The organism is Parachlamydiales bacterium (assembly GCA_041671045.1).
Classification (GTDB): domain Bacteria; phylum Chlamydiota; class Chlamydiia; order Chlamydiales; family JABDDJ01; genus JABDDJ01.
In genome coordinates this window covers 230,685-346,027 of sequence record JBAZCF010000003.1, presented here as the reverse complement: position 1 = coordinate 346,027, position 115,343 = coordinate 230,685, and the positions used below count along the sequence as shown (strand labels likewise).

The following is a 115,343-nucleotide window of genomic DNA, read 5'->3' as shown; positions in this document are numbered from 1 at the left end:
CCAAACAATGCACTCATTCCTAAGTTTACAGCATGCCCATACACTATTAGTTTTGGATGCTGATAGTAAGAGTGAAAAAGAATTTGAACAAATACGTGCCCTCACAGCATACCGAACAATAATAAAAGAAAGACATGTTACCGGCAGTGATGAATTGGATCAGGTAGGGAACTCTCAACAATACCATAACTTTGCAAACGGCAGGGATATTAAGCTGCAAAGCTCCGTCTATCTTCCCGGATTGAATTGTATGCGACTCATTTTAACGCATAAAGACCTAGCCAAGTACAAATCCTATTATGTCTTGAAAAAGCCCAAGGACATGAATGAGGTGCAAAGGAAAGAGTTCCTTAAGGATTTTGCACGGGTGATTTGCGAATCCCTGGCTTGTCATGACCTTGATCAAGACCTTTTACAAGGCTACCTCAGAGGAGCCAAAAAACAAAAAATCATCGACTTTTTTGATCAAAAAATTATAGGACATCCAAAAGCCGATCAAATTATGGAATACCATATTTTCCTATCGCAAATCATTAATCATACCTATGACCGTGATCAGGGGGTTAAATTTATCCGTTCCGAAGACGGCATTCATACTAAACCTTGTTTTTACGCTTCAAAACCTAATGAAAATGGGGAAACAGCTTCCCTTGAAATGACCGTTTGGGATACCTGCGTAGACTATATGCGTAATAAAGCCTACATCCAAGCGATGCCGGGTTATGTCAATTATTGGAAGAAAAAAGTCCAAGACGAACTCCTCAAGAGTGAACAAAGTGAATTAAGTTCTGTCGAGGAAACCCCTTCTGCTAAAGAATTTTTCAATCGCTTTGGTTTAGCACTCTCTACGATAACCGAGAAAGATTTCCCGGTAATACTGAGCGCAGTCAATAGTCATGAGGAATGGCTGATAGAAGTGATCACCTTTGTGAATTTTGAAAACTATTTTTATAAACCCAAGCGTATTGAAGGCAATGCAGTTTTAGCTTCTTTCAGCATGAAGGAACTATGGGGATCCTCAGGTAATACAGAGAGCGCACGCTCCTTACCGTCTTTAGTTCAACGTCATCCTGAACTTTTACGCCAAAAAGGGGCTTCCGGCTTCGTTTTCGCTAATTTTGCTTTAGATCTTGCAAAACATCCGGTTGAAACATTCGACTACACTGTTCCTTTTGACTCTTTCCTTGCAAGTAGGCTGACCCCGGGAAGCGCCTTTGTTGACGTAGGCCCTTACTTCGATGGGAAGACTAACCTAGCTATAGCGAAAGGATTATCACCCTACCTTCCCGAAGAGCGTATAGTGCGTTTTCAAGGCGAAGAAGATAAGGTTTTGCTGCTAAATCATGAGAGTAAACTAAGAGATGACTCGGAATATACGGACCTTCTAACTACCAACACCATCTTCTCCTTAAAAGATACACGCGGAACAAATATCTCACTCTTATCCAACCGTGTAAATAAGATGGGCTTATCTTCCGACACGGATGTCACTAATTTTGGACAAGCGGGAATGCGCGATAGAAAGTGGGGGCAAGGATCAAGCTATCATTTTATCCAAGACGAAGGCTTGCAAGCGAAAGTCCAAGATGAGAAGAAATTCAAAGGCATTCCATTAGCCGCACGCTATGTGATCGTGATGATTGAAAACGAAGTGGCAAAACAAAAAAAGCTCGTTTTCGCCACACATAAGCAAAGTATCCAAGCCTTAAGTTTTGTAGCGCTAATCAGGGCTTTAGACGCGTCCATAGAAAATCAAAAACAATATTTCGAAATCCGTGATGCCGCTTTAGCAGTCTACTCTGAGTGGCTGGAAAAATCTTGTCATGCCCCCCTAATTAAACGTGCACGGCCGAATAAAAAAATCAAAGGACGTAAAACCTTGCTCAAAGCTGCTAAGGCTGAATGCCTACGCCTGGAAAGACTGCTTCCTTCACTTCAAGGCACCCCGGCGAACATTGTCAAAGACGCCATTAAATTACTTCAAGATGATGACCGCATCGAGCAGCAAAAATACCTTTTAGATTTTACAGACGGAACGGAAGATGACGAAAATGTAGCTTCCATAGAGATTGCAAAAGATACTGAAGCTGATGCAGATGGAGAAGTGGATGTTGACCTGGATCTAGATCAATCGATTGATGTGGATTCAAGTATTAGTAAAACTGTAGACGAAACAGGCTTTGAAGAAGACAAAAGGCGTAAGAGGAAAATCGGAAGAGCGGTAAACCCTTGGATAACAACTAACTCTGGAATATCTACATTAGATTCAATGATAAGCGGATTTAATAAAAATTATTCGCACCAACTTTATCACTTTAAGGATAGAAAACGAATGATCGGCTTATCTTTTGTGAAGCAGTTTGATGAATTCGATCGTGTTTATGGTACTCTTCCTATCCGTATCACACATGACTTTGCCGCTATGACACGTAAGAATAGCTGTCAAAATTGGATGCATGGCGTTGTAAACCAACACGCCCTTCTTTTTCATGAAGTTATCTTTATGAAAGAGGTAGCAACAGGAGAATGCAGGACTTTAATGGGATCTTATTCTGATATGCAACGATATAGTGTAGTGCAAGAGAAAACCAACGGCAAAATTGTGTGCGTACATTATAACCTATATAGCACCACCCCTCTTGAAGAATATGGTGTAGCTCCAGAAAATTTCGATCAATTTAGAACCGAAACCGCACTTGCAAAGCTTGCATTTGGTCTTGCACCTCTATCCCAGAGTGATAGGGGGATCATTGCCGCCTGGTTGAATGCTCAACCTAACAAGCAAAAACTCATATCCTATTTTAGATCCTATTGCGGAAATCTTGTGAACAACCAACATACTATTGATCTACTTGAACTAATGAACACTCTTTAGAGGAATCCATAAGATTGGCCTAGCCCGCGACTCAACCGCAAGGACAAGTCGTCGCACTCTTATACTAAGAACAAGGTTCAGCGTAAAAAAACAATATCAGTGCATATTAAATAAACGCAGCGAACAGTCTTTGTATTTTGCAAGGTCCTTTTTTAAGGACTCTAACTCATCGTTTCTTTCATGGTAGCCCATATTTTCGAATCTTTCATTTAAATATTTATTTCTATCTCTTTCACGCAAATTTTTGGGCATATAAAGCATAATTAATCTGAGAATCTCTTTTACCTGATAGCTTAAGTTTGCAATTCTGCTTTCTAAACCTAAATGAGTTAGATAAAAAATTAAGTCCTGATAGACGTCTGAATCCTCTTCAAAAATACCCCATTCGAGAAGCTTGCAAACTATTTCATTCCAGTCATAACTATACTTAGGGGCTATAAAGCCCAGTGCTTTCACACAGGCCTTTTGAAGCCTTCCTTTATCTATTGTGGTTAAAAGTCCTTCTCTAATTTTGTCTACCTTGCACTGCGACATGAATTCATAGAAATCAGCAAAGTTGTCATCAGAAAAATACTTTGCTAATAAGTGCACTTCCAGGCCTATTTTAGAAGCTATTAAGGCATTTTTGCAGTTGAAAGTTTCTCTTAGCCTTACTCTCAGTTGTTGCCGATAATTTTCTGAGTAGTTTTCATCGTCTTGCAATGTATGTAGAATATCTGAAAATGTTAGGTTTGAGTTATGTTGCAGATAGGCTAATGCAACTGGTTCGCCATGTAATTTGATTTGGACGGAAATACAGTGTAGATCATTGTATGATTGTGTGAAGAGTGCTCTTAAGTTGTTTTGCGCAAGACGGATTTGTACACTAGTGTCTTCTGGGAAGTCTTTTTTGTGATACAAACGGTAACCTACAAATGCGGCTATTGCCCCGGCAGCAATAGGAACAGCAGATAAATAAAATCCCCCCGCAGAAACACTTGTTAATCCGGTAAGTATTACCGCCTTCCCTAAGTTTTTTATGACGCTCTCGCGCTGAAACCATCTGTTTTCACATTGAATCAAACCGGTCCAATAGGCTGGATCGACAAATGGTTTTTTGTCTAATAGATAAGGAAATGAAGAAGTCATTATTGTTAAAGTTGAAAGAGTGAAGAATCTGTTGGAATTCCAGTAGAGGAAGTATTAACCGGTAATCTGAAGAAAAAAATCAGCGTAATCCTTAGATGCCCTTTGTAGACTATAGTTTTTAATAACATCCTCAAAACTTTTTCTACCTATCTCTTGAGCACTTTGGGGTTGTTCTGCAAGATAAATTATTCCTTCAGCCCATTCTTGTGGAGTATCGGCGAATAATCCATTAACTTTATGCTTAATAACCTTTTGATAGGAATCTACAGGTGTAACAATAAGGGGGATAGAGCAGGCTCCCGCTAAAGCATATTTGACTTCTGATTTTCCTTGCATTAAGGAGGGAAAGTCGTCTTGTTTCACTCCGATGCGTTCTTCATGAAGACAATGTAACGTCAATGGATTTATCAATATTTGCATCGAAAGCATGTTTGAATACATCTCGGAAGGGGAAACCATGGGGTATATATTTAAACATGTATCTGGAATGACTTTTTTTACTAAATCATGGAATACCACATCGCAAAAGAGATGAAATTTTAATCGGCTTTTTAATTTTAAGGGGATTTGATCTATAGCGGATTTAATTGTTTCTATACCATTAGCTGAACAGGAAAACCATCCTATGTGAATATCACTCACCGGAGAATGGACTTTTTTTGGGGTTTGTAGAATACTATCAGTGTCTACATGTGTTCTGATGACATGGCATTTCTGATATTTTGACATCTGCTCTTTTAGATAGTCATTCGGCACTAAACCATAGTGGCAAAGTTTTGCCAAAGTTGCCGGATATCCGCTTTGCGAATTAAAAAGAAAGTCATCGATGTCATATACAAAACGGCATCGATCTTTATAGCGGCAAATCCAATTTTCTAAATTACTCTTTGTTTCCTCTGATAAAAACTCACCATTGGCTCCTAGGCGCTGAAAAAGTATCACTTGATGAGTCTGGAAATGCTGTTCATCCAAATTTTTAATGTGTATCGCTGCAGCTTCCACAGCATGGTTTTGATATCTCCATAAGCCGTTGACAACTTCAAAGCATCTTTTCATTGTACAAGTGCAGAATCTGTCAGAATATACAAATAAAGCTTTAGGTTTTGATGCGGTCATAAACTGTCTTTGCAAGTTTCCAGCAGCCGATTGTCTGTAGGAATTTTTTTGTGTAATATTTCATTTTAGGAACGCACAAGGCTTCATAATGCTTATACTTTTTAGATACGGGAAAATGTATATGGAAAAAGGTGAGTGCACTTCTAATACGCTGCCAGATAGTAGGATTTCTTATCTGAAGAGGAAGCTTACGGTTTGATTTTTGCCGCTTACGTACCTGCTTTCTATCTAGCACTACCAATGAACCTATGGAATCAGGTTGATTTTGATAGACACTAGCCACAAGTTTAGGTAAGAAGAGGACGGAATACATTCTACCTATCCTTTGCCAAAGATCCCAATCACAAATTCTACGCATGACAGGATCTTCGTCATAACCTCCGACAACCTCAATAACCTCTTTTTTCAGAAGCACAGCACAGTTAGCTAGTAAGTTATGAGTATGTAGAAGGTTTAAATCCCAGGCTAATCCGAATTGAGGGTTTAAAATTGTGTTCGTAGCGGTATCATTGAATTGTGTCTGACCGTAGACCATTCCTAAGTTAGGCAGTTCTTTGAGGCTAGATTCAAAGAAGGTATAAAGATCATGCAATGTCGTAGGCAACCACATATCATCATCAAACATAAAAGCAATATAACGGCCGCGGCTTAAACCCATCCCTTCATTATAGCACCTTGCGGGCAATTGGGTGTTTTTTTCATGGCAAACATATTTGACACGGCAGTCTTGAGCGGCATATTTTAAGCAGAGATCATGCGTACCATCATGGGAAGCGTCATTAATAAGGATAAGCTCAAAATCAAAAAATGTTTGATTTAAGATGGAATCTACTGCTCGTTGGAATAGGGAAGCGCAGTCGCGAGAGGGATGGTTTCTATTATAGGTTGAAATGACAACAGATATCTCAGGAGCGATTAGCATGAACAAGTTCCATTTTATATTGCTTTTCGTCAGTTCCCTTTTCCAATAAACTAAATCCTTGCTTTTGGTAAATAGCTAAAGCGCGCGGATTGTTTTTTTGGACATAAAGGACGATGCGCTTATTGTGTGCTGCAATGACATCGACTAATTGCTGTACTGCTGTTGTTCCTATACCTTTACCCCAGTAGTCAGGGTGAAGGGCCCAGCCGAGTTCTATCTCTTCGCCACTGAAAGTACACTGGGCATAACCGCAGGGAGTTTCCTCTTCATACACTATAAAAAACAGTTTGTTTTTCACATTGTACAGATACTGAGTGTGCTGCAAAAAATTTGCCGGGGGCGAGCCCGGCATAAATTGCGACACTGCAGGATGCGATCTAACTAAAAACATGCACCCGATATGGTCGGGATTATTCAAGTCTAGTGGAGTAAGACTAGCTTTTTGCAGCTGCATTTACAACCTCTGATACGCGGTCGATATCTTCTTTAGTAAGAGTCAAGTGGTTAGGCAAACTGATTAGCTCACCACTGATTTTCTCCAATACAGGGCATTCGCCCGGTGTGTAATACTTTTGGAAAATGGGGAAATCATTGTTCGGCAAATAATGGACACCTGCAGCTATTCCGTTATCTTTTAAGATCTTAATCATCTCGTCCCTATTTTTTACACGCAGCACAAATAGGTGGTGTGAACTGTGGGGAGAATGCTTCATGATCTTAAGGTTTTTGTTGGATTCGAGGTTGTCCTTATACCATTGGAACATCTGATGTCTTTTTTTGTTGTCCCTATCAAGGTATTTCAGCTGAACACAGGCAATAGAAGCGGCGACATCATTGCCGTTATATTTCCAGCCTAGCTCCGGCACATCATAACGCCATTTATATAGATCGGTTTGCGTGGAGTTCGTCCGTGCAAAGGTGTCCTTGTCAATACCTAGCCAAGAAAGCTTTCTAGCACGTTGATTTACCGCTTCGGAATTGACACAAAGCATTCCTGAGTCAAACGTCGGTAGGTTCTTTACGGAATGGAAGCTGAAGCATGAGTAAGTGGAAGGGGATGAACCCAGAGCTTTTCCATCTTTATAGCGTGCTCCTGAAGCATGAGCACAGTCTTCAATCAATGTAAAACTTTTTCCTAATTCAGACTTGAGGGCTTCTGCAACTTTGTAGAAATGATCGGAAATGTTGCCGCCATAATGTACCCACATTGCTGCTTTGGATTTGTATCTTTCTTTTTTCAATAAAAAGTCGTCAGCATCCAATGAGAGGTCGTCTTCGTTGATGTCAACAAAGACAGGGATGTGATTTTCATACAGGATAACTGCATTTGTTGAGACGAACGTCAGTGGCGTTGTCAACACATGCGATTCTGGCGGTAGATTGCATAGTCTGAGGGCTACATGTAGGGCTGCTGTAGCACTGCTCATATAGTGGCAATGTGATGCGCCTGTAAATGATGACCAATCTTGTTCAAATTGGCGACAAACAGGTCCGCATCCTGTCCAGCCCGACTCTAGAACTTTGCGGATTGCATCTACGCATTCTTCCACTTCGTATTTTGGTAAAAAAAGTTGCATAATTTTACTTTGTCGTTTGATAGTTATAAATTGAATTTATGCGAGATTATATAGACTAGGCCCTTTTTTACAAACAATGGAGAAATAATGCTCAAACAATTTTTACTACCAACCCTCCTCTTAGCCTCCACAATGTCAAATCCTATTGAATGTGATCTAACACAGCATAAGGATAACAGCCTTTGGGATAACACCAATGTGGCAATAAATATCGATAGCTACTGGTTAGAATCCCCATTAGAAGCAGTGCGCCGTAAATATATCGCTAATTTCGTAGGCAATATATATCAAGGCAATGAGAGTTTTTTAGAGATTGGCAGCGGTTCCGGGCTTATCTACAAAGAGATTGTGCCACGTTTTATCTCCAATGATAAATATACCGGTATCGACAGTTCAAAAAACATGCTAGCAATTTCTCGTATGAGGTATCTAAAAGGAGATTTCCGCAAGGATGACCTTTTTAATCTAACCTTAAATGATAATTCTTTTGATGTCGTCGCAGCATTTGAAGTGTTTGGCCACCTGCCATCCATAGAAAAACCTGTTTCAGAAATGTTTAGAGTAGCTAAGCGTATGGTTGTCTTCACTCTTTGGACAGCAGAAAAAACAAATTGCACCTATGAACATATTGAGGATACTACTTTTGTTCACTATGCATATTCACAGAGCGATGTAATGGATATCATAGCCCGCAATCTCGACGGCCAAAACTATAGCGTAGCAGTCGTTTCACTTCCGGATGGCATTTCAGGTTATTTGATATTCAAACAATAAAACCCCTCACTATTTATAGCGCTTTGGAGAAATAACCCCTCTAAAGCGCTTATCTTGATTTTATTTCGCTTCTATCTCCATTACTGCTATATTGCCTTTTATTTTTGGAGGATCTAGATGACAGCCTTTCCTATCTCATTAAATCAATTTACTCCCACCCTCAACTCCCAGTTTTACGGTAACTTAGCTACAAGCTTCGCCACTATTTCTTTAGCAAGCTTATATTATGCCACCCCATGGACTGCGACTGCAGCAGCTCTGCTTACTATCGCCGCTTTTGCCAAAAAGAGTATTCTAGAAGCTCAAGAAGCTAAAACGCTCCAATCTCAGCTTGAAGAGGCTAAAAATTCAGGTCGCGAAGAGGCTCTTAAGGAAAGTAAGGCTAGGGAAAATGAATACTTGAAGAATCGTATTCTCCATCTTGCTGAGGAAACTGCAAAATTCAACGGCAATGACTTTAAATTGAGAGAAGGTATCTTAAGATCCATTGAACAAATTAAGACGGATAATTCTTTTATAGAGGTTGGCGGAGACCATCGCGAAATTATTGTTTCATTACAAGCCATTCTAGAAAATGTAATGAAAGTCTTGGCAATCCTCGAAAAGTTCACTTTGCTCATGTCCATCCACACCCCTATGCCCGCAACCCCCTTATGCACGAAATGCGACGACCCTAACTTAACAAAACTCCTTGCTAAGGACCTCCTATCCAATATGAACAATGTCCTTACTGTTCAAACAAGGACGATAACAATCCGCCAAATTCTTACAATCCCTAACTCAAAAGTTCTTATCATATATTCGCAAGGCGGCCTAGGGAAACGTACCCCCGAGCAGCAACAGACTTTTATATCAGAACTGCAAGACCCCCCAACGACCTTATTCCCACACGAACTAAATACCGAGATGAACCCAGACTTCTGCGGCGCCACCTATTTTGTCGTTACTTCCCAAGGTGTTGCCTGCATCGGTATTGACGCTCCACAAGCCAACCAAGTCGTCGCCAAAAAATGGGGCGTCTACTGCGGCCCCCTCGAAGACCCGCAAATTAACACTCGCTTCGAATCCATCGCTAACGAAATCTCCATGAAAGGCGGACCCGACCTCCGCACAGAACTCCAACATAAAACAATAGTCGTCGCCTAGGGGGCTTTGCCCCCTAGACCCCCACCAAAGGGCAAAGCTCTTTGGAAACCGCGTCTTTTATCGCTAGTTTGGCCTTAGCTAAGATTAGACCTTGCTCTAAGTATTGGAAAACTGCGACTTGTCCTTGCAGCTGGACACATCTTTTTTTAGCCCTTGAAAATGATATTGCAGTCCTAACGATACCTGGGGCGATGCCCAAGGCTAGACTAGTTTTGGGCCTTCAGCCCAAAATCCGTTTTATATACATATGCTGAACTTGACGACTAGGGCTGAAAGCCCGTAATTATAATAGCCTAGGGCATCCGCCCTAGGTAATAAAATGCCTCTATATGTAGTCTGAAGGACTGCAATAAACTGAAGAAAATTCTAAAGACAACTCAGAACCTAGGGCATCCGCCCTAGGTAATAAAATGCCTCTATATGCAGCCTCGAAGGACTGCAATAAACTGAAGATAATTCTAATTACAACTCAGAATTATTTTTTGCGGTCTAAACGCTTGCGCTCATTCTCAGTAAGGTATTTCTTTCTGAGACGGACTGCATCAGGAGTGACCTCAACATATTCATCTTCACGGATATAGTCGATGGCTTGCTCTAACGTAAGTCTGAGAGGCGGGATGAGCATGATGTTCTCATCACTGCCTGCAGCACGCACGTTCGTTAGCTGTTTACCTTTTGTCGTATTGACAATGAGGTCATTTTCGCGTGAATGCTCACCTACAACCATACCTTCGTAAACATCGTCGCCTGGACCTACGAATAGGGTTCCGCGATCTTGAAGGTTCCATAGAGAGTAAGCTGTAGATGGTCCGCCTGAGCCTGCAATAAGAGCTCCGCGGTTTTTACCACCAATGTTGCCTTTCCATGGAGCATAGCCTTCGAAAAGTGATGTTAAAACGCCGAGACCGCGCGTCATCGTAAGGAACTCATTGCGGTAGCCGATCAGTCCGCGCATTGGAATGACGAATATCATACGTGTCATACCTTCTGCCGTTGTTTCAAGGCTTTGCATTTCCCCTTTACGTTTGGACAACTGCTCGATGATGGAACCGGAGTATTCTTCGGGAACGTCCACATGTACGCGTTCCATAGGTTCCATGAGAACGCCATCTTCTTCGCGCGTAATAACTTTAGGTTTGGAAAGGCTGAATTCATAACCTTCACGGCGCATTTGCTCGATTAGAACAGCCAGGTGAAGTTCGCCGCGTCCTGCTACAGTAATTTTATCTTGGTCGCTAGTATCTGCACTAATATTTAACGAAATATTAGAACGTTTTTCTTTTTCAAGACGGTCACGGATTTTATTCATCGTGACGTGTTGACCGGACTTGCCGACAAAGGGGCTATTGTTGACGCAGATGTCGACGGAAACGGTAGGGGCGTCCAAAGTGATAGGGGGAAGTTGGATCGGGTTGTTTGGATCGCAGAGCGTATCGCCAATAGTTGCTGTAGGGAATCCTGCTAGAGTAATAATATCGCCTACTCCCGCTTCGTTCATTTCTACCATTTCTAGGCCGTGAGCTACTTCGATACGAGTGACGTTGCTGCGTTTTTGATCGGTGGCGGAAATATGAAGCAGGGGTTGGCCTTTGGAAATTTTTCCTTGACGGACTCTTCCGCAAACTAGGCGGCCCACATACTCGTCGAAACCGACGGTTGTGATCTGCATAAGGAAAGGTTCATCTGGATCGCCCGATGGTGCAGGAACTTTATCGATGATAAGCTGAAGGAGAGGACGCATATCCACAGGTTTTTCTGCTGGATCCAATACAGCGTAGCCGCCCAAACCGGAAGCGTAGCAGTAAGAGAAGTCGAGCTGTTCGTCTGTTGCGCCAAGTTCTGTAAATAGATCAAAGGTTTCATTAAGAACGCGGTCGGGATCTGCGTGAGGTCTATCGATTTTGTTGATAATAACAATAGGATTAAGTCCCATACGAAGAGATTTCATAAGGACGAAGCGCGTTTGAGGCATTGGGCCTTCTTGGGCGTCGACAAGGAGCAAGACTGAGTTGACGGTGCCAAGGATACGTTCTACCTCGCCGGAGAAGTCCGCGTGTCCAGGGGTGTCGATGATGTTAATTTTGTAGTCGTCGATATGAATACAAGTTTGTTTGGAGTAGATGGTGATGCCACGCTCACGCTCCTGGGCATTGCTGTCCATGACACGTTCTAGAACTTTGGCGTTATCGCGGAAAATATTCCCTTGTTTGAGAAGGCAATCGACTAAAGTGGTTTTACCATGGTCAATGTGTGCAATAATAGCGACATTACGGATTTTTTTGGGGTGATACATGAGAGTCCATATTTTTAAATAAGAAATCTTGCTAAAGTCAGGTTTGTCGTCTCTAAGCAAGTATCTATAATAATATAAGTTTTAACAGTTTCTTACCAGGATAAAAATAACTTAGCATAGAATGTTCTAATTTAAAAAATAGATTGTTATAATAATATTAGGTAACTGAATGAGTGATTTTAATTTCAGAATGCAGTACCTAAGTTAACTATCTTCATTTAATGAGGATAGAATTCGAAAGGAGTGTTTAACATGAGTGACCCATATTTAGATCCAAGTTACACGCCGCCCTCTATCCCTTCCGGTAGTGAAGCTAATGATACTCCAGTAACGACAACTTCACCTACCCCACCTCCATCCTCTAGTTCAGCTTTAGGCGAACAAGATGTCATAGAGTCTTCCGGCGGTCCTTCTTCTTCCCAATCATTGCTATTATTATTCGATCAACCTGATTTGGAAATCCCCTTAAATATTTATGCACAGACAATCAGTAAGTCACTAAATGATTTTAAGAAACAGGATAGGGCAAATGATGTCGAAAATCCTAGTCTGACACGCGATTATTATGCTCAAGTCGTAGAAATGTGCAAATTAAGTAGGAAGCAGCGTACACGTTTAAAAGATAACTACCAAGATTGGAAGAAACTTGTAGAGAAGCAGAACGAGCAGGGGACTATCATGAACTCTGCGAGTACTGTTTATAATCCCCAAGTCCCTGCAGATCAGGCAGCTGTAGATGCATTCAGAACGGCTATACAAAACTACAACTTAACGGGAGATCAAGTGGCATTTGATGCTGCTGTTGCAGCTTATAATGGCCATTTTGCCACGGCCAACCCGGGAATACAAACCTACAAAGATGCGGCTTTGCTCTATAATGAACAGGTCGATCAGAACAATTTAAAAATAGATGATCTAAATGAAACACGGGCTAAATTCGTTCCACCTTTAACTCCTATTCCTCATCAGGCCTATGTTCTGGTAGAAGAGCCCGTAACTCCATTTCCCGCAGGTCCTTATACAATTCCTGTTGCTGATCCTACAGTGGATAGAAATGTCATTGCTACGATTCCGACGATTCCTGAACCACCACCACCTATCCTCAATACTCAGGATACTACATTGGAAGGGGATCAAATTAAAGGGATAGACAGAATTATTTTTTCAAGAAAGATGCTCGACAGCAAACAGAATAATGTGGACTTTATCAACTATTTCTTGCGGGGAACTAAGCCGCAAATAGTAGATTCGTATGTCGATAAACATCCTGAGCCCAAAAGTGGAGGTGGAAATGCCGCTGCTGTAGGTTTAGGTTCGACTATGTTTGGTTTGAATTCACCTTTATTAGAGGGGCAAGTCTCGCTGCAGGTCATGCAAGCAGCCCTTTCCAAAATAGGACTGCCTCCTTTTGTCAATCAAGGGGACGCTACATTTGCTCAGGAATCCTTTAAGCAAGATGTCATTGAAGCCGGAATTAGCCTTTTTTTCCTCGCAGCAAAGCAAGCAGGCGTGGCAACAACAGTACGATTTGATAATGAGTTAGGAAAGCTTCGCCCTGGGGGAGACACCGCTAATGTGCTGTTAGCCTCTGAATTGGTCAACGTGGCCAATAATTTTAAAGATAAAGGGAGCGAAATAATCAATGCTATTGCTGCTGAATTAGTAGGGGGCTCCGATCTGCTAGGGCAGTTGTCGCCTGAGGATCAGGCTGCTGCAGCTCAGGTTGTGGCGGGTTTACTACAATCATCCCTAGCTACTTTCGCTTTACAGGCTCTTTCAATCGCGCTAAATTCACCCGGCTTAGTGCCACAGGTCATAGGAAATGCTGTACCCCAATTTGCTAGCTCTCTTACATCTCCAAGCACAGCAGACCTTCTTAATCAATCTCTGCGCGAAGGAACTGTTCAACAAGATTTGAAAAACTCTCTTATTGACAGCCTTTTAAAGACAGAAGGCGCCAATAGACGGGATATCACAAGGGCTGCAAATAATGCTGTAGACCAGACCTCAGGTCCTGTAGATAATGTGGATAAGTTTTTCTCAGATCTGAAAGACCGGTTAGTTAGCGAAGGCATTAGAGAAGATCAGCTACGGGAAGCTATCAACAATGCAGTAATCTCCGTGAATAATCAGCTTCCATCTCCTACGACGTCTGCCACAGAGTTGGACCGTACGTCAGGAGTCGAAGTCAATGGAACAAGTTTCCTTGCCTCACAAACAGGTCAAAGGGTTCTCAGTTCGTCAGGTTTAGATGCAGGGGATTTAAGGGCAATCTTAAATTCAGCCTCCGATCTAGCGACTTCTACTACGATAAGAGGAATACGTGATTCCGTCATACAGCAGTCTTTGATCCAAGGCAATTCTATTGGCCAGTCAATATTAGTAGGGAATAGGTTGTCTGAAGAGGTCATAGACGCAAGTGTGAACAGTGCCCGTCAGAATTTCGACAACATTAACTCTAGTATTCTCAAACAATCATTGGAACAAACATTGCTGCAAGCGCAATTAAGCAAAGAAGCAGCTAATACGACTTCCATACAAGTATCACAGAATTTAGCCGATAATTTAGGCCAAGTTCAAAGTGAACAGGAGGCAAGAGCCTTTATTCAAAAGGAACTTGTTGACAAGTTTGGAATACAGAATGATGTCGCTGCTCGGGCTGCATTAAATGCAGATTTCAAAATTAATCAGACAGGCGAACAGCTATTAAATGGCATAGGTGCCAATTCACTGCTTTCACCCACAGATCTTGCAGAAAGCCTAGTCAATGTCGCCACGAGAGAGCTCAGCAAGACTCTCCCTGCAGACAAAGCAAAGTCAATATCTGATGATATTGCATTAAAAGTGGTAGGTCGACAGCCAACAACTAATCTGGATCAGATCAGCCTAGACTCAACGCCGACATCTATTGTAAGAATTATCTCTGACACAACTAAAAATCTGGAGAAATTCCAGGATAATACCATTGCCGAAGCTCAATCTAAAGATTTCAGAGACGCAATGTCTCCTAACGTGGATGTTTATACTTTAACAAGGGAGGTTTTAGACCCGGCAAACTTATATATACGCTCTAAATTTGAAGGTCCCCAATACGACCGCAAGGATCCCTCATTTAGGGCAAGTATCGATATTATTATATAGGGGCTTAGAGCAATGTTCCCTGGAGAAATAGTATCGCTAAAGTGAAATAAATAATGACTCCGGTCACATCGACCATCGTAGCCACGAACGGTGCCGACGATGCGGCCGGGTCAAATCCTAATTTTTCTAGAACGAGCGGGAATAACACCCCGCTTAAAGATCCCCATAAAACTACACCTATTAAAGAAAAGCACACCGTAAATCCAATGAGTGCCCAGTGTGGACCATACATATCGGTAAACAGGGCCCAAGAGGCTATCCTTAGGAAGCCGATGATACCTAAAATCGAACCTAGGAATAATCCTGCGAAGAATTCCCTTCGGATGATCTGCCACGCATTTTTGAATGTGACTTCTCCCAGAGCTAAGGCTCGAATTACCAGGGTAGAGGCTTGAGAGCCTGCATTGCCTCCACTGGAGATGATAAGTGGAAGGAATAGAGCCAAAACAACAGCCTTAGAGATCTCCTCCTCAAAATATCCCATCGCCGAAGCTGTCAGCATTTCTCCCATGAATAGTAGTGTAAGCCAGCCTGCTCTTTTCTTCATCAAGTCAAAAAAGGAGATTTGCATATAGGGATCATCGAGTGCGGAGGTACCCCCGATTTTCTGAATGTCTTCAGTGTCGACTTCTTCAACAACTTGGAGGATGTCATCCAAGGTAACAATGCCTAAGATTTTTTCTGACTCGTTGACAACAGGTAAAGCCGTACGGTTATATTTTCTGAAGGTTTTAACAACATCTTCTTCTGTTTCATAAACGGACAAGGCGACATATTTATCATCAGAGATATCCTTGACACTACTATCCAGAGGAGCTAACAATAACTCCCTTATCCTCAGATCGTCAATAAGCTTACCCTCTTTATCAACGACGTAAATAACGTTTAACGTTTCAGTATCCTTTCCATTCTCACGGATAAACTCCATCACTTTGCGGACAGACCAGTTAGGCTCTACAGCTAAATAATCAGGGGTCATCAATCTTCCTACACTACCTTCCGGATAGCCCAGGAGCTTGATTGCCATTGCGCGTTCATCCCGCGAAAGATATTTTAGGAGTTTAGAACTGACTTCTATGGATAATTCTTCTAAAAATGCAGTTCTATCGTCCGGAGAAAGGTCATTTAATATGCTGGCTGCATAGTCAGAGCCTAAGTGATTGAGTATGTCTTGTTGGATTGTGAAGGGAAGATATTCAAAAACGCTGACTGCTTTTGCGTGAGGCAGCAGCTTGATAGCAAGCAGCTGCTCATCCAAGGGGTGCTGTTCCAGCTCCTGAGCCGCATCCATAGGATAATGGTCTGCCAACTCTGCAATGCGTTCAGAAAGGGGGAGAGCAGTCTCTTGACTCGTATCCGACATAGTATAAATCCAAATAATAATTTTACTATATCAGAATGGTGAATCAATTCACGTGTTTTTTGTCTTTCCATGCGGGCATTTTAGTGATCATACTTTTAGCTGTATCGTAGGCAGCAGATTTACTAAGACCTTGACTTGATTCTAAATATCCGGCTGTTCCTTGAACTACTTCTTCAAATGTTTTTAAAGACTCGTCTTCATTCAAGCAGTGGAGGCAAAATTTTATGCCGTCCGACTTTACTCTATAATCTTTAGAATCCATAAGCGGCATGCCACAGGATTGACAAGAACTACATTTTTGGTTGTCCATATTATTTCCTTATAAGTTGGAGAAAGTGATGTATGATTTCAGGGCCTTTTATTTTGAATAAGGACCCTTCCTCAATAAAATATGATTTACGTGTGAGATAATAATGTAAAAGTCCGATCCACAAGTTGAAAATAAATGAGGAGGGGGGAAGTCGGTCTTTGAGTATAGAAGGATCTTCCTGAAGGGATGCATGAAAATATTTGGCAATTCCGCCCTGTAACAAAACAAGCTGTTGGGAAATTTCCTTAGGAAGTATAGCCTCTTCAGCTATTAAGCGAGAGTATAAGGGCTCGAATTCTTCCATGACATGCAGATGAGCTTCTAAAAATGCACTAAAGGAGGGGTGTTGTATTTGCAGCTCTTCGAATTTTTCTTTCAGCTTAAACGCAAATGCATCCACTACTGAAACAATCAGATCTTCACGAGTATTAAAATGAGCAAAGATACTTCCATGTGATATTCCTGCCTGTTTTGCGATATCTAAGGTCGGTGTCGCGGTGAAACCATAGGCAGAAAAAAGCATATGTGCATTATCAATAATAAGGTGTCGGGTATCTGACTTTTGCTGGCTGCGCTTGCTCATAGGTGTTAAGTATTCACTCATTAAGTAAGCGCTCATTATATATCTTCACTAGGACTTTGTCAATCCTGGAAATTTTGTCTGCTCTACTGCATACTGTAATCAAATGAGATAAAGAGGTTGCTTTGGAATCACAATGGAATAAGGAAGATCAAATAGTAGAAGTCCAACCCATAGTGAGCAACCTCCTGGATTCAAGGACTTCCTTGTTGGATGACGAGCTAAACGAAAAACTAGAGCGTGCTTTTCATAAGCAAACATCTCAAGTCTTTCTACATAACGTCGCCAAAATTGCCAGCGAGCATGATCCTATTGACTTAGCTTATGCAGTTACTCGTTTGCCATCGCAAGCCCGTGCCGTTGTTTATGAAAATTTACCCGACCAGCACGCAAAGATAATTTTTATGATCAATACGGGATCCAGCACTCGTACCGCTATTTTTAGGGAAATAGATGATGAAGAGATTAAAAAGCTAGTGGAGCACATGCCTCCTGATGAGGCCGTATCCATGCTGGATGATTTAACAAACAAACGCCTTAAACGTATCTTAGAACTACTTGAGCCCAAAAAAGCACAGCGCATCCGCGAATTGCAAGCGCATGACCGCCATAGCGCCGGGCGTATTATGACAAACGAGTATTTCTCCTTTAATTTGAATACAACTATTGGTGAAGTCTCTACCCATATCCGTTCCCATCCCGGCATAGAGCTAACACGCAGAATCTTCGTCCTAAATAATGATAACGAGTTGATAGGCTATGTTCCGGCGCGTAATCTTATTGTCAACCCTCCCGATTTACCGATCCGCCAGGTAATGCGTCCTATTTTGCATACTGTCACATCCGACACATCACGGGATGAAGTGGTTGATACGGTAGTTCGCTATAAAGATCCCGCACTTCCTGTTGTTGATCCTCTGACGCACCATATTTTGGGTGTCATCACCTATGAAGACGTGGTAGAAGCAATGGAAGATATTGCTGACGATACCATAGCGACGTTTGCAGGTACTGCGGAGGATGTCAGTGAAAGAGAGCCTAATTTTAAAAGATTTCTCTGGCGTGCTCCCTGGCTTATCGTTACCCTTTTTGCAGGCTTGATCAGCTCTACAGCAATGCATACATTAGCGGATAAGGTATGGTTTGCAATCCTACCATTCTTCGTGCCCCTAATCACAGGCATGTCAGGGAATGTCGGTTTGCAGTGCAGTACAATCCTTGTCCGTGGTATTTCAACCGGTGAGTTTTCTAAAAGGTCGGTCAATGAAGCGATCCGGCGTGAATTAGGTATTGGACTAATGATCGCGACTGTCTTCGGACTTTTTTGCGGTATTATTGTTTTCTTTTTGATGGGATTTGTACATCACACACTCGAAAATCCTATACGTATAGCCATTACAATCGCCTTTGGACTCTTCGGTGCCTGCATGACGGCAACTTCGCTAGGTTCTTTCCTTCCGTTCTTCTTTGCACGGTGCCGTATCGACCCTGCAATTGCTTCAGGTCCTATTGTCACTGCATTTAACGATGTGCTTTCGACAATGATCTTCTTTTTGGTTTCCTGGATCGTTTACAGTCTACTCTTATGAAGATACTAGAAATCCCGCAGCTTTTGCTGCTTAATCTCTATATCTCGTACAAGAATGCGAAAGAGTTCATTAAAGTCGCCTACCGCTACTATTCCAATAACGTATTCAGAAAAGCAGATTTAGCTATAGTCAAAGCCTATTTCTTCAAAAGCGCCTTCAGAATCCATAAGCAGTTTATGAAAGATCAAAACGCTACAGATATTTATCAATATGGCGAAACATATTTGACAGCTTTTGAAATGTTGTTGAATACCGCAGGTGTTACACCTCAAGACGTTTACGTAGAGTTAGGGTGTGGAAGGGGAAGGACGTGTTTCTGGGCTTACGCCTTCAAAAAATGTCGTACGATCGGCTTGGATATTGTTCCTCCCTTTATTGAGATAGCAAATAGGATCGTTCAAAAACAGAACTTAAAGAATATAGAGTTCGTCTGTCAGGATTTCCTAGTGGAAAAATGGCCTGAAGGTACTGTATACTATATTGATGCAACACTTTCAGAAAACCATGAAATTGCGCAGCTTATACGGCTTTTTGATCAGCTGCCGGAAAATACCAAAGTCATCGCGATTAATATGACTTTAACAGGGGATTACCCCTCCGAAAGATCGCAGTGGAAAAAGTTGGCATCTTTCGATACGGATTTTCCGTGGGGAATCTCGGAAGCCAATATTTTTGTGAAAAATAAGAAAGAAAACAAAGACGGCAAGATTATCGCGAAATAACCTTGCCGTACTGATTAGAAGTTGTTGCGGACGAATCCCTGTTTTGTTTGGAATTCGTTCTGGCGCAACTGTGAAAGTTTTTGAATCGTGCCTTGCTGCATATTTAATGCCTGCTTCACGTCGTCGCGATGCTGCGCTTCCTTCTCTTGGTCAATACGTTGAGTTGCATTCACCCAGACTTTCTCGCCTTCATTACGCGAATCGTGGATAGCTTCAATAGACTTCACTCCACTTGAACCTTGGATGATTAAGTTAGCTGTCTGTACTATTTGTTTTGAATTTACTAGGCCCCTCGCAATGGCTTGTATACCATAAACTGACCCTCCCAACATGGCAACGCCAGCAGCACCGCCCAGAAACAGTTTAATATTACTGTTATGCAGGTCCTTGTTCTTCTCACGGTAAACCAACACATTCAGCTCAGCGATATCTTGCAGATCTTTAGCTGAAGCTCCATCCTTACTGGCATTTAACAAAAGTAGGATGTGAACATCTCGCGACATACTCTCAAAATCCGCATGATCATGATTACCATATGAGAAAATCTTTTCCATATACGTTTTAATTAGGTGGTCGATCTGCTCTTTTGCAGTAAATTCATCATTATCAGTAATATTGCTTATGAAAGTCGCATTGTTGCGCATCTCTTGTTTTTGCTCGTTCGTTTTAGTAGGCAGAACGTATTCTTCGCCACGAATCTTAATTTTTATGGGTTTTACTGGATCATTGAATTCCACATCGCTGTTTTTATGATATAATGTGGGCCCATTCGATTGCCCCTGGGGAATATAAGCGTGTGTTGATGCTTTAGTAGTATTATCCGGCATAATTTTTCTCCTTTACTGCTGCAGAAATTGCCTGCAAGCATCCCGCTTGATAGCAGCAAGTTCAATAAGTTTCTCGTTATTGCTATGGATTGCCTTTGAAAACAATTCCATATCATTAAGGTTGGTATCAACCTTGGTATTCAAAAGGTGTTTTGATGTGGCGATATATTGAATTTCGCCTTTTTGCTTATTGACATTGGTGTCGACGGAGCTTTTATAGATTGTGCCCACACCATCAGCAGCGCCTCCAAATAAACTAATGGAGGAAAGCACCGCAGAACCGCCGCCTGTAAGGAATATAGCTGCACCGGAAAGTAGGACAACAGCCGTTGTACCCATATTGATCCAACCCAAGGTATTGGATACGTCCACATTTCTGTCTAGGCGTTGACGCACATCCATAAGTTGTTCTCTAAGTTGCTTAAGCTGATCAGAGGTAATGTTTTGGAGTTCGATAATTCTATGCGTCAAATCTTTTGAAGAGAGAGTTTCCTTATCGATAAGAGCTTTCAAGCCTCTTTCAAGAGCAACATCGGCCGGACCTCTCATGATGATTTCTTCGGCTTCCCTTGCTGCATTGTCGATTTGCTGCAGGGCGAGCGCCATCGCTTCGATGAGCTTGTCCAGTTGAATTTGTTTAATCTCCGCAGGAGACGCTGCTAAAAGGGGCCTGCCGGGCAAAGGCTGCACAGCGGGAGTTTCTTCAGCAATCTCCTCTGTAGTTGCCGGAGGAGTGGACTTACTAAAAAGGCTATTCCAAAAATTGCTCACTGTATTGAGGAGTTTGCGTCCCCATGACTCTTCCTCGGCTTTATCGGTAGATGATGAAACAGCGAATTTGCCTTCGGAAACAGCAACTTTTTCATCTGCATAAGAGGATGAACTTTCACGGTAGCGCGCTTCAAACAAGCTAAGCTGTTTAGATGTTTTCTTCAGATCTTGCAGGTGCTGAACAAGCTCGCTGGTCGCATTTGTTTGATCTTCCTCAATATCTAAAGGAGTAGGCTGTTTGTTCGGGGTGCGTTTGAACGTGATATGAGGCAAGGGGTTATTCGCATCGCCAATGCTGTCATGATAAAGTGGATTGACGAATGTATTTACATTAATATCAGGCATTATATTCCTCCTTGAGCCCATAAAAGTTTTAAGAGACTCAGTTGGTCGCTAAATTCTTTATTTTTTGAGTATGCAAGGGCTGAATTCAAAGCTTGCATAGCCTTCTCTAAATTTTTTAAGGCAAAATAACATTCTGCCGCATGAAAATGCACATAGGGATCGTTTGGATCTAATAGAGCAGCATAACCATAAGCTGCAATCGCATCCTCATATTGCTTGGTCATCTGCAGTGAGGCGGCATATCCCATCCATCCTGCGCGATGCTCTTTATTTTGCCAAGTCAACAACTTAAAAAGGTAAAGTGATTGGTCGTAATGTCCATTATTATAGTTGTCAAAGGCAACCGCATAAAGGGCACTTTCAGCTTCGGGTGAAAAAGGGGAGACTATAGGCTGTGTCCTAACTTCTTCCATGCTTTTACCTGTTTACCAATTTCGATGCTATACTACGCATAATATCAAATAGGGTCTTACTGTGCGAACGCATCCACTGATAAGATTCATGCAATTCGTAGTTTAAGTTAGTGATTTTCTGCATGATCATTTCAATAAGTGTCGTTTCATCTTTAATCGTATCACGGATGGAGCTGACAAAACTTTCGCGTTGGCTATTTGTAAACTTACCCTTAGCGCCTTCAGGAATTTTCACGCCCATTTTCTTGGCTTTATCCATCATTTCGTTTAATTCGGTATTATTCTCGAAGTCGATCTCGCCGTCTTTATTCGTGGCCATGTTCATAGCCGCAATAAGTTTATGTAGGAAGGTGACTTCAGCCTGGCGTTTACTGACAGCAGCATATTCTGCTACAGACTTATCTTTAATATTTTTAAGGTTCTGGTTGTGTACGCCGATCAGTATTCCTTCTAATGAAGGCTGATGCTCATGTTTAGTAGTTGTAGAGCGCGTAACTCTGGTAACTTCATCTTGGACTAAATCTGACATACCATCCTCTATTTATAACTCTTGAAATTCTATTTAACACTTTTATTGTTAATACTGTGTTAAGAAATTTAATTAATTATATTAATTCATTAAAAAGTTTAAAAGCAAGACTCTCTTGTAACTTTTTTCTTAGCAATTATTCCTTATTGTACGGTATCCTGTACGAGACTTTGTATTTTTTTTTGAGGATGTAATGGCAAGGGCGAGTTGGGGTTCAAGATTAGGATTTATTATTGCTGCGGCAGGATCAGCCATTGGACTGGCAAATATCTGGCGATTTCCCTACATCGTAGGTCACTATGGTGGAGCTGCATTTATTCTGATTTACCTTTTATTTTTAATTATGATTGGCATTCCGGTATTCATTGCTGAAGTATTGATCGGACGTACGGCTCAAGCTAGCCCAAGCGGAGCCTTTGAGAAATTAGGGCGAAGCAAGTTGTGGGGCGGCGCGGGAAAAATGACCATTGCAACCGGCTTTATTGTGAGTTGTTTCTATAGCGTCGTCGCGGGCTGGATGCTAGGCTATCTTTTTCTTTCAATTGGCGGCTCAGTAGCTTCCCTTCAATCAACCGCCTTGGCAGCTGAATATTTTACCGGATTAGTCAGCCACCCTTGGTGGTCTCTAGCTAACCACGCCTTATTCATGTTGATGAGCACTGCCATCTTATACTTCGGCGTCCGTCACGGGATTGAAAAAAGTAATAAAATCCTATTGCCCATGCTTTTTATCGTGATGACGATCCTCCTCATTCGTGGTTTGACTTTACCGGGTGCAGAGGAAGCATTGGAATTTCTATTAAGACCAAATTGGAGCGCCATCACTCCCGCAGCTGCGATTACTGCCTTAGGCCACGCATTTTTTACTCTGAGCCTAGGGCAAGGAACAATGGTCACATACGGCAGCTATATTAAAGGGAAGGATAATCTTGTCACTACCTGTATTCCTGCTGTCATCATGGATACAGTCGTTTCATTAATGGCTGCAGCTGTGGTGTTTACCATTGTTTTCGGTGCAGGGCATGAGCCTAACGCAGGGCCAGGACTTGTCTTTCATACTCTACCCACTGTGTTCACACATTTAGGCGGAGGACAATTTTTAGCCATCCTATTCTTTTTGTTAGTCGTCTTAGCGGCAATCACTTCCCAAATCTCGGCGATGGAACCGACAATAGCTTATTTAATAGAAAACTGGAATTTTAAACGCCATCCGGCAACCCTTCTTTGCGGAAGTGCAGCTTTTATCGTAGGGATTCCCTGTGCATTAGCAGCAGGATTACTACAGGATGTGCAGATTTTTGGCATGGATATTTTGGATGCCGTCAGCTCTTTTGCTAGCGATATCCTTATTCCCCTAGGCGGTTTTTTCGCCGTTGTTCTCGTCGGATGGAGATGGGGAACCGCTTCATCCCTCAAAGAACTTTTACCGGAAGGAACTCCTGTTTGGATAAGAGGATATTTTTGGTTTTGCTTTAAAATTGCTGCTCCGTTTTTAATGGTTATAGTATTTTTAGATGCACTTGGATTATTCAGATAGCAATGACCAAAAGTTTTATCGAATCATCGCTGTGTCAGGCTGACCTTACGTTTGAAGTGCCCATCCGCCCGGAGAATTTGAAAGATTTTACCGGGCAAGCCTCCGTATGCGACAGGCTTGACATACTCATCTCCGCTGCAAAGCACCGGGGCGAAGCGCTCGGTCATTGCCTATTATGCGGTCCTCCCGGATTAGGTAAAACCACCCTAGCACATATCATAGCTAAAGCAATGGGCACCCAGCTTGTGGTAACGTCCGGGCCCGCCATGGAAAAAGCCGGTGACCTCGCAGGTATTTTGACCAAACTGCAACCTGGCGATGTCCTGTTTATTGATGAAATCCACAGGCTAAATAGAGCAATCGAAGAATATCTCTATCCTGCAATGGAAGACTATAATCTTGATATTTTCATTGACAGCGGTCCAAACGCCTCCAGTGTACGCCTAAAATTGCATCCTTTCACCCTGATAGGTGCTACCACACGCGTAGGGTCTTTGACAGCCCCGCTGCGCAGCCGCTTTTCTCTCCAGTGCCGCTTAGAATACTATCCGCCAGAAGAGCTGCAATCCATCATCCAGCGTACAGCAGCATTACTTAAAATCGATCTCACCGATCAAGCAGCGTGGGAAATTGCCCGCCGTTCACGAGGAACGCCCCGAATCGCCAATAACCTCGTCCGCTGGGCTCGCGACTATGCTACAGTCCATAAAGCCGATCAAGTCTGTGAAAAAGTTGCCTTGAAGGCCTTAAATATGCTCTCTATAGATGAGCTAGGACTTGATGAAATGGATCTTCGTATCCTTACTGTTATGATAGACCACTATAATGGCCGCCACGTCGGCATTAATGCCATCGCCGCATCTGTCGGAGAAGACGCCAGCACCATCGAAGAGGTCTACGAACCCTATTTGATTTTACAAGGACTTATCTGCCGCACACCCCGAGGCCGAGAAGTCACACCGGCCGCCTACAGACATCTAAAACGCGAACCAGCGGCTCAAAGAATTAACACCACGGAGAATATACAATGAACATACGTCATTTCATCTTAGCTATAGGACTGGCGACAGCTAGCTTATTACAGCCTTTGCAAGCCGGATTTTTTGACAACGTAAAAAACATTTTCTGGAAGCAAGAAGCGCCTCCGCATGTGATTAAAGTACTCATCATGCATGACCAGCCCGGCGCCCTCATCGAAGTTCGCGGTAAATACCAGGTCTATGACCCTGCTAATACGAATCACCTCACAAGTCGTCTTATGGGCAGAAGACAATATCTGCAACCTACCCACAGCGGTATAAAATGGGGCGAAGAATTTCCTGGCATCCACCAGTTGCAAATAGTACCCGATGACTCCAATACAGCTACTATCATCGACGGTAAAGTCTACAAGGGCAACCTCTATGTATATGATATCGGCGGTTCCATAAGCATCGTCAATGAATTGCCCATCGAAGATTATCTAATGGCGACAATGACACCAGCCATCGATCCGGAGCTTCCTCCAGAATCCTTGGCAGCCCTTTCTATTGCTGCCCGTACCCAAGCATTGTACTATTCGCAACATCCTAAAAACCGTTTTTGGTCTGTGGATGCAACAAAAGTCGGTTATGAAGGCATCGGAAACATACAGAACGGTCCGGTTGCACAAGCCATCCTCTCAACAAAAAACATGGTTATGAGCAAAACCGGTTTTTATGAAGGCGTCACTCCCTTTGGCGCTCAGTGGGGTTCACAAAACGGTGGAAAAAGCCAAACAGATGACATTGTCTTTGCACGCATCACATTGTATGACGTAGAAGCATTGGCAAAACGTGGAGAAAACGCAGCGCAAATTCTTGGTAAGGCTTACCCCAATACCATGATCATGTTAGCTACACCCTGAGTTTATCATGCAAGGAAGCATATCCAACGAAGCACTGCTGAATACAGCAGCCTATGACTTTGAGCTCCCTGAAGAGCTTGTTGCCCAGCATCCCTTGCCCTGCCGCGAGCAGGCAAGGCTGCTGGTTGTTGATCGGCAAACTCAAACCTTTACCGATACAACGATATCCCAGCTACCGCAGTATATCCAATCGGAAGACCAGCTTGTCTTTAACGACACAAAAGTCATACCTGCACGCTTGCGTGCACGCCGCCCTTCAGGTGCGGAAATAGAAATACTGATACATACTCCCTGTGGAGATGGCTCCTGGTGGGCTTTGGCCAAACCGGCCCGAAAACTCCCTCTGGGACAAGTTGCTGAGATTGCTCCCGGATTTTCTTTTGAGGTCTTAGAAGTAGGCGACGCAGGCCAAAGAAGAATTAGCTTCCAAACCGACATCCCTTTAGATGACCAGTTGGAACTTTATGGAGAGATCCCTTTACCCTTATATATCAAACGTAAAGAGGAAAATGCCGATAAGGAACGCTACCAGACTGTATTCGCACGCCATCCCGGTGCAGTAGCAGCTCCTACGGCAGGACTTCATTTTACAACCCCGCTGTTGGATGAAATCAAAAGTAAAGGTACAGACTGTATTCATGTGACTTTGCATGTGGGAATCGGCACATTTCAGCCCGTAGCAGTCGAAGATATCCGCCAGCACGTCATGCATTTTGAAACCTGTTCTATCGACGACGAATCCACTCTACGTCTAAACGCAAGAAAGACTGCAGGCAAACGTATTTGTGTAGGAACAACCAGTATGCGTACCTTGGAATCCATGACTATGGATTGCGGGACTGTTAAAGCCGGAAAAGAACACACCAATTTATTTATCTATCCCGGATATCAATTCAAAGCCGCCGACGCCTTGCTAACAAATTTCCACTGGCCCAAATCTACTCTTTTGATGTTAGTATCCGCCTTTGGCGGCTATGATCTTATCAAAAAAGCCTATCAACATGCAGTCGAAAATAAATATCGCTTCTATTCATACGGTGACGCTATGCTCATCATTTAATTATTTGAGCTGGAGAAGTCATGACCCATACAACGCAAGAAATTCATACCCTGCACCGTAATAGCGCAGTCTATCAAGAGTTTTCAGCTAATGAAAAAAATAATATTCCATCCCGATTGGGGGTGTGGAATGGGCGTGATCTCTATCTCTTTCGTAAAGAGGGGACCGGCATACTAGATTCTATTTGGGTGAGAATACAAAATTTTGTAGCTTCAGTACTAGAATTCTTTAACTGGATGACTTTTGATGATGAAAATATCAAAGGTTTACGTAGTGATATGAGAAGTTATTTCATTGCCATATACTGCCAAGATATTGACACTAAGCATGCGGAATTAACTGCAGCGGATGAACAGTTAAAACAGTTAACAGAAGCATTTAAAGAAGCCAACTTAAAACTTCAAGCTTTGAGACCAAACCCTCTTGAAGAAGCTCACACCTAAAACTGCACAAATCGTGTCTCCGCTACTAGGACACGGTTTGTGCAGGTTTAGGCATGAGCTTTTGTTTTTGCTTTTTTGGATTTTAAAATGATAATGGTCATTGCATCAATTACATACTGTAGTTTTTCGTAAGGGACGGAGGTATCTTCTTCGATAATATCCTGCGGGGAATCTAGGGATGTGTCAACCAATAGATGCCATTGAAAGTCCTCAGGAGGCTCAGGTAGCGTGATAAGGGCTTTCTCCGTGCGCATATTGATCGCGACGTAAATATGCTCTTGCGTTAGGTGGTTGTACAGTGTAAATGCTATCAAGGGGTCAGGGGAATCCCATGCCTGATACATCGGTTTTATGCCATGCCAGGAAATATCTTTATCTGTAAGGAAAGCTTCTTTTTGCAACCGGGAATGCCTTTTCCTAAATGAAATCATTTGTTTTACAAAACGATAAAATCCTTTTTCTTTTTCTAAGACATCCCATTCAAACCAATTGAGCTCATTATCTTGCGGATAGGTGTTGTTATTGCCCTTTTTTGTATGGCCATATTCATCTCCCATGTAGAGCATGGGAATACCTTGCGATAATAAAAGGATGGTTATGAAATTTTTACGTTGTTTAAGGCGGATCTCCGCAATCTCCGGATTTTCAGTAGGGCCCTCCACCCCATAATTATTGCTCAAGTTATCATTTGTCCCATCTCTATTGTCTTCTCCGTTGGCAAGATTATGTTTTTGCCCGTAACTTACTAAATCTTTCAGGGTAAAGCCGTCATGACAGGTGACAAAGTTTAAACTGCAATAGGGCTTACGGTGGTTATATAGATCCTGCGATCCGCTGATACGTGTGGCAAATTCGCCTTTATTTGTATGGAACCCGTTAAGGAATCCCCTCACGCAATCTCTATAACGTCCATTCCATTCGCTCCATCTAGGTTCTTTAGGATAAAACTCTCCCACTTGATACATCCCTACAGCATCCCAGGGCTCAGCAATAAGCTTTGTCTGCCCCAGCAGGGGGTCTTCGGAAATTCCATCGATCACCGGGGGATTGCTCATGATCGCGCCATATCTTCCACGGTATAACACCGATGCCAAGTCAAAACGAAAACCATCTACATGCATCTCTCTGACCCAATAACGTAAACTCTCGATAATCATCTCTTTAGTGACAGGGTGATTACTGGATACGGAATTGCCGCATCCTGTGTAATCCAAAGGTTCGTTGTTGGCGTCAAGCATATAATAGGCGGAATAATCGATACCTTTAAAGGTGAGGGGAGGATCTCCATAAGCACCTTCGCCTGTGTGGTTGTAAACCACATCCAAAATAACTTCTATTCCTGCCTTGTGCAAGGCTTTGACCATATCCTTAAATTCATTTAACGCACCGCCAGGACTTTGGTCGAAGGCAAATTTTTGCATGGGAGAAAAATAGTTTAAGGAAGAATAGCCCCAGACATTTAAAAGCGGTTTTTTTGTCACCGGATCGCAGAAAGGATTAAGACATTCATCAAACACATGAATAGGTAAAAACTCCACAGCATTTATCCCTAGATCTTTTAAATAGGGGATTTTATCAATTAACCCGCGGTATGTCCCTTTTTCCTGTACACCGCTCGAAGTGTCTTGAGTAAAACCTCTTAAATACATCTCATAAATAATGAGCTTTTCGGAAGGTATATTTAAAGGTTTATCTCCTTCCCAGTCATAGGGCTTGGCTTCCGTGACGACTCCCAATAGGGGTTCTTCTGCGGACTGGCCCCAGGCATTTCTGTTGTAGACTGCTTTGGCATACGGATCTAATAAAACTTTACTGTAATCAAAACGATATCTTTTTCCGGGTCCTACCGGTCCATTGATTCGCCACCCATAAACGACAGGCAAAGGGATCCCTCCTACCTCGACATGCCAAATATTCCCTGTTTTATTGACTTTAGGATCTAAGGTAATAGTTGCTATTTGTTGGAAGGAATTGACCTCAAAAAGGCACAAAGTAACGTTGGTTGCGGGCTTACTGGTGAGCGCAAAATTTATCCCTGATTTAGTCAGTTGAGTACCAAATGGATAAGGAACTCCCGTTGAAATGTCCATCGCGCTTCCTAAGAACTTGATTCAAGTCTTTTCTACGCATTATCTCGGCTTTTTGCAACATCAAAAAATTGGCATACAAATTGCATTAAGGAAGTAAAATGATATGAGAGCGTTAAAACCTGTTTACTTTTTCTACTGTTTACTGCATCTTTACTCTCATTGTTTAATGTGGTACAACAAAACCAAATAAGTTAATTATTTCAGGAGGTTCTCCTATGTCATTTGAAAACGCTAAAGATAACTTAAAAGAGTTCGGAAAAGAACTTGGACTCGAAGGTCTTGAGTTCGACGAAAACAACACGTGTATTTTAGGAATCGACGATGAATTTTCGTTACACCTAACTTATGAACCTAACTCGAAACGCCTATATCTATATTCTCCTCTCCTAGACGGTCTTCCAAGAGACGATAAAACGCGCCTACGCCTCTATGAATCTCTTCTTGAAGGTTCAATGCTTGGCGGTCAAATGGCCGGCGGTGGTGTAGGTGTAGCGGTGAAAGAAGAACTTATCTTGATGCATTGCACCATTGATATGGAGCATGCTCTCTCATCAGCTCTTCGCGCTTTCGCTCCTCTATATGTTGAAACTGTGGAAAAATGGCGCAAAAAATGCGCTGAAATTTCCGAAGGACGCGATGAAGGCTCCCGTAAAGATACACCTTCAGCATCCCCTCAACAACAATTAGGCGGTCGCCCAGGTTATGGCCAGGCCGGCATTATTCGCGGATAATCCATTATATTCTGTAGGAACTGCCGCAGGCAGTTCCTACTTTTCTCAAAACTTAAATATACCGAAACATCATGAATATCATTCAAATTGCTGGTCATTTAGGCGCTGATCCCGAAACACGTTTCACTCCTTCCGGACAAAAAGTTACATCATTCCGCGTTGCAGTTAACGGTCGTCGTGCTGGCAAAGAGGAAACCTCTTGGTACCGTATTACAGTGTGGGGCGATCGATTTGATAAGATGATGCCTTATCTAAAGAAAGGCAGCGCAGTTATCATCGTGGGAACACTCCATAAGCCTGAAATCTACACAGACAAAGAAGGCCGTCCGCAAGTATCTCTTGATATTACTGCAGAGATGATCCAGTTCAGTCCGTTTGGAAAATCAGAACGTGAAGGCGGCGCTCAACAGGAAGGTGGACAGTATAACCGTACAGGATATACACAACAACAATCCACTCTTCAGCAGAACTATCCGCAACAAAATTATCAGCAACAACAGCAGGCTCCTGCTCATGATGACTATCGCTTTGACCAGGTCGGCGGGTTATCAAATTCAAATCATAACGAAGAAGATATACCCTTCTAAGTTTGAGCTTGCTAGAGAATGTTAGCTGAGTTTCATTATTGCGAGTGCGGCGGTTCAAACCGCCGCACTGCATTCCTTATCTATGTATATCTCTAAAGCTTTGAGACATATCGACAGGGACAACTTCTATACTAGTCACCCCTAGTTCCTTCATATTATCAAGTACTATTGTCGCAGCCTTAGCTTTGTTTGCATCATCACCGCTAATAATTGCTTGCAGTGATTCTGCATTGATTACATGACCACTGTCTTTACTCAGCGCAAGGAAACGGTCACCGACGCCATAAACTTTACCCGCATTTTCTGAGATGGTCTCTTTAAAAATAGGGGGTAATGGACGTACTTCTCCGTCTCCCATTCTTTCAGCAATTCTTTCTCTCCAAGACTTACTGCGATCTGCTTGTGCATCATCCGCAGGTCCTGCGGGTGTCGCTGCACTATCATCATGGTCTTTTACATCTGCTCCGGTGTCTGGAGCTACATCATCATCACCGTCTTCTGACGGTTTTTGAGGAGTGCCATAATGAGCCCCTTGATAGCCTACAAAGCCATCAGCGCCCTCAGTAGCCAAGCTTAGCCTATTGGTATCTCCGTACCATAAAACAAATTTTTCTCCTTTCAAATCGGGCTTAGCAACTTTTAATGCATGGAATGCTAAACGTGTTTCTTTGTGAGAAGGTAAAATAAAGATGAGAACACGATCATTCTGTCTTATGGAACGAATGATTTCCCTGGCATTTGGAGCCGTTTTAAAAGATTCGGATACAAGTATCCAGGGGTGTTTAGCTCCAGCTCCTCTGGCGGCAGCTATGACCTCTTTAAGCTTAGCTTCAAATGCTTCTTTTTGCTGATCATTGATAGGTTGGCCGTTATCACCAAAGATATCTCTGACTTCAAAAGGATATGTTTGTTCAAAGAGGATTTTATTTTTCTCAGGTTGTCTAAAATTAAAAGTACTTACGGAGACATGAATACTTTCTGGTCCCACAAAAATCAAAGCTTTTGGACCTTGCGAGGGAACTCCGGGTGCTGGATGCACAGGGGGGCGGGGGCGCACCGGCTGGGCTGTTCCATTTCCTCCTTGATTACGCGGCGGCCATTGGAACTGAGGCTTAGTAGGACTCTCCGTATTTTGATCTACATTAACAGAAGGTGCTGGGGGCGTTGCGGTTTGGGCGTAATTGCTTTGGCCCACTGTAAACAGGGCAGCGACAAAGACGGTTATTAATTTCATCATAGACCACCTCACAGTTATTACTAACAATTCATAAACAGTTTAGTAGACTATTCATATTATCAAATAAAATTGATTTTTTTAGTAAATGATGTAAACTATTTAAATTATTTATTAACTTTAGGCGTTGTTGGCATAGAACTTGTTAAATTAGGAGTTGATTAGTTGCCAAAAATAAATGGAGGTAGTTATGCCAACCGTATTGAAAAAAGGAAAAGCTACTAAGAAGGTGATAAAAGCAGCGCCAAAAAAAGCTGTAGTAAAAGCGGCACCTAAAAAGCCCGTGGTGAAAACCACAAAAGCTGTACCAAAAAAATCAGTTGTTAAGAAAGCCGTAGTAAAAAAAGCTGTAGTAGCTCCAAGAAAAGCTGTCGTAAAGAAAGCCGTTACCAAAGCTGCTCCCAAAAAAGCAGTCCTGACAGCAAAAAAAGCAGTTCCAAAAAAAGCAGCAATAAAATCAAAAGTTAAAAAGCCCACAGCCTCAAAAACGGCAAAAAAGGCGTCGACCGGAGCAAAAAAATCCACTGATGGTGATGGCCCGGCCAAAAAGAAAATTGAAATCAAACCAAAAGCCAAACGATTAACCGCTGAAGGCTGGAAACGGCGTTTCCAAAAAGAGTCTGCAAAAAAAGAGCCTCCACCTGCAAAAAAGGATGAAATTTAGGAGACTAATCTACTAAGGTAGTTGTTATGACTACCTTAATCTTAATACAGGCTAGAATGGGAGCCTCGCGGCTCCCAGGAAAGCCTCTCTTCAAAGTTCTAGGGCGCCCCCTTCTAAGCTATCTTTTAGAAAGATTAAAGCGTGTTTCTAACGCTGACAAAATTATTGTGGCAACTTCAACACATCCCCGCGACATACTCATTGCAGAGGCGGCATTAAGCAATGGGGTTGAAGTTTTTAAAGGAAGTGAAGGGGATGTGCTAGATCGTTATTACCAGGCTGCAAAAGGGGCGCATGCAGATGTTATTGTCCGTATTACTGCAGATTGCCCCCTCATAGATCCTATCTTAGTCACGCAGTTGATAGACCTTTTTAAAAGCCTAAACGACGAAAATCTCTTTGCTTCAAATACGCTTACGCGTACTTTCCCCCGAGGCATGGATACAGAAGTGTTCTCCTTTAAAGCTTTAGAAGAAGCCTGGCAAAATGCAACCTTGCCTTATGAAAGAGAACATGTGACCCCCTACCTATATACTCATCCGGAAAAATTTAGTACGGTACAACTTACGCAAAACCCTGATCAGTCTTATTACCGATGGACAGTAGATACGCTCGATGATTTTAGGTTGATTTCCAAACTCTTAGCCGCTATTTATCCTAGTAATCCGAACTTCTCTTTGAAAGAGTTAAATGCTGTCTACGCAGCGCACCCAGAATGGCATTCCATCAACGCCCATATTCAACAGAAAAATTTGACGACAGAAAAAACATAATGACAATTCAATCAGAACAATTACATTGGGAATTAGCCCGCCCCAACGAAAAAGATGCAGCCTTTGTCCTTAACTGGAGAAATGATCCCATTACGCGGGAAATGTCATTTCATTCGGAATTACGTACTTGGGAAGAATTCTATCCAACCTATCTCAGTCGATATTTTGCTATGCAGGACCTTCCCCCGCTTTTTGTTATGTACAAAGGGGAAAGAGTCGCTTTCATTTTTTTCGAATACTGCAACCATCCCATAAATGCTAAGCGGCGCTGCTGTTTACTCTCTATTAATATTCCACCTGAAAGCAGATCAAAAGGTCTCGGCTCGCTTATCCTTAAAGAAGTCCAATCTGTTGTGAGGGAAAGGGGATATGATACGCTCTTAGCAGAAGTTAAATTGGAAAATGTAGCCTCTATTAAAGCCTTTCAAAATGCAGGTTTCATCCTCCTATCCGAAGAAGAAAAATTTTCCAGCACAGTCTCATTGTTCGGTGTAGAGCTTACCCCAAATATCGTCTTCCCTGAATCCGTATATATCATCGCTGAGGCAGGCTCCAACTGGCGCTTAGGCAATCCCAAACGGGATATGGCTATGGCAAAAGCCCTCATAGACGCAGCAGTGGAAGCCCAAGTGGACGCGGTGAAATTCCAAGTCTATCGTCCCGAAACTATCTATGTTCCGAATGCAGGATCAAGCGACTACCTTCAAGAGGCCGGCATTCAAGAAGACATCACCGATATCTTTAAAGACTTGGCAATGCCTTATGAAATGATCGCTGAGCTTGCGGATTATTGCAATAAATGCCGCGTAGACTTTCTAGCAACATCATTTTCAGTAGCAGATTTTGAGCAGATAGACCCCTACGTTAAACTGCATAAAATCGCATCCTATGAAATAGGGCATCCACGCTTGATCGAAAAGGCCGCTGCAAGCGGCAAACCCTTGCTACTCTCTACAGGTGCAGCCACGGAAGGGGAGATCGCGTGGGCAGTCGACTACTTCTATTCCCTAGGCGGCTCACAACTAATTCTACTCCAATGTACTGCCGCATATCCAACACCTAATGAGTCCCTGCACCTGGCAGCAATACCTTGGCTGAAGGAACGATTTCGTGTTCAGGCAGGTCTTTCCGACCATAGCCGCGACCCATTGCTAGCGCCTGTTGCTGCAACAGCTTTAGGGGGCGTTGTCATCGAGAAACATTTTACCCTCCACAATGCTATACCAGGACCAGACCATTTTTTTGCCGTCACACCTGACGAGCTTAAAAATATGGTAGCGGCCGTAAGGTCTACCTATAAAATGCTAGGCAAGCGTGTAAAAGCTATCGATCCTCTTGAGAACGAGCTGCAGCATTATGCCAAAAGAGGGGTGCAAGCCATCCGTCCTATCGCTAAAGGAGAGCCTCTGCAGGAAGGACTCAATGTGGATTTCCTTAGGCCCGGAAAACAAAAGCAAGGTATGCCCCCTCGCTTTTTAAAAGACTATGAAGGCAAAAGATTAAATAAAGCTATTTCCTTAGGGAGTGGTATACAACCGGAAGATCTGACTAATGAGTAATTTCCAAACAGCACGCCTCCAATTTGTACCTAAAGCAGTATTCTGTGATCTTGACGGTACTTTAGCTGACAGTATGACTTTTTTATATAACGTCTACGCCGATTTTATGCGGAAAAATAACTTGGAACCTACTCCCGAAGAGTTCACCGGTCTTGTCGGACCTCCTATCAGCGAAGTTGTGGAGATCCTGCAAACCCGCTACAACCTGACATTGAATACCAAAGAGCTTTACGCCCAATACGTCGCCCTCTTTAAAGAGTATTCCCACAAGATCCCCTTAATGCCCGGAGCACTAGATTTTCTAAATCATGGAAAATCCAAAGGAACGGTATTCTATATCGTTACAGCTGCTAGCAAAGCCTACGTTGCTAAATTTTTGCACGTGCACCAACTGGAAAGTTTTTTTGCCGATACCATCACGATGGAAGATACCCAGTTTTCCAAACCTCATCCGGCGCCATACCAACGCGCCTTGCAGATGTCCACGTTTGAGCCGCAGGAGACAATCGCAATAGAAGATAGCTCCAGCGGAGTAGCTTCTGCAACAGGCGCAGGCATTAAAACCTTCTGGCTAGTACCCAGCGATGGCAACACTGTGGAATGGAGAGGCGATATTTGCCAAGTCAAAGACTGGAAATCTGTGCTTGAGCTAGTTTATGGAAAATGATAACTACCTAATACATAAGATCACTTCCGAAACAAAAATATTAGTTGAGAATAACCCTACAGAAAGATATTCCCAAGAAATCCAAAACGAGATAGATCACTTCTGGCAATCTAAAATTGACTCCGGAGTTTTCCTTTTTGACGGCAAACTATTCAATGTTACCCATATTTCTGAAGATATCATTCGCGGACATTTTATCCATTACCGTACTTTTTTAGCCTGGCGCTACTCCCCATTAAGGGAAGCCTTTACCCTTAAACCCCTGTCTCTTTCATGCATGACTTTTGCCGGAAATCATATCCTTGTAGGTAAACGCGCTGTTCACATGGCGCAATACCCGAATCTTTTAGAGTTTGCACCCTCAGGCGGAGTCGATTCGGAATGCGAATACGACGGGGAAATAAACTATAAAGAATTGACACAGAGGGAACTCTTAGAGGAGACAGGTCTAACGTCTGATAATATTTCCACTATCCAGCTTATCACAGCAATTGAAGATATCAAAGAGGGGACTCTCGAACTCTGTGTAAAAATAACCCTTCAAGAAAATACCGACATCATTCACCCACCCCAAGACGAATATAGTGAATTACATTGGCTCAACGCTGAGCAAATCGAACAGAGCTTCAGTCACACCCCACAATTATGGCTGCCTTTTAGTTTCGCTTTTTGGAAAAATATAACTTTGAATAAAAAAAAGTAGCGCTCTTTTATTACGATATAATTTATTTCGGTTGATTTATAAAATAAATTGTGTATAATTTTTCTTTTTATACTTCAAGTAAGATGATGACTTCTATTTTAAATCTTCCGATGGAAATTTTTACAAATGATATTTGTCCCCATTTGAGTTACCAAGAACTTCAATCACTAAGATTAGCAAATAAGCAACTTCACTTTAATACCACCCTTGCTTTTGATAAATTTAAACTCTTGGCTAATGAAAATTTAGATAAGTTTACCGAAATTTTCGGCGCAATTTCTCCCTGTGAGCAAGACACCCCCATAAAAACACTTTTTGAACGGACCTATTCTACCGCAACCCTACCAGATACCTTGCCCGGGCTTTTCGGTCCCCGATACGGTAATTACATGTTGGCATTCGACCAAGAGGAGTTTCCTTCTATCATTCATGAAGATGACCTCTTTAATAAGGATAGAACGTTCCTCCAAAGCATTAATATTTTTCAGCTGTTGAAAGAACGTTATGATTTCTTTCGAGGACTCGATCATGAAAGGAATTTAGAGATCATCTCGAAAAAATTTACTCGCCACGCATCCATTCTTCAAGAACTTAAATCAAAAGAATTCTCCTTTCCAAGTACAATACAAGACCTTCGTCATCACGCACGGCGTATTTTATCAATTGAGATTGAACAGTCAGTACTTATAAAGGCTTACGAAAAGAGCATTAAATGCTTTCATAGTTACCTCAGAAAACAAAGTTTTGTTGAGAAATGTCTGTACAAAACAATTTCCTTTATACATTCCTTTTTTAATCCTTGCTTTGATGTAGATGCACCTTATGCCTTCCCACCACTACCTATGTCACTAAGCGAATATGTGAATACCACCTCTGTCACAATAAGCGAACAAGAGAGGGAGATAGAAGGACAACTTACAAAAATTAAAGTCGAAGCAAAACTTACTATGAATGGTCGGAACTATAGTGATTCCATTCGATTTAACGTCCTATGCGGAAAACAAAACGAAGAACCCCATTCAATGGGATCTTTTTTGCTTGAAAGACTTTGGACTAGATTATTGGGGGCGTCGCGTAGAAATAGAGTTACGTTATGGGGAGAGGGCGAAGAGACTTTTTACAATTATCAGGATAGGGATGATAAAGACGCATGGCATAAAAAAAACAAAATGCGCCATCTAGAACTTAAACACTGCTCCTTTGAGGGTAAGCAAGATAGGAAAATCTTGTATCAAGTATTGTTTGAAGTATTTAAACGTGAGCCTGTGGATGTAATAACCGTTGCGAGTGGTTATCGTAGTTCAGAAATACTAGCCGAAAAGAAAGAGGGTAAAATACAAAGTGTCTTTACTCTTAAGGAAGTTACACCTATTTGGATGACAGCTGAAAAAGCCCGAGCTTCTGCTGTTAAATGGGAAAAAAGAATTAAGGAGCAACCTCTATTAGGCAGCGGAATGGAACCAATACTACCCGAGTATCTATTCCGGAATATGAATCGAATAATATAATTAACCTTTGCGTCCCTTTCAATTGAAAATATGTAAGTACTAAGCTAAATTATCTTACATGAAATACTCTGATTGGAAATCTTTCGAAAAGCACCTACTTAGCGCAGCCTCCATACAACTGTCGCCTATCTACTTATTGATAGGGAAAGTGGAGTTTTTGACGCACATTGCTGAAGAACTCCTTTTATCGCTGCTAAAACAACAAAAACGTTCCATTATTCGCTTTGAAGGTGCCTTGGTCGATGACAAAACCCTTGATAATGAGCTGAACGGTTTTGACATGTTCTCCGGCAAAAGGCTGCTTATCATTCAAGATTGCGATAAATTGCAAAAGAATGCATCTGAAGTACTACAAAGTTACTTCTCCAAGGCCAATGACGACGTATCCCTCCTTTTAATAGCTTCTACAGTCAATGCCAGCACTAATTTTTATAAGAAAACAGAAAAGTTCGGCGTCGTATTTTCCCCCGACCAGCCCAAACCTAAAGATTTTGAATCTTTATGCGTGGAATGGATAATCAAGAAAAGCACAGCCTTAAATAAAACCATAACTCCTTCCAACGCACAACTTCTATACCGTCACTTAAGTGCAGATTACATCGGTCTGAACAATGAAATTGATAAGCTGTCTGTATACACAGGTGATCGGAAGGAAATCAGAGAAGAAGATATCGCAGCCTTAGTCCAAGCCATCCCCCAAGCAACGGCTTGGCAAGCTGCCGACGCCATTTTGCAAGGCAATCCATCCGAAGCCCTGCGCCTTTGCCACCTCCTCATGCAAAGCGGGACAGCCCTGATTGCTATGATCCGCCAATTTAGACGCAGCTTTCAGACCGGATTCGAGATCATTTCTCTTTTAACTAATGGCGGTTCTCCCGCCGACATCAGCATCAAGTTCCCCCAGATGAAAGGTTTTATCTTAGACAAAAACATCCAATCTGCGCGAAACTATGGCCTTGAAAAGTTCCGTTCAGCAATTATTGCCCTGGATACATCTGAGTTTGAAGCTAAAGATTCAGCCGGCAATGACGAGCTTCTAATGGAAAAACTTATCGTAAAACTTGTTTATGGAATTCCAACCCAATTGAATTATGGAACAAAAAAGTAAACCCGCCCTCTTGTTACTGCCAAATCTTTTAGCTACAGGCGCTCACCCCGAGCTCTTTTTACCGGCTAGTGTAAATAAAGCCGTCAACAGCCTAGACGGCTTGATTGCAGAAAATCCGACAGCCGGAAAACGCTATTTAGACCTGTTTATTAAAAGCCGCGATACGCGCACCATTCCCATAGCTGTCGTAGACAAATCGACTGCCTACAAAGATATAGATTTCTTTTTAGAACCTATACTTAATGGGGAGAGATGGGGTTATGTCAGCGACGCAGGCCTACCCTGCATAGCAGATCCAGGCTCCCAGCTTGTATTTAGGGCGCGTCAGCGCGGAATTACCGTGCAAGCCTTTGTCGGCCCGTCAGCTTTGCTGCTAGGTCTAATGCTCTCAGGCCTGCCATCGCAATCTTTTGGCTTTAGCGGATACTTGCCCAAAAAGAAAGAAGATCGCGAAAGCGCACTTAAACAACTTGAAAAGCGTTCTCTAGAAGAAAACTCCACTCAGCTGTTTATTGAAGCGCCTCATCGGAACAGAATCCTTCTGGAAGATGCCATTAAAGTGCTTTCTCCAGACACTTGGCTTTGTGTTGCTTCACAATTGACAACTTTAGAGCAAACCGTCATCTGTCAGCAAGTTGTGACTTGGAGAAAAGCCATCCTTCCTCAAATCGATGGAAAGGCCGTGACATTCTATCTTTACGCTAAGAAAGATCTCTATAGCTAGATATTTCAAAAAAACTGGGAATACTAAGTATTTCCAGTTAATTAAGACTTTTCAATAAAACATGCGTCTAATTTTACTACTTACGTTTAAGTCAAGAAATTAATCGACATTTAATCAATCTTAGTTTAAAATTAAAGATAATTTAAAATTTGAAAGGATTTCTATGAGTTCTATACTAAAAGCACTTAATTTCGTTTCTCCCGCAATAACACGAGAATTACCAAAAGATCTAGCAAAACGCGATGAATTTTGCATTACTGTACGCACCGGAATTGTTTTCGCCGGAACTCTTGCCGGGGTGGCTTTGGCAGCCTCTGCATCACCCTTTGGAATTGCATCTGTTATTTTAGCGCCGGTTATCACTAAACTATATCATGGATTCGAAAAAAACAGAGCTGAAAATAATATTAATAATTTAGCGTTAGAGACCTTTAAAAGTTCAAAGACGAACTATACATATGAAGGGGCTCCTGCAATATATTATCAGTCGTCATGGGATATAAAAAACCACTTAACGAAACAACCCTATTTTTTGAAGGCGCTTAAAGAGAAAGGTGAACTTGATGAATCGGAAATGTTTGATTTAGTTGATTATATTTCCAAAATACAAGAGATGGGCTCTTCTAAAGCAAAATCATTTATAATGTTGACTAACATAGATGCAATCAAAAAAATGTTCGATATTGATGCTGATATTGCTGAGGTGGCAATTCAAGAAGGCATCATTTCTCCTGAAGATTTAGAGTCCGAACTAGACGCTCAATTTTTTTGTTCAAATCCTAATTTGATGAGAACCTTGAAAGAGAGAAATTTCAAGCTGGGAACTATTACTGAGTATAATTATGTTAATAAATTACCTGAGATTCAAGCTTATAATTTGAATATGCATTATAACCTTGCTCGATGGGGATTTAAGTTTATTGCTCAAGAATACTATCAAAATAATTACCCTCATATGTACCACGAGTTAAATCACATTTTTGAAAAAGAAGGAGCGGAAGAGAAGAGAAGTGAATCATTCAAAGCAAACCAATTTGTAGATTTGCAATCAATGTCAGTGAAAGTCTCTAGTCTAGTAAAGCGCATTGCTTATACTACAATTCCTTTAATAGGTTCTTTAACAGCAACTTTTTTCTATGCTCCTGCTATTTTACCTTTCCTGGCACCCTTGGCATTGATTCCTTCTCTTTATTATGGATATCAAGGGTATAGAGCTAGCAGCGAAATAAGCAATATAGCTGTAGATTACTTAAAATCAGTGGATAGCATAAAAGATTTTTCTTCATACAGCCCAGATCATGTCTATATGTACTTTATAAAAAACGAGTCTGCTCTTGATCTTTTGATCCAAAGCTATATTAACAATCATGAACAACAATTCAGTTTTGAATTATTTAACTTATTTTATTTTATTACTGTTAAAAACCTTGAGAGTTATGCTGATTCCGTCGAGTTGTTTAAAGCCGCACTCTCTAAAATTCTAAAGGCTATTATTTCAAAAGATATTACAATTAATGAAATAGAGGTAATTTTACATAATATTAGAGACAAAAAATTGTCAGAGTGTATTGATGCATTCTTAAGTTCAGATGAGTTTAAATCTAAAAATTTCAACTTTGAACCTAAAACTTTTTCCTTTTATGATATAGAAATTGTGAACGCTTATAAAAGAAATGGTCTTGGGGATGCTGTTCAACATGAACAGTTGGAAACTAAGATATAATTTGTTTATTAATAATAATATCCTTCACCCTGGAAAGGTATAATGACTTCGATATCTAAAGCTCTTAATTTTTTTTCTCCTCCAATACGTAGCTTTCCTAAAATGTTAGCCGAATGCGATGAGTTCTGCATCAACGTACGCACCGGAATCGTATTCTCCGGAACTCTGGCTTTGGTGGCTTTAACAGCGTCTTCGTCACCTCTGGGAATGGCTTCATTTATTTTTGTACCTCTAGCTACTAAGATTTACAGAGAAATTGAGTCCTGGAGAGCAGAAAAGAACATTAATGAATTAGCTATAAAAATCTTAAAAGAAACAGAGAAAGAAACAGAGAATGATAATTCATACTTGGTGACTCAGGCGATGGATCATTTAATCAATCAACCTTCTCTACTCATTTCCTGCAGGGATAATGGGATACTTGAATCCCAACATATTAAACAGCTTATAAAGCACTCCCTAGGAGTATATACGACTGAGACACTGAACACCGCGAAAACTTTACTGGCACTTGCACCTAAAACTAAGCTCATAAAGTGTTTTGAACGTAAACCAATCGTTGCTGAACTAGCAGTAGCTGAAGGTTTCATTGTACCCCAGGATGTTAATAGATCTATTGATTTAAGAAATTTTCCATATCATCCAAATTTGATTCGATCCTTAAAAGAAAAGAAATTCAATTTGAAAGAAGAAATTACAGTAGGAAACTCAATTACAATATTTTGTCCGCATGACTTGATTGAGCTTTATAGAGCAGTACGTTGGGGGGTGTCCTATTCAATTTCTGATGATGTGGATAAATCTGACTATGTTCATATTTTCCATGAATTAAGCTGCATTTCTGAAGAAGAGAGTGTTGAGGGGACAAGAAAAAGACATCTCCCCTTTAGCGTAAATCCCTTGATTGATCTGGATTCGATGTCCGTAAGTGTCTTTAGTGTGCTAAAAAGAATCGCTCTCGTAACTGCACCTATTTTAGCCGCAATAACAGCTACATTAATTCAAGTTCCTGTACTCTGGCCTCTGATAACTCCTATCGCTTTTATGCCGTCCTATCATTATTTCATAGCCTGGTATAAGGCAAGCCAAGAAATCCACGCTATCGCTCCGAATTATCTCAAATCAGTAGATAGTGTTTCTGCCTTTACATCGGAAACAAATGATCATGTGTACATGTATTTTTTTACAGATGAGTACGCGCTCGACTCTCTAATAAAAAGTTACCTAGAGAATGTACAACAACAATTTAGCTTAGAATTGTTTGATTTATTGTGTTTTATCGATTACCGCTCAATGGAAGATAAGGATCATATTGAAGTATTTAAAAAATCCGTTACTAAAATACTCAACGCTTTCCTTGCAAAGGATCTTATTACAGCCCCTGAAATGGCAATTTTGCTTGGTTCAATTCACCGAAAAGAGTTTGCGGAATGTTTCAGCACGCTCTTTAAATCGGAAGAATATAAATCTAAAAATTTCCAATTTAAAGATGCAAGCATCTATTGTACCTATAAAGAAATTGCGGATGTTTTTAAAAACAATGGACTAGATAAAGCACTAATGACTTCATCTTATAGTGATGAAGTAACCGAGCGTAATTATTCAGATGTTGATTAATTAGCTTGTCCTCATAGCGGAAAGACGACAAGTTGCCGTTTTTCTTCTATGATAGGACAAGGTCGTGATTGCATGATAGGATGGACTATGGTGGATTACACAAATTCTTGCGTGCTGCCGTCCTCATGTCCTACGATAATCTTGTTCGCTAATCCTAAAAACAACCCTGTTTCTACTACTCCGGGGATTTGTCTTAATTGAATGTCTAATTCTTCAAGCTGATCATTGTAATTGGAGATGTCTGCATCTAAAATGTAATTCCCGTTATCGGTAACGTAGGGAACATTTTCGCGATTTAAACGTAGCATTACGCTGATTCTCTGCTCTAAAATGGATTTTCTCGTTGCTTCGTGGCCGAAAGAGACAATTTCAATAGGAAGAAGTGCCTTTCCCAGCCGGGTGACAAGCTTTTCTTCATCTACGATGACAACCATTTGCCGGGAATGGAAAGCTAGCATTTTTTCTCTTAAAAGTGCTCCTCCGCCTCCTTTGATCAATCTCTTGCGATGATCGACCTCATCGGCGCCATCTACAACAATATCTAATAGGCCTTTGAGTTCAATAACAGGTATGCCCAGCTCTTGTGCAATCTTTTCAGTACGGATGGAACTGGCAGCAGCCTTTATTGTTAGGCCCTGCCGGCATCGCTCTCCCAGTCTTTTAAGGAAGAATGCAACGGTTGACCCCGTACCTAACCCTACGATCATCCCTTCTTGTATTAGCTCAGCCGCAGCAAGGGCTGCAGCCTCTTTGCCTTTGGTCGTTTTTTCCACAATACCTCTAGAATTTTTACTCTTTATAAGGCATCTTACCGTTTATTCATGAATTCGGGAACTAAAAATGGGAACGTTAAAAGAAATCTGCCTTAGCTTAGACGAGTTGCTTCAACCGGCCTTATTCAATGATTTTTGCACTAACGGACTGCAGGTCGAGGGGAAGGAAAAAGTCAATTTTGTTTGTGTAGCAGTATCGGCAAGTTTAAATGTTATAAATGAGGCTGTGAAGCTTGGGGCGGATGTGCTCCTAGTACACCACGGTATTTTCTGGAACCGCGATTCACATGACATTACAGGTGTGACGAAAAAGAAACTTAAGCTTCTTCTGGAAAATGACATTTCTTTGCTAGCCTATCATCTTCCCTTGGATGCGCACAAGGTTTATGGAAATAATTGGAAGGCCGCTCTAGATATGGGATGGACGGATTTAGCTTCCTTTCCCGCAGGGGATAAACAACCTATTGGCGTCAAAGGAAAGGTCCCCGCACAGAATTTTGAGGCTTTCATTGAAAAATTGAAGGGGTATTATAAATCGAATGTGGAATTCGTAGCTGGAGGGCCCCGCGAGATAAAAACAGCCGCCTTAGTTTCTGGCGGCGCGCATAAGATGATTTTGGATGCAGCAAGAGAAGAAGTGGACTGTTTTATCACCGGCAGCCGCGATGAGCCGACATGGCATCAATCGTTTGAAAATGCTGTGAATTTTTGCGCTGTAGGTCATGCTCCTTCTGAGGAGATAGGGGTACACGCCCTAGAAGAATTTCTACAAACAAAACTCAAAGTCAAGACACATTTTATAAAGGAAACTAATCCTTTCTAGAAGGTATCGACTTTTATCCTTCCTTTGAGTGAAGCGCCTCTTTTCTTCAAGGTAGGTGCTTTGCTCATCAAACCGGAAGTCGTAAGTTCTTTCATGAGTTTCAAGACATATCTACTTTTGACAGTAGCAGAAGAGTGGTTAGCATCAAAGAGAGCTATTCCCTTGTCATGAAGAGGTATGCGCTCTTCTTGGTGGCGCTCAATCATTCCACGTATCACATTTGCCGATTCTTTGATGGAGTCGGGGGTGACATGACTGCTTTGCTCTGAGAGTCGTTTTTCGATTTTCTTTCTAGCGCGCTCCACCTGGGAGCTTTCTTTTGCTAAGGAAACCATGATCCAACTCCTCTTTGAACAGTTTGTCTACTCATAGATTAACATATTAAAGAATTTCACATCTAATTCATTGACAGGAAAATACTTAAAGGTAAAAATCGCCCACTTATTCAGTGGAGAATTTGCATGGATAACATAATCGCCCTATTGCAAGATCGGGGACTTATCGAAGCTCTAACAGCTCAAGAATTACAAGAATTAGCCAAAAAGCCTCTTAAACTCTATTGTGGGTTTGATCCCACTGGCGACAGCCTGCATCTTGGTCATCTAGTAGGTGTTGTTGTCCTATCTTGGTTCAAACGTTATGGACATCAGCCCGTTGCCCTTGTCGGGGGAGCAACAGGTATGATCGGCGACCCCTCAGGGAAATCCGCCGAACGCAACCTTCTTACCCGCGAAGCTTTAAGTCATAACGTGGCCTCTTTGGAACGCCAATTAAATGGGTTATTGAATAGGGACACGACGGATAAACTGCCCATGAAAAATAACTACGACTGGTTTTCTAAGTTCTCACTTCTAGAGTTCCTGCGCGAAGTAGGCAAACACTTCCGCTTAGGTGTCATGCTATCAAAAGAAATGGTCAGAACTCGTCTTCAAAATGAAGAGGGGATGAGCTTTACCGAATTCAGCTATCAGCTTCTTCAAGGGTATGACTTCTATCACCTTTATAAAGAAGATAAAGTCACATTACAGATAGGCGGTAGCGATCAATGGGGAAATATTACCGCCGGGACCGACCTGATTAAAAAGCTCACAGGGGAACAAGCCTACGGTCTGACTTTTCCACTATTGACCAAAAGCGACGGAACCAAATTCGGTAAATCAGAAAAAGGCGCTGTCTGGCTGTCAGCTGATAAGCTTAGCCCCTATGATTTCTATCAATACCTCTACCGCGTACATGATGACGACGTTGTCAAATTACTGCGTATGCTGACCTTCCTTCCTATGGAGCAGATTCGTGAACTGGGAAAAAAACTGAACGATGGCTCTTGCCTGCCGAATGAACTGCAAAAAATTCTCGCAGAAGAAGTCACTCGTTTCGTGCACGGAGATGAAGGCGTAGAACTTGCCAGAAACCTGACAAATTCTTTATCTCCGGGCAAAGAAACTACCCTTTCTAGAGCTACTTTTGAGGCTATCGCTAACGAGATGCCTACGCTTGAGCTAGCTCCTGAAGAAGTAATTGACCGCAAATTATTAGATATCTGCATCAAAGCAAAATTATTCGAATCTAAAGGTGATGCAAAGAGAATGGTACGCAACGGCGGACTTTATCTGAATAATAAGAAAATAACCGATGAAAATTCGATTATTACTCATCAAGATGTAGTAGAAGGCCTATATTTATTGATTGCTGCTGGAAAGAAAAACAAGATAATTTTAAAAATTAATCAACATTTATTAAGAGATTAAACGAATATCTTGATAGAAATTAGCCGCATTACAACAATGGCTTAGAGAAGTTTATACAAAATACAAAAAATTAATGACTGACACAAAACGCAAGGAGAAGTTGACTTATGGCAACGAAAGCAGATGATCCAAAAAACGCGACTATGACTAAAAAAAGACTGATTCAGTCTATCGCGCAAGAAAAAGGGATCCATCCAAATGATGTACGCCACGTCATCCAGTCTTTTTTAGATAAAATGACCGATTGTTTAGCAAATGGCGAAAGATTGGAGTTCAGAGATTTCGGAGTATTTGAAATCGTTGAAAGAAAGCAAAAAATAGGCCGTAACCCTAAAAATGCAGGTGTTCCTATTGTCATTCCGGCCCGTAACGCAGTGAAATTTACTCCCGGAAAGAAAATGAGAAAAGTTATTGAAACTTGTGCGAATTAATTCCCTGTAGTTGGAAACAATTCGTATTACTTTTATGTTTTTTGTGTTAATATAGCTTTCGTTTTAAAAGACTAAGGAATTATCCGAATGTCCGTACCAAAATTATTGGCTTTTTTTACATTTGTCCTTTTCGCAGCTATAGCTATTGCCGGTTGGTGGAAAAGTAGCGCACCTACTTCCCCCCAACAGGCAATAGTTGCTTATGCACCGATTGAAATACCACTGCAACCTGCAGTTAAAGTCGTTGATAAGGAAAAAGCACCTGCTTACGCGCCTGCTCCTCTTCCAGCGCCTGCAGCCTTTGCAAACGATACTACCATCGAAGTGGATCGTGTAGAGGAGCTTTTCCGGACATCAGGTAAAAAACTCCCTATTGTAGAAACGATCGTCTACAAAAGTAATGCTCCCTGGCGCAAAGGTAAGCCCGCCTGGCTCGTCGACTACGCCACACATTTCCATACCTCACGGCATTTTATCGCCCGGAGCCGAAATGGAAAACCGGACTATCTTAAGCAAGAACTGTCCGAAGGGGATAAAATCAACGTCTTCAGAAGCGACATCGCTCTGCAATTTAACTTAGTTGTAGATATATCAAGAAATAAACTTTGGTTATACTACAACGATCTAACCAATAATGACCGCCAACTGATCAAAGCCTATTCGATAGGAACAGGCCGTCCAGAAGCAAATAGCGAATCAGGTATCTTAACGCCGGTAGGACAATACCTCCTCGGAGATAGGATCCTTACTTTCGCTCCCGGTGCATTCAATGTTCATAAAGGCGCTAAAGTAGAGATGGTCCGCGTTTTTGGTACGCGTTGGATTCCCTTTGCTAAAGAAATTGGTCCCAGCACCGCTCCCGCCCAAGGATACGGTATACACGGCGTGCCTTGGAAAGAAAATGAAAGAGGTGAGCTAGCTGAAGATACATCAAGCTTAGGAAAATATTTAAGCGATGGCTGCATACGTCTATCCACGAAAGACATGGAAGAAATCTACGCAATAGTGATCACAAAACCCACCGTCGTAGAAATCGTGCGCGACTACAACGAAGCCGTCTTCCCGAAGGTAGATACCGTAGCAGTCTCAAAAAAGGAGTAATTAATTTGGACTCGCTTGCTAGTGAACAACAAATTCATGATATAATACAGGCTATCGAACGCCTAAAAAGACAGGAAATAGATTCTACGGTTTTTCACACCGAAATTGAAAAACTGGAACAACGGCTCGAACAATTAAAAGAATCTGTCTACAAAAAGATGACACCCTGGGAACGGGTACAAATTTGCCGTCACCCTAAAAGACCCCATACGAGCGACTATATCGAGCACATCTGCGACCATTTCCAAGAACTTGCAGGGGATAGGACCTATAGAGATGACAAAGCCATCATTGGCGGATTAGCGACCATTGGCAACACACGCTGCGTTATCATCGGTCAAGAAAAAGGCCACGATACTGCTACCCGTGTAGAGCACAATTTCGGGATGCTTCATCCGGAAGGATATCGCAAAGCGCTTCGTTTAATGCATTTAGCAGAGAAATTTCAACTCCCCCTTGTTTCACTTATCGATACTCCCGGAGCATATCCCGCTTTAGAAGCAGAAGAACGGGGCCAAGGAAGAGCTATCGCGTTAAATATTATGGAAATGGCACGCTTAGAAACTCCTATTGTGGTTGTCGTTATTGGTGAAGGCTGCTCCGGTGGAGCCCTTGGAATAGGTATAGGCGATGTCATAGGAATGCTAGAACATGCCTACTATTCAGTCATCAGCCCCGAGGGCTGTGCGTCCATCCTATGGAAAGAATCTTCTAAGAAAGATGAAGCAGCAAAAGCCCTAAAGCTAAATGCTGAAGATCTATTGAAACAAGGCGTTATCGACCACATCATTTCAGAACCGATCGGTGGAGCCCATAAAGACCCGCAAATTGTATACACAAGCGTCAAAAATTACATTATTTCGCAAATTGATCTACTTAAAACTAGTTCTACACAAGCCTTGGTGAGGCAGCGTTATAATAAATTCAGAAAAATAGGCGCCCACACTAGGCTTTCCTCATAGGCTAATTCATGTATAAACTCATCAGTACAGCCTGGCGCAATAAGGTCTACCGTACGCTAGTCTTCATTATTGTCTTTTCAATGATTGCCCAGACTATTGCATCCCAATTAGAAATATTTACATTGGGATTTATGACTAAAAAAGGCACCGATGCCTTTGTATTGTTTGCTCCGGAAGTAGACGGTAAACTACAGCAAAAAGAATATATCACTATCGATGAACGGGACGCCCGCTGGAAAGAGATTACGGGCTCTACTGATTCTACAATGACTCAGCAAGAGGCTAACAGTTTCATAGCCCAGAAAAGGGATTTCAGCATCTTTGAAGTATATGCTACACTCTTAGATACGCACCTTAACCTCACAGGCAACCCTGTCCGCTTAGCTCTGCTTATTATTTTTGTAGCTGTATTCAAGGCAATCTCTCTCTTTATTCACCGCTATTCTACCCGGTTTGGTGCAATCAGCATTAGTGCTGATCTACGCCAACGCTATTTTGAGCATATTCAATCACTGCCGATGGAGTTTTATCAAAGGTACAATATTGCTACGCTTTCATCACGAGTCGTCAGCGATGCTGCGACGATTGCTGAAGCAATAAACTCCTGCATGGTCAACTATTTACAAACACCGTTTACGATTGTTTCCACTTTGGCACTCTGTTTTGCGACATCTTGGCAGCTATCGCTCATTATATTCTTTGGCTTTCCGCTGATAGTCTATCCAATCATATACCTGGCACAGCGCGTTCGCCGGATCTCTAAGCAGCTCCTCTCCAATCAGGAACGCTTTGCTACTGTGCTGTTGGACTACTTGGCTGGAATACAAACAGTCAAAGTGTTCGCTATGGAAGACTTCTCCATGCGTAAATATCGCGATCAGAATGACCAAATGATGGCGCTAGAAAGAAAAAGTGCCCGCTACGATCTTTCATCACGTCCCATCATCCATACTATAGCGATGTTCTTCTTAGCTACAGCACTTCTATACGGACTCTATATCCTAAATATGAGTGTATCAGAGGCCCTAGTCTATTGCGGGTTGCTCTATGTTTTCTACGAACCGATCAAGAAGTTTGCCGAAGAAAACTCCCATATTCAGCGCGGTTTAGCTGCCGCAGATAGAATGTTCGAGGTGCTAGAACAACAGCCGCTTATACGTGACAGTGAAGGCGCACATACCATCAAATCCTTTGAAAAGGAGATTGAATTTAAAAATGTGTGGTTCCGTTACGGAGAAAATGATTGGGTTCTTAAGAATCTTAACTTTACTATCCGTAAAGGGGAAATGGTCGCATTAGTCGGCGCTACCGGCGCCGGAAAATCGACCATCGCGCAACTTTTGCCCCGTCTGTACGATGTTACACAAGGCGAAATCCTATTAGATGGCCAACCGCTCAACTATTACCAGCAGAAATCCCTGCGTGAGCTCATGGGATTTGTACCGCAAAAGCCGTTTCTTTTTCTGGATACCGTCGCTGCAAATATCTCGTTTGGAAGGCCCTATACCGATGAAGAAGTCAGAGAAGCAGCGCGTAAAGCGCATGCCACTGATTTTATTGAACACCTTCCCAAAGGTTATAACACAATGCTCACTGACGCTGGCAGCAACTTGTCGGGCGGGCAGCAGCAGCGTCTAGCTATAGCTAGAGCGCTAATTAAAAAAGCTCCTATCCTAATTCTGGATGAAGCCACCTCTTCTCTAGATTCCATTAGCGAAAAGCACATTAAAATGGCATTGCATGAACTTCATGGTGAGATCACGCAAATTGTGATAGCTCATCGGCTTTCGACGATTGAGGATGCGGATAAAATCATCTTCTTAGAACATGGCATCATACTCGATATCGGTACACGTATGGAACTGCTAGAGAGATGTCCGCAGTTTAGAACAATGTGGGAAACAGTCCAAAAACCTGCAAAGCAACCTAAAGAAGTACCGTCTAATGCATAAGAAGACTGTTGTTGTGCACTCGGGCGGGATGGACTCGTCGCTTTGTTTGGCTTTAGCAATCAAAGAGTTTGGCGCTGACCATGTTTTGAGCCTTTCTTTTGACTATTCTCAAAGGCACAATAATGAGATCAACGCTGCCAAGCATATATGTAGTGCTTGGGGTGTTGATCATGCCGCTGTCAACTTAGAATGTCTCTCTGCCTTAACAGCCGATGCATTAACCAATTCAGCTCAGCCCATTTCTTGGGGTAAAGAGCACGCCCCATCCACACTGGTAGTCGGAAGAAATGGACTGATGGCCCGGCTAGGTGCAATCCACGCCCATAGTTTAGGCGCAGACTGTATTTATATGGGCGTTATTGAAGAAGAAGCTAGAGAAATTGGCTATCGTGATTGTTCAAAAGCATATATTGAGCTAAAACAACAGATTCTACGTCTAGATCTAGGCAACCCATTGTTTGAGATCCGCACACCTCTCATCGATATGTCAAAAGCTGAAACTTTGCAGCTTGCACATAGTTTGGGCATTTTAGACTTTCTCTGGGAAAACACTGTCACTTGCTATAACGGCGTAATGAAACAAGGATGCGGCAAGTGCCCTGCGTGCTTTTTGCGCAACCGTGGCCTGGAAATTGCCCAAAAACATCTAATAAAATAATCGTTGCATTGAAGAAGGGGCCGTGGACATAAAATCCCTGAGCCCTAAGATTGCAGAGTACCCTGAGATAGTGTGTAACGCTTACTGCAACGTTCCATAAGAATAGGGTCATGAGTGACAACGACTAAAGCTTTATTTTCCTTTTGGACAGTTTCTAAAAGGATGGAATAGATATCTTCGGCTGTAGTTTTGTCTAAGTTACCTGTAGGTTCATCAGCCAGGATAATGTCAGGGTTATTGCATAAAGCTCGGGCAATAGCAACACGCTGCTTCTCTCCACCGGACAATAACTTTGTACTATGATGCAGGCGTTCGCCTAATCCTACACGTTCCAATAAGGAAACAGCTCGCAGATAGGCTGGACTTCCTTCAGCAGTGGATTGCCGAGCTATGCGGGCTGCCATGAGGACATTATCCAGTGCTGTAAAGTCTGCGAGGAGATAGTAAGATTGAAAGACAAATCCAATATGTTTACAACGCAGTGAGCTTGCATTGAATTTGCTGACAGAGGTGTCCAAAATCTCTAAAGAGCCGGACGTAGGTGTATCTAAGGTGCCGAGTATTTGAAGAAGGGTGCTTTTTCCTTGGCCGGACCTGCCGCCGATAGCAACACTTTCACCTGCATAGATGTCTAAGTCAATTCCATTCAAGATGGTAATTGAGAAAGGATTGGTAAAATTCTTTACCAGCGACCGAGCTTTGATGAGGGGAAGATTCATTTACTCTGTCCTTAGAAGCTGAGAGGGTTGCATTATGCATGCTTTGATCGCCGGAACGATGCCCGCAACGGTGGAGACGGCGGCTGTAGCCACCAGCACAAAAAACAGGGCGTCATTGCTGACATGCGTCGGGAGCTGATCACCGTAGAAAATAGGATTCAATAGCTCATGTCCCTGGACTGCGCTGATAAAATTGACGAGGTGCTGAATATTGGCCAAGGTAAATAATGCTAGGGAGATGCCGATAAAACTTCCCAGAGCTCCCATGACACTGCCGCAAAGGCCGAAAATTAATGTTATGCTTAGAACGGATGCTCCCATCGCCCGTAAAATACCTATCTCTTCTTTTTTATCATTCACAAGAATGATTAATAAGGAGACGATATTTGAACATGCTACAACAATCACGATAGAGGCTATTAAGCTATATAGTGTACGTTCGCTTTTGAGCTGCTGCAGCAAATCGCGTGTCGGGGGGAAATCACGGTAGCTTTCAACTGTCCAGTATTGCCCTATCCCTCTTTTTTCAAGTTCTTGCTGGATCTGAAGCTTGATATCATCTGCTAAACGTGGATCTTCAAATGTAACTGCAATGCCATTTGTAGGGTAGCCATCGTCCATTGTTTGCGCTGCGCGAATAGTGGAAGTAATGGCTGGGGGAGCAAGAATAAATTTCCCGCCCATAGGTAGGATACCCGGATCGTAAAATCCTGCCACAGTGATAGGTAAACGCTGCTCTTGTACTGCTGTTGCTGTAGGAGCTTGGTAAGCTAGCCAACCTTTATCGCCAATCCGTGCTCCTGAGTCTTTGTAGAGTTTAGGTAATAAAATCCCATCTTTTGGATATGCGGCAAGATCAGCGCCTTTGATCATAGCGATGGAAAGGGCGGGATTGGAAGGCTCTAACGTTGTCACATAGGAGGGTTGACTGATCGCATTATCGGGCTGGCTTTGTAAATTTAGGGTAAGATCAGCATAGGCGATTTCATAAGCATGCGCTGACAGGGCATCCACATTTTTTAATGTTTGCACAGATGCAAAAGCTTCTTTTACGATGTCTTTAGGCTCGCCATCCGTATTTTTTACCAGCGGAAGCCACCCTTTAGGGACTTCTTCGTCATATTCAGGGTCGTAGGGATCGGCAGAGGAAGCCTGGAGTTTTTCAGCCAGATTTTTAAGCGAGTAATTAGAAGCAGAGCTGATACCGTCAATAAGGTAATAGTAAGACTTATAATAGTGGGAGTTAGGAATAACTCGGACAGGGGCTGTAACAGCCACAAGTTTTTGTATCCATGTTTTTTCCAAGCCATGCGTCACAGAAAAAAAGACGACAATGAGCCATACGACGAGTGCAATGACAACAATGGAAATTAAACTGATAATAGATACTGAGAGCTGCCGCCAACGGGGGAGGAGATATTTAAAAGCAACAGACAGCTCGTACATAGTATCTCCAATGAAAGCATAGCGAGGGTTAATTCCTCGCTATGAATGAGTGACTTACTTCGTTTCTTTGTATTCTACGTGTTGACGAACAGTGGGATCATACTTCTTTAAAACTAAACGGTTAGGAGTTTGAGTTTTGTTCTTTGTAGTATAATAACGGTGATTGCTTGCAGAGCTCTGCAACTTTATTTGTTCACGTTTTTTTGCCATGATTATTCTCCAATATTCTTGTATATAATGGCAAAATCATAGCAAAATCTCTCTATGAAGGCAATAGACTTCTTCACAAACGCATAATTATTAATCGAAGCCGGCACTAATATTTATACACCTCACTAAACAAGGAAGAGTTCATGGAAATTTGGATTGATACCGCCAACGATAAATTTATAGAAAAAATTGCTGAGCTGGGGATTACGACCGGTGTTACCACCAATCCTTCTATTGCATCTATCTCAAATTATCCTTTAGAGAAGCTTATTTCAATCCTGCTTCAAATACAGGATGGGTATGTTGCAGTGCAAGTCATTGCGGATGATTACGAAGGGATAGTACAACAAGCGCAAATCTTGCATGCAATTTCCCCTAGAATTGTAGTGAAAATTCCGGTGATTCAGGAAGGATTAAAAGCCATTAAAGCTCTTTCACAGCGTGGGGTTAACACACTTGCTACAGCGATTTTTGAACCAAGTCAAGCCTTATTGGCTTTTCTCGCAGGAGCCAATTATTTAGCCCCCTATTTGGGTAAAATTGAAGATTTAGGAAAAGATCCTTTAGAAGTCCTTGAAGAGATACAAGCTATCAAAGAACTTTATGGATTTGAAGGAAAAATAATGGCTGCCGGAATACGAGGGCCTTCCTTGATCACTGAATGTGCGAAAAGAGGGATTTGTGCAGTAACAGTTCCTGAGGGCGTCTTAAGAAACTACTTAGATGATAATACTAACACGCTTGCTGCGCTTTTACAGTTCTCAAGTGACTGGGAAAAGGCTGAGCCGAGTGATTTACTAGAGCAAAATAAAGTAGTGAGCAGATAAAAAAAAGCATCGCGAAAGCGATGCTTTATCCAGAGAAAGAAGAACGAATGCTCGTTATACTTTAACGCCTTTTTCACGTAGTTCTTTAACAGTCTTGTTGAGGCCGACTTTATCCAATGTGCGCAAAGCACTTGTACATAGTCTTAGAGTAACAAAACGTTTTTCTTCAGCCAACCAAAGACGTTTTTTCTTTAAGTTAGGAAGGAAACGGCGTTTTGTTTTGCCTGTAACTTTTAGACCGATACCTTTTTTCTTCTTAGCGATACCACGAATGGTGTACTTATAGCCGCTCGCAGGCTTCTTACCTGTAACTTGACATGTCTTAGACATAAACTAGCTCCATGAATCCATATGTTATGGGAACAAGATAGCATAGGATGCCCATTGAGTACAAGATGAAACAGAAAAAGAGGGGATGATTTTGATTAAATTTTCACCACAATAGTCATGATCTAAGATCAATCGAATTAAGTTCATTTGGTAACAGTTTAGTTGTAAATCCGAGCCGAATTGCGAACAATTGTATTCATTTTTGTGAAATACGATACAAATTACTATTTAAAATTAAAGAAGGTACTTATTGTGAGCTTTATTCCTTCTCTCTCAGGACACTGTGGGTTAAATAGGCAGACGCCTTCCGTAAGTTCCTGATCACAAAGATTTATCTTTACTCGTTTATAGTTTCAAAAGAGACCCTTTTAATCCCATTACAACATTTTGCTTTTTTGAGGATTTAGTGTCCTAAAGAATGAGTTGATGATCCGTGGGCATTCCTCAGTAGAGAGAAAGCGGTTACTGAAACCAAACGGTCTTTGCTGATAGGAGAAGATGTTAGTATGGAAAATTCCCTTATCTTCAACAGTAATAAAAAAATCCTTAACAGGCTCATTGCCACTCGGATTAGATACCACTCCGTGGAATTTAATAGAAAGCGTGTAGCTGTCTTGTAGTTGATCCACATGGAAATACTTGCGGTTTATACAAGAGGCTTTAAATGATGCTGCCTTAATCGTCAGATTAAACTGGATTGGAGCGGATTCATAGAATTTATAAGCAGGATGATGTGAAAGGATAAATCGAATCAACTTTCTATTGGTTACAATCTGCGGTTCAAATAGGTGTTCTTTACACTCTAATTGCCAATCATCGGCGCATTTAAGCATTAAGGTAGAGAATTTCCCGACATTCCAAATAATCGTTCTGAAATCGCGGCATACGAGTTGCAGTCTTGCTAAGTCATAACGAGATAAATAGGAAAAAATTCCTATTAGAACATCCGTGCATAGTTCAGGAGGGGAATTGACATATTTGAATTTATTATATAACAGATTAAAAATATTCCATCTCAGATATCTTCTATACCGCTTTTCTATTTCGTTAGGGCGTCGAGCAGCTACCTCGGCAGTTAAATCTCTATTCAGGTATTTTGTGGATATTTCTACTAAACTTGAAGATGAGATGGATTTTATACGACTTGAAGGCTGAATAACTTCGAATTTTGATTTTGGATGAATTTCTAATACACCCCCTAAAAAAGTGAGCATATGTTCCCCCCATTGTTAAGAGCGGATATTATTTGATTATGTAGAAAAGTAAAGGGAAATATGCAATTGATGCTTTGAAGTCCACTGCAGGGCTAATAAAGGGGGAGCCATCCATCTTTGACTTTATATCTTTTATTAATGTGTGTCTTCAACTGCTGTTTAATTAACGCTTCGTTGGATACCTGCGGCTCCATTTTTTTTTGATTGGCGCGATAAACATCTAGTTTTGCTTTGATCTCGAGCAGCCTTTTCCATTTAGGATCATCCATGGAATCTGCGGCGTGTACCAGATCTAAAAACTCTTCATGAAACGTCCCTAGATAGCTATAGAACTGTTTGTTTTTCTTGAAAAATTTATCCACATCTAACTTCATGGAAGTAGCTAATAATCTTCTATCTTTTTTACGCTGCAACTCCAGTTCAGCTAGTTTTTCCTTTGTAGAGCGTAAGTTTTCAGGATATTTGCTGAAATTGCTGCTTTGCCCAGAATCATGGATTAATTTTTCCGCCTTAAGCTTCTGCATGGTTTCGTCCATTGCAGATTCAACTTTATCGTAGTTTTCTTTGCTCATATAAAAACCAAAAAATTTATCAACTTTCTATTTTTATTTTAATCTTCTCTGAATTATTGTTCCATCAGGGAGATTAGTGTCAAGCTCTCTGGAGAATATAATATGGAAGAGATCAAAGTCGATGTAGCTGTCATAGGAACAGGGCCTGCCGGGCAAAAGGCAGCAATCCAAGCAGCAAAATTAGATAAAAAAGTTGCTGTCATCGAAAGAAGACCCGACCCGGGAGGAAATTGTTTATACAGCGGAACTATCCCTTCTAAAACTCTACGAGAAGCGATTATTGATCTAACGGGTTTCCATGACTTATCGTTCTATGGTCCTGAAGTTGAATTGAAAAAAGTCAATATCGGTGACTTAAATTTCCGCCTTTCACGTGTTATTGATGATGAAAGGAAAATGGTTCACCGACAATTTGCGAAAAATGGCATCCGTGTATTGCGCGGAGCTGCACGCTTTGAAAATCCGCATATGCTTTTAGTCATGGATGATGACTTCCGCATTATTTACCAAATTCAAGCCGACAAAATTATTCTGGCTACCGGTTCCAAACCCCGTAATCCTACAGGTGTGCCTTTTGATGATGAAATTATTTTGGACTCTTCACGCTTACTAGGTATCCATAATGTTCCCGACACCATGACTGTGTTGGGGGGTGGGATCATCGGATCCGAATACGCAAGCTTCTTTGCAGCATTGGGGACCGAAGTTACCATTATTGATAAACGAGATCACCTGCTTCCACTGCTCGACTTTGAAATCGGTATTCATTTGCAGACGGCATTAACAAATATTGGTTTAAAGTTTGTAGGAAATAAGGAGCCTCTGGAAATTAAACGCGTAGATAATAAGGCTTATGTCAAATGCAAAGATGGCACAGAGTTTTATAGTGATGTACTGCTTTATGCTCTTGGAAGAGAGGCTAATGTCGAGGGGCTGCATATTGATAATGCCGGCATCAGTTTAGATAGATGGGGATATGTTCCAGTAAATGCTCTTTTTCAAACTGTAGTGCCGAATATTTATGGTGTAGGAGACCTCATAGGAGGCCCGTGCCTAGCCTCAACCAGTATGGAACAAGGCCGTTTAGCGGCAAGACATGCCTGTGGCGAAGACACACATTATTTCCCTTCATTTTACCCCATAGGTATCTATACGATTCCTGAGATTTCTAGTTGTGGATACACTGAAGATCAACTGAGAGATTTGGGATATCATTACGAAGTAGGCAGGGCCTATTATTATGAAATAGCCCGCGGACATATTACCGGAAGCAATGTTGGGATGTTTAAAATCCTTTTTCACTCAGAGACACTAGAGCTACTAGGCATCCATGTCATCGGTCGTGGTGCGACGGAAGTTATACATATCGGTCAGGTCGCTATGAGTTTCCATGCGAAAATAGACTATTTTATTGACCAAGTGTTCAATTATCCTACCTTTGCGGAGGGATATCGCGTTGCAGCATTGAATGGATATAATAAAATCAAGACGAAGAAAAAGACATAAAAAGACGACCCTGTTTTTTTCTTTCGCGCGAGAATTTGAGGATCTAGCCTTTATTTAAAGTATTTATTTTACCTGTTATAATTAAAATAAAAAGACAGGAGAGGGTAATGGATAGAAATCACCCTCCGGGCGAAAATATTTCGCAACACACGCATCGACCTGAATTTATCCTCTTAGAGGATACACACAAGGAACGGCCGCATGCTGAAAGCAATCCTTATTCAAGGGAAGAAAATCCCCTTCCCCCATTAGAAGATGTCATAAAAACTGACTTCCCCTTTACCTTACGCGTTATGTCATTAGGATTTTCCATCATGATGTTTTTTGCTGCAATAGGGGCGCTTATTGGAACCATATTTTGTTTTCTAATTAATTTAATAACTCTCGGTTATTCAAAAACTGCAAATGACTGGGTTGCAAAGTGTTTTTACTGGTGGAAAAAACTTTTTGTATTAAGCCTAGGATTTTTCATTGCTGTTTTCTCACCCTCCTTAGGATTAACAATCATTGTCGTCTTTTTCATTCTCCAAGGGGAAAAACTAAGTTCAGGTATTTTTAGTAAAATTTTAAGACCAGAGTAATATACTTTATATTATTTCCCTTTATATCTATGATTTTAAAATTTTAAATATTTAGAAAGTTGATGGTAATCTATTTTTAAAATTATAATTAAAATTATAATTAAGATTTCTATTATCAAGGAGTGAGTTATGGTATCTCAAGTAAGATCAATAGATTACGTTTCTCAAGTCAAAGAACTGAATAAAGAAATCGATTTGCTTGTGTCACAAGGTGAAAGATCCAGCCCTAAAAGCAAACATATACGATTAGACCCCTCAATAAGTCCGAAAATTGAAAGAGGATATACTGAAAACAGTAAGCTGGAAGAAATAAAAAGTAAATTTAAGGAGATATGCGACCTCAGAAAATTCAATGGTTTATCTGACAAAGACAAAGCTAAAGTCATTAAAACATTGAGCAAGATACAAAATAATGTATCCATTCTGCTTACAGAACAGAAAGGTAAAGAAAATACACAAGGGGCTCAGACTATCGACAATTTTGAGACATTAAATGATTTTAGCCAGAACGTACAAGAAATCCTTAAAACAGCAAAAAATGAAAGAGATGTCAAAAGCTATTTTGTGGACGACCTTCCAGCGAATGATATTCAGAATTTTAATAAACATATTGATTCCAAAACAAATACAGGTATTTTCATCCGACCTTCTAGTGATAAGAAAAATTACACTCTGGTGTTTAGTAGAAAAGGATCTTTGGTACGAGTTGGATTGTCCTTAACCCCTAAAGGATTATTTGCCAGAGAGTTAAATAGAGAATTTCCCTCGCTAGAAGAGCTAGTAAAAGTCTTAGGAACCAAAACTCAAGAAAATGCCATTAATGTTCCAAAAACAAAAGGGTCGCAGGAAAAAGCTAATTTACCCACACAAGACTGGTTTGCGCGCATTGAAAACAAAACGACTGAATACTTTAAGGCAGCGGGAGTACGGATTGCGATGGGACCAAATACACCCTACTCTCGGAAGGACGAGGACTTTTTGGTACCTATGTACCATGCACCCCACAATAGGTTTCCAGATGTTCAACCCATATTTGACACACTTGTATCAGTAGAAGTTAGAGGTAAAGATATCAAAGTTCATGCTAACCATATTAAGATGGATAAATTTGAATCTAAGTTTATGGTAGGGCAAGCGACAGTATATGGTGAAGAACACAAATTTTGGCTTGCAGTCTTAGATAACAATTCGGATATCATCGATTTGACGACCTCTATTGACGACCTGACTTTTAATAGAAATCCCTTTCTGGTCTACCCTAATGAGGTAGGTGAAAAAGGTGTGTTTCCCCCTGTTTTAGTGATACTTCAAAGTAAAAGCGAAGTAACCGAAGGTGTTCCCTATACGAAATACATCTATACCGTCAAAAATGAAGACACGGGCACTGAAAAAACTATCACCCGTTTTCACTACAATCAATGGGTGGATCATCAGGCAGTCACCCCTGAGAGTTTAGATCACCTTATCATTGCGTTCGGAGATATATCAAAGGAACAGTTTGTTCACTGTAAAGCAGGTGTAGGCCGCTCCGGAACATTTGTTGTGGCAGCATATATTAAAGAGGGAATCGATAAGGGCATTATTACGAACGATAATTTAGACGATATGCTTGAAAAATTGGTCTTAGATGGCCGTACAAAGCGTGGTCGTTCCTTTGTTCAGACAGACAATCAATTCGATTTGCTCTTCAATTACGGCCAGATGTTGCTAAATCGCAAGAGTTAGTAAGTAATGATACAAAATTTTTACTGTCACGAACTACCTCAAGTCTCTGTGGGATTCATTACTAGGGGATTATGGGGAACTTGAATTAGAAAAAACCCAGGACGAGGGCCCTGGGCATACAGAAATTAAAGACTAATGGCTACAGCATCCGCCACCGTGTCCCTTATCTTGGGAAGGTTTAGGAGAGGAGCCGCAGCATCCGCCGCCACTACTCTGTTCTTGCTCTTGAGAAGACTTCGAAGAAGATCCGCAGCATCCGCCGCCACGGCTTTCTTTACTGTAGTTATGGGAAGAACCACAACCGCACGAGCTGGCAGTATTTGGATTTTCTACATAGAAGCCGGTTGAGCTTAGTGTCTGAACAAAGTCAATCACTGAGCCAACAAGACGGTCTAAACGGTCGTTAGGTACATGGATTTCAATCCCGTGGGAAGTGAAGATAGAGTCATTCGGACCGGCTTTATCTGAGAAATCTAAAATATAGGTGAATCCACTGCATCCTTCGAGCTTATCAGAGAAAAATAGTGCACATCCTTGTTTACCTTCCGCTTGAGAGAATTCGAGGAATTTCTCGGCTGCTTTAGGAGTCAAAGTCACTGTAGATTTATCTGCCTTGAAATCACTTTTCATGACAGCATTTAGTTTTTTTAGAAGGCGAGTGATAGCTGCTTCATCATATCCATGACTGCGCATACCAGCTTCTAAGGTTTCCCAGGTAGCAGCGTGGCAGCCTACGCAATGCAATCCGGCATTGGTAATTTCTTGCGCTAGTCTTTGGGATTTCTGAGGAAATAGAGACAGGATTTCTTGAATCGTCATTTGACGATGAATGATTTCTTGTTCGCCTGTTTCGGTGTGGGACATAATAAACCTCTAGAATGAAATGCGGACTTTGCCGCGTTTAAGAATACATTGACATGCAAGACGTTCGCATTGGGTATCATCGCCCAAGAAATCTTTTTCTTCTTGTGTGGGTGGGTTCATGTTGTCCATTCCTTCGACAACTTCAATGACGCAAGTTCCGCAAACACCTTCAGTACAAGCGAATGGGACGCCCGCTTCTTCGCAATATTCAGCGATAGGGGAGTCTTCATTAAGTTCTACTTCTTCATTATTGTGATCAAATTTTAATGTAGCCATAGTTTACCAAAAAAACAAAGTTTATCTTATTAAGTATAATAGTATTATGGAAAATCTCCTCTTAAAAAACAAGCTTAATAGCAGTTTTTCTTTTGTTTGAGTGAGCAGTAGACGAGGGCTAAGCCTAACAAAATAAAAGGAAAGCTTAATAGTTGACCTGTTGTTATCCAGCTTTCATCGCGCATGATGCTTTGGGATTCCTTGAAATGTTCGAATAGAATCCTGGAGCTGAAAAGAAGAATGAAGAAGATTCCGGTCGTTGCTCCTACATACTTGCGAAGGTTAGTCCGCCACCAAAGAGTCCATAGAACAAAGAATAGAAAGAGGACAGCAAGACCTTCATAAAGTTGAACAGGGTGCCGTGGTACAGGAATGGATCCATCGGCTGGGTCCCCGAAAACAACAGCCCAAGGTGCATTGGTTTCTGTGCCAAGGATTTCTTGGTTGATAAAATTACCCACGCGAATAAAGAAGCCCGCAAGAGCTGATGGGATGCAAAGAACATCCACAATGGTGAAAAAAGTCAAAGTCGGATATTTCTTTCTGACGCTTAAAGTGTAAAAAAAGATAGCGATCAGAATACCTATAATGCCGCCGTGGCTTGCGAGGCCCCCTTCCCAAACTTTAAAGATATCTAAAGGGTGTGCGCGATAGTAGGGCCAGTAATAGAAGAAGACGTGTCCCAGTCGCGCTCCGATTAGAGTTCCGAAGATTACGAACCAGGTCAGTTTGTCAGTTAGAAAACGGCATTCGTCTACAGCTTCAGGTCGGTTATCGCCTGCATCCTTGAGCAGTCTTACGAACATGGGGACAACGATCCAATATCCAATGATGAAACCAAGGATAAAGAATAATCCGTACCATGCTACAGGACGATCAATATAAGGAATAGTAAAGATGTCTCGGTTAGGATTCCAGTAGATAGACAGCAGATTCATGCTTTTACATCTTTGTGGATTAGAGAAGTACGCGGATGTGATCCGCGTACTTTGTGATTCGGAGTAGAGGGATTCGAACCCCCGACCTACTGCTCCCAAAGCAGCCGCGCTAGCCAAGCTGCGCTATACTCCGTTGTAGACTGTAAAAGTATCTTATCAGAGGTGGTATTTTTATTGAAAACGAAATTGTAAAATAATTGAAAATAGCGTTTATGATAGCTCTAAAGCCATCCTCTTCGAGTAGATAAAATTAATCTGCTAAGAAAAAAATGATTTTTCACGTTCATTATTTATGCTGTATGTATCTATGCTTAATGACAGGCTAAACCTTCCCTAGCCTAGGAGTAAGGTGACTTGTCACCGCACTCCTAGGCTAGGAAGCGTTTTTTTGAAAAATGGAATTAATAATTATAACCGTCAGGTTTATAAGGACCATCTACAGGCACATCAAGATATTTTGCCTGTTCTGACGTTAATTTTGTAAGGCGGCCGCCCAAATATTCTACATGCAAGCGCGCAATCATCTCATCCAGCTCTTTAGACAACTTATGAATACCGATAGGACGGCGCTGCGCCTCATTCCATATTTCCATTTGTGCAAGGACTTGATTAGAAAGAGAATTGGACATGACGAAAGAAGGATGTCCGTCTGCACAGCCTAAATTGACAAGACGTCCTTCTGCTAATAACGTGAGAGACTTGTCTTTATTCTTCCAACGGAAAATATCCACTTGAGGCTTGACGTTATCGCGAACAATATTTGGATTGTTCATTAACCAGGCGACATCAATTTCGATATCGAAATGTCCAATATTACAAAGGACAGCATGATTTTTCATCACTTCCATATGTTCTGGACGAATAATATCTTTGCATCCGGTTGCCGTAATGAAAATATCCGCTATCGGAGCAGCCTCCTCCATCGTGACCACTTCGCGGCCATTCATCATAGCTTGATATGCACAGATGGGATCGATTTCAGTGATCAGGACACGGGCACCTAAACCGGAGAGAGCTTCAGCACAGCCTTTTCCTACATCGCCATAGCCCGCGATTACAGCTATCTTACCTGCGATCATAATGTCGGTCGCACGTTTGATCCCATCAATAACAGACTCGCGGCAGCCATAAAGATTGTCGAATTTGGCTTTTGTGATCGAATCGTTAACATTGATCGCAGGGATTCCAAGGGTACCTGCTTTCAATCTTTTGTAGAGGTTGCGCACACCGGTCGTTGTTTCTTCCGTGATACCTTTAATACCGGCAAGGAGTTCGGGGTGGTTATCATGGACAAAATTGGTGAGGTCTCCGCCATCATCCAAAATCATATTAAGAGGTTTGTCGTCGAACCAAATTGTTTTAGAGATGCACCAAAGATATTCCTCTTCTGTCATACCTTTCCATGCATAGACGGGGATACCCTCAGCAGCAATTGCAGCGGCGGCTTGGTCTTGCGTAGAAAATATATTGCATGATGACCAGCGGACTTCTGCCCCTAGGGCAACGAGTGTTTTGATCAATACTGCTGCTTCGATAGTCATATGCAGACAGCCGGCGATGCGTGCACCTTTAAGAGGCTTTGTTTTGGAATAGCGACGTTTAAGCTCCATCAGGCCGGGCATTTCACCTTCTGCAATGGCAATTTCCTTATTACCAAATTCAACAAGCCTCTTACCTTCTTCGCTATCAATACTTAGTTTTGAAGTGATTTCATAGTCAGCGGATAGAGTCATAATTTGCTGTCTCCTCAGTTGGAACAAGCGGATTCTTTATGGCAGTTTTGATCGACTTATATGCGGATAAAATATCTTTTTGGTTTTCGTCAAGCTGCTTCTGAATTTGTCTGACACTCGACATGATGGTGGAGTGATCACGGCTGAAGAGATCGCCGATTTTCTTAAAAGGCATTTTAAGGATATCACGGCAAAGGAATGCTGCCAACTGCCGGGGAAAGGAGCATTCTCTGCTCTGGGACTTGCCTAAGATGTCTTCTGACTTGATGCCAAAATGTTCAGCCACATGCTTAATGATTTTCTCAGGAGTAATCTGCTCCTGAATCTCAATTTTAGTCAGGTCGGACAGATAAAGACGGGCCTGATTGACTGAGATAGCTGTAGATGAAACATGAGAATGCATTCCCGGCGCTATATGGCTGCGAAGGACTAATGCTTCAAGAGCTTTTGTAAGTGCTTTCGCTCCGCTGGGGAAAGTTTCAAGGATATATTCTGCAGTGCGTGGATTAAGCGGAAACTGCATCACAGAACATTTGTTGCTTAAGAGATCGCTCAATTCTTGGCGCACCAGAGCTTTTAATTCCAAGACAATACCCCATTCAAAACGGCTGATAAGACGCGGTTCAATATGCTGTAGTTCCGAGGGTGTCCTGTTTCCGGCGAGGATAATCTGCTTTCCTGCCATATGGAGGGTATTAAAAGTGTGGAAGAACTCTTCTTGAGTCGCTGATTTACGTCCAAATTCCTGTACATCATCAATGATCAAAACGTCAGTATTTCTGTAAGCCTGACGGAAGAGGTGCATTTCACCTGCGCGGATAGCACTGACGACATGTTCAGTAAAAGTTTGAGAACGCGCATAAATGACGCGATACCCTTGCTTCATTAATGCGTGGACAGTAGCTGCCAGAAGATGAGTTTTGCCGCTGCCGTGATCTCCGTAAAGATAGATCGGGTTATAGGTTCCATGTTGAATAGTGGATTTCTCACTATTTTCAGGAACGCCGATTTGACATAGCTCCTTAAGAAGTTTATGCGCTAAGGCGTTAGCGTCATTAGCGATGAAATTATCAAAAGTACTGAGCTTATCAGGATAGTCGAAAGTGAGGGATTGCTGAAAAGGGACAGGATTGAAGGTATGCTGTTTAGCTTCATTAGATTTTCCGAAGCTTTTCTTAGGTTTTGGAAGCTGAAGGTCACCCACGCTAAGGTGAACTTTGATGGGGGCATGGTTATGATTGAAAAGGCTATGTTTAAGCTTGGGTCGGATGTGTTCTTCAAACCACATCATCTGAAAAGAATCGGCCGCTTCCAAAAAAAGGTTGCAGGCATCGAACTTCACTACTTTTAGCGGACGTAGCCAACTATCGACTACGTCCTTGCCCAGGCTAGACTCCTGGACTTTTAAAAACTTTTCCCACGCTTGCATATGTTTTAGCGCTTATTGGTAGTTCCTTGTATCACAACAGGCTTCTCGCCTAAAGCGGCCAAACGCCGTTTAGTCCACCATTGCTGCAGCATGCCAAGTATTGAGGTTGAAATCCAATAAATATTTATACCTGAAGGGAAGTTATAGAACATGAATGTAAACATCACGGCCATAATAGTTCCCATCGCTTTTTGCTGACGGTCCTTATCCGAAATTTCACCGGTAGGAGCAGGCGCCATCCAACGTTGTTGGAAGAACATGACTAAACCGGTCAAAATAGGAAGCAGGTGGAATTGGTTGCCGATAATTGGCAAGGAATAGTTCCAGCTAAAGAGAACGTCCGGAGCAGCTAAATCGTCGATCCAGCCAGGAACAAAGCTTGCGCCGCGCAATTCGAATGCAGACTTTAACAAGTCGAACATACCGATCAAAAACGGAAGCTGGATTAATAGCGGCAAGCATCCTGAAACAGGATTGATCTTGTTTTCACGGTAGAGATTGATAATCTCAGCCTGCGCTCTTTTCGGATCCTTTTTATACTTTTCTTGTATTGCTTGGACCTTTGGCATCACTTGCTGCATTTTCGTCGATGAATTCATCGACCAAGCATTCAGCGGATACATCATGATCCTGAGTGCAATTGTCAAGAGTATAATAGAAAAGCCCCATGATCCTGTGATCGTATGGAAGATATTCATCAAAAAGAATAAGAATTTAGCAAAAGGACCGGAGATTATCTCGAACCATCCGTGGAAACTCTGGCTGGCAATGTAGTCAGGGTTATAACCGGTGGCCGCATCGGTGTAGTGCGCATCGATATTTTTTAGCAGGTCTGTAGCAAAGGGGCCTGTAAAGAAACGGAAGGAATATTTCCCGGCCGAACCTTTTAACGGCATAAGCATCATATAACCTGGGAGGTCTTCTGCCTTAAAGCCTAATTCCACCATACGGGATACATCAGCATCTCCATTGACTTTTTGGACCTTGAAGCCGCCTTCCATATTAGAAAGAGGGTCCATGATGATACCGAAGAAGCCATTGGAGTTACAGATCCAGTCCGGCTGCACTTGGCTATAGCTGACAGCTTCAGAAGGAAGGTCGATCTGTTTAACTTCAGCGGATTTCCCTCTTGAAATACGATATTTCAATGCAGGAGCAGGGGAGCTAGAGATGATTTCAACTTCAGGTACACCGGTAGATAACCATAATGAACGAGTATCGCCATCGACTTGGATGTCTAGCTTGAAAGTGTAGGGAGCCTGCGATGAATCTAAGGTGTAGGTTTTAGTGATCTTACGGAAAGATTGCTGCGCTTCCAACACAATCTTGTCTTTAGTGAATTCTTTAACTTTGTAGTTAAGTTCAGCAACTTCAGGGAACTCTGAAACAAGGTTAGTGCTATAAAATTGGGCTGGCACATTACGGGATAGCTTGCGCGCAGATTCGATCAGATCTCTACGGATCAAAGGGTAATAACCGCCTAAAGCGCCGTTGGTATGTTCAACCAATTCTCCGCCTGCTTTCTCTGCGGCAGTGAAATAAGGACGGGAGGGGAAGCGTGCATTATAAGGATATTGAGAGACCATCTCTTTATCATTCTTTACAGGCAGGATAACGCTATTAGGGAAATTCTTGTCTTTGAGCGGAAGGTTGATCTCAACTAATGCACCCCCGCGAGAAGAAAACACTAGCTGCTGATATTCGTTTTCTAGAACATAGAACTTCTCTTTGGCATTTTCAACTTTTTCAGATTGCTTAAAGGGAATTAATGAAGCGTAACGGTCAATATTCTCAATCGTTTCAAAATTGAAAAATGATTTGTTCTGAGGATTGTAAATGCCAACAGGAAGGTAGCCTTTCGCATGCTGGAATAAAACGATAGCATTTGAATCGGGTACTTGAATAGTTTCCGGCAATTTTTTACTTTCATCCATCTGACGATAGATCTTAAGCAGATTAGTTGCTTGAAGAGCAAATGAACCGTCGACAATTTCACCCAAAAATACCTGGTCGCCTTCAATTAACTGTAAGTCATAACTGCCAAAGTAGTTAAGTTGACCTAAAGAGATTAACCCTTTGTCGTTGCTAGTAAATATGCTAAATAAAGGAGCTACTTCAGAGCTAAAGCGGCGTTTGAAAGGAACAACCTTCTTTGTCGCATCGCTGAAGGCATAGACTGTTTCTGGTAAATTAACATCTAATGTGACTATCCCTTGGCCGGAAAGTATGCCACTCCCAATATTTTCATTCATTGCACTGTCAGAATATAATTTGACGTAGGGCAACGACTCTAGCTTCGCTGTTTTATTCTCAATTTCTTGCGTGACAACTTCAGCTTTAGCTTCTAATTTTGCTATTCTTTGTGTATTCCATTTCTTTAGTTCATCCTGATTCTGACTGTCGAAGTACATCTGTACCCCGAGGAAAATCATTGTAAACAAGAAAACCATCAATAATGTACGTCTATCCATTCTTCTTTTCCATCTGATTGAACAATTTGAATTTTAATCCCTAGAAGAGCTTCTAGGTGAAAATTCTCCAAATCCAAGTTGAGTAAGTAATATGCTAACATAAGCTCTTGTAAACTCACAAGGTTTCGGTATAGAATGGACTTTTGCTCTTGCTCTTTTTCTAAATTTAATGATGAGACTTTTTGATCGGAGGGACTGATGACACGTGAATTGGGTGATTACCTGCTACTGAAACAATTAGGTAGAGGCAGCTTAGGCGTTGTCTATCTGGCCGAACATAAATTCATGAAAAAGCAGTTCGCCATAAAAATCCTTCCTGAAGAACTCTCCTGTGATAGAGCCTTTATTCAACGGTTCCAAGAAGACGTTTCCCGCCTTGCTGCCCTTCAACATCCAAATATCGTGACTATACATAATGTATGCTTCCATGATGGCGTATATTTCCTCGTCACAGACTGCATCGTAGATGAAATGGGGGAATCGACAAACCTTTACCACTACCTGAAGTCTCAGCCTGAACCTCTAGATGAAGAAACTATCCTCCATAACTTGAAACAGCTAGCGCAAGCATTAGATTACTCCCACGCACCTTCAGGGGTCAGCAAAGGTACCATCCACCGCGGCATTAAACTGAGCAACATCCTCATTGGATATAACAAAGACGGACCCACTTGGTACCTCAGCGACTTTGGACTCTCACGCATCATCGGCTGCGGCGCTGTTTTAGCCAGATCGTTCAAAGCAATCGCCGACACCCTAGGTTCCGCGTCCATGTGGTCGCAAGCAGCAACAGACGAAGTGCGTTACCCTTTCCCACCCCTCGAAATCCCAAACCTCAGCCCCCTCCAACACTCTTTCCTGCAAACTTTCGCCTTCTTAGCCCCGGAACAAAAATCTATCGACGGCATCTCCTCCCTATCTTTCAAAGCCGATGTCTACGCTTTCGGTATCCTAACATATTATATCCTCACCGGCAGCTTCCCGGAAGGATTCTTCCCCATGCCTTCAGAAGTGAGACCTACACTTAAATACTCTTGGGACAAAATCATCGCCGAATGCCTGCGCCCCAGCCCGCAACTTCGTCCCGAAAAGCTCACACCCCTCCTAGAATCTCTAACTGAAGGCCACACTGACTTTTCCAACTACAGAATCGACCTCCCTAACTATTCCTATGCCCACTCAGAACAACACTCTGCACGCGCATCAAAACTCCAAAAGGAAATTGACCAAGGCCTCATCGCCCCAGGCAGCTCAGCTGTTGAAAACCTCATGCCCGATGAACCCGAAACTCAACTCGCACGCAACCCCGAATCTTCTGTCAAACACTACACTCCCGAAAGAAAAGAAATAAAAACCGTCCAGGCTCTTCCCACCCCCCACATCATCATCCAAGGCGGTACATTCTCACGCGGCAGCACCGAAGGCAGCCGAGACGAAATGCCCTGCCACCAAGTTCACATCGACTCCTTCGCTATGGATGTACACCCCATCACCAACGAACAATTCGTCCGCTTCCTGGAATTCATAGGTAGCGAAAAAGACAGCTACCACCGCGACATCATCAGACTCCGCGACTCCCGCATAAAACGCATGGGCGGTAAACTCAGCATCGAATCGGGATACTCAAAACACCCCGTCGTCGGCGTCACCTGGTACGGCGCAACAGCCTACGCTAAATGGGTCAGCAAACGCCTACCTACAGAAGCGGAATGGGAAATAGCCGCAGCCTCAGGCGCCGAACGCCACGTATACCCTACCGGACACGACATCGAGAAATCCGAAGCCAACTTCTTCAGCTCCGACACCACACCCGTCATGAGCTATGCCCCCAATCCCCAAGGTCTCTACGACATGGCCGGCAACGTATACGAATGGTGCCTCGACTGGTACGGATACAACTACTACGAAACCTCTATGCAAGAACCCGATAACCCTAAAGGCCCTCTCCAAGGTAACTACCGCGTCTTAAAAGGCGGATGCTGGAAAAGCCTCAAAGAAGACCTCCGCTGCGCTAAACGCCACCGCAACAACCCAGGCACTGTCAACTCCACCTATGGCTTCCGCTGCGCTGCCGACATCTAGCCAGGCCCGAGTAGGGCAGAGGGGCAGGGTTTTACCCTGCACCCAGCAGGACTTTGTCCTGCACCTACCAAAGATCTGGCGACCTTTGGAATCCGCGCGTTGTATCGCTAGCTTGAAGGTGCGTTGTGGGAGAGTTTCGACGCGAATCTCCGATTCGCGTCGCCGACGTTGACCTGCCCGCTACGCGGTCACGTCAAACATTGTACGGAACCGTATTCCTTTCCTTAACGAAAAAGTTTTCACTAATTGACTCCGTCTTCTTTGCAAATTGGCTTTTCTAATCAGAGATGATTGACGGAATAAAGAGACTTTGATGTGTGGAGAGCCGGAACTACTAGAAGTTCCGGCAAAATTCAGGGGCACACCAAAGAGAACTTAACAAGCAAAGCTATAGTGTGCAGAAGAATTTGTAGTAGAACCCCTATAATGCCATTTTCCATTGCTTGCTATGTAAGAAATGATTTCTTCATTTTCCGACGAGTGCTTTTTTATGCCTCCCGGCATTGCTTTCAGTGCTATTTGAATAGGAGTAATGCACAAAAGTAGGCAAAAATAAATCTTTAGAAAAATCTTTGAGGTTATCAGTTAAATTCCGCAACCTGTGAGGGAGAAGTATGTAGTGTCTTATATAAAGAATGATTATTTTTATCTTGAATTTCAATAATTGCCAGATAACCCGTGGTTAAACTAACAGCTATAATAATCTCGAAATAAAACATAATAAATGTAACTCAACCATAATTTAAGTAAAATTAAGTTGAATTGAATTATATTTTATTAAGATACCGGAGTCTATTAGTGAAAAACTAATTCGTTAAGGAAAGGATTATCGTTGTCTACAATCTTTGACGTGACCGCGCAGCGGGCAGGTCAACGTCGGCGACACGAATCGGAGATTCGTGTCGAAACTCTCACACAACATACTTCCAAGCTAGCGATACAACCCGCGGATTCCAAAAGGTCGCCAGACCTTTGGTAGGTGCAGGACGAAGTCCTGCTGGGTGCAGGGCAAAGCCCTGCTGCTACCGTAGCTTCGTCGTCGCCTGCGCTTAGAGGTATGTGAGGGCGCTGTCGCCGAGGGTCATGATGACGGCTTGCCGGAGGAGGTTTTCCTTGTCGAATTTGCGTTGGGATAGGGCTTTGATTCTTTTGGCGGCGTAGCGGGCGATGTTTATGCCGTCTCTTACGGTGTAGTTTTCATTTTGGGCGTGGGCTTTTTGCAGGAAGGAGATGACGTATTCAAGAATTTCGGCATCGACGAAGGGGAGGTTTTCGTTGAGGATGCGGCGTTCTTCTTCGGCTTCGGGGAAGTCTAGGTATATTTGGGGTTGTAGGCGGCTGTGGATGTATTCGGGGATCTCATAGGTTGAGGCGTCGTCGTTCATTGTGACACAAATTCTGAAGTCACGGTGGGCGGGAATTTTTAGTCCGGCGACGATGGATTCGACGTAGCGGCGGGTGTCTAGGAGAGGGGCTAGGGAGGCCCAGGATTTTTCGCTCATGCGGTTGGCTTCGTCAAGGATGCAGACGCCGCCGCGTATCATGGCAGTGACGAGGGATGAGGCGACGTAGCGGATGCCGCCGCCTTTGTCAATGACGGGGGTGATGAGAAGGTCTTCGGGGCGGGTGTCCATAGTGCACTGGTAGATGTATACATCCATATTGAGTTTTTTTGCTGCGGCGTAGGCGAGAGTTGTTTTGCCGACGCCCGGTTTACCGATGAGGCGAGGGTTGAGGGGAATGTCGTGTTCATCGATGATAAGCCAGGAGGCGAGAAGCTGTTCCATTACATCGTGTTGTCCGATCCATTGGTAGTGGAATTCGTCGGGGAAGGCTAGGGCTATTTCGACGCCTTGGATGTTGACTTTATCTTCGTGGGAGCCTGGAGCAGTTGTCATGAGAGGTATACCTTTTATAAATTAATTTTTCCGGCGAAAGCTTGAATATTATCTTTGGGTGGGAGACCTTCGATCATTTCTGATAGAGGTATTCCAAGCTTTTGTGTAGTGGTGGCTTGTCGGACATTCATGGAGTCGCTGGTGGCTTCGAACCAAATTTCCCCGCCTAGGTAGATCATAACGTGATAGATTTTATTAAGCGATAGGAAGAGTAAGTCTCTAGGTTGTAGGTCTTTGAGTTGGATATGCTGCGAGAACTTATATTGGTCCGCAGAGTTGCGAGGGATAACCTTGCCGCAGCGGCGGTAGAGGTAGTGGATGAGGCCGGAGCAGTCGATACCGCGGCTGTTGTCATCTTCGGGAAAGCAGAAGGTGAGGCCGCCCCATAGATAGGGGACGTTTGTGAAGGTGAGGGCTAGGTTTATGAATTGGTCGTAAGGGATGATAGGTTTTTGTGCGAATAGCGGAGGTTCTGCAGCAATGTTTTCGTTGAGTATCCATCCTTTATAAGGGATTAAGGAGTCTTTTTCATAGACAGGCTGATCTAGGGCTTCGATAAAAAGCCATTGTCCGCAGTTTTGAAGGATATTGATTTTTTCGCCTTTGAGAAGCTGCGTTTCTTGCAGGGGGTCTTTGACGCGTAGAGAGCCGGAACTGTGAGGTTCCGGCTTACTTCTTAAATCTATCCAAGGTGCTGTGACGTAGTGCATTAGACCACTAAGTTTAGCAGGCGGTTGGGGACGAACACTACCTTTTGAATGTCTTTACCGTCGATGAACTTTTGCACAGAGGAGTTATCGAGGGCAAGCTTCATGACTTCTTCTTGTGAAAGGTCAATAGGCATGTCAAAGCGTGCGCGTACTTTACCGTTAACTTGGACAACGTAGGTAGCGCTTGATTCATGTAAGAGAGAAGGATCAACTTCAGGGAAAGCTTCCAGGGAAACGGTAGTTTTATTTCCTAGGGATTCCCAAAGTTCCTCTGCCATATGTGGTGCGAAAGGCATGAGGACTTGCACCATCATAGAGATCCCTTTTTTCGGGTATGCAGACAGGCGAGTGAACTCGTTGATGAATTCCATCATCTTGGCTATGGCGGTATTGAATTGCAGATCTTGAATATCTTTTTCAATTCCGTGGACAGCCTTATGGACGATACGCATTGCTTCAGGATCTTCTTGATCGGTTATTTTGGATGAAGTTGCCATATCATAGAATCTATTGAGGAAGCGGTAGCAGCCGTTGACAGCATCGGTGTTCCAAATTTTTTCTTTCTCTAGCGGTCCCATGAACATTTCGTATAGGCGTAGAGAATCTGCGCCGAATTCTTCGATAATTTCGTCAGGTGTCACGCCATTGAGTTTAGATTTAGACATCTTATCGATTTGCGAACGCAATTTCTCGCCTGTTTTGACGTGGAAGAATTCGCCGTTTTCTTCGCGAGTATCGACTGGCTCTACATAGGCGCCTGTGCTTAGCTGGAAGGAGCGTGCAGTAACCATTCCTGGATTACGCAGGCATTTGAAAGGTTCTTTTGTAGGGACTAGTCCGCAGTCATAGAGAACTTTATGCCAGAAGCGTGAATAGAGTAGGTGCAGTACGGCATGTTCTACTCCGCCGATGTAAAGGTCGACAGGAAGCCATTTTTTTACCGATGCAGGGCTCCAGGCTTCTTCGTCATTTGTAGGATCGCAGAAACGTAAGTAGTACCAGCACGATCCTGCCCATTGCGGCATAGTGTTGAGGTCTCTTTTGGCCTGCTTGCCTGTTTTCTGGTCTGTGATATCCACCCACTCTTTGGCACGGCCTAGCGGGCTTAAACCTTCTGGGGAGGGTGCGTAATTTGATAGCTCCGGAGGGCATAGGGGAAGCTCATCTAAGTCGAGGACGCGTTTGGTGCCGTCAGCAAAATGGAGGATAGGAAATGGTTCGCCCCAGTAGCGTTGGCGTGCAAAGAGCCAGTCGCGTAGTTTGTAGCTTGTGGCGCGTTTGCCGCTACTGTTTGCTTCTAACCAGTCGATGATTTTCTTTTTAGCTTCTTCGACAGAAAGTCCATTAAGGTCTAGTCCGCTGAATTGGCTGTTGATAGATTTACCTGAACCGGGCCAGCAGGCTTCTCCTGCAAGGATTTTTTTCTTAAGTTCTTCCGGATTAGGGTTGTCAGCAAGGTCTTTGCTATCGACATCGTATACACAGCGGATAGGAAGATGGAATGCTTGTGCGAATTCAAAGTCTCTTTCATCGTGCGCAGGGACGGCCATAATGGCACCTGTGCCGTAGGTCATGAGGACGTAGTCGGAAATCCAGATAGGAACAGGTTCTTGAGTTATGGGGTGTAGGGCGTAGGCGCCGGTGAAGACACCGCTTTTATCCTTGTTGAGGGCGGTACGGTCTAGATCAGTTTCGTTAGCGGCTTTTTGTTTATAGGCATTCACTTCCGCTTTTTGTGTAGCTGTTGTGATTTCTTCTATTAAGGGGTGCTCCGGAGCTAGGACCATATAAGTTGCACCGAAAAGAGTATCGGGGCGTGTGGTAAAGACTTTAATGATGCCGGAGTGGTCTTTGATCCGGAATTGGACATGGGCCCCTTCACTTTTCCCTATCCAGTTGATCTGTAGTCTTTTAAGGTAATCGGGCCAATCTAAGTCGGCAAGATCTTCCAATAATTGATCAGCGTATTCCGTAATTTTAAGGATCCACTGTTTCAAAGGACGGCGTTCGACTAAGTGTCCACCTTCGATGGCGCGCCCGTTATCAACTTCTTCATTGGAAAGAACAGTTCCTAAGACGGGGCAGTAGTTAACATACATTTCTGCTTCGTATGCTAGACCTTTGTTATAGAGAATAGTAAAGATCCACTGTGTCCATTTGTAATATTTTGCATCGCTAGTGGCGAATTCGCGTTCCCAATCATAGCTAAATCCAAGAGAATGCAATTGGCGACGGTATGTATCGATATTTTTCTTAGTGGTAACAGCGGGGTGGGTTCCGGTACGGATGGCATATTGCTCTGCGGGAAGACCGAAGCTATCCCAGCCCATGGGGTGTAAAACTTCAAATCCTTTCTGTCTTTTATAGCGGGAAATAATATCAGATGCTGTGTAGCCTTCGACATGTCCTACGTGAAGTCCTGCGCCGGAAGGATAGGGGAACATATCTAGGACGTAGTATTTAGGCTTAGTAGAGGAGTTGTCAGCCTTAAACGTCTTGTGTTTCTCCCAGAAGGATTGCCATTTTTTCTCGATGCGTTGATGTTCGTATGCCATAACTTTGATAATCTCATGTATGTTTTATGTAATATGGTATGCTATGATCCTATTTTAATCACATGTTTCAGATAAAACGATGGCAGATTCGATAAAAAAGACACAGACAAGCCCCAAAAAGAAGCCGGCAAAGAAGCCAGAGCTTAAAGATAAAGCGCCTGCAAAGGCTAAAAAAGAGAAAAAACCCGTTCCTGTGTCCGCTCCGGAAGTCAAAGCGACACCTAAGCAGGACAAGCTCTTTGAAAATCTACTTAGAAGCACTCGACAGTATATCTCAGGAAAAAATTTCCAACCTTCTACCTTTAAAGAGCTAAGAGAGAAATTAGCAATTCCAAAGCAACATTTTGATCTTTTCCGCGAAATATTAAAAAGCCTTGTTGCTGAAGGCGTAGCACTTGTAGAGAAACAGCGTTACCATTGCAAAAAAGTGCGCGACGATGTTGTCAGCGGTGTTCTATCCGTGCATCCGCGTGGATTCGCCTTTTTACAGCCCGAAAAGCACTTCGGAATGGAGCAAGATATTTTCATTCCTAAGCATTTGACGTTAGATGCTGTGCACGGTGATACGGTTGAAGTTTTGATAAACCGCCTGGCTATATCTGAAAAAGGTCCTGAAGGGCGTATCGTTACTATCTTGCAGAGAGGAAGATCCCATTTAGCGGGTATTGTCAATCGTATAGATCACGAACATAAAGCTTGGGTCTTTGCTCCGCTTTTAGGGCCTACCCGTCCTGTTTATGTCGAAGATGAAGAGGGAAATTCCTTAACGGTTGGAGACAGGGTTATTCTGGCTGTAAAAAAATGGGGAGAGAAAGAGACCCCTACCATTTGCACGCTGAAAGAAAAAATGGGCCATATCACAGATCCTTCGTGCGATATCCCTGCAGCTATTGAAGAGTTTGAGATCCGCGATCATTTTCCTATACAGGCCATTGAGGAAGCGCAGAAATTCGGCAAGCAAGTGTCTGCCTCAGATATTGCCGGTAGAGCAGATTTCAGAGAAGTAGAAACCTTTACAATCGACCCCACTACTGCTAAAGACTTCGACGATGCCCTATCCCTATCTAAGAATAAAAAAGGGCATTATCAGCTGATGGTGCACATTGCCGACGTTTCGCATTACGTCGAACCCGGGACAGCATTAGATTTAGAAGCGAACCAACGTTGTAATTCGACGTATTTTCCCGGCAGATGTGTTCCGATGCTGCCTTCAGTTCTTTCCGATAACCTATGCAGCCTACGCGCTAATGTTAATCGTTTGACTGTCACTGTTGTGATAGAATTGGATAAAGTCGGGAATGTTGTTAAGTATGAAATTGTCAAATCCGTTATCCGCAGTGCCAAACGCTTTTCTTATGAAGAGGCCAAAGAAGTTCTAGACGGCAAGAAAAGAAGTAAACACGCTCCTACGCTGCATCTGATGGTGGAGTTGTGCAAGCTCTTAAAGAAACAACGCTATGTTAGAGGAAGTATCGAGTTTTCTCTTTCAGAGCTAATGGTTGTCGTCGATGAAAATGGAATGCCTACAGGTACAAAGCGCATAGAGTACGATGTCACGCACCAGTTAGTTGAAGAGTTTATGCTTAAGGCGAACGAGATCGTTGCGATCCACTTGCACAAGCAAGGTAAGGAAGTCGCATACCGTGTCCACGATCAGCCTGCAGCCGAGAATATTCGCGAATTCGTCCAAATTTGCCATGCCTTTGGTTTGAAAATCGCTAATGAGCCGGAGCCCTCTGACTTTCAGAAGATGTTCGATAGTATTTCCGACAATCCCATTAGCGAATATCTAGCTAATGCCTATATCCGTAAAATGCGCCTTGCTGTGTATTCAGAAGAAAATATTGGCCACTATGGACTAAGTTTGCAGCATTACTGCCATTTTACCAGCCCTATTAGACGTTATATTGACTTGGTCATACACCGGTCTATTTTTCAAGCAGGCTACACTTCAGAAGAACTATCCAAGATCACAACACAGTGTTCCGAACAAGAGCGCAAAAGCTCACGTGCAGAACAAAGCGTTGTCCTGCTTAAAAAGCTGCGGTGGTTAGACTCGATCAAGAAAGAGGATCCTTTCAAAGAATACGATGCCGTCATCACTAAGATAAAAAACTTTGGCATCTATTTTGAAGCTATGGATGTAATGGTTGAAGGCTTTTTACATATCAGTAATATTGGCCAAGATTACTACATTTATGATGAACATAAAATGCAACTGCGCGGTCAACGTAATGGTGAGATCTATCGCGTGGGTGATAAGCTTTCAGTACTGCTTCTCGAAGTCAACTATGTGATGTTGGAAACGCGTTGGGATATTATCCGTGATCGTGAAATTACACATCAGGAAAGAGTCCGCCAGTTAATGAAAGAGAGTAATTTTCCTAAGAAGAGCCATAATAATAGAAAAGATGAAAGACGGCGTGGGAAAAAAGGACATAAGAAGGGTTTTAGATAAGTCTTTCTATATTCAGGACGATGTTATTACCATTAGTCAGCAGCTGTTAGGGAAGTACCTTTGTACCCATATCGGCGGAAAACTCACCAGTGGAATGATCGTAGAGACAGAAGCTTACAGAGCCCCAGAAGACCGCGCTTCGCATGCGTACAATGGCCGCAAAACAAAACGAAACTCTATCATGTATGCGGAAGGCGGTGTATGCTATGTCTATTCCTGCTACGGTTTGCATGCGCTTTTCAATGTTGTGACTAATATTCAAGATATTCCCCACGCAGTACTTATAAGAGCATTAGAACCCTGTGAAGGGGTTGAAGTTATGGCTGAACGTCGTCATATGGAGCCGACCAACCGCGCGTTGACTTCCGGACCAGGAAAACTAGCTCAGGCGCTAGGAATAACACTCGCGCATACAGGAATCAATTTGCAGCCGCCTACGATTTGGATTGAATCGCGTACTAAAGGCACACATGATATAGTAAGCTCCAAACGTATTGGTATAGATTATGCCGGTGATGACGCGCACCTCCTCTGGCGGTTTTATATTAAGAACTCGAAATGGGTATCAAAAAAGTGAAAAAGAATAATTTCAAAACATATTTTGTGACAGGGCTAGTGATCTTGCTTCCTTTAGCGCTCACGGTAGTTGTGGTCCATTTTATCGTTAGCTTATTGACTAATCCTTTCATGGGTGTCCTTCAATCCATTTTTGATAGGTACCAGCTTTTTGCAGGGGGGTGGTTTTTCTTAACGGCACAACAGGTACAATTGCTTTTGAGCAAAGTCATCATCTTATTTTGCCTTTTCTTCTTTACCATTGCACTTGGGTTCATTGCGCGTTGGTTCTTTTTCAATTACTTCATCCGGCTTTGGCATGCGATTATTTTACGCATTCCATTTATCAACAGCATTTACAAAACTTCGCAGGAAGTTGTTAATACAATCTTTTCATCCGGCGGCCGTTCTTTCAAACAAGTTGTGCTAGCACCTTTTCCGCATAAAGATGCAATGACCATCGGTTTGGTCGCAACAACTGATATTCAAGGTTTGTCCGAAAATGAAAATGAATATCTCGCAGTCTTCATCCCTACAACCCCTAACCCGACATCCGGATTTGTCTCTATCTATAAAACTAAAGATGTAGTTTTTCTAGATATGAAGGTCGAAGACGCCATGAAATTTATCATTTCTTGCGGATCCATCTTGCCTATATTCAACCGCTGTGAACAGCAGAAACCCGTTCCATTAGACCCTCAAGAAGGGGTAGCGCCTGTCTTAAAAGATGTAAAATTAGATGAACATAAGTAGGCATACATGAATGTAACCTTTTTTACAGTAACTACGACAGCCCATAAAAAAGAGTGCATCAGTGCGATAGCTCGTGAATATGCTTTAAAAGGGAAAAATCTTCAGTTTATTGTCGAAGATGATAATGTTGCAAAATTTGTGGATCAATTATTATGGTCTTTTCCAGCCGAATCCTTTTTACCACATACACTTAAAAAGGTTCCATCTATAGAGAAGATAGCGATCTTCACAAAAAATGATCCAAAATGGCCCAAAGCAGAAACCACATTCAACCTACTTTCAGCGCCATTAGAGAATGAAAGCGGGGATGTGTTAGAACTTCTTGACAAAACTGATGCCGCTAAAGAAGCTGCCTCTCAGAGTAAACTTCAACACTACAAAAACGCAGGAATTGAAGTGCGGCATGTATCTTGGAGCAGTATTACTTAACCTTAAGGAGAGTCAGCTCAGAATGTGGGCGGCATATTCATTAGTTGCGCAGCAATGGCATGGATGAGTGTAGGCCGATACGCTGAAGGAAGGCCAGTGATCGACATCATGGAAACATCTCCTGTGTTTGAATTGAAATCTCTTAAATTAAAGGTAGGTGGGAGAACATTGCATTTAGGGCTTAGCATTGTTAGAAATTCGGGAAAAAAATCTTGATTGCGTACATGAAGACCATCTGCATTCAATTGTGTAAGATGGCCAAAGTAGTAGTCAGCCAAAATTCCTGAACCTAACATCAAACCGTCTATGTTTTCAGCAACTCCTCCAATGAGATTCGACAATAATGCCACACAATTAGCCTTCAAACGGCATTCCGCATTATAGTCTGCATCAAAAGCAACTGTTGGTGCTGCATCGGGATAGTTCGTTAATTTCAACTTCGTAATCATTCCATTCACATAAAAGGTCAGCGTCATAGGTTCTTGCAATTTCTTTTTCTGTAAAATTTGCATTAAGGGATAACCAATCCTCTTCAACGTAACTTGAGAATCTCCATCGCTGAAAATAACGATTTTTACACCTTCAAGAGCAAGTTGTGCGACAGCTTCGGCAAGGTCTTGGCGTTCCTTTAAGAATTCTTCTTTGGTGTGATCCTCTCTCAAACCTAAAAGAGTGTCGTCAACATCAAATCCAATAAAAATTGGGCGCTGAGAAGAAGACAGTAATAAGATTTCTTGCAGTTTTTTAAGAGTAGCATCCATTCCGATCCCAATAGGTTCAACTCCTGCGATGATAGTGTCTTGCTGAGTGTCAACGCCATAGACTTTCAATCCGCTAATTTCTATCATTGCTGCATCCCTATCTGAAATGGATTGATTCTGATTGCCGAAATAGGCTCCTTGACAAGGGGAAATTTCAGGAATTTCATTCGTAAGATAATCTTGCATGGCTTGAGATTTAAGGGGGATCGGATTGCATCGAATATCAATGGAAAAATTTCCTCCCTCCATAATGGCTATAGATTGCTCAAAAACTTGCACATCGACTTTCAAGCGCTCAGCTGCTTGCAATCTGTTCGCTGAAAAGCTTAATAGAAGTAGGAATAGGAATATTTTTGAATACACAAGTTTACACCAAGCTATTTTGGATTAAGTTGAAGTGCATATAGATCTCAATCTTAAAATGCAATTATACTATGGTATGCAGAAACGTTTTTGACAATTTGCAGCGTGTCCAGATTCATTTTCGAGTTGAATTTGGGGTCACGTGGGAAAACGGGAAAAATGGGCTGGTGACACGCATGTTGGGTAAATATATAAGTCAAATTCCCTATTCTAAATATTGTTTCAGTATCTCTTGAAAAGATCCTTCTGCGTTCTCAAAAAAATCTACAAAATCTTTAGCAGAAGGCCGCGATTCAGGATCCTCAGCAAGCGCTTTCTGCACAATCAATGCAAATCCAGGCACAAAATCGAGTGCTTTGTGGATATATTCAGTAGTAAGGCATTCTGGATTCCAATATCGATATTGATCAAGTTTTTTTTCTTTAAGTATCCACTCGGCAAATTCAGGCACTGACATGGTTTTGAGCTTCTCTAATAGCCGATTACATTCATCTGGATGTGCAGTTGTTAAAGATTCTGTGAGCACATATTCAATTTCAGCAAGTGTAGGATGTATCTCTGTTTGTGGTGATAGGGCTCGTAAAACTAACTCTGCAAGTTCTCCATACGCCGAAAGTGCGTGAAGAATACGCTCAGGAGGTGCTTTGCTCATAAGAAATTGCCGGCCGCCAAATTGCGTTAATGCCATTAAGCCAAGGGCATAGATGTCTGCGGCTCGAGTATAGTCGTAGATCCAATCGCTGCCCAGCTTCCGCAGTTCTGGCGGATGACAAGGACCATCGGAGCGAGGCGCTTTGTTAAGATATCCAATTTCAGTAAGAGATGCGTGTAAGGGCGTTTGTTCGCTGGGTATTTGAGGAAAAATTGGTCCTACTGTTTCAAAATCACAAAGTGTTGCTTGTATATGGACATCAAAATAACCGTCTTCGTTTCCTTTTTCTAATCTGACAAGAACGTTCTTATCGTGTAAATCACGATGCACGATTCCTTCTTGATGCAGCTTCATCAGCTGTTTACTGATTTGTTGAAAGCTGCGAAATCTTAGGATTTTATCGAATCCGGTAGAAGGAGAAAGATGTTTTGCTCGATCTTCAAGGCTGCCCTGAAAAAGTTCTGTAAGGATACACACTGTATTGTGCTTTGAATTTGAGTCAGAATCATGAAACCGATAGAGAGTTTTTGTTATCTGTGGCAGGCTGGGTTCTATTTCACGGAGTCTCTCTTGCATTTGAAAAGTTCGAAGATGCTCATAATTTTTTTGAGTTATGTCATGGCTATAAAGAGCGTTATCAGTTCTAAGAAAATTCATTGCACAAGCTCGTATTCCATCTGCACGAATTTCAGCCCCCATGCGAACTTCACGGGTCACTCCAGTGCCAAGGAGAGAGCCTACAACTAAAATTGCATTTGATGTGATATACGAGGGGTAGCAAGTTGCCTGTGCTGAGACTTCTGAAGAATATGTCTTATGGAAGAAAAAAGCATCTTGCTGCTCCCACGTGAGTTCCTGTCTTGCAGCTTGTTGATTAGATGCGCGTTGTTGGGATATCTTTGCAAAAATTTCCGAAAAGCTATTTTGTTGGAACTGAGTCGCCACTGATTGTGCAATCATTTTTGCAACTTCTAAAAACTCTTCTCTTTCTATCATCGAGCGAGCATACGTATCTAAGGGATGCTCTTGGACAATACGAGGATACTCTATAAAAGCCGGTGGTAAATATTGGGGTTTTATAGAGCTCATGCTTTATCTTCTGCTCCATGATTTTGAGAAAATGTCGGATTAAAGTGTATTCTATCAGGATGTAAAGATCGAGTATAATAATACGTCAGAATAGAGTCTTCTTTCTTTATTTATTTATTTATTGACCACACATCAAATGCAACTTACAATTTCTCTGTAAATCTCACTAATGAGAAGCGCTGTATCATCCAATTTGTTTAGTCGGTACATATCTCCCTTTATACTAAAATTCCAAGCGAGGCCAATACTAAAAAGATTATTGAATAAGACAAGTGTTTTAATAAAGAGTAATATCTTTGCTGCAGTCAAAATTGAATTCATAGCCAAGGAAGTCCCACTAAAAGCAGGAAGAGCATAAAAAACAAATAGACTTATGAGGATAATTTTGGCTGTTAATTTTGCCATACTCCAAAGCGCATTGTTTCTTTCAACCATAACAACCGCTTCTAAAGCTTTAGAATTCTTACAAAACAATTTAAGTCTAGCAGTGCCTTCAATAGCTTGTTGGGCAATTAGTGCAGTTTTATCAATGAAATAGCCCATTAAACCATCACATAAGGACTTCTTACATGCTCTAGTAAAAGGTTCTGTATCAAGAATAGCAACCTTGCCATCTTTTGTGAAAAAGAGATTATTGTAATTAAGATCTGTATAACCCAGTGAAGCAAGCTCTGCTAAAGCCCTAGCTTGAATTGGAGTAAAGTCTCGTTTTGGCTTCCCTTCTCTTAAAGCTTGTACTTGGCCCATCCGTTCGCTTTTTTTTAAAATTTCTTCCCGATGGGGTGAGTTAATACTTGCAATTTCGTTTGATAATTCAATTTTTTTGCTGATCACATATAGCTTATCTTCTTGTGAATGATAATAGATATACTTTTCAGGAACTTCCATGACATCATTCAAACCATTCTCAGAGATATATTTTTGAATTTTTAATGCTTTTCGCACTCTATATAGATGTGTATCTGGAGTAGTAAATGTATCATCATCTTCTCTCGGGCCTTTAATAATACTATTGACACATTCTCGAATGTTATTTTTTTCTTCGATTGAACAGCTATTACATAAAAAATCTTGGAAAACTTGATCTATTTCTTCTTTTAGACCTACTGGAGCCTTACATTCAGAATGGCCGAGAAGGTGTTGATTAAATTTAGGTGGAAGATTTGATAGAGCAATGCCCATTTATAACCTTTATCTTGAATAGTTCATGATTATTAAATTGTTAATTAGATAAATTATGACTATTATACTATGTTTAACATTGTATAGCAAATAATTTAAGTGAAAGTGGATGTAATTGCTTTTTCAACTTAGCTAAAATTAACTTTTATATGTTAAAGTATTATCATTTTCAAATATTCGATATTTTGCTATTGCAAAATTGCTATGGAATATTTCATGCGTAACTCTATTTTTCTAGGAATGGATGTCCATAAATTGGAGCCCATCAGCTCAGCAAGCGGCCATTTTACAAACGAAATGTGCGCTAAGAAGTCAACAATCAAAATTAGAAATTATTTGGCTGGAGCTGGCAATCTAGCTTCCATAAAAGCAGCTACTCTATCTGCTGCAGGAGGATCAAAATTACCCATGACTGCGATTACATATCCAGATTCTGGATAAATTCTAAGTGTTGAATTTATTCCTGGTGCTCCTCCACTATGACCAAACCAGCGAACTCCATCTTCGGATTGAGTAGTAAAACCAAAAACATATTTTTATCTAATTATTAGATCATCTAAAAATCTGATTCAAAAGGGATCCTGCACCCCTAGTTCCCTTTTTTATCACTGTTTCAACAGGCTGTACAATGCCTTTATCCACACCGTCAAAAATAGGGGAAGCGGCAGGACGGGATGAGTTGGTATCCCAGGGAAGGGGAGTCGTCGTAGGCGGTGGGGCTGGCATATCCTTAACAAATCCACTTGTGAGTTGCATGAAGGTATTAAGTATCAAACCTTCAGGTCCACGCGTGCTTTTTGCTACTAATCTAGATAACTGCGCGGCAGCCCCGCGTTTATCTACGGATACATTCCCAAGTTTGCCTTTGATAGGTATTTGAAGCATATGGTCAGGGGATAAACCTGGAACATTAAATGCCACTTCAACAGCTCGTGGTGTAAGGCCTAACACCATCGACATTTTCTCTTTAACTAGATCAATATAGCCCCAGCAGGCTATGGGCATTTTATCCATCAACAGCATATCCCAGCGATAAATTGTAGCAGTTCCATTTTCTAGTTTAAAATAAAGGGGAGTCGAACGAACGGAAACGACTGTCTCTTCGATGGGCGTTAATGCAGCAAGCATGGATCCAAGTTCACTTTCAGGTGAGAAATTTAACCTATCCGCCTTGATGACTCCACTGCGAATGGCTACTTTTGCTATCTCAAAATTTGTGAGAGGGCAGGAAAATCCTTCAGGATCGAGTGAAAGTAAGATAGGGCCTTCAGCTGAAATAACTCCATCCATGATAGGCAGAGTTTTGCTAAAGAAATTATCCACCACATGTTTTGTGATGCTAGCTTGCATCTGAAAGGGCTTATTGAGGAAAAGAACGCCCTGATTGATATAACCATCTAACTGTACTTGCGCATTGCTGCTGGCTATACTTGCAACAATCGACCCTTTGTCACCTTGCCAATTGACTGCACCATTAATGTTCATCGTATTGCCTACGATGCCTTTTAAAACATTCACCAAGGAGCGATCATTACCTGCAAACAGGGCAATGAACTCTGTGGGCACTGAAGTTGTTTGGAAGTTAAGCTGTATAGGCTGACTTCTGACTAGACCAAAGTTACCATCGATCTGAATATTTGTATCACCCCCGGAGCTATTCAAAGCAAGGTGTAAACCTGTACCATCTTCGGTGGTGGAAATAGACCCTTCTAGTACGCCAATTAATAGCTTTGATTCTCTTGAAGGGAGCCAAGCCTCCAAAGGCCCTAAAGAAATAGTACCTTCTACACTACGACTTAGGATTGCATCAAGAAAATGTACATTCGATCCACCTTGCCAAATGGAAGGGGGGATCATCAGTCTGTCGATTGAGAGGTGGACAGGAACAGGACGATCCCATTGCAAATCTGCTAATGACGTATCGCTTAAAAGAGTGCGCATTAAAGCTGGAGGAAGGTTGGCCTGCAGCTCGACCTTTTTGCCTACTTGCTGTAGACGCATTTGTTCATCAAGGGAAAGATCGGCTGTTAATGAAACATTTTCTCCATTGACGGCAACATTAATTTGTCCGGCTTGATTATAGCCAGAATCATAATGAAATTTTAGATCGACATCATTTTTTGATCCCATCAAAGCAGAAAGATCGGGCGAAAGATAAGCTTCGAAAGGGAAGTTTTTCATCTTTGCGGTTCCTTCCATAGAAGCAACGAGGGAGTCTTTATTTAATGGAGAAAGTTTTCCGTTAGTCTCAAAATGAAAGTCGGGATGGTTGGCAACAGCACTAAAGGAAAGCAGACTTTTTGTGTTAATATCTCTGGGAACATCGAGTTTGAAGTTGAGCGGCGTATCGGAAAAATTATCAGACGTTACCAATCCGCTGATATGAGCAGTCTCGCTATTTGAAAGGTCGAAATTTACAAGGAGACTTAATGCGCCCCGGAGGTATTTGCCTGCATTTGGATTAATCAATTCAACAAATCCAAGAGGTAATTCTTTAGTTTCAAATACACCTTTAGATGTTGCAAGGTCGTAATTTCCATAAACTGTGGCTTGTAGCCCTTTCCATAGGATAGACAGTGGCTGGGTAAGGGTAAGCTTTTGCTCGTGATGATTAATTTCTGCTTTGGCATTTAACTGGGAACTAAAAGCTTTTACAGCGTAATGGCCTGCGCTAGTCTGTGCAATGGAAAGGTTAAGGGAGTTACCTAGCATTTCTTCGAAAGGCATAGTACCATGTCCAGAGATTGCATAGAGATAACTGATCAGGGAAACAGGTAGGTCTTGGATATTGACATTGAAGTTTGATTTGCCGAGATCTTCAGGTGAAGAAAGAGAACCTAGATCAAAATCACGGATATTCACGGCGATGGTACCTTTCTGTTCTTGAAAGACCGTGTCGCCTGAAAGCTCCAATGTTTTATGTGCATCATTCCAATTGACATTGAGATCATGTACTTCGATAGGAGCGCGCAAACCCCAGCGAATGTTACCATTTGTCAAAAGGATAGCGGTAGTTTTCCTGCCAAACATTAAGCTGAAAAGTGAGTCGTCAACTTTTATCGAATCTACGGTGATTTTTCCGTTAGCCGAATTGTCCTTAAGAATGACACGTTCTAAAACTTGGGGACCAAACCAAGAGAAGGAGGCATCTGTAATAGACACATCTGCATGTGCAGATTTGGAAGCAAAGTAGTTTACGAGTTTAAGGCCGGGTTTTGTCCCTAGAACGGTAGGTAGAGCAGTGAAAGTAAGGACGCAAACAAGACCAATGAGGGCAATGATTTTTGTAGTATTATTCATTAGTACAACGTCTGATAATGTATGTTATGTTAAGATTATGAATTTAAGGATGCATCACAGGGAAAATTAAAGCAAGTCTAAGAAGCGGATCCTCTAGCCCGAAGAAAGCCAGGAATATTAAAACATCATAGTCAAGAATTATACGCTTATCTTAAAGGTACCTTAGGACAAAGCTATTAGTTTACATTGTTATAAAACTTTAATTAATCTACACTTTATGATTAATATGTTTTTAAAGAGAATGAATGAATCCAATAAACCAACAAGAAACTTCTTCTCAAAGAGCAGCGGTATTTATTCCTTCAGAGACGGTTAATGCAACCCGATCAACTAGCTCTTCTTTAGGAAAAAGAAAAGCCACAAACGAATTAGTCTCCAACGTCACTAGAAAGGGCGATTTACCTGAAGGCTTAATTTTCAATATCGGTAATAAAAGATATAATGTTCTTTTCCAATATTCAGATCATTCTTTTGATGTAGTTTGCGATATTTGTGGAAGCCGTAGAAATAAAGGCCCTAACTATTTGCAATATATTTACGTTGTTTTGGAAGAGTCAGAGCATTTGATTCGGCGTTTTGATACTAAATGTATTCAAGCACATCTTAATAAAGAACAGCACGCAAAATTAGTTCAAATGTTTCGTCAATATACTAAAAATCATTTAGATTTATGGGTACATGCTGAGATACTTCACAAAAATGATAAAAGTTCCGTTGGAAACAAAAGGTTAATGACCATTTGGAATAACATAATGTACTTAAATCCATTACGCTCCCTAAAGGAGTTAGCTTTGGATATAAGAAATCTAGCGTCAGCACAACTTTTAGCATTAGCACACCAGAAAGGTGCGGTAAATACAATAGAAACGCTTTTCTATCTTAGAACGAGATTCAGGAAAACGATGACCGCTTCCCTTCATGCTGAGCTTGTATTTATAAACCATAAAATCTTAAATTTTTTTCTAGACAGTGAAAAAACTAACCCCACCACCGATATAAGTAAGCGTTACTATTTAAAGGAAATCGAGAAGATAGCTTCCCAAAATTTAAGCATAACTACGCATGACATATGGTCAGATAAGCTAGGAATAATTGAACTTGTTCAAGATGACTCATTAGATAATTTATACGCGACTTCAGAAATTCATTCTCCTCCAATGCAAAATTTTGTTGAAGAATCTGCGCAAGCTTCTCCTATAAAACCTAGTCCTCGTCCAGAAAAACGTACTAAAACCTCCCCTTCTCTTTCCCCTGCACCTATCGCAATTAATGATCCGCTTACATCAACATCTCAGGCTTTAGATATTACTAAACCAGTATGCTCTGATAGTTCTCAAGAAATTCCGAACGTTTTTTCGCAGTTTTCTCAGATGCCCTTGCCTATACAACCTGCTGTTGACTTATACAGGCCTGGGTATTTCTTACCTTTACCTCAGCCGTCTATTTATGCCATGATGCCGAGCAATACAATTCCCTCTTTTATTCTCCCTGCCCCTTTGACTACTCCGATTGCTCCTTTAGCATATAATCCCTGTCAAGCATTCTCATCCAGTAATACCTATACTCCCCTCTTTTCTGCGGGTTCCCTAGTTAGCCAAACGTCAATGGAATATGATTTTACTACGGAAATTCCGTTTGAGCGAGAAGATTCACCACCAGCTGCAGCATATCCTTCATACATATTTAGAACATCCGCAGCTTCACCTAGTCCGGATGAAGATCAGGATGCTTTGCAAATATTATCTAGGTTGAAAGATATCTAAAAATAAAATCGTTTGAAATAATCACTTACTATTCCAATGATAGTAGCAATTTATTTATATATATTAATTAAAAACTGGTGTTCTAATGTCAACTAATACAAATATTTACACTTCTGAAGAAGCGCATGAACATCTCAAAATTACTTATTATAACGCAAAACTATTTTTTAATTTCTATGCATTGATAGAAAAATTCAATGTTGAGGATTGGAAAACTTTGGATAACTCATGGAAAAATGCATTTTTAAATAGTGTGAGAATGAATTTTATGGAATCTCTCGCACAGACTGAAAATCCAACTCCATAATAATTTAAGGTATAAAATGTCTATTAATACAAATTTACATGTACAAACGCCGGGTACCTGGCCAATAGTGCCCACTACTGTGACAGCTTCGGCAAACACTTCATCATCATCATCAAATACAGAGTCACGTTCTTCAGATTCTGAATCCTCGTCTAGCACTGTATCTCGGCGTACTCGTAGAGTTGTTCACACCCCTAAAATCAATAGAATAGACCATGAGATCTCTGTAAAGAGAAGAAAAATTATTTTTGACGACAAATTGAAGAGTGATTTTACTTTTCAAAATTGGAATGGAGTTTCGCAGGTCATTCTTGCTTTCATTGATAACTGCCATTTGATTCCTTTTCATGATGCGCAAGAGCATAAAAGAAATACACGCGTTTATGTCGTGTGGAACCAAACCTTTAACACCATTGATTGTTATAATTATAGTAATCTGTGTACAAAAGTCATTCCTTCAGGGAAAGGGAACTATTTCACGAATCTTTTCACAGAATTAAGATGCAACGAGAAAAAATTTGTCTCTATTGTTCCTAGAGGCATACTACGTCAATGGGTTGCTTCCGGAATAGTCGGTGAGGAAGAATTATCGCGCACAGATGAAAAAAATCTTTTAACAATTGCTCAAGATATAATTTATAATTCGCTTATAGATTCACTAAAAGAGCTTTCACAAAATATTTCAAAGCTAGCTTCTGCACAACTGGTTGTTTTGGCTAATCAGTATGGTATTCTTGAAGTTCCAGAGGCTTTAGACTATCTAAGAAGCCGTTATAGGGTTTCAAAATCCGATGAAGTGGTCGAGCGGCTAATTGCCCTTAACAAAAAGATGTTATTAAGCTTTACCGAATTTTGTAAAAGTAATCCATATAGTGATTTAGCCGAACAAATGGATTGGTATGATAAGTTAGTAGATAGCCGTACGAGTGTGATTTCTCCTTTGTCTGAAGTAAGTTTGAATTTTGTTTCTCTTCAATTACTTTTTTTAGCGGAGGAAAAGCAAATACTGTCTTTAAACGAGGTTGAGGCGTATCAAAAGCTATACTATAAAACTACCTTAAATAGTTTCGAAGTCTCTTTTTTAGAAGAGATCCATTTGCGACTTATTCAATATAAACATATTATTTTTGCAGAAATGTGTACTAGAAATGGTCCCGATCCAATAGAAAATACTATAGTTCCGGCACAAGCTTCTCCAATGCCCTCTGAGGTCAAAAAGTTTCTAAATGTCGATAACTTTTAAACTGATAGAATAATAGCTATTTACTTAGAATAACAAATATAGAGATGTTTTTGACCTTGTTGCATAAATACCCTGTGGGGCATTTATGCAACATTTGATCTATTGCAAAAGTCTGTTGAATTAAAGTTTTAAAAAGAGACAAGCTTGCAGGTCGACCAAGACACTGACAGAGCCGCCTCATGAAACGATTTGGATTTTGGGAAGAAGCTGCTTAAAAGGTCTGAGGAAGGACAGCTTATGTAAAATTATCTTTATTCAAATAAACATCGACTGTCAAGGCATTAATGCAACAAGGCCATTTCCGAGATGAATCTAAAATTTTAGGCTTGATTTAGATACAAAACTACTTTATAATAAAAAATTAATTTATTAATTAATCTAAAAAAAACTGTTGTATAATTATGCCTATACTAAATCAGCTTTATGAATGCAAACAAGCGAACGAATTACAAGCCTTTTTATATAAAAAGATAACTCCAGATATTGGACGTTTTTTTGGCGGGAGAAGATTTGTCCTATTAGGAGAAAGTGGCAGCTTATCTTTGAATGACATTGTCAAACAATTTAAAGCTATTCATCAAAACTCTCCTAAAAATAAAGATATACTCAAAATCGAAAAGGATATCGATGAAAAAATTTATAGACTCGATTCGAATGCCAATGAACTGCTTAATAATAAAAATTATTTTGTTTTTATAATAACAACAATAAAAAGTTTTATAGGAAATCTTATTTTTGATAGAGATCAAATTCTTGATTCGATTAGAGAAGAAATTGGATCGGAGCTACGCTCTATCCGAGAAAAAAAAATACAACTTCTTTATTCGCCTATCCAAGAAAAAAAAAGACAACAACGGGAAAGATTTTACTTACTTTCAATTAGTGAAATTGTGAATGAGTTATATAATCCAAATACAAAAGAAAAACGAAAAACAAAATTAAAAAAATACCTTTACGAAAAACTTTTAAAAGTTAGTAATTCTAATGATATAGAAGAAGTTAAAAAAGCATTTTCATTTTTAATAAAAAATCAACCAAATTTTATTGATTTAGCTAAAGATGTAGAAGGTTGCTGTCGTAACTTAGTAACGAACGATGTCTGTAAACTATTTGAGAGCTTGCAATGGCCAACTGAAGATTTAAAAAAACAATATCTGCCTGAATTTTTAAAAAGTTCAATATTAAATTATTCCAATAATTCAATCAGGTGTTTAACTAGAACAGTTAATGGCTCTTTAATAATTAAAATTATTATTGATCCTAAAAATATTTTTGGATGTGGCATGGGATTTACAACCAACCCAATAAATACTCCTCCCAGTTTAGCAAAAGCTCTGGCCGTAGCTTCTATTTCCGTAGGGGAAAAGGCATTCCTACATATCAAGGAAAAATGTCCGCAAGCTAATATTCCCCTACCCATTAAATTAGAAATCGAACTTGCCACATTTTCTGAGTGCACAATTCCGCGTTCTATGCTTGATCCTATGCTTCCTTATTTGCTGTCAAATCCTCATTTTTCGATCATCTTTTATGATAAAGAATATTTACCAAAGGCTTATGCGCTCCGATGATTGGATGTTTGTCAACAATAGGGATGCTGAGGACAAGTTGACGCCGTTGCGTGTTTCGTGTGCGCCATAAGAAATGCCTTCCGAAACTTCTTGGACTTGGGCTTGAGATGCGATGAAAACAGTAAACGCACTTAAGCCCCCAATGAGTCTATACGCCGACTATTTGGTAATGTTTAAGTGCATTTACTGTTCCTTTGCACCTCATACCACATTTAGGACAGGAAGTGCTGCAAGCACTTTGTAATTATCATGTTTTTTATAATGAAAAATCATTTAGTACTAAATCTAAATCAGACTAAATTATTATCTAAAAAAGTTCATTTTTCCTTTTAAAAAAATTAGGTCGATTGCAATTTGCAAAATTCGACGCCTTTGTTAAAATAAAATTATCATTTAACAAGGAGTAAGCCATGAGTACCGCTTTATTAGTGATTGGCGCCATCATTCTATTGCTGATTTTCTGGGGAGTTGCCCTTTACAACCGTCTAGTCAGCCTAAAAAACCAAGTGAAAAATGCTTGGAGTCAAATTGATGTGCAGCTACAGAGACGTTACGACTTGATCCCTAATTTAGTTGAAGCTGTGAAAGGCTATATGGGCCATGAAAAAGGGACCCTCTTGGCTGTTATTGAGGCTAGAAATCAAGCTTCAGCTGCGCGCCAAGCCATAGAAGACCGCGGCGGCCCTACTGAAGGTTCCTTGAAATCTTTGATCGGCGCAGAAACAGCCCTAAAAGGTGCTGTAGGTCAAATATTTGCCTTGGCAGAGAATTATCCCCAACTTAAAGCAAGTGAGAACATGCAACAACTGCAGGAAGAGCTGGCAACAACAGAAAATAAAGTTGCTTTTGCACGCCAAGCTTATAACGATACGGCGATGATCTATAATACTGCGCAGCAAGAATTCCCTGCAGTGTTAGTTGCAAATGCTTTAGGCCACCATCCGGCAGAATTGTATGAAGTGACTGATGTGGAGGCTAAAAAAGCCCCTAAAGTAACTTTTACCTCATAAAAAAGGACTAGGCAATGGCCTTTAATTTTTGGGAGGCCCAGCGTAAAGCCAGGAGCAGAACAAAAGTTTATGTCTTTCTTTTTATTTTTTTAGTGACGGTTGTTGCTGTTTGCGCTGAATTTTTGATGCGTTATTTAGCTGCCCCAGACTACGACCCTCCAGCCCCTATTCTTGGAATGGGAGTCGCTGCTATTACATTTCTTGTCGCGTTGTATAACTATGCAATGTACAGGGAAAATGGCGGGGGCTATGTAGCGGAATCTTTGGGCGGCATAAAAATCGATCCTTTGACTAGGGATTTTAAGCAACGCCAGTTGTTAAATATCGTGGAAGAAATGTCTGTTTCGGCAGGAGTGCCGATGCCTGCTGTATACGTTCTTCCGGTTAATCAGATTAATGCGTTTGCTGCAGGGCTCAAGAAAGAGAACGCAGCGGTGGCAGTTACAAGCGGATGTTTAGCGCTGCTTTCGCGGGACGAACTGCAAGGTGTGATCGGTCATGAGTTTGGCCATATATATAATGGCGATATGAAAATATCCCTGCAGTTAGCTGCGATGGTGATGGGATTTTTTTTCGTTCTCTATTTAGGGTTAAGAATTATTCAGATAGCGAGCTTTTCGTCCGATAGAGATGGAGAAGATCGCCGTGGCGGCAACCCTGTAGCTATCGCCGGGCTTATTTTTATCATTGCAGGTGTGCTGACATGGTTTTTTGGCTCCCTGTTAAAAGCAGCCATAAGCCGTGAAAGAGAATACCTTGCTGATGCCTGTGCAGTTCAGTTCACGCGTAATCCGGAAGGAATTGCAAATGCATTGAAAAAAATCGGCGGTCAGCATGTTAGCGATATGCCTACACGAGGAATGGCATTTTCGCATTTGTATTTAGATGATAGAAGCGGACTTAGTGAGTTGTTTGCGACACACCCTCCATTATGGAAGCGTATTGCAGCTATTGAGGGGTTGACTTATCTCCCTCCCGAATGGAAGAAAGATCTTCCGAAAGGTCCCGATGACAGTACAAAGACTGATGTAGCTTAGGCAGCGTCTACACTTTGCCGAGAATCCTTAATCTGGGTGAAACGCTCTTTTTAAAAACATTGTATAAGATGCCCTCGACAAGTCGAGGGCTATGAAAACGGCGACAAGTCGCCGCACTGCTATACTAGGAAAGTTTCAGTCTATTTTGGCGGGGGCGGAGGTGGTGTAATTTGATTTACATCGTCTCTATCACCTCTGCATCTTATGCCTTTGATGATCGCATCAATAGAAAATAGACCTGGACCAAAAGCAAGAACGATCAATGCTGTTAATAAGTAATTAAATGGAGCTTGCTGTGCAAAAAGCTCAGGCTTGTTGATTATATCGATGATTGCATCATGGTGCGCTGTTGCGTAAGCTACGGACATGACAATTGCGATTGCCAAGGCTGCGAAACGTGCCCCAAAACCGAATATTAACATTAGCGATCCGATGGTCTCGACAATACCTACAAGATATGCATTAAAGTGAGGCAAGGGAATGTTTAGCGATTGGAAAGTTTCCGCTGTTTGGCTGATGTTGCCAAGTTTTCCTAGTCCGGTTTGCAGAAGTAGAAATCCAAAATAAAGGCGGAGTGCTAGAAGCAAGAAAGGCTGTATGATCTTACCTAGACCGGTAAGCAGGTAATATACACTGCCTGAACGTCGGCATGAATTGGACATGAAATGTCTCCTTCGTAGTTATGTGGAATACATAACTCATAATGATGTAAAAGAAATATTTCAAGTAAGAAGGAACAGGAAGAAAAAATGAGGGATAAGATGCAGCGACAAAAGCCGCTGCATAAAACAGAATTTATCTAAGTCTTTCGCCTTTATTACGTACGCGGAAGTTCGGTCCAATAACAGGATTTTTTGCTTCTAAAATTGCTTGTTTTAAGACTAGAGCGAAGGCACTTTTCGGCTTAATTTCTAGGGCAGAATCTACATCGGCAAGTGCGCGATCATAATCTTTCAAAGCTAGATAAGTACCGGCGCGATCTTCAAATGAAGTTGCTGATTTTTGCTTCAGTTCAATAACTTGGTTGAAATCTGCAAGCGCTTCATTATATTTTTTTTGTGAAAAATTAAGATGGCCTCTAACCTTGTATCCTTTTGGATCGTTGGGCATAGCTTTAATGTAAGTGTTGACGGCGTTCATTGCGTCCTCAGGTTTGCCTTCTCTAACGAGTTTTGAAATAGCTGGCAGCGGTTGGGAAACTTTATTTGCAGTTTCTGCAGCTTGGATATTCGTTACTGAGGTAAAAACACAACTTAGAACGATTGATAAAATTATTTTACGCATAATACACCTATATCTCAATTTAATACGAAAATACTAAATGAACAGGTGAATTATTACAAATCTAAATTTCAGGAGAAATAAACACATTATAATCGCAGATTCTGACAAAGCCTAATTTTTGACAGGACTCTACTACGATTGGATAGCTTTGCATAGCGATAAGCTTGCACTTATTTTTGTAGGCATGCGCTAACAAAGTTTTTACAAGGTGGGTGCCTAATCCTTGGCATCGAAACTCAGGTAGGACGCAAACAGAATATAGACCGCCGGTGGATTCGTTTAGGAAAAGTGTCGCTGCAGCCACAGGCATTCCTTTATAATAACCTATATAATGTTGCAGTTGTGTTGTGGATCCAATTTTAGGGAAAAACTGACAATAACGGGTAATCGACTCCCCTTCAATATCAAAGGATTGTGCGACGACTTTGCCCCATTCTACAATAGTGCTGTCATCTTCCACTAAACGGATTAAGAAATCAGCTCTTTCAACTGCAGTTTCATGTTCTTTATTCAATATTCCGATCATGGTAGGCATGACGCCGATATGGAGTAGATTCTTTTGGATAAGCTTTTTATTCAGGTCTTTAGGTGTAGACCTTTGGGATATCCACCACGTGAAAGGCACTTTACGCCGTTTGAAATGTTCAATCGTCATTTCTAATTGCTCAGTGATATTCTTTGAGGGGTATTGCGATCTGAGCACGCCATTGAAAAGCGGATGCGGTATTCCTGTAATTAATTTAGTTTCGTACGCATCGTAATGCAGCTCCACATCCAACTGGGACCAGAACATGACTTGATTATCCTCTACAAATTTTACTAGTTGTTCTAATGTAATATTTTTAGAGGTTAATTCCATGCTTTACTTTTCCTTAAAGTGGGGTCGGAGCTTTTCTGAAATAAATTCTGCAATATTCATTGCTTGCTGATCGGTCAGGATAGGATTTCCGTGCGGCATATTGGCCTTAATAAATGATGCCATTGTAGGTACGGAATGCATACCTGCGCTGTCATTAAAGGATTGATCTCCCCAGACAGCGGGCACACCTGTAGTTCCTTGTCCATCGGGCCTATGACAGGAGGCACATTTGTTCCAATAATCGGTTGCACCTTGCACTTTATTACCTTTGATCCCTTCAGGTAATGCTTTTAGTCCAAGCCAAGGCTTAATAGGCAGCGGATCTGCTTCAGAAGAGATCCATTTAAGGTAGGCAACTACAGTTTGCATTACTGTAGAATCTACCGGGGGCGCTTTTCCATTTAGGCTGCGTAAAAAGCAGCTTTGAATACGCTCTTCAATAGTTATTTCCCGGTCGAAGCGTTTTATATAGCGAGGGTAGGTTGATGTAACACCTACTAGTGAAATGCCACCGTTCAGCCCACCTAGAGTATTTCCCCCGACAAAATGACAGTTGTTGCAGGTGAGGCCATTTCCAACAAACTCAGGGGCATTGGTAGGGGTATCGGTGAAAATTTTATACCCTTGGACAACTTGAGCGCGTATATTTTCAGGTGATTGGCCTGGATCCATTAAATTAAAGGGGTATTTTTTACCGTCATGTTCCAGAACGTAACGGTACTGTCCTGTACTGTCCCATTGGACGCCGGGTGGGAGTTCTCCCAGCGGAAGGGAGTCGCTTCCCATTCCAAATGATATAACTGCGCGCAGGATATGCGCCCACATTGATTCAAATGCCATTCTACTCTCGCTAATGTTACATTTTTGTTATCATATCAGATAAAAAAATGTTAAGTTATGTTTTTATAATTGGATAGTATTCAAAAGGAATTTTTATGAAACAGAGCATTTTCCTAGATAGAAATGGTGGAATCATCGCTTTGGTTACGTTGCTCGTCTCGTGGTTTTTATTTACCAGTGATACATCCATGCTATTTAAAAGTTTCACTGCGGCTCTTCTAACTAGCGGATTGGTATGGATTTCATATGTGATGCTGCGTTGGTTGATTGATTCATTCCGTGGGGAGTAGTTTTATGCATGCACAAAGGAAGGAAACAGTTCATCCGGGCGTTGAATATGTGCATTATACTGATGACTCCCCTCTTTCTGTGCATATCTTAAAGGCTGATCCTAATGTATGCAGGATTGTTTGCGCAAAAGGTTTAAATAATGGCATTGGCAGAGAATGCCTGCCAACTATCGCAGGCCGTTATGATGCTTTAGGGGCTATCAATGGAGGGTATTTCACGATCGGTGGAGCATATGATGGCAGATCGTCCGGTATGTGCAAAATATTAGATAGATGGTTCTCTTCCCCTTTCCGTGAAGCGAGCACGATAGCATGGAATGATCATGACCCTCGGGTGGAGTGTTCTAGGGGAGGGATAATTTGGTCCCTTAAGCTAGGTGATCGATTCTATCCCATCGATTACTTTAACAGTCCTATTAGACCAGAGATGGCAAGCCTTTTCTCTTGGGCGATGCATAGATCGACGTTAACTCCTAAAGGTACTTTGGAGGTTGTATTCAAAGACGGAACCATTATCTCTGTTCACAAACCGGGTGGCGACACAGCAATTCCTTCCGGAGCATGGGTTTACGCATTGGACAAGGGGCATGCGGACTATGGCAGTCACTTTGAGGTGGGGATGAAGGCAGAACTGAACCACCGTTTTGTGTTCTTTAATGAGAATTTTGAAGACGTTAACGTTGCTCCTGAATATGAAGCATTTTGGCAAAATGCAGATTACCTGATGAGTGGTGGTCCTATATTGATAAAAGATGGAGTTGAAACTTCAAACTACGACAAGGATATTTTGAAACAGTCTGTTATGTATACAAGGCAGCCGCGTTCTGTGATAGCAGTGACAGAAAATAATGAATGGCTTTTTGCTGCAGTGGAAGGCAGGCAGCCACGTGTAAGTAAGGGAATGGATGTTATGGAAGTAGCTTCGTTTTTAAAATCCATAGGGTGCAAACACGCACTGAATATGGACGGCGGTGCTTCAGTCTTGATGATGGTCGAAGGAAAGATAATCAATACTCCTATGTTCAACGGTATAGAATCGGATGATGAATTAGGGCAAAGGCGTATAGCTGATGCATTACTCGTTGTTCCAAGATAAATATATTTTCATTTCTGTCCTATGTTAACTCCTGATGAAGGGTTAAGTCTTTGATATTCAAATCGTGATGACTTTTTTCTCCGAATAGTCTAATTAGAAAAAATATTTTAATGAGGTTCGGTGAAGATAATCTACTTTTTAATTTACCTACTATGGGGTGTTTTTCCACTGGAAGCTGCTATTGCTTATAAAGTGTGGACTAAGCCGCTGAACCAAACAGTTCATGTGCTCGAAATTGATCCTCAAAAATATCAAGTCCTACTTGTTAAAGCAAAGGAATCTGGTACCGGTTTAGAGACAGTGCAGTCTATGCAAGCTAGATATGGAAGTATGGCCGGTGTGAATGGTGGATTTTTTAAAAGTAATGGTTCTCCAGCCGGAGCTTTAAAAATCGATGGGCAGTGGTATACAGGAGCTGCGGATGAACGTGGCGCCGTAGCTTGGAATGCAGGCGGTAAAGACTGTCACTTTGGACGATTTACAGTAGGGTTTCACCTTCATAGTAAGGGAAAGGAGATACCCATCGATGCATTAAATACTCCATTGGAAGAAGGGCAAGTTGTTATGTATACCCCGGTATATGCGCTTTCTACCTTAACCACACCTGCGGCAAAAGAACTAGTCATCAAAGACGGAATCATACTAGAAGTACGAAAGGGAGGAAGACGCGCTGAAATACCTCAAAATTCTATCGTTATCGCATTTGGTAGAAATCAGTTGGCTCAAATTGAAGATTTAAAAGAAGGTGATAAAGCAGAGCTGATAGAGAAATACTCCGATGAGGTCTGGGGAAAATATAAGAATATTTTAGGGGGCGCTCCCCTTTTAATTGAAAATGGAATCATTGTTGAGGATATATCCAAAGAGAATGTCCATAGTACATTCTTAGAGCTACGCCATCCCCGTACAGCTTTAGGTGTGAAAAAAAACGGTTCTTGGCTGTTTGTTCTAGTGGAAGGGCGAAAGTTAGGGCAAAGCAAAGGTGCAACAATTAAGGAGCTGGCAGAATACATGAAAGAATTAGGCTGCCAATATGCCCTAAATCTAGATGGAGGCAGTTCTTCAACATTTGTAGTGGAAAATAAAGAAATCAAAGGAGCTCACGGAAGCGTATCGGAATTAGTTTCGAATGCAGTTTTGATCATCCCTAAATGAGGCGAAAATGGGACAAATCATTTGTTTCTTTGGACTTGCATTTTTCCTTACACTGAACACTCTTTTCACCCTACCCTACATTAAACCTGCACATGTCGCACAAGAAGTTTGGGATGTGATGCAGCCTCTTTTCCTGCCGGAAAACCATAGTTTAAGAAATAAACTAGATAAAATTTTTAATAGAGGTAGGCCGACGGCCAACAAAATCTCGCTTTTAAAGGCAGGGTTTACCCATTTGAAAATAGGCTCTATTAGCCAGACCACCGTAGCAAAACACCCTAAGTTAAGAGATTATGTTCTGAAATTATTTACAGATGACGTTGCCTTTTCAGAATGGGAGCCTTTAAAAAAACGTGTAGATGCCTCAATAAGTGTTAGTAAAACTGTTGAAAATCTGGGGTATAATTCAATTTTTGTTATTCCAAAAAAATGGATTTACCCTCTCCCAGCATCATCAACACCTGCGGATAATGCTATCTTACCGAAAAACTTTATTGTTATTGCAGAGGAAATTGACATCACCGGCAAATACGAGAACTTGCGTATCTGGCACGATAGAGTGGATAAAAGGATGTTAATCGCTTTACACCATCTCGTAGCTATAGAAGGTCTAGATGACTCTGTGCTGCCACGCAATATTCCTTTTACTAAAAATGGAAAAAAAATCGCCTTGGTGGATCTTGAACATCATCAGCAGTGGCCTATTCCTTATCACAAGTTACTACGTTTTTTAAATCCGAGAATGGGGGTATTCTGGAGCAATATACAACATTAGGATGGAACAACAAATGAATAAGTACTTATTATTTTTCTGCTCGTGTATTAATAAAACGAAATGAATTAAATGTAAGCTGTTGTAAATAAGTGTTGCTAGGTGTTTTAATGTTATGCTATTGCTTGTTTTATTTATTTGCATAATTTCCTTGAGGAATATTATTTTTGCACGCAGCATATTAAAAATACTTTAGGAGTATCAATTATGAGTGGACCAATTGTCTTAGGTTCGTCTGCTATTTACAATTCAGACCGTCTCTTTTTTATGTCGAATAACGTACAATATCGCCTGCTCTTTGTCTTTGAAAAGTCTGTATATCAACCTTCCTTTTGCGAATGCACTAGAAATGATCGTGCAAAAAGACAGTATGTATTCAAAAAAAGTAATTCGCCGGAAATAGTCATACTTTCTATTGGATGCGCCAGAAAGAAATTCGAGTTAACTCCAAAACAAAAAAATTTATTGAATAATCTTTTGAAAAACATTAGTAATCCTACAAGTTGTTATTCTCAACTTGTTTTCAATTCAGGAAAAGATGTTTTCGGTTTAGATAACTTAAAAAAGTATCTTTATAAAATTGAATTAGTGCTCAATGGTAATACAAGTAAAATAGATAAATTTACAATTCCTGATCCACTTCATTTATTATCCTGCAGACTTGCTAAATTAATAACTGATGAAAAGGTCATTGCTTATATAGGCTTATTTTTTAGAGACATTAACACGAAAGAAGATAGAGCTCTTTTTCGCGAATACTATCAATGGTATTCAAGTTTAAGTGGATCTCTAGAAAATAGACCCAACTTCAATACTACTAACAGCATACAAAAACTTCCCGAGATTTCAATAACCGAAGATGCTGTGAAGATGTATGATGATAGTGATGATGAAGACATAACAAATGATGATGATACTGATGATGAGGACATAACAAATGATGATGATTCTGATGATGATGTAACAAATGATGATGATACTGGTGATGATGAAGTAACAAATCCAGATGATGCTAAAAATTTTCAGGATGAATGCGATAATGATCCATTTTTTGGAGTCCCTGTCTATTCGCTACAAAGTCTACCAGTAGAACAAGTCTTCGATAACTTATCAAATTCGTCATACCCTCCTTCAGATAGTTCTTACCAAGCATCCACTTCATCATATCAACCTTTAGATAGTTCTTATCAAACCTCAGATTCGTCATACCCTCCTTCAGATAATTCTTACCAAGCATCCACTTCATCATATCAACCTTCTGAAAGCTCCTACCACGGATCTGACTCTGTATTTTCTACTGACCTTGACGGTTTGGAAGAGAGCAGAGCATTACCTACTGCAAATGAAGATCAAAGGGATCAGACGACATCGATGGATATTTTGGAAGATCCCTTAAGTATATATGATACAGCGGGTGTGGAGGGGAGTACTTTTTTGGAGTGGCCCTTCCTTTTTGAATTTGAAATGCAAAATAATGATTGAAGAAAAGTACCCTTAGATAATTAAAAATTCTTTGAGCATTTGATAATAATAAATATGAACCTCTCCCCATCGGAATGGACTTACATCCAGATCTTAAGGATGGGAATTATCATTCGGTATATTCTTTCAGCGATGTGTATCCATTTTCTGAACTTGCGGGTGTCGTCAATGAAAATAATAGAAAACTCCAAGATGAGTTAGATGAAATATTTTCAGTAGTGGGGAAACTTACTATAGAAATTACCCCCTAATATTAGGGATGCAAACAGCGTTAAGAGACTAAAATCATGAGTACATTAATTATAAACCCATCAGTTGCTGATCCTTCCTCTGTGAATGGTATTTATAAATCTTCTAAGGGACATGAATATCGACTTCTCTTTGTTTTTCGTAAACGCCAAAATATTTCAAACCTTCATTTATGTGAATGCCTAGAGGGATGTAAAGGAATAAATCATTTTGTATATAAGAGAAGGGATAAATCCAAATTAAAAATAGCAACTATAGGTCCTTCTAAGTCAATATTTAATCTATCCGATAAACAATTCAATTTCTTACACAACTTTTTCCGTGACATTTTAAAGTTTGAAAGTACGTGTTTTGATCAACTTTATGAAAAACTTGATGCTGAGTTTTATATAGCGGATAAAGAATTATTACATTCTAAGATTAAATTTTTGATCTATCCTGACGAATCAAATTTCATCACTCATATTCCGGATCCTTATTATATGTTGTCGAGCCGACTTAAAGACCTGATCTCAGATAAAAAAGTGATATCCTATGTTGGATTATTCTTCAGAGGCATTACTTGTGACGAAGATAAAAAACTGTTAGAAGAGTACACAAAATGGCATCATTTGACATCCGAAACCTTCATGCCTACTTTACTGAATGACTTTTCAAAAAAGAGAAGAAAGACGCATTCGAAAAAAAATAAACTGAGCAAAAAACCAGCCGCTGCCCCATTAATGCAAAATCAAATTGTTCAAAATATACAACCCATTGCACAAACGGAGACAGAAAAATTATTAGATGGTAATCCCTTGTCGGAGATTGTAGATCAAAATTCTCATTGCTTCAGTGATCGCACTGCCCCATTTCAACATTTACCTTTTGTTGAAATGAGTTATAAGGACGACGTTAATAAAAGTGCCCCCATAACTGCAGACAAGTTTTTGTCAATGTTCCAGGAAATTCATGGAATGTCCTACCCAAAATTGGACACATCATTGCAATTTTCACCCTCTTCACCGGACTCTCTGGACAGTAAATTTGAAGGAGATGGCGCTGCTGATGCAAGTACAACTTTCTTAGAATGGCCCACCCCATTTGAATTTTAGGTTGATAAACAAGGATAATAATAGTAGTTCTAGTGAGCACCGGCAAACTATAGATGGGTACATAACTACTGGCCTCACAGATTATTCTTTGGGAGCCTTTTAGGAACTATGAGTTGATCTAGGGGATGAGATTAATTTTTTAATGGATAAGCAATGGCTTTTGGTGATTACTCCTCAACAAATGTAATATCGTCTCGAGAAAGTTGTTTGCGGTTTCAAGACTCTCATAGGAATTGTTATCGCTTAGTCTTCCTATTCAGAGATGTATTGCAAAAATTTCAATGTGATTGCCAACAGTCAAATCACATCTATCGCCCGCTGAGATATTTTGTAATAAAAGCAGAGAGAGGGGGTGCGCTTTATATTATAAGCCTAGGATGTGCTGTAAGGGTATTTAAGTTAAGTCAAGCCTTAAAAAATTATCTGACGAAAATTTTTAGGAAACTGGAAAAGTCTCAGCAATTCTATAATTGGAGGATGCATACATTACTCAATTCACAGATTAGCGCCGACTTTGACTGGGACATTTTTCGCACTAGATTTAACACTGAATACGATATTTCTTTTCTAAGCTTTGCCGAGAGCTATTTACTTAATCCAGTCAAGATTCCAAACCCTCCACTCATCTTGAAAAGCCTGCAAGATCGGTGTATTGCACCTGAAGATGCCCTTGACTACTTAGGCCTATTCTTTAAAAAGTCTCTTTCTAAAGAGGATGAATCTAAGATTATAGACCTGAATGGTAGATTTATGATCCCGCCACGATAAGGGATCTTAATAAGATTATGTTCTAAAGCTATCCGTGAGTTCTGCTTCGAACTTTGTCCAAGCTTTTTCTTTGTCTTCAGGCGTCATAGATGCCATCTTATTGTTTACCCAGAATCCTTCAAATTTATCAATAACAGCAGATCGTACATTTATTTGTGCCCATTTATCGTAGCCAGTATCGTCATGCGCCGGTTCACTAAGGAGATGTGCGCGGATAGCGTGTTTTCCTGCTCGTTCGAAATCATAGTTGACCAGTTGGTCCATCTCATAACCATCCGGGTGAATTTCCTTTTTAGCAGAAAGCTGAGGGTTGATATGTTTGACTTCTGATTTAAGGTCTTCGATCATTTTCTTTGGACTACTATAGACTTCCAGTAAATGATTTTTTGTTTCTGTTGGCAGTCTGGGAGCATTTTCATGCGCTACGAGCGCACGGGAAGCTTCTACACCTGGCGTGTATTCAGCGCCCGCCAATACCATACGTGGGCGTGATTCTTCAAAGTCTATACTGTGAAGGGCAAAAGTACCGTCCTCGTTTTTCTTTAAAAGCAGACCGCCAATATTGTCATCCTGGTTGCGTAAATCATCGTTTAAATATCTTATTGTCCATGACTCTGCAGCGCTTTTTTTCGAGTTGTCCGTAAAGAATGATTGTTGTAAAAAGTCTTTGTTAGTGTGGTCAAAGCCTAGCTCAGCGGACATAGCTAGGCTCTTGGAGTGTTTTAGTTCCATGATAGAGTCTGTTATCCTATTATGGATCGGATCAGTCGCTTCGCTATTTTGTTTTGCCAATTCAGGCTTAGATGTATTCCCGGCAGCTATGGATTCATGTCTTTGGGCAATATGGCCTTCCAGGGTTTTCTGTTCTTCAGGAGTAAGTTTCAATTTTTCAAACTGCTCATCGGAAAGTCCCATCTCAGTCTTATATTCAGCACGATCATTTTCCTGGATGTATTGAGCTAATCCCAGTTTTTGTTCATTGGATAACGTACCATGCTTCTGCAATATTGTTTCTTTGAGTGCTGCTAGACCATTTTGACGAGCGGTATCTCGCAGTTTATTAATCTCAGTGCCTAATTTTTTTTCTTTATCAGCAGTTTTTAGTTCTTTTTCATAGTTGGTGATAGTTTCGCTTATGGTAGGTGCAACTTTACTGAGGTCTATGCCCATTGCCTTCGCTAAATGATTCTTTTCTTCTGGGCTAAGCTCATTTAGATTCAAAGAACTAAGCATTTGATTTTGTGTTACTGTATCATTCACAGTGACTGCTAAACGTGAAAAATTATTCCCGTCGCCTTCGGATTTTAAATGCGCTTTTAAAGAACCCATATCTTTGGGATTAATGGTCATGTTATTGACATACTGGCTGAGCTGCTTCTCGTCTGCATTTCCGAACACTGCTAGCATTCTTTCAGGACCTTTGTTTCCTATTTGCTTTTGACCTTCTTCTACTGCACCAAAGGCAAGAGCTAGTGTCAGTGTATATTTCTGCGCCGTCCCATCATTGGGAACAAATTCTTCCACTAAAAATTCACACTGTCCGGCCTCGTTTTTGACGCCATTTTCTTGGACGAAATCATTGTAACTATGGCTATCTTCCCCTTCTTGGGGTGTGAAGGTTGTTTTAGGTAAGTTTGAGGGATCTATACTTACCAATGCGCTTCCGACATTGCTTAGAGGGTGGGCATAGCCTAGGTGCTCCATATAAGAGAACTTAGAGGCGTCTTGACGGCCGTTAAAACCATCTTCGATCCTGAATTTAAAAGCAAAAGTGACGTTTTCTTTGCCTGGAATATGTCCTACAAGAATCGGTGTAGTACTACCGCTAATAATAAAAGTGCTTTTGTTTGGATGGGCAATGACTTTTTCGCCCATATTTTGTAGAACAAGCTGAAAAGCTTGGGAGCTTCCGCCAGCCGGCTTGGGGGGTAAACGGTTTTCGTAAAGATAGGTATTGGCAAGATCTGCGGCCATACGCTTTCTTCCGCCTTCTGTTTTTAGGTCTTTGATCTGATCAGCTGATAGTGATGCTTTGGGATCAATATCCTTCATCAGATCGCGAAATCCTGTGATCGTTTGTTTTAATTCGGTAGCTTCTGAACTAAATTGTTTTACTAGAGGCGAAGAGCCTTCGGGAAGATCTAAATCTTTATAAGCAGCGCGTGTAGCCATATATGAGATGGCTTCTTCATAATTGAAGGGGTCTTGGACATAGTGATTCTCTGTGAGTATCTGTTTAAATTCTTTGACTGAATCGCTAACTTCCTTGTTAAATTTTTTCTCTGTCTCGTTTTTACTCTCCAGCAGCTTTTTATTTTTTGGATTTGCCATCGAAAAGCGTGCTACCGAAGCTGTCATATTTGAGCGCATACCTTTAAAAGTTCCTTCCACATTATTCATACGGGTTTTCAATACTTCGATTTTATTCTCGATATGATTATGAAGGGAGTCTATCTCAGCACTGAGTTTATTTATCTCTGCCGGATCGGATGTGTTCTGTAGATCGGCCTCTAGTTTGGCTAATTTGCCCTCATCAGTGGCTAATGCCCCCATCTCTTTTTGGATTTTACCAATCTCTGTTTTTGCTGCTTCAACAGTTGAAGATTGTATAAGCTGTGTTTTTTTAGGGGTTTTTAATCCCTCCGGCAGGGCTTGTTTAAAACGTTCTTTAGTTGCCATAGAATTTATCGCTTTGGCATCTGAATCTATAGTATGGGAAGATTGGTGAGCGAGAGCATCCACATTTTTTTTGCCTGCGGATAAAAGCCCTCGTATTTTGACAGCTTTGTCTAAGCCATCAGCTTTAGCTTTTTGTTCCGGTGGAAGGGAGTCTTTAGTAGAGGCGTTGAAGTTTGTTTTAAAAGATTGGTCAATATCTGCACGATTGAAACGACCAGAAATGCGTTTCATCATATTGGACATGCTTCCACTTCTCTGGAGAGTGGGTGTTGTTGTGCGCTGGACGTCAGTGGGGGCGGCAGAAGAAGAAGAGGTTGAAAAATTGACCATATTAACCTCATATATATAATTATATTATACTTAATATTTTAAATAATATCTTTACAAATATGGTGTTTTTGTTTATGCTATAGTTTACGTTGGAGTTTTACATGACATTATTATCGAAATTTTTTGGTTGTTTTTGTTCTAAAGAACCAAAAGTATTAAACGGGTCTAGTCATACAGAGTCCAGTGAAAATTCTGTATTCCTAAATAACGATGTTCTTCTTATTGCGTTTAGATATCTAAACTTCAATGACTTATGTAATGTCTCTCGAGTCAACCATCAATTTAATAGAGTCGTCATTCAGTTAATGAATGATAATTTGGGTAAATTACCTAGATGTACGATTGTAGGAAAACCATTATTTCTTAGCCTAATAAATAGCCATAATCAGCAGGCAAGTGTTACGTATTCCCCTTTTGCTTCCATTAATAATATCGATGTTTCAACCATTGCAACAGAAGCTGACTGGACAACAAAGCTAAGTAATGCCCCCTTTGTCCAGAGATTGACACTGCAAGGCAATGCAGGCGTATCCGGGGATGTGATTAATAAAGGTTTAAAAACCTTACCTTTCCTCACTCATGTAACTTTTATGGATTTTGAAGATGCTGAATCCGTTGCTCTTTCTATAGAAGGATTAAGCAAAATCCAGGGCTTTAGCTGCCAAGCACACGAGAATTTAATTGAAGGAAATACAAATGTCTCCCCTATTATTAAGCAACTAGCTATTAGCTCGCCGTTACTGGAAAAATTGGAAATTAAAGGTAAAGTTTCTATCGAAGGAACCGTTGGAGAAAAATATCCCCTCGTCACGCTATCAAAAAACTGCACAGCCTTAAAGAAACTTCATCTGCCGCAAGAGTTGCAGATTCTTATCGGCATAAAGGAATTTCTAGAAAAGGTCGTTCCTAAAAATATTACAGAGCTTAGCTTTGCTCATAATGATCTTGAAACCGTGCATATGCAGTATTTAACGCTAAAATGCAGACAGATGCAGGTACTTAGAGTAGATTCTGCCGGAAAATTGGATCCTAAAATCCTTGCAAATATCTACCGACTAATGACTCAGCTGACTTTGTTAGAAATACATGGTTTAGATACTGACGACCGTATGTTTGACTTCACCAATATGTCGCTATCCTTGAAGCAGCCAGCTAAATTAGGTAAAGAAGTATTTAAGGTGCGAGCGAGCTAGACAACATTAAATAGTCATTAATATCAAATACATTGAATATCATCTCATTAACGTCTTTCTCATTCACTTGCAGAGTAACATCACTGGTGAGGTCGTTAACAGGCCAGTTCCATAAACCATAGTTGCTTAACATTTCCAGCCAGTATTCATTATTTTTTCTCCAATATTCGTCCGCTTGGCCTAAATAAAGGTTGACCATTTCGTATTCTTCTTTAGAAGGTCCCTTTGTGGTGAGCTCTCTAAGGTTTTTTAAGATCAACTCAATGATTTCTTGATTGATGTTGAAAGCAGAACGATATTGGATCGATAAAACGACGGGTGTCAAATGTGGATAAAGTGGAAACTCATAGCTCACATCAATCCCTTGATAACTTCCCGTCTTTTCTTTTAGCAATGTGCGCAACCTTTCTTCTACAAGATTGGCAAGGAAATCTATTGTTCTAATACTTTCCTGTGTAACGGTAATCTTAAGCGGGAAAACAAGCTTAGTAAATCCATCGCCCTTCTGATGGAGGTTAAACGATTTTTGAGTCTGTCCTTTAATAGGTAATGATTCTTGAGATGGCACCTCAAACTCGGAAGCGTTTATTTGAGCCAGCGGTTTCCACTGACCCAAATGTTCTTTCAATAATTGATAAGCTGTTTCAGGCTCTATGTCACCCACAACGACAATAGTATAATTCTTGGGATTTGAAATCGTCTTTCGCAGAAAAATATTAGCATCATGAGGATTTAATATCTGCAAGTCGCTTAATCTCAGAGACTGCAACTGTGGTAATGCGGGGTATAGCTGCTCTTTCAACAAATCATCCAGATCGACAGTCCTAGCATCGGCTTTCTCTTCCAGGTTTTTCCATATCTTCTGTTTGATTGCATCGGAACCCTTGGAGGTTATGTGTGCATTCTGAATAAAGGTAGATGCTAAAGTGAAGAACTTGTCCATCTTCTCTGTAGGCAGTGTAGCCTCCATCACAGTAAAGAAAGGATATACTTTGGAGGTCAGTTCAATGCCTTCTGCATATAGCGTGGCGGAAATCTGGTCGCTTGTCTTCCCATTAACACCCGACTCCCATGCCATTTCTATCGCGAGTTCAGCGGAAGCGCGTGCGCGGGGTGACTCGTCAGCATATCCTCTGGACGCTATGACACGTACGCTGACTTCATCCGGTTCAAAAGTTGTGGGAAGGACAAAAAGCTTTATGCCGTTAGGCAGAGTATAGCTTTTGGTAACAAAAGCCGCCTTTGAAATGGCAGGTAAGGGCGCTTCATCTTTGATAGGAGGAATTGAACATTGTCCCTGGCAAGGGTCAGTGAAGAAATAATAACCAAGGAGAAGCGCCAAGCATAGTAGCAGTGCAGAGATGAGGGATAGGAATACAACAGTGTTCTTCATGACCGTACTATAAATTATATTTTGTTTTGCGAAAAATAGATTCGTAGGTAATTTATGAACAATATTTGATGTAGGATGAATCTTTTCCTTGATCTTTTTAAAGCTGTTCTGGCATAGTTTTACTATCTCGCCCAGATGGTGGAATTGGTAGACACGCTAGACTTAGGATCTAGTGCCGCAAGGTGTGTAGGTTCGAGTCCTATTCTGGGCAATTGTAGGACACTTTTCAATATGAAAAGTGTCCTTTTTTATTTTGTAAGCCATTGGATTTCTGAAGGATAAGCATTAAAGCTGGATTCATTCCTTCGGTTCGATACTTTCCATCTTGATAAATCAATTTTCCAGGAAATACCGAACCAAGCATTTTTCGTTTCACATCTAAAGGCGCCATTTGAAAGTAAATATCCATGTGCGTCAAAAGGCTGAAGCCATACCTACTGTATTTTTCAAAAGCCGTATCGCTAAGCCTCAAGCTTTCCATTTCGAGCTTTAGTTTTTCGATTTGGTCACAGGTATGACGTTTAAGACGACTATAGGAGTCTGGTTCTAGCTCACCTGTTACAAACCGTTGTTGATCAAACTTGAGCAGGTTAGCTTCATGGCAAGCTAGCTGGCTTTTCAGTTTGTTGAGCTGTTGTTCTCTGTCTCCTTCTTTAGCCTTAAAAGTAACCTCCATCATCGCTAAATAAAGCTCTGCTATTTCTGGTTTAGGGCATAGGTTTTTCAAGTAGTCATCGAACTTTTGCTAAAGTTTAGGTATACTATTTGAGTGATTCAGACCATGTTTTTGGGGTATTTTTACCATAATGAATGACTCTTATCTCTTGAGACTCAAGAATAGGGATTCGTGATTATTGGATTGTCCTAACATATTTTTTCCAAGCCATATTTGCATGGCAACATTGCCAGAACTTGCTGATTGCCACTGCATGCGTCTTAATGCAACTTTCGCTTGGTTTGCCCTTTTTTAAGGCTGTCGGAAAACCTGGCATACAGAGTATCACGACAACAACCCAAAACAGTTGCTATTTCGTCGCCAGTACAGCCAATGCTAGCCAGTTTTTCTACCATTTCTGGTTGAATGTCTTTTTGAGGGCGTCCACCATTAATAATCGTTTTTTCTTTTCTCACATCTACCTTCCAACTCAACATAGAAAAAATTCTATAGAACGCATTTCTATGTTATTTTCTATGTTTGGCTAAGACAAATTCTTTTTATTTAAGCATCTTCTTATAATGAACCAGTGTTTTATCATCATTAACAAATTCTTCGATTAAAATTCTGGTTGCATTCGCAACTATATCTTCTCTTTTTTTCGCATGTTCATTATTACTTGTGTAATAAATACCAATTAGAATTGGAGCATGATTTGGAGGCCACACAATCGCTAGATCGTTTGTTGAGCCATAAACAGCTCCTGTCCCTGTTTTGTTACCTACTACCCAGTTATTAGGGATAGCGGATCTAATTCTGGAAGCGCCTGTTTGTGTATTGATTAGCCAAGTAATGAGCAGATCTCTTTGAGGTTTATCTAAAATCTCACCGATTGTTAATTTACGAAGGCTTTCAACCATGGATTTAGGAGTTGATGAGTCTTTTAAATTATTAACTCCTCCAGAAAAAGCTTCTGCTGGCCAGTCATTATCCTGTCTAAAGGATAAATCTCCAATAGATTGAGCAAAGTCATTCATTCCTTGAACGCCATCAATTATTTTTAAAAGAAGATTCATTGATGTATTGTCGGAAAAGCTAATTGATGCTGCGCACAAATCCTGAATTGTCATTCCAGTAGTAACATATTTTCTAGTTACCGGACTCCATTCGTTTAATTCCTCTTCTGAATACTTAATATTCGTTAAGAGAAGAGAAGGATCTGACATACTTTTTTTTAAAACAGCTGAAACGCCGATCACTTTTGATGTACACCCAGTTGGGAAGACTTCCTTAGCACGATACTCGATAGTGCAATCATTTGCCGTATTGATAGCAAAAACTCCCACACGCTCTTCAATATTTGATTCTAACGCTTTTAACTTGTCCATAACGGATAAATCTCTCTGAATATGAGCGTTTAAAGCATTTGAAAATAGCAAAACGGCCGTGGTCATTATCATTATACATTTCATAAATACCTTGAGTTGTACTGAGATTATAATTTTTATGTTCTTAGACTGAATTTTTTTTGAGGATCGAAGGGGCCTGTAGAAATTTCAACGAGCATTCCTCGTTCACGCATTTTTTTCAATCTTGAGCTTGTCTTTCTTGAAGTGACACCCCATAGCTCCTGTGCTTTCTTGGGCAATATTTCTTTGTGAGTTTTTAAATATGCTATGATTTGCTTTTGCCATTCTTCAATCACAACAAATGTGTTAATACCTTGATACAAAGTAGTACGAAAAAAATTACCTAATTCTTCAAATTTGGGAGGAGATATCCCTTGTTGCTCACAAATGTTTATCATACGTCCAAGTCCAGATCCCCACTGTTCAATCAAGTTTAATTCTCTAAATACGCGACCAATTACACGGTTACGCAACTGGGAAATGCCAGAAAGAGCCGCTTCAAAACTTAACCCAAAGGGTAAACAGCCCGAATTTGTTATTTCTATACGATCTTCAAAAATTGCTATTTGAATTGAAGCTCCTTTGATTGAGTAATCCGTATGTAAAAGAGCGTTAATAACAGCTTCCCTAACTACAACAGGGGGATATTGTGGAATGTCTTTTCTTCTCATTTCTCCAATTTCAGCTGCTAACGAAGTATGACTATGATTTATCGGGGACGGTCGCGCCATATTTTTTCATCAGGTCTACTAAGGCACTAACTGGAGCTAAATCTTCACTATATTCAGTTAAGTACTGTAAGGGAGTCAATCCATGTTTAGCAGCCGTTGAAGCTTCTTTTTCAACAATGTTTAAAGCCTCTTTTAAAGGCTGTAAATCACCTGTCAATTCACATTCTCTTTTCCACGCTTCAATGAGTTTCATAATTAATGGCACAAATATTTCAGGTAATGCAAGGCATTGTATACAAAAGATATGAAGTGGTGTCCATCCTGACTCATCTGGAATACTAGCTTTAATCCCTTGCTTGATAAAGTAATCACAATTCAATTCAGCAACTTTTGCGTCATAACAGTATAGAAAAGCATTCAAATCTGGTTTTACTCCTCGATCGAAAAACAATTTAATGATTCTTGCATTTGCATGGCTATAGCCATAGCTCATCAGCTTAGGATCTGGATTGTTTATCCATTCGCGGAGTCTTGGACGCAATTGGCAAAGTTTTTTTAATATCTTCTTCTTATGCAAATTCAATATAAAGAGTTCATCATAAATTTTTTCTATATCTATAAATTCATTTATTATAGGTTCGTTTTCTATTTTCTCAAGGATCTCCAAGGAACCTAAATAATCACTTTCTTTCCAAGATGAGAAAAATGGATTGGTCAATTTTTTAACTTCTTCAATGGATATAGAAGGATTCTCTTGCAAGTGATGAGCTATCACACACCCCTGTACAGCCATTCTTGCTGCATACCAAGCACAGTTTCCAACTGTTTGACATTTTTGAGGAATATAGAAAAACTTCTCTAAATCTAAAAGATCATTAATTCCCTTATTAAAAAATTCTATTTGCGCATCTTTCGTCTTTAACTTACAATCTTTGTCAAACACATCTTTACTAGATGTAAGTAGACTTACAACTTCAGAAAGATTTGAAGGATTTTTAATTTTATAGGTAGTCACTCCAGATTCTTTACCGCAATGATCTCCGCGATTGCATTTTATTAAAAAATGCTTTGTTAAAACAATGGCAGTTGCATGATTCCCCGAAAAAATGCCATCCCAACCACTTGCAATTGAAACTATTCCATTATGTTCAATTTGTGAAAGGATATCGTCTGCTTTAACTTCAGATGAATTTCGAATAATTCTAGGAAGGGAATTGAAAAAGGGAGGTAAGCTATCCTGATTTTTCAAATGATTTTCCAAAGAATTTGCTGCTTCAGCATAAGTGATAGGGTCTAAAATTCCTTCAAAAGCTGCTCCTTTGAATGAATAGCGTAAACCTAATAAACGTAAATTACACATCAATGAAGTAAGGCCTTTATCCGCTTTCTCCAAATCTGCATGCGTTTTAAGATCATTCTTTATTTGAAAACGCGCCAGTGGTGTATATCCCTCATTATCTAGAACACGCGCATTAGCTCCTTTTTGAAGGAGTATTGGAATTAGTTCATTTGCATGCTTGCTTTCTGCTGCCAAATGAAGGTAAGTACGTTCATATATTCCGAATTTACGTTCAAGTTTGATTCCAAGTTTTAGAGCTAGTTTATATAATTGCGGTTCATTAACACCATCCAAAAGAGAACTTTTATCGCCAATCCAGTCTATTTCTTGATCTAATTGTTCTCCATGATCTAAAAATACTTGAATCAACTCTTCATTAACTTTCTTTAGCGCAATATAAAAAGGATTATAATTGCGATTATTAAAATTGATAGCTGGATATGAAGCTCCATTCTCTAATAATAGTCTGGTTATTGCAATATTTCCATGCTGGGTAGCCCACTGTAGAGGTGTTTCGCGCTGGTAATAGACAAGGCCACCTTTATTTACATCTACGCTCTTCTCTAGCAATAATCTGCAAACTTTTTCATATCCATGACCGATTGCAAGATGAAGATATGTGAAGCCTTTAGATGTGTGGTAAGATAATTCGGCTTCCTTTTCGATTAGATATAATGCAATTTCTTCCGAGCCTTTATGATAGTTCCAATTTCTTGCCCATTTTTTATTAAATGCATTTTCTTGCTTTTCAGTGTGATGATAAAATAGCTTCCATTTTCTTTTCTCCAAATCATTTTCTATTTCCTCTGCAACTTTTCCTAGAGCTATAGCTAAGGGAGGATGTTTACATGTCTTTTCTGGAGAGTTAATGGAAAACTCAAGTTCTACCATTCTTTTGCATAATTCTAAATCTTGCAGTAACACGGCAGCTTGTAAGGGAGAATAGAGGGATTGCTCAAAAAAGTCTTTTGGGAGCTCCATAGCACAAAGAGCTTTGGCTACAGCAGCCCATGCCCCTTTCTCTCTATCCAAGACAGTAAGAGCCGTATCAGTAATAATAGGAAGAAGCTCATCGTAGTTAAGCTTTTCTTCAGGAACAACTTTTCGATTTTCTAAGTTAAGATTTTTTGGTTGAAAACAGAAAGATTGGAAAATAGCTAAGCTAGCACATTTAATTTTACAGCAGAAATTTGCAAGACATTTAGCGATTCCAAATATAAAATGATTGAAATTATTTATAGCCGAAACAATCATCAATTAATCCTTATTTACTACCACAGTAAAAATTTTATTCTATATAATTTATATTAAGATATTATTAAGTTACTGCTAAAGCCAAAGGGCGAGCTCGGGTAAAGATTTACCCCCATGATTTGAAAGAACTTGAGGGAGTTGCAAAAATAGAAAAAAATGGGAACTTTTTTAGGGTGATGTAGAAATGACAAAACCCTTAACGTGCTTTATAATCCGAATTCTGAGCAGACTCCAATAGAATCCCTTTATATACCAATCGACTACAACTTTATTGAAGTATCTACTTTCTTAATTTTACATTTACATTTATCACAAAATTAATTACTGTTTTTAAGTTATTAATAATTAATTGGAATTAACATGAGTATTGAAACTCTCAAAAGTTACGATGTAGCAATTATTGGTGCAGGACCTAACGGTCTTATGGAAGGCTGCTTACTTAAAGCTTTAAACCCAAAGTTAAATATCTGTATTTTAGAAGGTCGGAGTT

At 41.1% G+C, this 115,343-nt stretch carries 103 protein-coding genes and 2 tRNA genes (2 of these 105 cut by a window edge); 57 read left to right on the top strand and 48 right to left on the bottom strand.

Features of this window, described 5'->3' with window-relative positions; all coding sequences use genetic code 11:
• Positions 1 to 2,875: the 3' end of a hypothetical protein gene (locus tag WC222_06100; GenBank protein MFA6915950.1), read on the top strand. It extends 5,138 nt beyond the left edge of the window; only the last 2,875 of its 8,013 coding nucleotides appear in the window; the start codon falls outside the window, past its left edge; it ends in the stop codon at positions 2,873 to 2,875.
• A 96-nt stretch (positions 2,876 to 2,971) separates the two neighbouring features.
• On the opposite strand, the gene WC222_06095 is transcribed toward WC222_06100, so the two are convergent.
• The 5 genes from WC222_06095 to WC222_06075 all read right to left on the bottom strand — a co-directional run bounded on the left by WC222_06095 (position 2,972) and on the right by WC222_06075 (position 7,618).
• Positions 2,972 to 3,937, bottom strand: a complete 966-nt coding sequence (locus WC222_06095; GenBank protein MFA6915949.1) for a hypothetical protein — start codon at positions 3,935 to 3,937, stop codon at positions 2,972 to 2,974.
• Positions 3,938 to 4,057: 120 nt separating this feature from the next.
• Positions 4,058 to 5,119 carry a glycosyltransferase gene (locus WC222_06090; GenBank protein MFA6915948.1) on the bottom strand — a complete coding sequence of 354 codons (1,062 nt, stop codon included), beginning with the start codon at positions 5,117 to 5,119 and terminating at the stop codon, positions 4,058 to 4,060.
• Positions 5,100 to 6,041, bottom strand: coding sequence for a glycosyltransferase family A protein (locus WC222_06085; GenBank protein MFA6915947.1), 942 nt, complete (start codon positions 6,039 to 6,041; stop codon positions 5,100 to 5,102). Before WC222_06085 ends, WC222_06090 begins: the two co-directional genes overlap by 20 nt.
• Positions 6,025 to 6,495 (bottom strand): GNAT family N-acetyltransferase, encoded by a 471-nt coding sequence (locus WC222_06080; GenBank protein ID MFA6915946.1) that lies wholly within the window; start codon positions 6,493 to 6,495, stop codon positions 6,025 to 6,027. Before WC222_06080 ends, WC222_06085 begins: the two co-directional genes overlap by 17 nt.
• Positions 6,476 to 7,618 (bottom strand): DegT/DnrJ/EryC1/StrS family aminotransferase, encoded by a 1,143-nt coding sequence (locus WC222_06075; GenBank protein ID MFA6915945.1) that lies wholly within the window; start codon positions 7,616 to 7,618, stop codon positions 6,476 to 6,478. Before WC222_06075 ends, WC222_06080 begins: the two co-directional genes overlap by 20 nt.
• Positions 7,619 to 7,705: 87 nt before the next feature.
• On the opposite strand from WC222_06075, the gene WC222_06070 reads away from it, so the two are divergent.
• Together WC222_06070 and WC222_06065 are read left to right on the top strand one after the other, a co-directional pair.
• Positions 7,706 to 8,392: a class I SAM-dependent methyltransferase gene (locus tag WC222_06070; protein ID MFA6915944.1), complete on the top strand. Its 687-nt coding sequence runs from the start codon at positions 7,706 to 7,708 to the stop codon at positions 8,390 to 8,392.
• A 117-nt stretch (positions 8,393 to 8,509) separates the two neighbouring features.
• The gene (locus WC222_06065; protein MFA6915943.1) at positions 8,510 to 9,538 is read left to right on the top strand and encodes a hypothetical protein; all 1,029 of its coding nucleotides are present in this window, start codon (positions 8,510 to 8,512) and stop codon (positions 9,536 to 9,538) included.
• Positions 9,539 to 10,013: 475 nt separating this feature from the next.
• On the opposite strand, the gene typA is transcribed toward WC222_06065, so the two are convergent.
• Positions 10,014 to 11,831, bottom strand: a complete 1,818-nt coding sequence (typA, locus tag WC222_06060) for a translational GTPase TypA (protein ID MFA6915942.1) — start codon at positions 11,829 to 11,831, stop codon at positions 10,014 to 10,016.
• 252 nt (positions 11,832 to 12,083) lie between these two features.
• On the opposite strand from typA, the gene WC222_06055 reads away from it, so the two are divergent.
• Positions 12,084 to 14,972: a hypothetical protein gene (locus WC222_06055; protein MFA6915941.1), complete on the top strand. Its 2,889-nt coding sequence runs from the start codon at positions 12,084 to 12,086 to the stop codon at positions 14,970 to 14,972.
• 4 nt (positions 14,973 to 14,976) lie between these two features.
• Here WC222_06055 and mgtE (WC222_06050) read toward each other — a convergent pair whose 3' ends face one another.
• From mgtE (WC222_06050) to WC222_06040, 3 genes are read right to left on the bottom strand one after another with little or no spacing between them, the layout of a single operon-like run.
• Positions 14,977 to 16,335: a magnesium transporter gene (mgtE, locus tag WC222_06050; GenBank protein ID MFA6915940.1), complete on the bottom strand. Its 1,359-nt coding sequence runs from the start codon at positions 16,333 to 16,335 to the stop codon at positions 14,977 to 14,979.
• 43 nt (positions 16,336 to 16,378) lie between these two features.
• A complete protein-coding gene (locus tag WC222_06045) occupies positions 16,379 to 16,645 on the bottom strand; it encodes a zinc ribbon domain-containing protein (GenBank protein ID MFA6915939.1) in 267 nt (88 codons plus the stop codon).
• Between the two features lies 1 nt (position 16,646).
• Positions 16,647 to 17,264 carry a TetR/AcrR family transcriptional regulator gene (locus tag WC222_06040; protein ID MFA6915938.1) on the bottom strand — a complete coding sequence of 206 codons (618 nt, stop codon included), beginning with the start codon at positions 17,262 to 17,264 and terminating at the stop codon, positions 16,647 to 16,649.
• A gap of 86 nt (positions 17,265 to 17,350) precedes the next feature.
• Between WC222_06040 and mgtE (WC222_06035) the strand changes: the two genes are divergently transcribed.
• Positions 17,351 to 18,814 (top strand): magnesium transporter, encoded by a 1,464-nt coding sequence (mgtE, locus tag WC222_06035; protein ID MFA6915937.1) that lies wholly within the window; start codon positions 17,351 to 17,353, stop codon positions 18,812 to 18,814.
• Positions 18,811 to 19,536 carry a class I SAM-dependent methyltransferase gene (locus WC222_06030; GenBank protein MFA6915936.1) on the top strand — a complete coding sequence of 242 codons (726 nt, stop codon included), beginning with the start codon at positions 18,811 to 18,813 and terminating at the stop codon, positions 19,534 to 19,536. Before mgtE (WC222_06035) ends, WC222_06030 begins: the two co-directional genes overlap by 4 nt.
• 14 nt (positions 19,537 to 19,550) lie before the next feature.
• Here WC222_06030 and WC222_06025 read toward each other — a convergent pair whose 3' ends face one another.
• Genes WC222_06025 through WC222_06010 form a run of 4 tightly spaced genes read right to left on the bottom strand, consistent with a single transcriptional unit; the run spans position 19,551 to position 22,421 of the window.
• Positions 19,551 to 20,363 (bottom strand): hypothetical protein, encoded by an 813-nt coding sequence (locus WC222_06025; GenBank protein MFA6915935.1) that lies wholly within the window; start codon positions 20,361 to 20,363, stop codon positions 19,551 to 19,553.
• Positions 20,364 to 20,375: 12 nt separating this feature from the next.
• On the bottom strand, positions 20,376 to 21,479 hold the full coding sequence (locus WC222_06020) for a hypothetical protein (GenBank protein ID MFA6915934.1): 1,104 nt from the start codon (positions 21,477 to 21,479) through the stop codon (positions 20,376 to 20,378).
• The gene (locus WC222_06015; protein ID MFA6915933.1) at positions 21,479 to 21,892 is read right to left on the bottom strand and encodes a tetratricopeptide repeat protein; all 414 of its coding nucleotides are present in this window, start codon (positions 21,890 to 21,892) and stop codon (positions 21,479 to 21,481) included. Before WC222_06015 ends, WC222_06020 begins: the two co-directional genes overlap by 1 nt.
• Positions 21,893 to 21,896: 4 nt before the next feature.
• Positions 21,897 to 22,421 carry a hypothetical protein gene (locus tag WC222_06010; protein ID MFA6915932.1) on the bottom strand — a complete coding sequence of 175 codons (525 nt, stop codon included), beginning with the start codon at positions 22,419 to 22,421 and terminating at the stop codon, positions 21,897 to 21,899.
• A gap of 193 nt (positions 22,422 to 22,614) precedes the next feature.
• On the opposite strand from WC222_06010, the gene WC222_06005 reads away from it, so the two are divergent.
• The 5 genes from WC222_06005 to WC222_05985 are packed head-to-tail and all read left to right on the top strand — an operon-like array spanning position 22,615 to position 27,346.
• Positions 22,615 to 23,958 (top strand): sodium-dependent transporter, encoded by a 1,344-nt coding sequence (locus WC222_06005; protein ID MFA6915931.1) that lies wholly within the window; start codon positions 22,615 to 22,617, stop codon positions 23,956 to 23,958.
• A 2-nt stretch (positions 23,959 to 23,960) separates the two neighbouring features.
• Positions 23,961 to 24,989: a Holliday junction branch migration DNA helicase RuvB gene (ruvB, locus tag WC222_06000; protein MFA6915930.1), complete on the top strand. Its 1,029-nt coding sequence runs from the start codon at positions 23,961 to 23,963 to the stop codon at positions 24,987 to 24,989.
• The gene (locus tag WC222_05995) at positions 24,986 to 25,843 is read left to right on the top strand and encodes a SpoIID/LytB domain-containing protein (protein MFA6915929.1); all 858 of its coding nucleotides are present in this window, start codon (positions 24,986 to 24,988) and stop codon (positions 25,841 to 25,843) included. The genes ruvB and WC222_05995 overlap by 4 nt, the downstream gene beginning before the upstream one ends.
• A gap of 7 nt (positions 25,844 to 25,850) precedes the next feature.
• Positions 25,851 to 26,903, top strand: coding sequence for a tRNA preQ1(34) S-adenosylmethionine ribosyltransferase-isomerase QueA (gene queA / locus WC222_05990; protein MFA6915928.1), 1,053 nt, complete (start codon positions 25,851 to 25,853; stop codon positions 26,901 to 26,903).
• A 20-nt stretch (positions 26,904 to 26,923) separates the two neighbouring features.
• Entirely contained in the window at positions 26,924 to 27,346 is a 423-nt protein-coding gene (locus tag WC222_05985) for a hypothetical protein (protein ID MFA6915927.1), read from the top strand.
• A 47-nt stretch (positions 27,347 to 27,393) separates the two neighbouring features.
• Here WC222_05985 and WC222_05980 read toward each other — a convergent pair whose 3' ends face one another.
• Complete coding sequence (locus WC222_05980; GenBank protein ID MFA6915926.1) at positions 27,394 to 29,436, bottom strand: isoamylase; 2,043 nt, start codon at positions 29,434 to 29,436, stop codon at positions 27,394 to 27,396.
• Positions 29,437 to 29,651: 215 nt separating this feature from the next.
• Here WC222_05980 and WC222_05975 point away from each other — a divergent pair, with 215 nt between their 5' ends.
• Together WC222_05975 and ssb are read left to right on the top strand one after the other, a co-directional pair.
• Positions 29,652 to 30,167 (top strand): CesT family type III secretion system chaperone, encoded by a 516-nt coding sequence (locus WC222_05975; GenBank protein MFA6915925.1) that lies wholly within the window; start codon positions 29,652 to 29,654, stop codon positions 30,165 to 30,167.
• 71 nt (positions 30,168 to 30,238) lie between these two features.
• Positions 30,239 to 30,754, top strand: coding sequence for a single-stranded DNA-binding protein (ssb, locus tag WC222_05970; protein ID MFA6915924.1), 516 nt, complete (start codon positions 30,239 to 30,241; stop codon positions 30,752 to 30,754).
• 76 nt (positions 30,755 to 30,830) lie between these two features.
• On the opposite strand, the gene WC222_05965 is transcribed toward ssb, so the two are convergent.
• Positions 30,831 to 31,991, bottom strand: coding sequence for a hypothetical protein (locus WC222_05965; protein MFA6915923.1), 1,161 nt, complete (start codon positions 31,989 to 31,991; stop codon positions 30,831 to 30,833).
• Between the two features lie 199 nt (positions 31,992 to 32,190).
• Between WC222_05965 and WC222_05960 the strand changes: the two genes are divergently transcribed.
• The 10 genes from WC222_05960 (at position 32,191) to WC222_05915 (ending at position 43,034) form a co-directional block, all read left to right on the top strand.
• Entirely contained in the window at positions 32,191 to 32,652 is a 462-nt protein-coding gene (locus WC222_05960; GenBank protein MFA6915922.1) for a hypothetical protein, read from the top strand.
• Between the two features lie 26 nt (positions 32,653 to 32,678).
• Positions 32,679 to 33,425, top strand: coding sequence for a glycosyltransferase family protein (locus tag WC222_05955; GenBank protein ID MFA6915921.1), 747 nt, complete (start codon positions 32,679 to 32,681; stop codon positions 33,423 to 33,425).
• A complete protein-coding gene (locus WC222_05950; GenBank protein MFA6915920.1) occupies positions 33,425 to 34,984 on the top strand; it encodes a GNAT family N-acetyltransferase in 1,560 nt (519 codons plus the stop codon). Before WC222_05955 ends, WC222_05950 begins: the two co-directional genes overlap by 1 nt.
• Complete coding sequence (locus tag WC222_05945) at positions 34,977 to 35,651, top strand: HAD family phosphatase (GenBank protein MFA6915919.1); 675 nt, start codon at positions 34,977 to 34,979, stop codon at positions 35,649 to 35,651. Before WC222_05950 ends, WC222_05945 begins: the two co-directional genes overlap by 8 nt.
• The gene (locus tag WC222_05940; GenBank protein MFA6915918.1) at positions 35,641 to 36,354 is read left to right on the top strand and encodes an NUDIX hydrolase; all 714 of its coding nucleotides are present in this window, start codon (positions 35,641 to 35,643) and stop codon (positions 36,352 to 36,354) included. Before WC222_05945 ends, WC222_05940 begins: the two co-directional genes overlap by 11 nt.
• A 110-nt stretch (positions 36,355 to 36,464) precedes the next feature.
• Positions 36,465 to 37,862 carry a hypothetical protein gene (locus WC222_05935; protein MFA6915917.1) on the top strand — a complete coding sequence of 466 codons (1,398 nt, stop codon included), beginning with the start codon at positions 36,465 to 36,467 and terminating at the stop codon, positions 37,860 to 37,862.
• A 58-nt stretch (positions 37,863 to 37,920) separates the two neighbouring features.
• Positions 37,921 to 38,970: a DNA polymerase III subunit delta gene (holA, locus tag WC222_05930; protein MFA6915916.1), complete on the top strand. Its 1,050-nt coding sequence runs from the start codon at positions 37,921 to 37,923 to the stop codon at positions 38,968 to 38,970.
• Positions 38,954 to 39,694, top strand: a complete 741-nt coding sequence (locus tag WC222_05925) for an SAM-dependent methyltransferase (GenBank protein MFA6915915.1) — start codon at positions 38,954 to 38,956, stop codon at positions 39,692 to 39,694. Before holA ends, WC222_05925 begins: the two co-directional genes overlap by 17 nt.
• 163 nt (positions 39,695 to 39,857) lie before the next feature.
• The gene (locus tag WC222_05920; protein ID MFA6915914.1) at positions 39,858 to 41,417 is read left to right on the top strand and encodes a hypothetical protein; all 1,560 of its coding nucleotides are present in this window, start codon (positions 39,858 to 39,860) and stop codon (positions 41,415 to 41,417) included.
• 42 nt (positions 41,418 to 41,459) lie between these two features.
• Positions 41,460 to 43,034: a hypothetical protein gene (locus WC222_05915; protein MFA6915913.1), complete on the top strand. Its 1,575-nt coding sequence runs from the start codon at positions 41,460 to 41,462 to the stop codon at positions 43,032 to 43,034.
• 95 nt (positions 43,035 to 43,129) lie between these two features.
• Here the strand turns inward: WC222_05915 and rpiA are convergent, their stop codons facing one another.
• The gene (gene rpiA, locus WC222_05910) at positions 43,130 to 43,807 is read right to left on the bottom strand and encodes a ribose 5-phosphate isomerase A (GenBank protein MFA6915912.1); all 678 of its coding nucleotides are present in this window, start codon (positions 43,805 to 43,807) and stop codon (positions 43,130 to 43,132) included.
• 67 nt (positions 43,808 to 43,874) lie between these two features.
• Between rpiA and WC222_05905 the strand changes: the two genes are divergently transcribed.
• Complete coding sequence (locus WC222_05905; GenBank protein ID MFA6915911.1) at positions 43,875 to 44,630, top strand: Nif3-like dinuclear metal center hexameric protein; 756 nt, start codon at positions 43,875 to 43,877, stop codon at positions 44,628 to 44,630.
• Here WC222_05905 and WC222_05900 read toward each other — a convergent pair.
• The gene (locus tag WC222_05900) at positions 44,627 to 44,965 is read right to left on the bottom strand and encodes a hypothetical protein (protein MFA6915910.1); all 339 of its coding nucleotides are present in this window, start codon (positions 44,963 to 44,965) and stop codon (positions 44,627 to 44,629) included. The two genes, WC222_05905 and WC222_05900, sit on opposite strands and share 4 nt — an antisense overlap.
• 126 nt (positions 44,966 to 45,091) lie before the next feature.
• Between WC222_05900 and tyrS the strand changes: the two genes are divergently transcribed.
• The 6 genes from tyrS to queC all read left to right on the top strand — a co-directional run bounded on the left by tyrS (position 45,092) and on the right by queC (position 51,482).
• A complete protein-coding gene (gene tyrS, locus WC222_05895) occupies positions 45,092 to 46,378 on the top strand; it encodes a tyrosine--tRNA ligase (protein ID MFA6915909.1) in 1,287 nt (428 codons plus the stop codon).
• Between the two features lie 107 nt (positions 46,379 to 46,485).
• Positions 46,486 to 46,809, top strand: coding sequence for an HU family DNA-binding protein (locus WC222_05890; protein MFA6915908.1), 324 nt, complete (start codon positions 46,486 to 46,488; stop codon positions 46,807 to 46,809).
• Positions 46,810 to 46,896: 87 nt separating this feature from the next.
• Complete coding sequence (locus WC222_05885) at positions 46,897 to 47,910, top strand: L,D-transpeptidase (GenBank protein MFA6915907.1); 1,014 nt, start codon at positions 46,897 to 46,899, stop codon at positions 47,908 to 47,910.
• Positions 47,911 to 47,915: 5 nt separating this feature from the next.
• A complete protein-coding gene (locus WC222_05880) occupies positions 47,916 to 48,872 on the top strand; it encodes an acetyl-CoA carboxylase carboxyltransferase subunit alpha (protein MFA6915906.1) in 957 nt (318 codons plus the stop codon).
• Between the two features lie 8 nt (positions 48,873 to 48,880).
• Positions 48,881 to 50,824: an ABC transporter ATP-binding protein gene (locus WC222_05875; GenBank protein MFA6915905.1), complete on the top strand. Its 1,944-nt coding sequence runs from the start codon at positions 48,881 to 48,883 to the stop codon at positions 50,822 to 50,824.
• Entirely contained in the window at positions 50,817 to 51,482 is a 666-nt protein-coding gene (gene queC, locus WC222_05870) for a 7-cyano-7-deazaguanine synthase QueC (protein MFA6915904.1), read from the top strand. The genes WC222_05875 and queC overlap by 8 nt, the downstream gene beginning before the upstream one ends.
• 44 nt (positions 51,483 to 51,526) lie before the next feature.
• Here queC and WC222_05865 read toward each other — a convergent pair whose 3' ends face one another.
• The 3 genes from WC222_05865 to rpmG are packed head-to-tail and all read right to left on the bottom strand — an operon-like array spanning position 51,527 to position 53,857.
• Positions 51,527 to 52,201, bottom strand: a complete 675-nt coding sequence (locus WC222_05865) for an ABC transporter ATP-binding protein (GenBank protein MFA6915903.1) — start codon at positions 52,199 to 52,201, stop codon at positions 51,527 to 51,529.
• Complete coding sequence (locus tag WC222_05860; protein MFA6915902.1) at positions 52,202 to 53,647, bottom strand: FtsX-like permease family protein; 1,446 nt, start codon at positions 53,645 to 53,647, stop codon at positions 52,202 to 52,204.
• A 54-nt stretch (positions 53,648 to 53,701) separates the two neighbouring features.
• Positions 53,702 to 53,857 (bottom strand): 50S ribosomal protein L33, encoded by a 156-nt coding sequence (gene rpmG / locus WC222_05855; protein MFA6915901.1) that lies wholly within the window; start codon positions 53,855 to 53,857, stop codon positions 53,702 to 53,704.
• Positions 53,858 to 54,000: 143 nt separating this feature from the next.
• On the opposite strand from rpmG, the gene WC222_05850 reads away from it, so the two are divergent.
• Positions 54,001 to 54,684 (top strand): transaldolase family protein, encoded by a 684-nt coding sequence (locus WC222_05850; protein ID MFA6915900.1) that lies wholly within the window; start codon positions 54,001 to 54,003, stop codon positions 54,682 to 54,684.
• A gap of 54 nt (positions 54,685 to 54,738) precedes the next feature.
• On the opposite strand, the gene rpmB is transcribed toward WC222_05850, so the two are convergent.
• The 3 genes from rpmB to WC222_05835 form a co-directional block, all read right to left on the bottom strand.
• Entirely contained in the window at positions 54,739 to 55,014 is a 276-nt protein-coding gene (rpmB, locus tag WC222_05845) for a 50S ribosomal protein L28 (protein ID MFA6915899.1), read from the bottom strand.
• A 377-nt stretch (positions 55,015 to 55,391) separates the two neighbouring features.
• Positions 55,392 to 56,228 carry an F-box protein gene (locus WC222_05840; protein MFA6915898.1) on the bottom strand — a complete coding sequence of 279 codons (837 nt, stop codon included), beginning with the start codon at positions 56,226 to 56,228 and terminating at the stop codon, positions 55,392 to 55,394.
• 92 nt (positions 56,229 to 56,320) lie between these two features.
• Entirely contained in the window at positions 56,321 to 56,800 is a 480-nt protein-coding gene (locus WC222_05835; protein MFA6915897.1) for a hypothetical protein, read from the bottom strand.
• Between the two features lie 102 nt (positions 56,801 to 56,902).
• Here WC222_05835 and sthA point away from each other — a divergent pair, with 102 nt between their 5' ends.
• The 3 genes from sthA to WC222_05820 all read left to right on the top strand — a co-directional run bounded on the left by sthA (position 56,903) and on the right by WC222_05820 (position 60,612).
• Complete coding sequence (sthA, locus tag WC222_05830) at positions 56,903 to 58,306, top strand: Si-specific NAD(P)(+) transhydrogenase (protein MFA6915896.1); 1,404 nt, start codon at positions 56,903 to 56,905, stop codon at positions 58,304 to 58,306.
• 107 nt (positions 58,307 to 58,413) lie between these two features.
• A complete protein-coding gene (locus tag WC222_05825) occupies positions 58,414 to 58,887 on the top strand; it encodes a hypothetical protein (GenBank protein MFA6915895.1) in 474 nt (157 codons plus the stop codon).
• Positions 58,888 to 59,016: 129 nt separating this feature from the next.
• Positions 59,017 to 60,612: a protein-tyrosine phosphatase family protein gene (locus WC222_05820; GenBank protein MFA6915894.1), complete on the top strand. Its 1,596-nt coding sequence runs from the start codon at positions 59,017 to 59,019 to the stop codon at positions 60,610 to 60,612.
• A 132-nt stretch (positions 60,613 to 60,744) separates the two neighbouring features.
• Here WC222_05820 and WC222_05815 read toward each other — a convergent pair whose 3' ends face one another.
• The 7 genes from WC222_05815 to yidC form a co-directional block, all read right to left on the bottom strand.
• Complete coding sequence (locus WC222_05815) at positions 60,745 to 61,476, bottom strand: iron-sulfur cluster assembly accessory protein (protein ID MFA6915893.1); 732 nt, start codon at positions 61,474 to 61,476, stop codon at positions 60,745 to 60,747.
• Between the two features lie 9 nt (positions 61,477 to 61,485).
• The gene (locus WC222_05810) at positions 61,486 to 61,752 is read right to left on the bottom strand and encodes a 2Fe-2S iron-sulfur cluster-binding protein (protein MFA6915892.1); all 267 of its coding nucleotides are present in this window, start codon (positions 61,750 to 61,752) and stop codon (positions 61,486 to 61,488) included.
• A gap of 74 nt (positions 61,753 to 61,826) precedes the next feature.
• The gene (gene lgt, locus WC222_05805) at positions 61,827 to 62,690 is read right to left on the bottom strand and encodes a prolipoprotein diacylglyceryl transferase (GenBank protein MFA6915891.1); all 864 of its coding nucleotides are present in this window, start codon (positions 62,688 to 62,690) and stop codon (positions 61,827 to 61,829) included.
• A gap of 58 nt (positions 62,691 to 62,748) precedes the next feature.
• Positions 62,749 to 62,823, bottom strand: a tRNA-Pro gene (locus tag WC222_05800).
• A 268-nt stretch (positions 62,824 to 63,091) separates the two neighbouring features.
• Entirely contained in the window at positions 63,092 to 64,423 is a 1,332-nt protein-coding gene (gene ahcY, locus WC222_05795; protein ID MFA6915890.1) for an adenosylhomocysteinase, read from the bottom strand.
• Entirely contained in the window at positions 64,407 to 65,852 is a 1,446-nt protein-coding gene (locus WC222_05790; GenBank protein MFA6915889.1) for a DnaA/Hda family protein, read from the bottom strand. Before WC222_05790 ends, ahcY begins: the two co-directional genes overlap by 17 nt.
• Before the next feature lie 5 nt (positions 65,853 to 65,857).
• The gene (gene yidC, locus WC222_05785) at positions 65,858 to 68,323 is read right to left on the bottom strand and encodes a membrane protein insertase YidC (protein ID MFA6915888.1); all 2,466 of its coding nucleotides are present in this window, start codon (positions 68,321 to 68,323) and stop codon (positions 65,858 to 65,860) included.
• Between the two features lie 198 nt (positions 68,324 to 68,521).
• On the opposite strand from yidC, the gene WC222_05780 reads away from it, so the two are divergent.
• A complete protein-coding gene (locus tag WC222_05780; protein ID MFA6915887.1) occupies positions 68,522 to 70,405 on the top strand; it encodes a bifunctional serine/threonine-protein kinase/formylglycine-generating enzyme family protein in 1,884 nt (627 codons plus the stop codon).
• A gap of 1,049 nt (positions 70,406 to 71,454) precedes the next feature.
• On the opposite strand, the gene WC222_05775 is transcribed toward WC222_05780, so the two are convergent.
• From WC222_05775 to leuS, 3 genes are read right to left on the bottom strand one after another with little or no spacing between them, the layout of a single operon-like run.
• Complete coding sequence (locus WC222_05775; GenBank protein MFA6915886.1) at positions 71,455 to 72,303, bottom strand: MoxR family ATPase; 849 nt, start codon at positions 72,301 to 72,303, stop codon at positions 71,455 to 71,457.
• Positions 72,304 to 72,317: 14 nt separating this feature from the next.
• On the bottom strand, positions 72,318 to 73,013 hold the full coding sequence (locus WC222_05770) for a C40 family peptidase (GenBank protein MFA6915885.1): 696 nt from the start codon (positions 73,011 to 73,013) through the stop codon (positions 72,318 to 72,320).
• Complete coding sequence (gene leuS, locus WC222_05765; GenBank protein MFA6915884.1) at positions 73,013 to 75,568, bottom strand: leucine--tRNA ligase; 2,556 nt, start codon at positions 75,566 to 75,568, stop codon at positions 73,013 to 73,015. Before leuS ends, WC222_05770 begins: the two co-directional genes overlap by 1 nt.
• 79 nt (positions 75,569 to 75,647) lie before the next feature.
• Here leuS and rnr point away from each other — a divergent pair, with 79 nt between their 5' ends.
• The 4 genes from rnr to WC222_05745 are packed head-to-tail and all read left to right on the top strand — an operon-like array spanning position 75,648 to position 79,763.
• Positions 75,648 to 78,026, top strand: a complete 2,379-nt coding sequence (gene rnr, locus WC222_05760) for a ribonuclease R (protein MFA6915883.1) — start codon at positions 75,648 to 75,650, stop codon at positions 78,024 to 78,026.
• Positions 77,980 to 78,603 carry a DNA-3-methyladenine glycosylase gene (locus WC222_05755; GenBank protein ID MFA6915882.1) on the top strand — a complete coding sequence of 208 codons (624 nt, stop codon included), beginning with the start codon at positions 77,980 to 77,982 and terminating at the stop codon, positions 78,601 to 78,603. Before rnr ends, WC222_05755 begins: the two co-directional genes overlap by 47 nt.
• Positions 78,585 to 79,334 (top strand): DUF502 domain-containing protein, encoded by a 750-nt coding sequence (locus WC222_05750; GenBank protein ID MFA6915881.1) that lies wholly within the window; start codon positions 78,585 to 78,587, stop codon positions 79,332 to 79,334. The genes WC222_05755 and WC222_05750 overlap by 19 nt, the downstream gene beginning before the upstream one ends.
• A gap of 6 nt (positions 79,335 to 79,340) precedes the next feature.
• Complete coding sequence (locus WC222_05745; protein MFA6915880.1) at positions 79,341 to 79,763, top strand: DNA polymerase III subunit chi; 423 nt, start codon at positions 79,341 to 79,343, stop codon at positions 79,761 to 79,763.
• 17 nt (positions 79,764 to 79,780) lie between these two features.
• Here WC222_05745 and WC222_05740 read toward each other — a convergent pair whose 3' ends face one another.
• From WC222_05740 to WC222_05730, 3 genes are all read right to left on the bottom strand, one after another.
• Positions 79,781 to 80,887, bottom strand: coding sequence for a hypothetical protein (locus tag WC222_05740; GenBank protein MFA6915879.1), 1,107 nt, complete (start codon positions 80,885 to 80,887; stop codon positions 79,781 to 79,783).
• 205 nt (positions 80,888 to 81,092) lie between these two features.
• Positions 81,093 to 82,628, bottom strand: coding sequence for a lipopolysaccharide kinase InaA family protein (locus tag WC222_05735; protein MFA6915878.1), 1,536 nt, complete (start codon positions 82,626 to 82,628; stop codon positions 81,093 to 81,095).
• A 132-nt stretch (positions 82,629 to 82,760) separates the two neighbouring features.
• The gene (locus tag WC222_05730; GenBank protein ID MFA6915877.1) at positions 82,761 to 83,810 is read right to left on the bottom strand and encodes a hypothetical protein; all 1,050 of its coding nucleotides are present in this window, start codon (positions 83,808 to 83,810) and stop codon (positions 82,761 to 82,763) included.
• Positions 83,811 to 84,026: 216 nt separating this feature from the next.
• Between WC222_05730 and WC222_05725 the strand changes: the two genes are divergently transcribed.
• Positions 84,027 to 84,251 (top strand): hypothetical protein, encoded by a 225-nt coding sequence (locus WC222_05725; GenBank protein MFA6915876.1) that lies wholly within the window; start codon positions 84,027 to 84,029, stop codon positions 84,249 to 84,251.
• A 111-nt stretch (positions 84,252 to 84,362) separates the two neighbouring features.
• On the opposite strand, the gene WC222_05720 is transcribed toward WC222_05725, so the two are convergent.
• Positions 84,363 to 87,110: a hypothetical protein gene (locus WC222_05720; GenBank protein MFA6915875.1), complete on the bottom strand. Its 2,748-nt coding sequence runs from the start codon at positions 87,108 to 87,110 to the stop codon at positions 84,363 to 84,365.
• A 245-nt stretch (positions 87,111 to 87,355) separates the two neighbouring features.
• On the opposite strand from WC222_05720, the gene WC222_05715 reads away from it, so the two are divergent.
• From WC222_05715 to WC222_05690, 6 genes are all read left to right on the top strand, one after another.
• The gene (locus tag WC222_05715; GenBank protein MFA6915874.1) at positions 87,356 to 88,873 is read left to right on the top strand and encodes a hypothetical protein; all 1,518 of its coding nucleotides are present in this window, start codon (positions 87,356 to 87,358) and stop codon (positions 88,871 to 88,873) included.
• Positions 88,874 to 88,958: 85 nt separating this feature from the next.
• A complete protein-coding gene (locus WC222_05710) occupies positions 88,959 to 89,180 on the top strand; it encodes a hypothetical protein (GenBank protein MFA6915873.1) in 222 nt (73 codons plus the stop codon).
• Between the two features lie 16 nt (positions 89,181 to 89,196).
• Entirely contained in the window at positions 89,197 to 90,423 is a 1,227-nt protein-coding gene (locus WC222_05705; GenBank protein MFA6915872.1) for a hypothetical protein, read from the top strand.
• 401 nt (positions 90,424 to 90,824) lie between these two features.
• Complete coding sequence (locus WC222_05700; GenBank protein MFA6915871.1) at positions 90,825 to 91,994, top strand: hypothetical protein; 1,170 nt, start codon at positions 90,825 to 90,827, stop codon at positions 91,992 to 91,994.
• A 410-nt stretch (positions 91,995 to 92,404) separates the two neighbouring features.
• Positions 92,405 to 93,004, top strand: coding sequence for a LemA family protein (locus WC222_05695; protein MFA6915870.1), 600 nt, complete (start codon positions 92,405 to 92,407; stop codon positions 93,002 to 93,004).
• A 14-nt stretch (positions 93,005 to 93,018) separates the two neighbouring features.
• Positions 93,019 to 94,041, top strand: a complete 1,023-nt coding sequence (locus WC222_05690) for a M48 family metallopeptidase (GenBank protein MFA6915869.1) — start codon at positions 93,019 to 93,021, stop codon at positions 94,039 to 94,041.
• A 140-nt stretch (positions 94,042 to 94,181) separates the two neighbouring features.
• Here WC222_05690 and WC222_05685 read toward each other — a convergent pair whose 3' ends face one another.
• The 4 genes from WC222_05685 to WC222_05670 all read right to left on the bottom strand — a co-directional run bounded on the left by WC222_05685 (position 94,182) and on the right by WC222_05670 (position 97,024).
• Positions 94,182 to 94,703: a DoxX family protein gene (locus tag WC222_05685; protein MFA6915868.1), complete on the bottom strand. Its 522-nt coding sequence runs from the start codon at positions 94,701 to 94,703 to the stop codon at positions 94,182 to 94,184.
• Between the two features lie 133 nt (positions 94,704 to 94,836).
• Positions 94,837 to 95,325, bottom strand: a complete 489-nt coding sequence (locus tag WC222_05680) for a hypothetical protein (GenBank protein ID MFA6915867.1) — start codon at positions 95,323 to 95,325, stop codon at positions 94,837 to 94,839.
• A gap of 61 nt (positions 95,326 to 95,386) precedes the next feature.
• On the bottom strand, positions 95,387 to 96,184 hold the full coding sequence (locus WC222_05675) for a GNAT family N-acetyltransferase (GenBank protein ID MFA6915866.1): 798 nt from the start codon (positions 96,182 to 96,184) through the stop codon (positions 95,387 to 95,389).
• 3 nt (positions 96,185 to 96,187) lie between these two features.
• A complete protein-coding gene (locus WC222_05670; GenBank protein ID MFA6915865.1) occupies positions 96,188 to 97,024 on the bottom strand; it encodes a c-type cytochrome in 837 nt (278 codons plus the stop codon).
• A 95-nt stretch (positions 97,025 to 97,119) separates the two neighbouring features.
• Between WC222_05670 and WC222_05665 the strand changes: the two genes are divergently transcribed.
• From WC222_05665 to WC222_05630, 8 genes are all read left to right on the top strand, one after another.
• Positions 97,120 to 97,314 (top strand): hypothetical protein, encoded by a 195-nt coding sequence (locus WC222_05665; protein MFA6915864.1) that lies wholly within the window; start codon positions 97,120 to 97,122, stop codon positions 97,312 to 97,314.
• A gap of 4 nt (positions 97,315 to 97,318) precedes the next feature.
• The gene (locus tag WC222_05660) at positions 97,319 to 98,410 is read left to right on the top strand and encodes a phosphodiester glycosidase family protein (protein ID MFA6915863.1); all 1,092 of its coding nucleotides are present in this window, start codon (positions 97,319 to 97,321) and stop codon (positions 98,408 to 98,410) included.
• Positions 98,411 to 98,530: 120 nt separating this feature from the next.
• On the top strand, positions 98,531 to 99,565 hold the full coding sequence (locus WC222_05655) for a phosphodiester glycosidase family protein (GenBank protein MFA6915862.1): 1,035 nt from the start codon (positions 98,531 to 98,533) through the stop codon (positions 99,563 to 99,565).
• A 7-nt stretch (positions 99,566 to 99,572) separates the two neighbouring features.
• Positions 99,573 to 100,340, top strand: coding sequence for a hypothetical protein (locus WC222_05650; GenBank protein ID MFA6915861.1), 768 nt, complete (start codon positions 99,573 to 99,575; stop codon positions 100,338 to 100,340).
• Positions 100,341 to 100,544: 204 nt separating this feature from the next.
• Positions 100,545 to 101,819, top strand: a complete 1,275-nt coding sequence (locus tag WC222_05645) for a hypothetical protein (protein MFA6915860.1) — start codon at positions 100,545 to 100,547, stop codon at positions 101,817 to 101,819.
• A 74-nt stretch (positions 101,820 to 101,893) separates the two neighbouring features.
• Positions 101,894 to 102,070: a hypothetical protein gene (locus tag WC222_05640; protein ID MFA6915859.1), complete on the top strand. Its 177-nt coding sequence runs from the start codon at positions 101,894 to 101,896 to the stop codon at positions 102,068 to 102,070.
• Positions 102,071 to 102,106: 36 nt separating this feature from the next.
• Complete coding sequence (locus tag WC222_05635; protein ID MFA6915858.1) at positions 102,107 to 103,162, top strand: hypothetical protein; 1,056 nt, start codon at positions 102,107 to 102,109, stop codon at positions 103,160 to 103,162.
• A 477-nt stretch (positions 103,163 to 103,639) separates the two neighbouring features.
• Positions 103,640 to 103,930 (top strand): hypothetical protein, encoded by a 291-nt coding sequence (locus WC222_05630; GenBank protein MFA6915857.1) that lies wholly within the window; start codon positions 103,640 to 103,642, stop codon positions 103,928 to 103,930.
• A gap of 15 nt (positions 103,931 to 103,945) precedes the next feature.
• On the opposite strand, the gene WC222_05625 is transcribed toward WC222_05630, so the two are convergent.
• A complete protein-coding gene (locus WC222_05625) occupies positions 103,946 to 106,939 on the bottom strand; it encodes a hypothetical protein (protein MFA6915856.1) in 2,994 nt (997 codons plus the stop codon).
• A gap of 101 nt (positions 106,940 to 107,040) precedes the next feature.
• On the opposite strand from WC222_05625, the gene WC222_05620 reads away from it, so the two are divergent.
• Positions 107,041 to 108,132, top strand: coding sequence for an F-box protein (locus WC222_05620; GenBank protein ID MFA6915855.1), 1,092 nt, complete (start codon positions 107,041 to 107,043; stop codon positions 108,130 to 108,132).
• Here the strand turns inward: WC222_05620 and WC222_05615 are convergent.
• The gene (locus WC222_05615) at positions 108,113 to 109,525 is read right to left on the bottom strand and encodes an insulinase family protein (protein ID MFA6915854.1); all 1,413 of its coding nucleotides are present in this window, start codon (positions 109,523 to 109,525) and stop codon (positions 108,113 to 108,115) included. The two genes, WC222_05620 and WC222_05615, sit on opposite strands and share 20 nt — an antisense overlap.
• A gap of 129 nt (positions 109,526 to 109,654) precedes the next feature.
• Here WC222_05615 and WC222_05610 point away from each other — a divergent pair.
• Positions 109,655 to 109,736 (top strand) — tRNA-Leu (locus WC222_05610).
• A 15-nt stretch (positions 109,737 to 109,751) separates the two neighbouring features.
• Here WC222_05610 and WC222_05605 read toward each other — a convergent pair.
• The 5 genes from WC222_05605 to WC222_05585 form a co-directional block, all read right to left on the bottom strand.
• The gene (locus WC222_05605; GenBank protein ID MFA6915853.1) at positions 109,752 to 110,252 is read right to left on the bottom strand and encodes a hypothetical protein; all 501 of its coding nucleotides are present in this window, start codon (positions 110,250 to 110,252) and stop codon (positions 109,752 to 109,754) included.
• A gap of 209 nt (positions 110,253 to 110,461) precedes the next feature.
• Complete coding sequence (locus tag WC222_05600; protein MFA6915852.1) at positions 110,462 to 110,677, bottom strand: hypothetical protein; 216 nt, start codon at positions 110,675 to 110,677, stop codon at positions 110,462 to 110,464.
• 63 nt (positions 110,678 to 110,740) lie between these two features.
• Positions 110,741 to 111,634 carry a class A beta-lactamase gene (gene bla, locus WC222_05595; GenBank protein MFA6915851.1) on the bottom strand — a complete coding sequence of 298 codons (894 nt, stop codon included), beginning with the start codon at positions 111,632 to 111,634 and terminating at the stop codon, positions 110,741 to 110,743.
• A 50-nt stretch (positions 111,635 to 111,684) separates the two neighbouring features.
• Positions 111,685 to 112,260 (bottom strand): ATP-binding protein, encoded by a 576-nt coding sequence (locus WC222_05590; GenBank protein ID MFA6915850.1) that lies wholly within the window; start codon positions 112,258 to 112,260, stop codon positions 111,685 to 111,687.
• A gap of 31 nt (positions 112,261 to 112,291) precedes the next feature.
• Positions 112,292 to 114,853, bottom strand: coding sequence for an ankyrin repeat domain-containing protein (locus WC222_05585; GenBank protein MFA6915849.1), 2,562 nt, complete (start codon positions 114,851 to 114,853; stop codon positions 112,292 to 112,294).
• 360 nt (positions 114,854 to 115,213) lie between these two features.
• Between WC222_05585 and WC222_05580 the strand changes: the two genes are divergently transcribed.
• Positions 115,214 to 115,343: the beginning of a hypothetical protein gene (locus tag WC222_05580; protein ID MFA6915848.1), read on the top strand. The gene runs 1,250 nt beyond the window's last position; only the first 130 of its 1,380 coding nucleotides appear in the window; its start codon is at positions 115,214 to 115,216; its stop codon lies off the right edge, out of view.

Bases quoted from the DNA above. Each gene is read 5' to 3' on its own strand.
- WC222_06090 (MFA6915948.1), bottom strand. From the start codon at position 5,119: ATGACCGCATCAAAACCTAAAGCTTTATTTGTATATTCTGACAGATTC.
- WC222_06085 (MFA6915947.1), bottom strand. From the start codon at position 6,041: ATGCTAATCGCTCCTGAGATATCTGTTGTCATTTCAACCTATAATAGA.
- WC222_06080 (MFA6915946.1), bottom strand. From the start codon at position 6,495: ATGCAGCTGCAAAAAGCTAGTCTTACTCCACTAGACTTGAATAATCCC.
- WC222_06075 (MFA6915945.1), bottom strand. From the start codon at position 7,618: ATGCAACTTTTTTTACCAAAATACGAAGTGGAAGAATGCGTAGATGCA.
- WC222_06070 (MFA6915944.1), top strand. From the start codon at position 7,706: ATGCTCAAACAATTTTTACTACCAACCCTCCTCTTAGCCTCCACAATG.
- WC222_06065 (MFA6915943.1), top strand. From the start codon at position 8,510: ATGACAGCCTTTCCTATCTCATTAAATCAATTTACTCCCACCCTCAAC.
- typA (MFA6915942.1), bottom strand. From the start codon at position 11,831: ATGTATCACCCCAAAAAAATCCGTAATGTCGCTATTATTGCACACATT.
- WC222_06055 (MFA6915941.1), top strand. From the start codon at position 12,084: ATGAGTGACCCATATTTAGATCCAAGTTACACGCCGCCCTCTATCCCT.
- mgtE (MFA6915940.1), bottom strand. From the start codon at position 16,335: ATGTCGGATACGAGTCAAGAGACTGCTCTCCCCCTTTCTGAACGCATT.
- WC222_06045 (MFA6915939.1), bottom strand. From the start codon at position 16,645: ATGGACAACCAAAAATGTAGTTCTTGTCAATCCTGTGGCATGCCGCTT.
- WC222_06040 (MFA6915938.1), bottom strand. From the start codon at position 17,264: ATGAGCGCTTACTTAATGAGTGAATACTTAACACCTATGAGCAAGCGC.
- WC222_06030 (MFA6915936.1), top strand. From the start codon at position 18,811: ATGAAGATACTAGAAATCCCGCAGCTTTTGCTGCTTAATCTCTATATC.
- WC222_06025 (MFA6915935.1), bottom strand. From the start codon at position 20,363: ATGCCGGATAATACTACTAAAGCATCAACACACGCTTATATTCCCCAG.
- WC222_06020 (MFA6915934.1), bottom strand. From the start codon at position 21,479: ATGCCTGATATTAATGTAAATACATTCGTCAATCCACTTTATCATGAC.
- WC222_06015 (MFA6915933.1), bottom strand. From the start codon at position 21,892: ATGGAAGAAGTTAGGACACAGCCTATAGTCTCCCCTTTTTCACCCGAA.
- WC222_06010 (MFA6915932.1), bottom strand. From the start codon at position 22,421: ATGTCAGATTTAGTCCAAGATGAAGTTACCAGAGTTACGCGCTCTACA.
- WC222_06005 (MFA6915931.1), top strand. From the start codon at position 22,615: ATGGCAAGGGCGAGTTGGGGTTCAAGATTAGGATTTATTATTGCTGCG.
- ruvB (MFA6915930.1), top strand. From the start codon at position 23,961: ATGACCAAAAGTTTTATCGAATCATCGCTGTGTCAGGCTGACCTTACG.
- WC222_05995 (MFA6915929.1), top strand. From the start codon at position 24,986: ATGAACATACGTCATTTCATCTTAGCTATAGGACTGGCGACAGCTAGC.
- queA (MFA6915928.1), top strand. From the start codon at position 25,851: ATGCAAGGAAGCATATCCAACGAAGCACTGCTGAATACAGCAGCCTAT.
- WC222_05985 (MFA6915927.1), top strand. From the start codon at position 26,924: ATGACCCATACAACGCAAGAAATTCATACCCTGCACCGTAATAGCGCA.
- WC222_05980 (MFA6915926.1), bottom strand. From the start codon at position 29,436: ATGGACATTTCAACGGGAGTTCCTTATCCATTTGGTACTCAACTGACT.
- WC222_05975 (MFA6915925.1), top strand. From the start codon at position 29,652: ATGTCATTTGAAAACGCTAAAGATAACTTAAAAGAGTTCGGAAAAGAA.
- ssb (MFA6915924.1), top strand. From the start codon at position 30,239: ATGAATATCATTCAAATTGCTGGTCATTTAGGCGCTGATCCCGAAACA.
- WC222_05965 (MFA6915923.1), bottom strand. From the start codon at position 31,991: ATGATGAAATTAATAACCGTCTTTGTCGCTGCCCTGTTTACAGTGGGC.
- WC222_05955 (MFA6915921.1), top strand. From the start codon at position 32,679: ATGACTACCTTAATCTTAATACAGGCTAGAATGGGAGCCTCGCGGCTC.
- WC222_05950 (MFA6915920.1), top strand. From the start codon at position 33,425: ATGACAATTCAATCAGAACAATTACATTGGGAATTAGCCCGCCCCAAC.
- WC222_05945 (MFA6915919.1), top strand. From the start codon at position 34,977: ATGAGTAATTTCCAAACAGCACGCCTCCAATTTGTACCTAAAGCAGTA.
- WC222_05940 (MFA6915918.1), top strand. From the start codon at position 35,641: ATGGAAAATGATAACTACCTAATACATAAGATCACTTCCGAAACAAAA.
- WC222_05935 (MFA6915917.1), top strand. From the start codon at position 36,465: ATGGAAATTTTTACAAATGATATTTGTCCCCATTTGAGTTACCAAGAA.
- holA (MFA6915916.1), top strand. From the start codon at position 37,921: ATGAAATACTCTGATTGGAAATCTTTCGAAAAGCACCTACTTAGCGCA.
- WC222_05925 (MFA6915915.1), top strand. From the start codon at position 38,954: ATGGAACAAAAAAGTAAACCCGCCCTCTTGTTACTGCCAAATCTTTTA.
- WC222_05920 (MFA6915914.1), top strand. From the start codon at position 39,858: ATGAGTTCTATACTAAAAGCACTTAATTTCGTTTCTCCCGCAATAACA.
- WC222_05915 (MFA6915913.1), top strand. From the start codon at position 41,460: ATGACTTCGATATCTAAAGCTCTTAATTTTTTTTCTCCTCCAATACGT.
- WC222_05905 (MFA6915911.1), top strand. From the start codon at position 43,875: ATGGGAACGTTAAAAGAAATCTGCCTTAGCTTAGACGAGTTGCTTCAA.
- WC222_05900 (MFA6915910.1), bottom strand. From the start codon at position 44,965: ATGGTTTCCTTAGCAAAAGAAAGCTCCCAGGTGGAGCGCGCTAGAAAG.
- tyrS (MFA6915909.1), top strand. From the start codon at position 45,092: ATGGATAACATAATCGCCCTATTGCAAGATCGGGGACTTATCGAAGCT.
- WC222_05890 (MFA6915908.1), top strand. From the start codon at position 46,486: ATGGCAACGAAAGCAGATGATCCAAAAAACGCGACTATGACTAAAAAA.
- WC222_05885 (MFA6915907.1), top strand. From the start codon at position 46,897: ATGTCCGTACCAAAATTATTGGCTTTTTTTACATTTGTCCTTTTCGCA.
- WC222_05875 (MFA6915905.1), top strand. From the start codon at position 48,881: ATGTATAAACTCATCAGTACAGCCTGGCGCAATAAGGTCTACCGTACG.
- queC (MFA6915904.1), top strand. From the start codon at position 50,817: ATGCATAAGAAGACTGTTGTTGTGCACTCGGGCGGGATGGACTCGTCG.
- WC222_05865 (MFA6915903.1), bottom strand. From the start codon at position 52,201: ATGAATCTTCCCCTCATCAAAGCTCGGTCGCTGGTAAAGAATTTTACC.
- WC222_05860 (MFA6915902.1), bottom strand. From the start codon at position 53,647: ATGTACGAGCTGTCTGTTGCTTTTAAATATCTCCTCCCCCGTTGGCGG.
- rpmG (MFA6915901.1), bottom strand. From the start codon at position 53,857: ATGGCAAAAAAACGTGAACAAATAAAGTTGCAGAGCTCTGCAAGCAAT.
- WC222_05850 (MFA6915900.1), top strand. From the start codon at position 54,001: ATGGAAATTTGGATTGATACCGCCAACGATAAATTTATAGAAAAAATT.
- rpmB (MFA6915899.1), bottom strand. From the start codon at position 55,014: ATGTCTAAGACATGTCAAGTTACAGGTAAGAAGCCTGCGAGCGGCTAT.
- WC222_05840 (MFA6915898.1), bottom strand. From the start codon at position 56,228: ATGCTCACTTTTTTAGGGGGTGTATTAGAAATTCATCCAAAATCAAAA.
- WC222_05835 (MFA6915897.1), bottom strand. From the start codon at position 56,800: ATGAGCAAAGAAAACTACGATAAAGTTGAATCTGCAATGGACGAAACC.
- sthA (MFA6915896.1), top strand. From the start codon at position 56,903: ATGGAAGAGATCAAAGTCGATGTAGCTGTCATAGGAACAGGGCCTGCC.
- WC222_05825 (MFA6915895.1), top strand. From the start codon at position 58,414: ATGGATAGAAATCACCCTCCGGGCGAAAATATTTCGCAACACACGCAT.
- WC222_05820 (MFA6915894.1), top strand. From the start codon at position 59,017: ATGGTATCTCAAGTAAGATCAATAGATTACGTTTCTCAAGTCAAAGAA.
- WC222_05815 (MFA6915893.1), bottom strand. From the start codon at position 61,476: ATGTCCCACACCGAAACAGGCGAACAAGAAATCATTCATCGTCAAATG.
- WC222_05810 (MFA6915892.1), bottom strand. From the start codon at position 61,752: ATGGCTACATTAAAATTTGATCACAATAATGAAGAAGTAGAACTTAAT.
- lgt (MFA6915891.1), bottom strand. From the start codon at position 62,690: ATGAATCTGCTGTCTATCTACTGGAATCCTAACCGAGACATCTTTACT.
- ahcY (MFA6915890.1), bottom strand. From the start codon at position 64,423: ATGACTCTATCCGCTGACTATGAAATCACTTCAAAACTAAGTATTGAT.
- WC222_05790 (MFA6915889.1), bottom strand. From the start codon at position 65,852: ATGCAAGCGTGGGAAAAGTTTTTAAAAGTCCAGGAGTCTAGCCTGGGC.
- yidC (MFA6915888.1), bottom strand. From the start codon at position 68,323: ATGGATAGACGTACATTATTGATGGTTTTCTTGTTTACAATGATTTTC.
- WC222_05780 (MFA6915887.1), top strand. From the start codon at position 68,522: ATGACACGTGAATTGGGTGATTACCTGCTACTGAAACAATTAGGTAGA.
- WC222_05775 (MFA6915886.1), bottom strand. From the start codon at position 72,303: ATGACAACTGCTCCAGGCTCCCACGAAGATAAAGTCAACATCCAAGGC.
- WC222_05770 (MFA6915885.1), bottom strand. From the start codon at position 73,013: ATGCACTACGTCACAGCACCTTGGATAGATTTAAGAAGTAAGCCGGAA.
- leuS (MFA6915884.1), bottom strand. From the start codon at position 75,568: ATGGCATACGAACATCAACGCATCGAGAAAAAATGGCAATCCTTCTGG.
- rnr (MFA6915883.1), top strand. From the start codon at position 75,648: ATGGCAGATTCGATAAAAAAGACACAGACAAGCCCCAAAAAGAAGCCG.
- WC222_05755 (MFA6915882.1), top strand. From the start codon at position 77,980: ATGAAAGACGGCGTGGGAAAAAAGGACATAAGAAGGGTTTTAGATAAG.
- WC222_05750 (MFA6915881.1), top strand. From the start codon at position 78,585: ATGGGTATCAAAAAAGTGAAAAAGAATAATTTCAAAACATATTTTGTG.
- WC222_05745 (MFA6915880.1), top strand. From the start codon at position 79,341: ATGAATGTAACCTTTTTTACAGTAACTACGACAGCCCATAAAAAAGAG.
- WC222_05735 (MFA6915878.1), bottom strand. From the start codon at position 82,628: ATGAGCTCTATAAAACCCCAATATTTACCACCGGCTTTTATAGAGTAT.
- WC222_05730 (MFA6915877.1), bottom strand. From the start codon at position 83,810: ATGGGCATTGCTCTATCAAATCTTCCACCTAAATTTAATCAACACCTT.
- WC222_05725 (MFA6915876.1), top strand. From the start codon at position 84,027: ATGCGTAACTCTATTTTTCTAGGAATGGATGTCCATAAATTGGAGCCC.
- WC222_05720 (MFA6915875.1), bottom strand. From the start codon at position 87,110: ATGAATAATACTACAAAAATCATTGCCCTCATTGGTCTTGTTTGCGTC.
- WC222_05715 (MFA6915874.1), top strand. From the start codon at position 87,356: ATGAATCCAATAAACCAACAAGAAACTTCTTCTCAAAGAGCAGCGGTA.
- WC222_05710 (MFA6915873.1), top strand. From the start codon at position 88,959: ATGTCAACTAATACAAATATTTACACTTCTGAAGAAGCGCATGAACAT.
- WC222_05705 (MFA6915872.1), top strand. From the start codon at position 89,197: ATGTCTATTAATACAAATTTACATGTACAAACGCCGGGTACCTGGCCA.
- WC222_05700 (MFA6915871.1), top strand. From the start codon at position 90,825: ATGCCTATACTAAATCAGCTTTATGAATGCAAACAAGCGAACGAATTA.
- WC222_05695 (MFA6915870.1), top strand. From the start codon at position 92,405: ATGAGTACCGCTTTATTAGTGATTGGCGCCATCATTCTATTGCTGATT.
- WC222_05690 (MFA6915869.1), top strand. From the start codon at position 93,019: ATGGCCTTTAATTTTTGGGAGGCCCAGCGTAAAGCCAGGAGCAGAACA.
- WC222_05685 (MFA6915868.1), bottom strand. From the start codon at position 94,703: ATGTCCAATTCATGCCGACGTTCAGGCAGTGTATATTACCTGCTTACC.
- WC222_05680 (MFA6915867.1), bottom strand. From the start codon at position 95,325: ATGCGTAAAATAATTTTATCAATCGTTCTAAGTTGTGTTTTTACCTCA.
- WC222_05675 (MFA6915866.1), bottom strand. From the start codon at position 96,184: ATGGAATTAACCTCTAAAAATATTACATTAGAACAACTAGTAAAATTT.
- WC222_05670 (MFA6915865.1), bottom strand. From the start codon at position 97,024: ATGGCATTTGAATCAATGTGGGCGCATATCCTGCGCGCAGTTATATCA.
- WC222_05665 (MFA6915864.1), top strand. From the start codon at position 97,120: ATGAAACAGAGCATTTTCCTAGATAGAAATGGTGGAATCATCGCTTTG.
- WC222_05660 (MFA6915863.1), top strand. From the start codon at position 97,319: ATGCATGCACAAAGGAAGGAAACAGTTCATCCGGGCGTTGAATATGTG.
- WC222_05650 (MFA6915861.1), top strand. From the start codon at position 99,573: ATGGGACAAATCATTTGTTTCTTTGGACTTGCATTTTTCCTTACACTG.
- WC222_05645 (MFA6915860.1), top strand. From the start codon at position 100,545: ATGAGTGGACCAATTGTCTTAGGTTCGTCTGCTATTTACAATTCAGAC.
- WC222_05640 (MFA6915859.1), top strand. From the start codon at position 101,894: ATGGACTTACATCCAGATCTTAAGGATGGGAATTATCATTCGGTATAT.
- WC222_05635 (MFA6915858.1), top strand. From the start codon at position 102,107: ATGAGTACATTAATTATAAACCCATCAGTTGCTGATCCTTCCTCTGTG.
- WC222_05630 (MFA6915857.1), top strand. From the start codon at position 103,640: ATGCATACATTACTCAATTCACAGATTAGCGCCGACTTTGACTGGGAC.
- WC222_05625 (MFA6915856.1), bottom strand. From the start codon at position 106,939: ATGGTCAATTTTTCAACCTCTTCTTCTTCTGCCGCCCCCACTGACGTC.
- WC222_05620 (MFA6915855.1), top strand. From the start codon at position 107,041: ATGACATTATTATCGAAATTTTTTGGTTGTTTTTGTTCTAAAGAACCA.
- WC222_05615 (MFA6915854.1), bottom strand. From the start codon at position 109,525: ATGAAGAACACTGTTGTATTCCTATCCCTCATCTCTGCACTGCTACTA.
- WC222_05600 (MFA6915852.1), bottom strand. From the start codon at position 110,677: ATGTTGAGTTGGAAGGTAGATGTGAGAAAAGAAAAAACGATTATTAAT.
- bla (MFA6915851.1), bottom strand. From the start codon at position 111,634: ATGACCACGGCCGTTTTGCTATTTTCAAATGCTTTAAACGCTCATATT.
- WC222_05590 (MFA6915850.1), bottom strand. From the start codon at position 112,260: ATGAGAAGAAAAGACATTCCACAATATCCCCCTGTTGTAGTTAGGGAA.
- WC222_05585 (MFA6915849.1), bottom strand. From the start codon at position 114,853: ATGATTGTTTCGGCTATAAATAATTTCAATCATTTTATATTTGGAATC.